This is a genomic window from Streptomyces sp. NPDC104367 (assembly GCF_055583825.1).
Genome location: NZ_JBVJND010000021.1, coordinates 57,672 through 173,014, shown reverse-complemented (window position 1 = coordinate 173,014; position 115,343 = coordinate 57,672). Strand labels below are relative to the sequence as shown.

Here is a 115,343-nt window from a genome sequence, read left to right as displayed (position 1 = left end):
CCGCCTGTCGGCCCGTCCGACGGCGCCTCGGCCGAGCCCGGTACCCGAACACCGCCAGGAGGGGAGTCCACCATGGCCGCCAGCATCGCGGGAACCCAACCGGCCGGCCCGGTCAGGCCGGTGCCGGAAACGCTCGACGAACTGCTCACCCCGGCCTGGCTCACCGCGGCACTGCGGCCCTCCTACCCCGGTGTCAGGGTGTGCCGGGTGACAGTGGGCCCGATGGTCAGCCGGGTCTCCACGAACGTCCGCTTCCGGATCGAGTGCGAGGGCGACGTACCCGAAGGGCTGCCCCAGGACCTCTGGGTCAAGGGGTACTTCGCGAATCCCTCGTCGTGGCCGGTGAGCAAACCCGAGACTTGTTTCTACCGCGATCTCGCCGGCTCCACCGGCATCCGCACCCTCCGATGTGTCTACGCCGCGGTCGACAGCGAGCTGGGCCGGGGCGTGTTCCTCTCCGAAGACGTCGTCACCCAGGGCGGGAGGTTCCTCAGCGCCCTGGACCACTACTCGCCCGACCAGACCGCCGAGAGCCTGGAACAGTTGGCGACCCTGCACGCGGCGACCTGGCAGCACCGCTCCCTGGCCCGCGCGGACTGGCTGATGTCGCGCATGGTGCACCACTCGCAGGTCCGCGGCGTGGCGGAGATCGAGGGCAACTTCTCGGGTCCGATAGGCGCCGGCGTCCCCGAGGCCGTGCGGGACGCGCGGCGTCTGCACGACGCCTACTGTGCTCTGTCGGTCGAGATCGAGACGGCCTCGCCGTGGGCGGTCGTCCACGGCGACGCCCACGTCGGCAACGTCTTCCTGGACCGGGACGGGCGTCCGTCGTTCACGGACTGGCAGACGGTGCAGCGCGGTCCCTGGTATCTCGACGTCGGCTACCACTTGGCGGCGTGCCTCACGGTCGAGGACCGCCGCCGGACCGAACGGGACCTGCTGAGGCACTACCTCGACCGGCTCGCCGCGGGTGGCGTGGACGTGCCCTCCTGGGATCAGGCACGGCAGGACATCCGTCGCGGGATGATCGTCGGTTTCTACATGTGGGGCATCACCCTGCGGGTCGATCCCGCCATCACGGCCCTGATGCAGCACAGGACCGGGACGGCGGTCGACGATCACGACGCCTTCGCGGCGGTGGGCTGCTGAAGCGGCGACGACCCGTCATGGTTCCGGTGGTTCCGCGAGAGGACCGACGGCCCCGGGGGCCGGCCACGGCCTGGCGGCCCCTGCGTCGGCGACCGGACCCGCGGCCCCGCCCACCCGGTTCCGCACCGGGCCCGGCCCCCCGGCCCCGGTGGGACGCCTGGTGCACTCGACGAAGGGCACAGCGGCGCCCTGCCGGGCAGCGGGCCGCCGTCGACCCGACCGTCATCGCATTGATCACAACACCTGGCGCATCGCGCTGTCGCCATCACGATGCCCGTCGCGGGAGGCCGGCATGGATCTGCAAATCAGCGGAAAGGTGTTCGCGCTCGTCGGCGGCACCGGAGGGATGGGGCTGGACACGGCGCGTCTCCTCGCCTCGGAAGGCGCCCGGGTCGCCGTCATCGGACGGAACCGTGCCCGGGGTGAGGAACGCGCCGCGCAGATCACCCGCGAAACGGGATCGGACGTGCGGATGTTCACCGGGGACGGAACCCGGAGGGGATCGCTGGACAAGGCGGTCGAGTCCGTCGTCGGCACGTTCGGAGCGCTCCACGGTGTCGCCGTCACCGCCGGCACCCTGCAGACCCGCAAGACCCTGCTGGATCTGACCGACGACGACTGGGAGCAGTACTTCCAGGTCCACGTCATGACCACGGTGCGCGCTTGCAGGGCCGCCCTGCCCCATCTGCTCTCCGCGGGCGGAGGATCCGTCGTCACCACCGCCGCCTACTCCATCCGGGCCCAGAAGCCGCCGTTGCTCGGCTATGCCTCGATGAAGAGCGCGATCGCGAGCCTGACCAAGAACATCGCCCTGACCTACGGCTCACAGGGTGTACGCGCCAACACCGTGTGCCCGGGCTTCGTCGCCAGCGAGTCGGCACACGGGGTCATGGAAGCCGCCGCGCGGAAGTACGGCCTGCCCCCTCTTCAGGCGATCGGCAGAGCCATGGCCGAGGACTACGGAATGTCCGTGGCCATGGGCCGGGTCGGGCTTTCGACCGAGCTCGCGGAGCTGTTCACGTTTCTTCTGTCCGGACGGGTCCAGTACCTGACCGGTGCCGTCATCAACTGCGACGGCGGCACCCAGTTCTGACGACGTGCCGCCCTCCGCGCGCGGGAGTCGCCCGGCGGCCGTCAACGGGGCGGGACGACCGGGGCGGACGCGGCATCGCGGACTTCGGGGATCACCTGGTCGGAAAGTCGCCGTAGGACGAGTTCGGCACCGCGGAGATCACCCGTCAGGACCGGCGTCGGCAGGAAGACGAAGTGACGGACCCCGGCGGCCACGAACGCCTTCACCTTCTCCGCCACGGCCGATGCCGTGCCGGCCGCGGCGACGCTGTCGAGCATGGGCAGCAAGTCCTGGCCGTAGGTGTCGGCCAGGCCTCTGGCGAGCCGCGCGCGGGCGCGGTCGGCGTCGGGATCGATGTCGAGGAACACGAACGCGTACCAGCCGAAGCCGGTGAGCTCCCGGCCCGTCTCGGCGGCGATCCGCCGGATGGTCCGAACCGAGGCCAGGTACCGGCGCGGGGAGTACAGGTAGGGCATCCACCCGTCGCCGATCCGGGCGGCACGCCGCATCGCCCGCTCTCCGCGCCCGGCCACGACGACGGGCGGGCCGCCGGGCTGCACGGGCGCGGGATGCACGCGGACGTTCTCCATGGCGTAGAAGGCGCCGTCGTGGGTGATCGAACGACCGCTCCACAGCCGACGCAGAAGGGGAATCGCCTCATCCACCCGCCGTCCGCGCTCGTGGATCGGTATCCGGCAGGCGCGGAACTCCTGCGGATACTCCCCGCCGACACCTACGCCGAGAGTCAGCCGCCCGCCGCTGGCGCGGTCGAGGTCCGCTGTCTGCTTGGCGACGATCGCGGGGGGATACAGGGGAAGCAGCAGGACCGAGGTCCCGATCCGTACGCGTTCGGTCACGGCCGACAGGCGTGCGAGGCTCATCATCGCTTCGGATGACGGGTTGCGGGACGCGACGTGTCCGCCCACCCACAGCGAGTCGATGGGATGTTCCTCCAGCGCTGCCATCTGCCGGGCGTCGCCGAAGGCCACGGCACCGAACGCGATCCGGTTGTCGACGTGCGGCGTCGCGGCATCGGCCCCGCCGCCCGCCCGTCCGGGTATCTTTGCCATCATAAAAAAGAATCTATCATTTCACTAATAGATGGGCAGTGCCTGCGCACAGCGCGCGGGAAACCCACGAAGGGCGTCACACACCTGCGCCGACCGTCTGTCCGCCGCATGCGAGGACCTGACGCGCACCCTCGTGGCGGATCACTCGCGAGACAGGGTGTTGAGCGAAGAATCTTTTCGTCTCGATTCTTGACGGCCTGTGGGCCGTTCACTACGTTGGCTTGGAAAGAGGCGGCAGGCAGGAGCCGACCCGCGGGGCGGTGCCGACCGCGGTGGCCGCGGAGGAACCCGTCGCCGCAACCGGCCAGTTCGCTCTCATCTCTCTCTCGCGCGACAACCGCATTGGTGAGGTGCGCAATGCCAGAATCTCGGATCGATGCGACGACCCTTCGCCCGGCCGTGGATGAGGCCGCCCTTGAGTACAACGGGAAGGCCGCGGCGGGGATGGCAGCCATAGGGTGGTCGTTTCCTCCGGAATCGGCCGCCCGGCTCCGCGCCGACCTCGGCGCGGCACAGGAACCCCTGCGCTACGTCAGCCCCATCGCGACAACCGCGACGACCCCGGAGGGAGTCGCGGTGCGTGTGTTCCCGGCCGTGCGGCCCGGCGCCGTCTACGTCCACTGCCATGCCGGCGGCTGGACGATCGGTTCGGCGGCGGATCAGGACGCGAGGCTGGAGGCCATCGCCCGCGGACTGGATCTGACCGTCGTGAGCATCGAATACCGGCTGGCGCCCGAACACCCGTTTCCCGCCGGTCTCGACGACTGTGAATCGGCGACCCGATGGGTGCTCGACACGGCCCAGGACAGGTTCGGCAGCGGCCGGGTGCTGATCGGCGGAGAGTCCGCGGGCGCCAACCTCGCCCTGTGCACGCTGCTGCGTGTGCACCGCACCGACCCGGGGCGCGTCGTGGCGGCGAATCTCCTGTACGGCAACTACGACGTGACCGGCACGCCGAGCCAGTTCCTCACGAAGCACTCGTTGATCAGCAAGGCGGCGTTGGACTGGTTCGCCGACCAGTACCTGCCGGATCGCACGGTGCCGCGCCACGACCCCGAGGTGTCACCGCTGTACGCGGATCTCGCGGGGCTTCCGCCGGCGCTGCTGTCCGTCGGATCGGCCGACTCCGTACGGGACGACACCACGTTCCTCGCCACACGGATGTGGACGGCGGGTGTCGACTGTGAACTGCAGATCGTCCCCGGCGGTGATCACGCGTTCGACACGGCTCCGTATCCGGCCGCTCGCGCGGCGTTGGACCGGATCGATTCCTTCCTGGTTCGTCACGCGAAGGGCTGATCCGCCTTGTCGGCCCGCTCTGGAGGGCCGCACGACGAAGTGGGCACAGGGAGACCGAGGAGCGATGATGCATCTTGAGTTGCAGTCCGTGAGCGAGTTGGCCCACCGTTCGCTCCGCGATGCCTACGGCTGTTTCCCGAGCGGGGTCACCGCGGTCTGCGCCAAGGGGGACGACGGCCCCATCGGGATGGCGGCCAGCGCGTACACATCGGTGTCGCTCGATCCACCGCTCGTGTCGCTCTGTGTGGGCAGGTCCTCCCGGACCTGGCCGAAACTGCGGAGCCGGCCGTACATCGGGGTGAGCGTGCTCGCCTCCGAGCAGGAGCGTGCCTGTGTTGCCCTGTCCCAGAACGCGGAGAACCGCTTCGTCGGCGTGCGGTGGCACGAGAGCGAGGGCGGAGCGGTGTTCGTCGACGGGGCCACGGCCTGGCTCGAATGCGAACTCGAAGCCGAGTACCCGGGCGGAGACCATTCGATAGCGCTGCTCCGTCTCATCGCGGTGCGCGCGAGGCCGGAGGTCGCTCCGCTCGTGTTCCACGGCAGTGTGTTCCGCAGCCTCGCCCTGCCGGCACGGCCCGAGAAGGCGGCCTCATGAGGGGGGACGGGCTGAGGGTGGACGGGCAGGGACGGGCGAACCGGGCGGACACCGGGGCACGAACCCGCCCGCACGGGAAGGCGGAACCGGCGGCCGGCAAACCCGTCCCCGTTCCGGGAGCCGGGGACCAGCCCCATTGGGCGGCCCTGCGGGAGGAACGGCTCGTCCTGGCGCGATGCACCACGTGCGAACGGCTCCACCGCCGTCTGCCGGTGCTGTGTTCCGCCTGCCGCGGCGAGACGTTCCGCTGGACCGAGACCGCCGGCAGGGGCCGGATCCACTCCTACACGGTCGTCCGCCGCACCTGGACCGCCGGGTTCCAGGACGACCTTCCCTATGTCGTCGTCGCGGTCGCCCTGGAGGAACAGCCGTCCCTCCTGCTGACGACGAATCTCGTCGGCGCGTACGAGATCGACGCGCTGGACATCGGATTACCGGTCGTGGCCGCCTTCGAACCGCGCGGCGACGAGACGGTTCTGCAGTTCAGGCTGGAGCAGGTGTCGGATGTTCGAGGAACGTGACCAGGTCGCCGTCGTGGGTGTCGGCCATTCCGCGATCGGCCGGAGACTGGAGCGGCCGCTCGGCCTGCTCGCCGCCGACGCGGTGCGGGCAGCCGTCCGCGACGCGGGCCTGACCCTGGACGACATCGACGGGGCGGCGACCTTCCCGATGTACCCCGGAGGCGCTCCGGGCCTGGAGGACGCCGACGGCTGGAGCACGGTCGGGGTGAGCCGGCTGGTCCGGCATCTGGGGCTGACCGGCGTTCGCTGGTGGGCCGAGACCCAGTACGGCAATGTGAGTACCGCGATCGAGCAGGCGGCGATGGCTCTGGCGCTCGGCCGCTGCCGGTACGCGGTGGTCTGGCGAGCGCTGCACATGCCCCGCACCGGCAGCTACCAGAGCACCCACGGATCCGGCGAGGCACGGGGGGACTCGGCCTACTCGGTTCCTTACGGATACACCGGGGCTCCCATCGCGTTCGCCCTGGCCTACATGCGCTATCTGAAGTTGTACGGCGCGCGGAGAGAGCACCTGGCCGCCCTGGCCGTCGCCGCACGCAACGGAGCGAACCGCAATCCGCACGCGTACTTCCACGACGCCCCGCTCACGGTCGAGGACTATCTCGGGTCGCGGATGATCGCCGACCCGCTGTGCCTGCTCGACTGCGACATCCCGGTCGACGGAGCGGGTGCGGTCGTGCTGGCCCGCGCGGACCGCGCGGCGGATCTGCCGCATCCGCCGGCCTATGTGACAGGGCTGGGACAGGCCGGCTTCGCGCCGGGCCCGCCCCCGTCGCCGATCGGTGCCCTCGGACCGGAACTCTTCGACGAGTGCCGGCACACCGCCGCCACGATCGGCGAATCGCTGTGGCGGACCTCCGGGCTGAGGCCCTCCGACATCGACGCGGCGATGTTGTACGACGGGTTCGCACCCGACGTCTACTTCTGGCTGGAGGGCCTGGGCTTCTGCAAGGAAGGCGAGGCCTTCGAGTTCATCCAGGACGGCCGGATCGAGATCGACGGTGCGTTTCCGGTCAACACCTTCGGCGGCAACCTCAGCGAGGGACGGCTGCACGGCATCGGCCACTGGATCGAGGGCGCCCTCCAGATACAGGGCCGGGCGGGACCGCGGCAGGTCCGCGACGCCCGCCACGTCGTCGTGGCCACCGGCCTGCTCGGCCATGGGTCCGGGGCCGTGCTGAGCCGCGAACCGCGGCCGTCCCGTTGACTCCCGGACAGGCCGGACCGGCCCGCCGCAAGCCTCGGCACGTCCCGGGCCCCGGTCCCGGGGCCGGCGGAAAGAGCGTGAACCGACCGGAACGACAAGAACAAGAAGGGGAGAAGCGGATGCCGACAGCCGAAGCAGTCACTCAGTCGCCGTGGCAGGGAGAACTCGACTCCGGCCGGCCCTACCGGCTGCTGATCGGCGGTGAGTTCGTCGACGGCGCCGACCGCGAGACATTCCCCTGCGTGTACCCGTACACGGGCGCGGAATGGGGCGCGGCTCCGCTGGCCACCGCCGGCGACGTGGACCGGGCGGTGCGGGCCGCGCACACGGCGTTCGAGGGGCCCTGGAGCCGGACCCGGCCGGTGGAACGGGCCACGCTCCTGCGCAGGCTCGCGGACCTGATGCTGGCGGACGCCGACGTCCTGGGACCGCTGCAGGTGCACGAGAACGGGAAACTGCTGGCGGAGATGGGGCACACCGGCCGGCAACTGGCCGGCCTGGCGGAGTTCATGGCCGGCCTGGCCGAGAGCACCGTCGGCTACACCTCGCCGTCGAACCTGCCGGACATCACCAGCTACACGGTGCGGGAGCCCATCGGGGTGGTGGCCGCGATCACCCCGTGGAACAGTCCGCTGACACTGCTCGCCTGGAAACTGTTCCCCGCGCTGGCCGCGGGCAACACCGTGGTGGTCAAACCCTCGGAGGTCACACCGCTGTCGGCGCTGCGCCTGGGCGAGCTGTGCATGCGGGCGGGCTTCCCGCCGGGTGTCGTCAACGTGGTCACGGGAGCGGGCGCCACCGGCGCGGCGCTGGTCGGACACCCGCTGGTCGACAAGATCGCTTTCACCGGGGCCACCGACACCGGGCGGCACATCGCCAGGACCGCCGCGGACCGCGGCGCCCGGGTGTCCCTGGAACTCGGCGGGAAGTCACCGAACATCGTCTTCGCGGACGCCGATCTCGACGCGGCCGTCGACGGGGTGATCGCCGGTATCTTCAGCGCCACCGGCCAGACCTGTCTGGCCGGTTCGAGGATCCTCGTCCAGGACAGTGTGGGCGAGGACTTCCTCGGCGAGCTGAGCCGACGGGCGGCGGCCCTGCGCCTGGGCGACCCGATGCGGGCGAGCACCCAGATAGCACCGCTGGCCTCCCGTTCCCACCTGCAGAAGGTGATGGGCTATCTGGAGGTCGCCCGGCAGGACGGGGCCACGGTTCTCACCGGGGGTGAGCGCGCTCTCGATCCCGGGCTGACCGATGGCTACTTCGTACGGCCGACCCTGGTCACCGGTGTCGGCAACGACGCCCGGATCGCCCGCGAGGAGGTGTTCGGGCCGATCGGCACCGTACTGCGCTTCAAGGACGAGGACGACGCCGTCCGGATCGCCAACGACACTCCCTTCGGCCTCGCCGCCGGGGTGTGGACCGAGAACGTCAGGCGGGCCCACCGCATGATCCCCCGCCTGCGCGCCGGCACGGTCTGGGTCAACGCCTACCGCCTCGGTGAGTACTCCCGTCCGTACGGCGGTTTCAAGCAGAGCGGCCTCGGCCGTGAACAGGGCATCGACGCACTGGACGGCTACACCGAGACCAAGTCGGTCTTCATCGCCACCTGACCTGTGCGAGACGCCCCGGCCCCTGCGGGAGGACGAAGCCGTCAGCACCCTCTGGAACCGCCCCGAGATTTCTCGCACAGCATCCGACGAAGACGACAAGGAGTGGACGCCATGCGCATCGGTGTGTCCCTGTACGCGCAGAACTACGGAGACTGGGACCGCTACGAGGCCCGTGAGCAGGGCCACAGCGTGCCTCCGGTCCAGCCGGCCGTCGACGCGGGGATCTTCGCGGAGGAGCTCGAACTCGGGCTGCTCGTCGAGGAACTCGGCTTCGACTCGCTGTGGACCATCGAACACCACGTCACCCCGTACACACTCGTCACCAATCCGCTGCAGCTGCTCACCTTCTTCGCGGGGGCCACCCGGCGGATCGACGTGGGCACGATGGTCGTGGTGCTCCCGTGGCACCATCCGATCCGGGTCGCCGAGGACATCATCATGCTCCAGCACGCGCTGCGGGGCCGGCAGGCGTTCATCGGTTTCGGGCGAGGGGCGGCGCGGCGCGAGTTCCAGCAGCTCGGCATCGACATGGGCGAATCACGGCAGAGGTTCCGGGAGGGCGTGGAGATCGTGAAGCTGGCGATCACCGAGGAGTGCTTCTCCTACAAGGGCGAGATCTACGACTTCCACGACGTCACCGTCCGTCCGCGTCCGCGTGATGCCCAGGCGCTGCTGGACAACCTCCACTTCTCCTGGGGCAGCCCGTCCTCCGCGCCGATCGGCGCCTCGCACGGCCTCAAGCCGCTGCTGATCCCGCAGAAGGCATTGTCGGAGTACGCCCACGACCTCGGCGAGTTCGGCACCGCACGGGCGGCGATCGGCCTGCCGCCGGCCCGGCCGCGCATGCACCTCAACGTCCTCTGCGCCGAGAACGAACAGGAGGCCTACGACCTCGCCCAGAAGTACATTCCCGAGTACGTCGACACCGCGGTGCGCGAGTACGAGATAGGCGGACAGCACTTCGCCGACGTCAAGGGCTACGAGCACTACGCCGCCCAGGCGAAGGCGAACCGCTCCGAGCTCATCGGCGGCATGAAGCAGACCTACCTCGACAACCACATCTGGGGAACCCCGGAGCAGTGCCTCGACAAGATCAGGAAACTTGCCGACGCCTTCCATCCGGAGGAGTTCATGCTCGTGTTCAAGTTCGGTTCCATGAGCCGTGAACTCGCGGAACGCAGCATGAGGCTGTTCGCGCGGGAGGTGCTGCCCGCCGCCCGGGAGATCCCCGTGCTCGCCCCGATCACCTACGAGTCCAGCACGGCCTGACCGGGTCAGCGTCGCGTGTTCGGCGCCACCAGCAGTACGCCGGCCCAGATGTCGGTGACGAACTCGACGACGGCGTTCTGGTCGACCGGGAGGACGTCGCGGGTGGTCAGGGCGAAGGCGGTGCGTGTCATCTGTTCGAGCACGATGCCCCGGTCCCGTATCCGTTTGCGGGCCGCCGGCGACTGTGCCGCGAGGAAGTTCTCCAGAGCGTCGATGAAACACACCGACTTCGCGACCGAACTCACTTCGAGCTGAGGGTCGATCATCTGAGCGGTCATGATCGCGTGATACAGGGCGGCGTTGTCACGCCAGAGCGACAACCAACTGCCCACCCAGCTCCGCAGCCTTGTCCGTTTGTCCCGTACGGAGGACGTGAGCATGGCATCGAGGTCACGGTACCGGTCCAGGGTGATCGAGTGATACGCCGACAGCAACTCGGTGGCGACGGCCGGTTTGTTCTCGAAATGCAGATAGAACGTGGCCCGGCTGGCGCCTGCGCCGACCGCGATGTCATCCACGGTCGTGGCGGCGTACCCGCGCTCGATGAACACCGCGCGGGCGGCCTCGATCAGTCGGTTGCGCGCGAACTGGCGTTTTTGCTCCTGGAGCGGGCTCAAGGAACTCATACACGCAGTGTAGTGCCCGGGCGGGCCCACCGTTACGGGGGCCGGACCGGCGGTGACCGATTCTCTGACGCTTCGCCACATCCCTTGCCCCTCCGTCCGGTCGGTCGATCGGCACGAAGGTGCGGGCCACCGGTGCGCTCTTCGGCCCGTCCCCCGACCCGCCGGACCGCACGACCGACCGTGCCGCATGCGGCGTCCCCGTGGCCATCGATCCCACGACCGACCGAGACCCACTCACCCAACCACCCACAGCGAAGGGAACCAGCCATGACAGTGGAATCGACCGGCCTCGCCGGCTCCGCCCCGGATGTGCTGGCCGGGCTCAAACTGATCGACACCGACACCCACTTTTCCGAGCCGCACGACCTGTGGACCTCCCGGGCACCGGCGTCCTACCGGGACCGGGTGCCGAAGGTGCGGCCGACCGAGGAGCGCGGCCAGTTCTGGTTCCTGGACGACAAGCCGATCTTCCCGGCCGGCGGGATCAGCTTCGTCCGCAAGGACGGCAACAAGATCGGCTACTTCGCCCTGGACATCACCGAACACGGAAACCTCTGGGACGAGATCCACGAGGCTTCCTACGACGCCAAGGCGAGGGCGGCGTTCATGGACCAGCTCGGCGTCCACGCGCAGATCGTCTACCCGAACATCATGGGTTTCCAGATGGGCGAACTGGTCGCCCTGGAGGACAAGGACCTCGCCTACGCGATCGTCCGCACGTACAACGACGCGATGGCCGAGTGGGCCGCGGAGCGTCCCGGCCGTCTCTACCCGCAGGCGGTCCTGCCCTTCTGGGACATCCAGCTCGCGGTCAAGGAGACCATCCGCATCAAGCAGGAACTCGGGCTGCACGGCGTCACCATGTCGGGCGAACCGCATCAGGCGGGCCTGCCCGACCTGGGCCGCCCCGACTGGGACCCGTTCTACGAGGTGATCACCGACCTGCGGCTGCCGATCAACATCCACGTCGGCTCGGTGCCGGTGGCCGGATCCGGATCACGGATGGCCTCCGCCGCCTGGCCCTCCTTGCCGCCGCGCGCCCACAAGCCGGTCAACTCGGTCCAGATCGAGCTGGCGAACTCACGTTTCGTCTCCAATCTCGTCGTCAGTGATGTCCCCCGGCGCTGGCCCGACGTGAAGTGGGTCTCGGTGGAGAGCGGGATGGGCTGGCTGGCCTACGTCCTGGAGCGGGTCGACTACGAGAACCTCGAGGATTTCGTCGACGCGCCCGCCCCCGACGTGCCGTCCGCCTTCGACAACTTCCGCCAGAGCGTGTACGCCTGCTTCTGGTTCGAGAAGGCCGGCCCGACGCTGCTGCTGGACTACCTGGGCGCGGACAACATCATGTGGGAGACGGACTTCCCGCACCCGACCTGCCTGCACCCCGAGGCGGTCCGTCGCTCCGCGGAGGCACTGGCCCAGGTGGGGCCGGAGAACCTGCGCAAGATCATGCAGGACAACGCCGCCAAGCTCTACGACATCCCGCTGTAGACCGAAGTGGAGTCGAGGATGCACGCACCACACCTCCCGGGTCCGTCGGCCGCGCCCGGACCGCTCAGCGGGCTGCGCGTCGTCGAACTCGGCGACGAGACCGGCGAGTACGCGGCCCTGCTGCTCGCCGGCCTCGGCGCCGACGTGGTCAAGGTCGAACCGCCGGAAGGCTGCCCCAGCCGACGCATCGGACCGTTCCACGAGGACCGTCCCGGCCCTGAGCGGTCCCTGCACTTCTGGTCCTACAACCGGGGCAAGGCCTCCGTGGTCCTGGACCTGGACACCGCTGCCGGGACCGAGCGGCTGCGCCGGTTGCTGGCGTCGGCCGACGTCCTGGTCGACTCCGGCCCGCGCGGATTCCTCGCCGGGCACGGCATCCACCCGGACCGGTTCGACCACCTCGTCCACGGCCGCATCACACCGTTCGGCGACACCGGTCCCTGGGCCCATTACAAGGCATCGGACCTGGTGTCGCTGGCACTGGGCGGCGTCCCGATGAACTGCGGCTACGACCCGCAGCCGGACATGGCGTACGACCTGCCGCCGATCGCGCCGCAGGTGTGGCACTCGCTCCACATCGGAGGCGAGCACCTTGCCATGGGCGTCCTGGCCGCGCTGATCAGCCGGCAGCGCACCGGCCGCGGGCAGCAGGTCGGCGTCGCCGTGCACGAGGCCGTCGCCAAGAACACGGAACTGGACGTCACCAACTGGGTGATGCTCCGGCAGGAGCTCTACCGGCAGACCTGTCGGCACGCCAGCCCGCAGATCACCCCGCCGTCGATCGCCCAGAGCAAGGACGGCCGCTGGCTGCTGGCGATGTCGCTCGGCGCACGCGACGGGGACAGGCTGCGCCCGTTCATGGCGAAGTACGGCCTGGCCGACGGCCTGCCCCAGCCCGGCGACGAGAAGACGGAGACCGTCCGCGCGATCGGCGGCTCGACCGCGGACGCGACCTCGGCCACGGAGATCGTCCAACGCCTGACCCGCCGGTTCACCTACGACAACCTGCCATGGCGGGAGGCACAGGCGGACGGATTGTTCTGGGCGCCGGTGCGCAAGCCGCACGAGAACGCCGAGGACAGCCACTGGCTGGGGCGCGGCGCCTTCGCCGATGTCGACCACCCCGAACTGGGCCGTGCCTTCCGCTACCCGGTCAGCAAGTGGATCTCCACGAGGGGCTCGTGGCGGCCCGGCAGGCGCGCCCCCCTGCTCGGCGAGGACAACGCCCTGCTCGACGAGCGGCCACCCGCGCGCACCAACCCGCGCCGCACGTACGCCGAGACGCCGCCGGCGCTGTCCGCGCACGGGAAGCCCTTCCCCCTGCAGGGGGTCCGCATCCTGGACTTCACCTGGTTCCTGGCGTCCGCGGGCGCCACGCGGTTCCTCGCGTCCATGGGGGCGGACGTCCTCAAGATCGAGTGGCGGACCCATCCGGACACCGGTCGCGGCTTCACCGTGCCCGAGGGCGGACGGGCGGCCCGGGACCGGGCGACGGGGCCGTTGAAGTCCCTGCGCGACCCGGCGATCGGAGGACAGTTCAACAACAAGAACCCGGGCAAGCGCGGCCTGTCGCTCAACGTGGCGGACCCGCGGGGACTGGAGATCGCCAAGGCCCTGGTGCCCCGGTGCGACATCGTCGCCGAGGGTTTCTCGCCCGGCGTCCTCGAACGCTGGGGCCTGGGCTACGACGTGCTCAGGGAGCTGCGCCCGGACATCATCTACGTCAAGCAGTCCGGGCTGGGGGCGATCGGCGAGTACGGGCGTTTCCGCTGTCTGGGGCCGATAGCGGGCGCGCTGTCGGGGGTGTCCGAGATGAGCGGCATCCCTGAGCCGGCTCCGCCCGCCGGGTGGGGCTACTCCTACCTGGACTGGTTCGGGGCGTACTCCATGGCGCTGTCGATGCTGTCGGCGCTCTACCACCGGGACGAGACCGGCGAAGGCCAGTGGATCGACGCCTCGCAGACGGAGGCCGGCATCCTGCTGACCCAGATCCCGGTGCTGGACCACTCGGCCAACGGCCGCACGTGGCAGCGGTTCGGCAACCGGTCGCCGTTCAAGCCGGCCGCCCCGCACGGGATCTACCGGTGCGCGGGAGACGACCGGTGGATCGCGATCGCGTGCTTCACCGACGAGGAGTGGACCGCGCTGGCCGGGACCGCCGGACGGCCGGAGTGGACCGAGGACCCGCGCTTCTCCTCCCTGGAGGGCCGGCTGGCGCACCAGGACCGGCTCGACACGCTGGTCGAGTCCTGGAGCCGTGACCAGGACGCCTACGCGCTGATGGACGCGCTGCAGACCGCCGGGGTCGCGGCGGGGGTGTGCCAATCGGCGCAGGACCGCTGCGAACGCGACGGCCAGCTCCGGCATCTGGAGTGGCTCACCGAGCTGGAGAGCACCAAGCTGGGCCGCTGGCCGGTGGCGGAGACCTCGATCCGGCTGTCGCGGACCCCTGTCCACGCGGGTGGTCCGACCGGCCGTGGGGCGCCGCTGTACGGCGAGGACACCGCTCATGTCCTCACCGAGCTGCTGGGCATCGACGAGGACGAGATAGCGAAGCTGGCCGCCGCCGACGTCATCTGACGGGACGCGACGTCTCCGGGACCGTCAGTCGGCGGTCCCGGAGACGCGCTGCCGCAGAGTCGACCAGAGGATGTCCGTCATCGCGGTGACCTGGACCTTGACGGTCCGGGGGAACGGGCGGGTGCCGAACTCGTAGTACATGAACCGGTAGGTGAGAACCTCCAGCATCGTCAGCTTCGTCCTGGCGATCTGCCGGTCGCGGCCTCGGAACTGGCTCAGATATTTCGGGAAGGCGCGGTCGACCGTGCTGTGCATGGACGGCAGGATCGGGCCGAAGGCCTCCGGTTCCGCCGCCTCGGCCTGGATCAGCGCGGTGAGCAGCCGGGCGTTCTCCCGCCAGTGCTCGAAGAGCACCGTGACGACTTCCTCGACCTGGCCGCGTGTGATGTCGCCGAGGCCGTCGAGTCGCCCGTACAGCGTCGGGGCCCAGTCACGCAGCCCCGATGCCGCCTCCGCGAGGAGCGAGGTCTTGCTGTCGAAGTGGAGGTAGAACGTCGCCCGGCTGACCTGCGCGGTCCGCGCGATGTCGTCCACGGTTGTCGCGGCGTAGCCCTTCTCGGCGAACACCGTGAGGCCGGCGTCGATCAGCAGCCGGCCGGTGAGCAGACGTTGTTCGTCGCGCAGAGTGGTGTGCTTCTTCTCGCGCAAGGCCTGGCGGGCGCTGGTCCGGCGCTCAGACGCGGTACCCCGTGCCTGCCCCTCGCTCACAGCACCTCGCCTCTGATGTCGCCGTCACCGCCGAGCCCGTGCAGCACGTCCGCCCCGCGATGCTACACGCTCCTCAGGACGGTCACCTGGTGAAACAGGGGACCGCACGCGCCCAGGCGTGGGACCGTGGCCGAGCCCACGTCCGAACGGATCGTGCCGGTGTCTCGGCACCCGTCCGCTGACCTCGCCAGGTGTTCCCACTGCCGCCAGTGTGCCAGACGCCGCTCCGCGGCCGGTAGCACCGTGTCGTGGAGCGGCACTCGACAGCAGCATCCGGCTCGGCGGCTCCGGAGCGTCGAGGTAACCCGGTGAGCTCGCCCGCCGGCGCTTCGGTGAGACCTTCCAGCGCCCATGTGGAGGCGTGGTACAGCCCTGTGCCGGGGAAGGCGAGATGGCGCCGCCCATGCTGGAGATCCGGAGGATGTGCCCGTGCCCTGGGCGCGCCTGAGCGGGACGACGCCCTGGGGCCCAGAGGGCTCCGAAGACGTCGCTCTCGAACTGGCCCCGGCCTTCGGCCTCGGTGACCTCTTCGACGTGGCCGAACCGGCCGCGGCCGGCGTTGTCGACCGTCACATCGATGCTCCCGCAGTTCCGCGCGCGCCCAACCCACCGCCCGCAGGACGACCGCCTCCCGGCCGGTGACATCCGGCTGAAGGGGCGGCACCGGGTCGCCGAACTCCTCCGTCAGGTCCCGCGGGGCCCCCGCGTCGCGTGCGGTGGCGGCGGCGCGTTCCCCGCGCCGGAGCGCGGCCCCGGTCGATGCTCCCCCCGTCCACTCTGCGGGGCGTCACTCTTTCTTCGCGGTGAGGTCGGACAGTTCGCGGATCGACCGGAGGGAGTCCATTCCCCGTACCGCGTCGGCCAGTTCGTCCGCGCGGCCCGCGCCAAGCACCGGTGCGACCAGGTCGATGAACTTCGAGTGCAGCATCTCCCACTGACGCGGAAGCTCGGAGTCGGGTTTCACGACGAGAGTGTCCACGCAGGCCTCCAGCGTCCTGCCGTCGGTGAGGTGTACCTTCACCTCGGTCGGCGACCCCACGTGGGCGACCCTCGGGGTGGGAATGACCTCGACGCGCTCGCGCAGTGCCACCATGGCGGGATCCTGAACCCGGCTGTCGGTGAACGCGCTCGGCCCGGTCTCGCTGCCGACCAGGGCGAGGGTGGCGGCGTAGCGGACGCTGAACATCCCCTCCAGCCCGGTGCTGGGTTCGGGGATCCCGCAGACCTCCGGTGTCCCCTCGGAGACGAACAGTTCGACCTTGTCGACGTCGTCCGTGGTGAACGGGGTCTGCCGCATGAGTGTCTGTAAGCCCTCGATGGCCGAGTGGGTGCCGCCGCAGGCCGCGTGGGGCTTGAACATGATCAGCTCGACTCCGAGCCGGTCCTGCAGCGAGGCCGCGGGCCGTGTGGGGTCGAACTGCTCGTAGGTGGCGTTGTGTGCCGTGGCGAAGCCCTGCGGCGACTCGATGACGTTGGTCGCTCCGGTGTAGCCGGCCTCGGCCAGCCGGGCGGACAGGACTCCGACGGCAGCGGCGTTGCCGGCGTTGAGGTGCTTCGCCATGGTGCCGAAGCTGGCCTTGAGCCCCGCTGCCTGGGTCGCCGCGATGCCGAGCGCCCGTTGCATGCGCAGGGCGTCCAGTCCGAGCAGCCGCCCGGCGCCGAGGGCGGCGCCGAGGGCTCCGAACGTTCCGGTGCAGTGGAAGCCGCGGCCGTAGGAGAAGTTGCCGCAGGCGGCGGAGACCAGCTTCATGGTCTCGTAGCCGTAGAGGATCGCCTCCACGGTCTGCGCGCCGCTCGCCCCGACCTCCTCCGCCACGGCGAAGACCGCGGGCAGGACGACGACCGACGGGTGACCGCCGATGCCCATGTCGTCGTAGTCCATGGCGTGCCCGGCGATGCCGCCGACGAGCGCCGCCTGTCGTGCGGTGAGCCGGTGCTGCGAGCCGGGCACGTGCGCGACGGGCCGGCCGCCCTCGGCAAGGCACACCTGCTGGGAGACACGGGCCGACTCCTGCTGGGCGCCGGCGATGGTGACGCCGAGCCAGTCGAGCACGGCGTGCCGAGTGCGCTCCAGAACGGGGGCGGACAGCCCGCGCGCCGGTATCCCTCCGATCTCGGACACGACGTGTGCCGTGAAACCGGATCCCGGTTCCGCCCTGTCGGAGGCGGTACCGACCTTCTCTGTCATGTGCTGCCCTTTCATACGGAGATTGCCACCGAACTGCGGGTCGGCGGGACTCGGAGGTCATCCCTCCGGGCCCGGCCGGCCCGCCATGGGTCCATCAGGGATGCTCGATCGCCGAGGGCGTGTCCGGGGCGGCCGCCGCCTCGACGAGTTTCCGCTCCTCGTCCCGGGCCGTCCTGTCGGCCTTGGGAACGCGCCTGCCGTGCGGTATGAACAGGGCCGCCGCCAGCCCGGCCACACCGATCGCGCCGGTGATGAGGTAGGCGGTGGTGAAGCCGTGCGCCGTATAGGTGGGGACGCCGCTGCTGACCGAGGCGACCGAATGGGACAGCACGACGAAGACCACCTGGGAGATGACGCCGGCCGCGATGCCCGCCGCGGCTCCCTTCATTCCCAGTGCCACACCGCGCTGGTCCTCCGGAGTCGCGAGCAGGACGAGGCACATGGCCGCGGTCTGGTGCATGTTGGCCAGTCCGAACAGGGCGGCCACGGTGATGACGAATGCCGGCGGCGCGCTCAGGTTCAGGCCCAGCGTGAGGATGGGGACGACCCAGAAGATCCCGGCCATGACCATGTGATTGCGGTAGCCGATCGACCGCGCGGTCAGTCCCACGAACACACCGGCGAGCACTCCGACCAGTCCGGCGGGGGCCGACCAGAGACCGATCTGGAACGACGACAGGCCGTATCCGTAGCTGGTGGTCTGCTTCGGCGCCGCCCAGTGCAGGGCGAACAGGTAGTTCATCGTGTAGGAAACGCCGTTGAAGACGAGGAACGCGGCCATCGGCAGCAGGACGGCGCGCCGGGACAGCAGTCTGACGCTGATGAGGGGGGCTGCGACGCGGCTCTGCCGCAGCCACCACACGCACGCCGCGACGGCGCCGGTCACCAGGGAGGTACCCGTGTGCGGGCTGAACCCGGTGTCGGGCAGCCGCGTGATCCCCCAGAGCAGCCCGGCCACCGCGACGGCGAGCAGTGCCGCGCCGAGGTAGTCCACCCCGGAGCGGATACGGAGCGGAGTCTCCGGCACCAGCGCGAGCATGATGAGCGGAGTCACCAGGCAGACGGCCATGTTGAGGAGGAAGACGGATCGCAGGCCCCAGGCGTCGGTCAGCCAACCGGACAGCAGCGGACCGCCGACGACCATCAGCCCGACACCGTTCGTCGCGAGCCCGATGACGAGGGCACGCATCCGGACGGGAAACACTTCCCGCATCAGCGCCACGGTGAGCGGCAGGAACGCGGTCGAAGCCCCCATCAGGGCGCGACCGATCAGCAGCCACGAGAACGTGGGAGCGAGTACGCAGACGAGACTGCCCGCAGCCGCGACGCCCGCACCGACGGCGAGGATCTTCCGCTTGCCGTAGACGTCCCCCAGCTTGGTCAGCAGCGGGGCCATGACCGCCGAGGCGAGGGTGAAGACGGTCAGCATCCAGACCACCTGGGCGGTGTGGAACTGGATCGCGACATCGGAGAGGACCGGGGTGTACAGCACCACGGACAGAGCCGACTGCTCGCTGAGAAGGATCAGTGCGGCGGCCGAGGCCGCCCAGTACACGGCGGACGCGTGCGTGTGCTTGGCCCGCAGTTTCTCTTCGAAATCGGCGACGACGAAGGTGCCCTTGATCACCGTCACCGGGTCAACGGTCTCGATGCCGAGTCCGTTGTCGTCGTTGTGCCTGTCTGGTTCTGACCGTGCCATCATCACGGGGGAACCTCCTGAACGCCGTGGTGGCGAAGAGCGAGGATGAAGCGCCCGTCCGAGCAGCCGACAGGGCACGAGCGGGTGCCGGTGCCGGCGGGGTCACGCGAAGAAGGAATCGAGCGGGGCTCGGTGGAGGCGTGCGGGGGAGAGACCAGGATCAGCGACGTCCGGTCCGAAGTCTCTCGGAACCTACTGCCATTCGCTGGTCACTGTAACTACCCGAGACATGCTGTCAACATCCATTGCGATATGACTTTTCGGTAGACACAGTGATGAGGGACTTTCGCCTCCCCCGGACGGCCGGTCGGCGTGCGGCCGACGCGGCGACTCGGCAATCAATGTGTCTACTGAAAATTCCACGTGTCATCAAGCTTGTCACTCAGTGGCGGGCGACCCTACTGTGAGGAGACGTCAGATTCTGTGACGCCCTCGCTGCCGCTCAGGGGCGGCCGGCGTTTCGGCCGGCACATCGTGCCCGCGAAGAGGCGCATTGTGCCCTGAATTCCCCGCTCACGAATCTCAGGAGTCTCCATGGATGCGAACCTGTCCGCGCCATGCCCGGAACTCGAGGGCAAGACGGTGTTCATCTCGGGCGCGGGCGGCGGAATGGGCCGTGCGCTCACCGCGGCCGTGCTCGAGAAGGGTGGCAACGTCGTCTCGCTGGAGATCAGCGAGGAGAGCGTCAAGGCGGCACTCGCGGACTTCGACGCCGGCGACCGGCTGGTGTTCCACCGAGGATCGGTGACGGTCAAGGCCGACGTCGAGGCTGCCTTCACGCTCGCGGCGGAACGGTTCGGCACGGTGCATCATCTCGTCAACTGCGCCGGGGTCGCGCCGATGTCACTCGTCACGGACACGTCCGAGGAAGAGTGGGACTGGGTGGTCGACACCTGCATGAAGGGGCCGTTCCTGTGCACCCAGGCCTTCGCCCGGCAGGCGATCGCCGGCCACCCCGCGGAGTGCACGATCGTCAACATCTCCTCGCTCAACGCCGTGGTGGTCGCGGACGGCATCGGCGCCTACTGCGCGGCCAAGGCCGGGCTCAAGACACTGGGCGAGGTCTGGGCCGCGGAGCTGGGCGGCCACGGCATCCGGGTCAACACGATCGGTCCGGGTACGACGGTCACCCCGATGTCGGTGATGGCACGTGAGGGAGCGTTCGGGCAGTCGTTCCTCGACCGCACGCTGCTGCAGCCGGCCCGCCACCAAGAGGCGTCCGACATCGCGGATGTGGCCCTGTGGCTGATGTCTCCGGCGTCACAACGGATCACGGGGCACTTCATCCCCGTCGACGGCGGCCAGCACGTGCGCGGGCTCTTCTCCTACTGGGAGGCGGCGACCAAGCAGTTCGGCGCCGCGAGTGCGCACAGCGGCTGACCCCGCCTCACGAGGCGCCGCCCGGCGCCGAAACGAACCGGTCCGCACCTCATGCGGGCGGACACGGACGCGACCCGTCGGGGGAAGCGTTTGAGGCTGCGTCATGGGGGCCTCGATCCCGAGTGTCCGCCGTCGTATCGACATCGAGGGTGCTCGGAACAGCGACCGCTCAACCGGTGTCGGAGTCGAGCGGCCACGGTTACTGAAGCAACAACCGGACATCGCCATCCGGTTGGGGGCGAGCCGTCCGCCGTACCCGGCCCCGGCAAAGAGCCCCGCCCACAACGGACACGAAGGGTGCTCTCCGTGCGCAGACCCCCGAACCGACCCCTTGTCGTGCTCGCCGTGATCGGCGCACTGGCCTTGACCGGATGCGGTACGGAAACGAGAACGGCCGCCTCCAGCGGCGCGGCGGACTCCGCCGGCACAGGGCGCGTCATCGCCGCCCGCGACGTGATGCAGGTGTCGACGCCGGACGAGGACACCGGGACGCCGATGCTGGAGGGCGGGGTCTTCGACAAGGACGGCGAACTGCTCGTCGTCGACGTCAGCGCGGCCGCCGGCAAGCCCAAGGTGCTGCGCGTCGACGTCCGCGCGAAGACCTCGCGGCAGGTCTTCACCGACAGCCGCGGGATCTACACCTCGGTCCAGATCAGCCCGTACGACGGACGGCTCTACCTGACCGACTTCGCCCACGGCGAGATCATCAGCCTCGCCCCCGACGGCAGCGATCCACGGACCTTCTTCACCGGCGACGTCGACGGAGCCCCGATGAACCCGGACGACATCACCTTCGACCAGGCGGGCAACCTGTACATCACCGACTCACGCGGCTACACCGAAGGCAAGGACCAGGGACGCGTGGTGGGCATCGACCGCGACGGCCGCAACCCCACCGTCCTGGCGGACAAGCTGGCCGCGCCGAACGGCATCTCGTTCGATCCCGACTACCGCGGCCTGTGGTTCAGCGAACTCACCCAGAACAGAATCTCCTACCTCCAACTGGGCTCGGACGGCACCGTGACCGCCCGCCACACCGCCATCCGCGTCGACGGCGGCCTCGCCCAGACGGACTCGATCGCCGTGGACGCGGACGGCAACCTCTACCAGGCCCTGTACGGCCGCCCCGCACTGGCCGTGTACAACCGGTACGGCGACCGCCTGGCAACCGTCGAGGTCCCCGCCGGCACCAAAGGGGTGGACTCGGTGACGAACCTCGCGATCACACCTGGCGGAACGGCCGCCTACATGACCGTCAGCGGGTCCTCCGGCGGCTACGTGTACAGTTTCCGGGCCCTCGCGAAAGGCATCCGGCAGTCCAACGGCGGCTGACACCAGCCGCGCGCTCACCCCGGGAACGACCGCACCGGTCGCACCTCGACGCGGAGCGACCGCCAGGCCGCTGGCGCCCGACGCCTTCGATGCGGGCAGGCACGGCACGTGCCTCGGACACGTCGGCACGATCCGCCGATCGGTTCACCGACGCCCGCTGGAACGCGAGATCGGGTGGCCTAGGAGGTACCCGAGAAGGCGAAAGGACACGGTGCGGCTGCCTCTCGGCACCGCCGGACAAGGGTCCGGACGTAGATGGCGGCGTCCGCCCGCCACTGCCGTGCTCACGACCCGCAAGGCTCGGCCACCGCCGAACCTTGCGGATTCAGCGAGCTGTACCAGTTCTGGCGTCTTGCTTCGAGCGCGAGTTCGGTCCGAGGCAGTTCCATTCCGGCTCACACGCAACGCATATGAACGGCAAGTTTCCCGCGCGTATGCGGCAGCCTCGAACGAAATCGCAATCGACAGCCGGAACGCGGCCTCAAGAGGTTCGCCCAGACCGGATTCCGGACAGAGGCGATCGATCAGGCCCGAAGTGGCGGTCGCCGACGGCAGGGGCATACCTTGCCGCGTCAGCCGGCGAGACCGAGTTCCTCGTCGAGTCTCTCCGCCGCGTCCTCCGCACTGATATCGAGGGCCAGCGCTATCTCTGCCTCAACGGCATGCCGGGCCCTGTCGAGGAGCTTCTTCTCGCCGTGCGAGATGTAGCCGTCGGCCCCGCGCTTCGCAAGGTTCCGTACGACCTCGGCGACCAGGTGGGCTTCGCCGCTCATGATCCGCTGCTCGTTGTCCTTGAAGCGGCGCGACCAGTTGCGCAACTCCTCGGTCGGACCACTGCGAAGCACCTTGAACAACAGGTCGATGTCGGACTCATCCATGGCTGGACGCACGCCGACGATCTCAAGGTTCTCGACGGGAATTTCAATGGTCATGGTGTCTCCGGACACCTGCATGACCGTATAAACGACCTCGGTTCCGTCCTGGAGCCGACTGCTCGTCCCGGAGATCTCGACCACGCCATGACGTGGATGAATGAACCTTTTTCCAACCCTGGTTTCGATCACGGGCTCTTCTTCTCGGACAGCATGATTGAACCGCGGACACCGGTGAATTAGACCGTGTCCTACGTGGTGAGGCGGACGAGTCGTTTGAAGCAGCAGATGGCGGCGGCGAGGCCGAGAAAGGCCAGGTAGTTGCGGGGATCGCGTTCGTAGCGTGGGCTGAGTCGGCGGTAGCCGGACAGCCACGACATGGTGCGTTCGATCACCCAGCGGCGGCGGCCCAATCGTTCGCTGGACTCGATGCCTTTGCGTGCGATCCGGACTCCGATGCATTTGCCGCGTAACCATTTCCGCAGGTCGGCCCGGTCGTAGGCTTTGTCCGCGTGCAGGCGCTGGGGCTTGAAGTGGCGGCCGCGGTGGGGGTCGTGTCTCGTTTGGTGACCCTCCACCATGGGCTTCAGCCCTTCGCTGTCGTGGGTGTTGCCGGCCGAGACGCCGACGAGGAGGGGCAGTCCGTTCGCGTCCGACAGGATGTGCATCTTGGAACCCGGCTTGCCTCGGTCCACGGGGCTCGGACCTGTGTGTTCGCCCCCCTTTTAGCCCTGACGTGGGCAGTGTCGAGGACAACGCGGGTGACGTCGATGAGGCCGGCGTCGTCGAGCCGGTGCAGCACGGCCTCGTGCAGGCGGCCCCAGACACCGGCTCTCGACCAGATCAGGAACCGGCGGTGAGCCGTCGACTTCGATATCCCGAAACAGGGCGGCAGCTGGCGCCAGGCGCACCCGCTGACCAGGACGTAGATGATCGCCGCGAACAGCGTCTCATCTGGTGTGTCCTGCGTTCCGCCGCCCTGCGGCCGCACCCTCGACGGCGGGATCAGCGGCTTGGCGATCTCCCACAGCCCGTCCGGAACAATCCAACTCCACCTACCCCGCCCCATGACCGAACCAACGACGCCTCACCACGTAGGACACGGTCTTAGTCGACCCGGCGGCAGGTAATTGCGCCCAAGGGGTATCAGACTCATGCCTGGCCTGTCTCCCCGGCCCCCACAGCACCGACGAGAGCCCGGATCAGTGACGGGTGACGTCCCGCCCTTCTCTCCGCCCCGTTCGGTGATAGCCTCCGCGCACAAGTGGACCTCAAGGTCCGTTTCGCGGATTGGGGAGATCCTATGGACGAACCCGAACAGTCGGCCACCGAGCGAAGCGGCACCAACACTCTGCTCGTGCTGGCCGTGGCCACCGGGGCCTTCGCGCTGGCGCAGACGGCGCTGCTGCCGGGCATCGGCGTGCTGGGGAAGGACCTTGGGGCGTCCACGGCCGACGTGACGTGGGTGATGAGCGGTTACCTCATATCCGCGGCGATCCTCACCCCGGTGTTCGGACGCCTCGGCGACATGCTGGGCAAACGGCGGTTGCTGATCGTGTCGCTGGCGCTGTTCACAGCGGGCAGCGTGGCCGCGGCACTCGCCACCGGCATCTGGACGCTGGTGGCGGCCCGGGTCGTGTCCGGTGCGGGCGGTGGCTTGTTCCCGCTGGCCATGGCGATCATCAGCGACTCCTTACCGGCTTCGCGACGGCCCGGCGCGCTGGGGCTGATCTCCGCGATCGCCGGAATCGGTTCAGGCGCCGGTCTGTTGATGGGCGGTCTTCTGATCGACTACGCCTCCTGGCAGTGGATCTTCTGGATAGGAGCGATCAGCGCCGGCCTGGCGACGGTGGGAGCGCTACGGCTGCCGGACCGAGGAACGCGCACACCCGGCCGGGTCGACGTACTCGGCGTGCTGCTGCTGGCGATCGGGTTGACGGCCCCGCTTCTCGCGCTGACGCGAACCTCCGCATGGGGTTGGGGCGACGCCCGCACGCTGGGTCTGTTCGGCGCGGGCCTGGCCGTGCTGACCGTGTTCGTCTTCGTCGAGCGGCGCGTGGCCGAACCGCTGGTGGACATGCGGGTCCTGGGACGCCCGGCGGTCCTGATCACCAACCTGACCATGCTGCTGCTCGGATTCGGCATGTTCGGTGCGTTCATGCTCGTCCCGCAGCTCGCCCAGACCCCGAAGTCGGCCGGTTACGGCTTCGGACTGGACGCCACCGGCGCCGGGCTGCTCCTGGTGCCGGCATCCCTGGCCATGCTGGTGGCGGGCGGGACCGCGGGACGGCTTGTACAACGGTGCGGTCCGAAAAGGTTGTTGGCAGCCGGAGCCCTCATCGCAGCCGCGGGTCTGGCCGGACTGGGGGCCGAGCACGGATCACAGGGCGCGGTCACAGTCCTGGCCGTGATCGTATTCGTCGGTATCGGCTTCGGCATGGCGGCCATGCCCAACCTGATCATCGAGGCCGTTCCCCCGGAACGTGCCGGGGAGGCCACCGGCGTGAACGCGCTCGTACGCTCGGTCGGCTCGTCGCTGGGCTCCCAGGTGGTGGCGACCCTCCTGGCGGGCAGCGCAACCGCCGCCCGTCCGCTGCCCACCGATGGCGCCTACGCCCAGGCATTCCGGCTCGGGGCCGCGGCCATCACGGTCGCCGCAGTCGCGGCCGTGTTCATCCCGTACAAACGTCCCGCAGCCGACAGCGGGAAGGTTGCTGTCGGGACCCGGTCCGCCGCTCTGGACCACGGCTCTCCCCAACCACTCGCCTCTGCCCGCGACGTCTCTCAGGACGAACCGCGAGAGTAGAGTGCGTTCTCCAGTGCTTACACATGATCGGTCGCCGGATCCGGACGCGTGGGCGGACCGCCGCGCGGACGCCCGCCGCAACCACGAACGCATCATCACCGCCGCGATCGAGGTCTTCGCGGACCGGGGCCTGGACGCCACCGTCCCCGAGGTCGCCGCCCGGGCCGGGGTGGGCAAGGCCACCGTCTACCGCAGCTATCCCACGAAATCCGACCTGGTGGATGCCGTGGCTCGCCATCAGCTGACGTGGCTGACCGAGCGCATCGCATCCGCGGCTCGTGAGGCCGACGCGTTCGCCGCTCTGCGTCAACTGCTGATCGACATCTCCGAATGGCTGGCCGGCAACCGCATCATGTCCGAGATGCTGCCCCGAAGCCCGAGGTGGCACGCGCCGGACACCACGACCGACCTGCTGCTCGGCATCATCACGACCGCCCAACGACAAGGAGGTATTCGCCAGGACGTCACCCATCTCGACATCCACGTCCTCATGGGCGGCTATTCACGTGTCCTGTACGACATGGGCGTCCGCGACCCGGCCGAGTGGCGGCGCTACGCGATCCTCACGTTCAACGCGCTACGGGCCTGACAGGTCATCCGGAGGCAGCCAGGAATCGGACGGCTCGCTGACGCCGCCCCGGTCCGGTCGGCAAGGCCCGGTTCCGGCCACCGCATGCCGGGGCGTCCGACTCGCCGTCGAGAATCCGCCGGCCACTGGCGAAGGCTTCATCGACACTTCCCGGCCCCAGAGGACGGTACGTGACCTGATGTCCGTTTCGCTCCTTCGGGAGGGGAAGCGCGCCGGCTGCGGCGTCGCCGGGCGACTACGGCCGCGGCTGGGTGAACAGGCCTTGCTGGGTCTCGACCAGGATTCCGCGCCCGGTCAGCCGTTTGAGCTTCAGGCAGGTGTTGCTGATGTTGTTGGGTGCGATCTCCAGATCCATCGCCCGGCAGTTCCGGGGCCGACGGCGTCGGCGGGGACGGATCACGCAGAGCCAGCAGGGTCTTGCCGGTGATGCGGACCTCCTCGGCAAGCCGGTCGAACTCCTCCAACTGCGCGGCGATCTCGCGCCTAGGGCAACAGCGTGCACGCCCCGGACCGGCGCAGACGCCCACCTCGGGATCACCATCAGGACCGAGCCGAGGACCGCGGCGCACACCCCCTCGTATCCCTGTCGGGGCGTGCGACCCGGCAGCCGACGGGGTGACTGCGCCGGCCGCATCCTCCCGTCGCTATCCTCGCGATGTGATGGAGCGACCGCTTCCCGACGTGCGACGGCCCGCGAACGACGGGCCAAGGGCCGCTGCCCGCAACCGCGTCGCCCTGGTCGCCGCCGCGCGGGAGATCTACACCGAGTCAGGCCTGAAGGCACCGTTCTCCGCCATCGCACGGCGGGCCGGGGTCGGCCAGGGTGTGCTGTATCGGCACTTCCCGGACCGCGCATCCCTCGCGATCGCCGTACTGGAAGAGAACGTCCAGGAAATCGAACAGGCGGCGGCCGAGGACGACATGGGCATCGTCCGGCTTCTCGGCGTCCTGACCTGGCACCAGACGGCGTCGGCAGCGTTCGTCGGCATGCTGCACGCCGACGGGGAGGACGGCCACTCCGCCGCCCCCGCGTGTGCCTCCGCCCTGTCAGAGCGGGTCGAGTACGCCCTGCGCAGGCATCTGCCGGACAACCATCGGCTCGCCGCCCAGACCGCCGATCTCATGATCGCCGTCAGCATGGTCTCCAGTGCCGTCACCGGCCCCACTCGCGAGGAGAGGGAACACCGGGCGCTGGCGGCGTGGCGGCTGCTCGGTGTCGAAGTGGGACCGGTGCGCCCCTTCGAGGGGTGAAGAGGGGTGAACGGGCCCGGCGCCAGCCGCCGTTCGACCGACGGATGCCCTTCGCCAGTGCGTCGAAGGCGTATAGGAAACCCCCGTTCGTCCCGCTCACCGTCATGTACGCCGTGGTCCCATCGGGCGTGATGGCCACGTTGGTCGCCGACTCCAGGCCTTCGGCGTCGCGGGCGGGTACTTCGACGGTCGCCAGACACTCACCGTTCTAGCTGTACACGGCCATCGCGGGACTGCCGTGCAGCCCCTGGTAGGGGTTGCCCTCCCCGTCCACGGCGATCGAGTCGGTCTCCGCGATCCCGCCATCGACCTGGATGGCGGTGTGGCGTGACACAACGTCGCCCGCGCTGGCCAATCGCAGGTAGGTGATGCGGTTCTGCGTCAGTTCGCTGAACCAGAGTCCACGACAGCCGGCGTCGAACGAGATGCCGTTCGGCGCCGAGAGGCCGTCCGCCAGGACGGTGGCCTCGCGCCCGTACCGGTCAACGCACACCACGCGGCCCGTGGCCGTGCCGTCGGAAGGCCCGTGCGAGTCGCCGATGAAGAGGTTTCCCCGCTGATCGAAGTCGAGGTCGTCGGGGTTCATCTGTATTCCGTCGACCTCGCCGGAATAGAAGGTCCGCCGGTCACCACCGTCCGGAGCCAGCGACACGATCCCACCGTGGGGGCAGTCGGTCAGTAGATGCGCCCGTCGTACGGGCTGAACTGGGCGGACGTACAAGTGCCGCGGGCGTCGGTGTGGAACGTGCGAGCCGACTTCTTCCGGAGATCGACACGCAGCACCTTCGGCTCGCCGACCGGCGCCACGAGGTCCACGACGAGCAGTCCGCCGTCCTCCTCGAAGACCGGCCCTTCGAGCAGAGTCATGCCGGTCTGCTCGTGCGGCTGCGTCAGCTTCTCCACCTTGTACGCACGGACAGTCCTGCCTCCCACGGAGCCGACTGCCGCGCCCGTCGCGGAACCGCCTGTCCTCGTCCCGCACCCGGTGAGGGAGAGCATCCACAGCGCGGTGATCCCGGCGAAGCGGCGCATCGCGAGTTGGCGCACGTCGGTCACTCTTCCTGTCCGAAAGCGTGCGGAAGCAACCAGACACCCAACCGGACAGAACTGTCCGGAGCTTGTTACCGTACTGCATGGCTATTCAAGTCCATTGAGTTACGCACGACTTCGCGGGCGAGACAGCCTCGTCACAGAGAACCGGAAGAAGCGAGGCCCCCCACATGGCACATTCGCGACAGATATCGGCCGAGGAACTCTCCGAGCTGAGGGAGCGCTACCGGACCGAACGGGAACGACGGGTGCGGCCCGACGGCGCCCGGCAGTATCTCGCCGCGGACGCCGAGTTCGGCTATTACGCCGCCGACCCGTACGCGGAGGAGCCGCCCCGACGTGAGCCGCTGCGGGACCGGGTGGACGTAGCGGTGGTCGGCGGCGGATTCGGCGGCATCCTCGCCGGTGCGCGGCTGCGTCAGCAGGGTGTCGAACGCGTCCGTGTCATCGAAACGGGCGGGGGCTTCGGGGGGACCTGGTACTGGAACCGGTATCCCGGCATCCACTGCGACATCGAGTCGCACGTCTACCTGCCGCTGCTCGACGAGACCGGATACATCCCGGAGTGGAAGTACGCGCCCGGTGAGGAGATCCGCCTCCACGCGGTGCGGATCGCGGAGAAGTTCGACCTCTGCACGGACGCTCTGTTCTCCACCTCCGTCACATCTCTGACCTGGGACGAAACATCCGAGACGTGGATCGTCACGACCGATCGCGACGACGTTTTCCAGGCGACCTATGTCATCACGGCCACCGGCACCCTCTCCGAGCTGAAGCTCCCCGGAATCCCCGGCATCGAGACGTTCCAGGGCCACACCTTCCACACCTCGCGCTGGGACTACGGTTATACCGGCGGCGGTCCGGACGGCGGCCTCACCGGTCTCGCGGACAAACGCGTGGGGGTGGTCGGCACCGGTGCCACCGGCATCCAGGTCGTCCCGAAGCTGGCCGAGGACGCCGCACACCTCTACGTCTTCCAGCGCACCCCCTCCACCGTCGACGTGCGCGCCAACCGCCGTACCACCGCCCAGGACGTCGGTGCCGACCGCCCGGGCTGGGCGAGCGAGCGCCGCGACAACTTCCTGCGGATCGTGTCGGGCGAGACCACCGAGGAGGATCTCGTCGCCGACCGGTGGACCGAGTCGGCCGGCCTCTTGGAGAAGCTCCTACCGAGTTTCCGACGTCGAGGAGACCGTACGGCCTTCGAAGCGGGCTACGAGGCCGCGGACGCCGCCAAGATGAACGAGATCCGGGCTCGGGTCGACCAGATCGTCACCGATCCGGGAACGGCGGAGAAGCTCAAGCCCTGGTACCGGTACGCCTGCAAGCGCCCGACCTTCTCCGACCTGTACCTCCAGGCTTTCAACCGCCCCAATGTCACCCTGGTCGACACCGCGGACGCCCACGGCATCGAGCGGATGACCGCCCATGGCGTCGTCGTCGGCGACACCGAGTACGAACTCGACTGTCTCGTCTTCGCCACCGGCTTCTCGGTAGGTGCCTCCGGTGTCTGGTCGGGACGGCTGCCCGTCCGCGGCCGACAGGGCGTCAGTCTCCAGGACGCGTGGGGCATGCGGGCACCGCGCACTCTGCACGGCTTCACCAGCGACGGTTTCCCCAACCTCATCCAGCTCGGCGGCAGGCAGAGCGCCATCAGTGTCAACTACACCCACGTCCTGGACGAACATGCCCTGCACGCCGCCGCGCTGGTCGCCGCCGCCGAGGCCGCGGGAGCACTGATCGAACCGTCTCCTCAGGTCGAGGACGCCTGGATCGCGACCCTGAACGACGGAGCCCCCGATCACGAGTGGTTCCATGCCGAGTGCACTCCCGGCTACTACAACGCCGAAGGCCGCGGCCGACCGAACGATCCGAACTCCTACCCGCACGGTGCAGCGGCCTTCCACGACCTCCTGAAACGGTGGCGGCAGGAGTCCATGGAAGACGTCCTGCGGGACGGAACCGTCAGCCGGCGGCAAAAGGCCTGACTCCGCTCCCGCGCCGGGTGCCCTGGGCCTCGACGTCCTCACGCGCCGTCAGAGGCTGCCGAGGAGTGCCAGGCACTCGGCGCTGGTGGAGCCCTGGTCGGCGTAGTAGACGACGAACAGCGGACGGGCCGGACAGGCCTGCGGGTGCACGATGTCGACGACGCTTCGGCGGCCGGACCCAGCCGAAGGGCGGACCTGGCAAGCCGATAAGGTTTGGACACACCTCGTCCGACCCGCCGGAAGGCACCCCGTGTCATCAGCGACTCCCGCTGCCGCCGCTCCCGACACCGTCCTGGTCGTCGACTTCGGCGCGCAGTACGCCCAGCTCATCGCCCGTCGCGTCCGCGAGGCCCGGGTCTACAGCGAGATCGTGCCCAGCACCATGCCGGTCGCCGAGATGCTCGCCAAGAACCCGGCGGCGATCATCCTCTCCGGCGGCCCCTCGTCCGTGTACGAGGAGGGCGCCCCCCGCCTGGACCGCGAGCTCTTCGAGGCCGGCGTCCCCGTCTTCGGCATGTGCTACGGCTTCCAGCTGATGGCACAGGTCCTCGGCGGCACCGTCGACAACACCGGCGCCCGTGAGTACGGCCGTACCGACCTGCATGTCTCCAGGACGGCGTCCACCCTCTTCGAGGGCACCCCGGACGAGCAGCACGTGTGGATGTCGCACGGCGACGCCTGCTCCGCCGCCCCCGAGGGCTTCGCCGTGACCGCGTCCACGGACGTCGTCCCGGTCGCCGCCTTCGAGAACGACGAGAAGAAGCTCTACGGCGTCCAGTACCACCCCGAGGTCATGCACTCCACGCACGGCCAGCAGGTCCTGGAGCACTTCCTGTACCGGGGTGCGGGCCTGCAGCCGAACTGGACCACCGGCAACGTCATCGAGGAGCAGGTCGCCGCGATCCGCGAGCAGGTCGGCGACAGGCGCGCTATCTGCGGGCTGTCCGGCGGTGTGGACTCCGCGGTGGCCGCGGCCCTCGTCGGCCGCGCCATCGGTGACCAGCTGACCTGCGTCTACGTCGACCACGGTCTGATGCGCAAGGGCGAGACCGAGCAGGTCGAGAAGGACCTGGTGGCCGCGACCGGCGTCAAGCTGGTCGTGGTCGACGCGGAGGCCCGCTTCCTCGACGCGCTCGCCGGTGTCTCCGACCCGGAGCAGAAGCGGAAGATCATCGGCCGCGAGTTCATCCGTGTCTTCGAGCAGGCCCAGGCCGAGATCATCGCGGACGAGGGTCCGGCGGTCGAGTTCCTGGTCCAGGGCACCCTGTACCCGGACGTCGTCGAGTCCGGCGGCGGCACCGGCACCGCGAACATCAAGTCGCACCACAACGTCGGCGGTCTGCCGGAAGACCTGGAATTCCAGCTCATCGAGCCGCTCCGCAAGCTCTTCAAGGACGAGGTCCGCATGGTCGGCCAGGAGCTCGGCCTGCCGGAGGAGATCGTCCAGCGCCAGCCGTTCCCCGGCCCCGGGCTCGGCATCCGGATCGTCGGCGAGGTCACCAAGGAGCGTCTGGACCTGCTCCGCGACGCCGACGCGATCGCCCGCGAGGAGCTGACCGCCGCCGGTCTCGACCGCGACATCTGGCAGTGCCCGGTGGTCCTGCTCGCGGACGTCCGCAGCGTCGGCGTCCAGGGTGACGGCCGCACCTACGGCCACCCGATCGTCCTGCGGCCGGTCTCCTCCGAGGACGCCATGACGGCCGACTGGTCCCGGCTGCCGTACGACGTCCTCGCGAAGATCTCCACCCGGATCACCAACGAGGTCCGCGACGTCAACCGCGTCGTCCTCGACGTCACCTCCAAGCCGCCGGGCACCATCGAGTGGGAGTGAGGCTCGGACGCCGGTACGCGTAGAAGCTCGGAGACGAGGGGGCGGACAGGCGTCAGGGAAGACGGGGAGGGTGCTTCAGCCGGGTTCTTCAGCCGCCGGTGTTCCCGTCCTCGCTGTGGGCGATCCGCCACAGCAGAACGGCGACCGCGGCGCGTTGGCGTCCGCCGGGACCGGTGGCCGTGTAGCCGATCCGGGCGGCCATCCAGGACAGGCGTTGCTGGAGGGTCGAGTGGTGGACGTGCAGCAAGGTTGCGGCCTGCCGCAGGCTGGCCTGGTCGAGCACCGCCTGGAGCGTGTCGATCGCCCAGGGATGGGAGGCGAGCAGGCGGTCCAGGCTGCGTACGTCCTCGATGGCCGAGGCCGCTTGCGGGGTGAATCGCTCCGCGAGATCCCCGAGGGCTCCGAGTTCTCCGTAGGACACGACTGACGGACCCGGTCCGCCCGGACGGTCGGTCAGGCGGAGGGCGGTCCGGGCCCGTTCCATGGCGGCCGGGATGTGTTCCGGCCCCGCGGCCACGTCGGTGCCGGCTCGTAGGCCGGGCGGCAGATCCGGGGTTCCGGAGACCAGGGTGACGAGGTGCTCGCCGATCCGGGTGCCGTGTGCGGCGGACGGGGCCGTCCAGACCGAAACGACGACGGTGACCGCCCCGGTGAGCTCCAGCCTGGCGGCCGCCTCCCGCCGGTCGGGCTCGGCGGTGTCGGGATCACAGACGATCCGCACCGCCGCCGTGGCGGAACGATGGACGGAGTCCTTCGTGAGCGCCTGGATCGCGCGGGCCGAGCGTTCGAGGACGAGTGCGTCCAACGGGCCCTGCGTGTCCGATCGTTCCAGCCACACCCAGGTGCCGGGAAGGCCGGTCAGCGCTAGGCGATCCCAGGCACGAGACTCCTCCTCCCCTGCGAGCGTGCGTCCGTCGACGTCGTAGCGATGGGTGACGGCACGGCCGGTGTCGTGGAATCCGGCCGGGCAGCCCGACAGGGCCGCCGCGGCTCGTACCACGGCCGCGGCGGAAGCCCGCTGCTCGATCAGGCTGTCGAAGTGGTCGATGACGCGCAGCGCGCCGACCGCCACGTCGTCGATGACTTCCAGCCTGCCGATGAGTTCACGCAACGAAGCCTCCCAGGCCACTCGTGCTGAGCGGGAGCACGGCGGGCGGCCCGTTCTCTCACCGTTCGAGAGCGCGCCGCAAGAAATTCTCACGAGCCGCTATGGACGCCCGCGACACGGCCGCGTGGGCCGCCATCCCGTCGAAGCCGTGGAAGGCACCGCCCCACATGTGGAGGTCGACGCTCACACCCGCCTCGGACAGCCGGCCTGCGTAGGCCAGTACCTCGTCACGGAACAGCTCCACCGAGCCGGTGTCGATATAGGTGCGGGGCAGACCGGTGAGATCCTCGGAGCGCGCCGGCGCTGCGTACGGGGACACGTCGGGTCCGCCGCGCCGCTCACCGAGCAGGGCGGTCCATCCGTACAGGTTGTTGCTTCGGTCCCAGATGCCCTCGCCGTCGAGCATCCGGCTGCTGTGCGTCTCGAAGCGGTCGTCGAGCATGGGGCAGACGAGCACCTGGTGGCTCAGATCGGGGAAGCCCCTGTCCCGGGCGACCAAGGCGGTTCCCGCCGCGAGACCGCCGCCCGCGCTGATTCCGCTGACGATCAGCCGCTCGGCGTCGATGCCGAGTTCCTCGGCGTGCTTCGCCATCCACACCAGTCCGGCGTAGCAGTCCTCGACGGGAGCGGGGTCGGGGTGCTCGGGGGCGAGCCGGTACTCGACCGAAACCACCACCGCGGAGCCCTCGGCGACGAACGGCAGCACTGTGTCCAGGCCCATCGAAGCGTCCCCGGCGACCATCCCGCCGCCGTGGATCTGCAGGATGCCTGCCTTGGGGCCCCGCTCCTCCGCCGGGCTGAGGATGAGCACGGCGATGTCGGGCTGCCCGGCCGGACCGGGCACCTGGCGTTCCTCCACTCGCACCCTGCCGCCCACGGTCAGGACCGTCCCGGGCTCGCCGGTCGTCTCGGCGACCCGCCGCCTGGCCTCCGGGAGAGTCTCGTCGCTGAGAGGAAGCACGAACGGGTGCATCGCCTCCGCTACGGGTGCGAGCTCCGGGTCCATCGGGGGCCGCGTGGTCACGGGGCCGAGGATGTCCGCTGCTGTCTCGTTGGCCATCGTTCTCTCCTTCGGGAACGTGGGGGTGCGGTCGGTGGGATCCACTGTGGGCCGGGGGCGGAGGGGCCGGAACCCGCAGATGGCGCGAGGCTCGGCCGCTGCTGCCGCCATGTGGCGGGTGCGGGGGCGCGCGGCGTTCCCTCATGGCTCGGCCCGCCGGTCCGTGCGGGCCCCGTCGGCATGCACGGCAACTCGTCCGCCCTTGAGGGGCTTTACAGACGAGAGGGGTGCCGAAGCGGGCGCAGCCGCGTGCCCCCCTACGCGAATCCCGGCGCCCTCGGCGGCCTGGCCCTTTCCAGACCTGCCGTGTGGACGCCGGGCTTCGCCAGGCGATGGGGGCGCCCTTGAACCGGGTGGCCGGCTCGTCGGCCGATCACCTGTTCAGCGGACATGTTCAGCTGGGGTTCAGACCCAGGTGCTGCTCTTCGAACCTCTGGATCTCTTCGGCCATGTCCCGGTCCTCAGGTGCCTGACCGCCGAAACTGCCATGTGGCATGGCCTCGAACACATGGAGTTCGGTCTCCACCCCGGCAGCCCGCAGCCTGCGGTGCATCCGTACCGTGTTGGACAGGAACAGATCGCGTGTACCCGTCTGCAGGAAGGTGGGAGGGAACCCGGCCAGGTCCCCGAACAGAGGTGAGAGGTACGGGTGTGTCAGGTCGTGGCCGTTCGCGTAGAGGAGATTGGCCTGCATGAGCGATTTCAGGTAGTCGACGCCCGCGTTGGTCTGGAAGGAGTCTCCCGACTCGGTCAGGTCCAGCTCCGGGGTCAGCAGGAGCACTGCCGCGGGCATCGGAAGTCCCTCGTCCTTGGCCCGCAGCAACATGGCCGCCGCGAGGTTCCCGCCGCCCGATCCACCGCTGACGATGATCTTGCTTGGTGGGCGCTCCTCCAGCGCCTGCCGGTACACGGCGAGGCAGTCCTCGAGCGCGGCCGGATAGGGATGCGCGGGCGGGTTGCGGAAGTCGGGCGCCCACGTGATGCCCTTGCGCGCCGCCGACTTCTCAGCCGTCATCATCCAGGCCAGGTCGCCGCCGCACATGTACATGCCGCCGCCGTGGATCTCCAGGAAGAGCGGTGCTTCGGTGTCGTCCGCGACGTGGGACGGACACAGGACGTAGGTGGGCACCCCGGCGATCTCGGTCCTGACACGGCTCAGGACCTGCTCCGACGGCACCGACGCCTCGAACATCGCGCGGACCGGTGCCTCCCGCTCCGCGATCACACGCAGCCAGCCCTCGGTGTCGTCGAGCGCGGGCTCGGCGTCCTCGTCGAAGGGGTTCGGCATGGAGAGGTACTGCTGAGCCACCTCGCTGACGCTTGCCGGGGCCGGCGGCCGGGTGCGCGGTGTCGCTGCGGTGCTGTCGGTCATGACTGTCTCCGTAATTCTTCGCGGGTTGAGACCTGATCAGGGAGTTGCGGACTTGAAGCGACATGACCACTACAGAGAGTCATGCCAAGGGGTGGCGCCCGCCCGTGGCGTTGGGTGGCGCCTGTGGCCCGGTGAGCGGTGCGCCGAGCCCTACTTGGTTCCCACGCCGAGACCGCGGCGCAGTGCCGCGATCATGTCGGCCGTGATACGCACGCTCACGGCGGACTCCGGGATCAGACCTCCGTGGATGACTCCCGGGTAGAGGACGAATTCCGTGGGAACGTCGGCATGGGCGAGACGCAGCGCGTAGGCGAGGTCCTCGTCGCGCAGCGGGTCGTACTGGCATGCGGTGACGAAGGCCGCCGGCAGGCCCGACAGGTCCTGGGCCCGTGCCGGAGCGGCATAGGGGGGTACGTCCGCGGTGCCGCGACGGCCCTCGCCGAGATAGCAGTCCCAGCTGACCTCGGCTGCCGACCGGTTCCAGAGCGGGACGTCGTCGTAGTCCACCATCGACGGTGTGTCCAGCCGGTCGTCGAGTTCGGCGACGGCCAGGTACTGGAAGCACAGGGCGGGACCGCCCCGGTCGCGGGCGAGGAGTGCCAGCGCGGCGGCGAGTCCGCCGCCCGCGCTCTCCCCCGCGACACCGATCCGGTCGGGGTCGACGCCGAGTTCGCCGGCCGACTCCGCCATCCACACCAGCGCGGAGTAGCAGTCCTCCAGTCCCGCCGGGAACGGGTCCTCCGGCGCCAACCGGTAATCGACGGACACCACGACCGCGCCGACCTCGGCGGCCATCCGCGTCGCGGTGGCGTCGAACTCCGGGATGCTGCCCATGATGAACCCGCCGCCGTGGATGTAGAGCAGGCCGGGCAGAAGCCCTTCGCGCTCGGCCGGCGCGTAGACGCGGATCCGCACCTCGGGAGCGCCGGCCTGCCCCGGGACGGTGGTGTCGCGGCTCACCATCTCGATCTCCGCCTCATAGGGCGGCAGCCCGGTGCTGACCGATTCCGCGCCCAGCGCCCGCATGGCTCTGAAGTCCGTGAACGGCCCTTGCGGCATCATCGGGATCCACGGCGCGATCTCGGGATCGTACGCGTAGGTCATCTCGGCTCCTCGACGTGCTGTGCTGCGGTGCGGGTGGGGTCGAGTATGCGTCGGCCCGGTCCTCGGCACACTCCGTCAGGTGTCGGACAGATACGCGTTGCGAGCCGCCACCTGGCGGTGTCGTAATCTGAGGCCCATGAGGGGTCTGCTGCTCAGGCTCTCCGCGCTCGACGCCGACGCGGAGAACGCCGTCCGTGTCATCCGGTTCTTCGACGAACTCATGGCCAGACGGGTCGCCGTCGAGGTACTCACCCGAGAGGCGTCGAAGCTCGCCGAGTGCCCCCTGGGGATCGCCCCGGACATCGGTTCGGTTCCGGGGCAGGCGGCCGTGCGCCGACTGCCCGGCGGCAGCCTGGTGTGGCTCGCCCGTCCGGGACCGGCCCTTCCGCTCGACGACATCCTGATCGAACGGTTCGCCCTGGCGGCTTCCGTGCTCCTGGAGCACTCGGCGGTGCCGCCGACCGAACTCGGCGACGCGGCGCTGGTCGAACTCGCTTTGGCGGAGAGCGCGGGCGAGGCGGAGCGCTCCCGGGCACTGCGGCTCCTGGGCGAACGGCCGACGGAGACGCTGACCGTGCTGGCCGTTCGGGCCACGACGGAACAGGCAGGGCAGGCCGCCCGCCTGCTCGGCGGCCACACGACCGAGTTGGGCAAACTGCACGCGATCGTCACCGCTCGAACCGTCGACGGCCTCGACGGGCGGTTCCGGGCCGGTGTCGCTCTCGCCGTCCCCGCCATCGAAGCACCCGCGGCGTGGCGGCGTGCGCAGACCGCGGTGCGCTTCACCCGGGCTTCGTGCCCCGTGGTCAGCTGGAGCGAGTTGGGGGCCCTGGCCGTGCTCGCGGAACGTCTGCGCCCCGAGGACATCGCCACGGTCTCAGACGTCGCGGCGCTGGACCGCATCGCCGCGGAGCCCGGCGGCGGCGAGACCCTCCAGGTGCTGGTGGCGTTCTGCGACACCGATTCGGTCCGCAAGGCGGCCGCGGTCGTCCATCGTCACCACAGCACGCTCGCCGCGCGCCTGGAGCAGGCCGAGAAGCGGCTCGGTTTCCCGATCACCACCCCTGAGGGCAGACGCCGCCTCGACCTCTCGCTGCTCCTGCGGCGGCTGCGTGACCATCCCGCCCAGGTGTGAGCCGGCCGCCGCACGCGTGCCGCGCGCCTCACCTGGAGCGGGATCGGGACGTCAGCGCTGTCCCGCCGACAACGAGTCGAACAGACGGTCGGTCACTTCCTCGGTGGTGCCCGTGGCACCCACCCGGATCAGCTTTCGTCGGCTTCGGTACCTGTCCAGGACCGGAACGGTCTGCTCGGCGTACACGGACAGACGACGCAGAACCGTCTCCTCCGCGTCGTCGTTCCGCCGGGCCAGCGCGCCTCCGCACCTGTCACAGCGTCCCGGCGTACGCGGCGGGGCGAACGTCACGTGCGCCGTCGCGCCGCATTTCCCGCAGACCCGCCGCCCGCTGAGCCGGCGTACGACCTCGTCCCCGGACACGTCCAGGGCGATCACCGCGTCGAGCGTGATGTCCCGGGCGGCCAACGCGCCGTCGAGAAGCTCGGCCTGTCCGTACGTACGGGGGAAGCCGTCGAGGACGAACCCCTCGTCCGCGTCCGCCTCGTCGAGGCGGGACGTCATCATGGCGACCGTCAGCTCGTCGGGGACCAGGGTCCCCGCCTCGGTGTGACTCCTGGCCAGACGCCCGAGCTCGGTGCCCGCACCGATATGGGAGCGGAACAGGTCGCCGCTGGAGACGGCCGGCACAGCGAGCCGCTGGGACAGGATGCGGGCCTGGGTGCCCTTGCCCGCTCCGGGTGGCCCCATCAGAACGATCCGCATGGTCCCTCCTTTCCTTGTCCTGGCATCCCGATCAGTCCTCGGCCGCAGCGGTCGGCAGCTTGGACTGGATCATGGCCATGACCGAGGAATCGGTGAGCGTGGTCACGTCGCCCAGGTCCCGGTTCTCGGCGACGTCCCGCAGCAGGCGGCGCATGATCTTGCCCGAGCGGGTCTTGGGGAGTTCGTCCACCACGAGGATCCGCTGCGGCTTCGCGATCGGGCCGACCTCCTTCGCGACGTGTGCCCGCAGCTCCTCGACGAGGCCGTCCTCCTCGCTCACCCCGTCCGGCAGGATGACGAAGGCGCAGATGGCCTGGCCGGTCGTGGCGTCCGTGGCGCCCACGACGGCGGCCTCGGCCACCTTGGGATGGGCCACCAGGGCGGACTCCACCTCGGCGGTGGAGATGTTGTGACCGGAGACCAGCATGACGTCGTCGACGCGCCCGAGGAGCCAGATGTCGCCGTCCTCGTCCTTCCTGGCCCCGTCCCCGGCGAAGTAGCGGCCCGGGAACCGGGACCAGTAGGTGTCGAGGTAACGCTGGTCGTCGCCCCAGACGGTGCGCAGCATCGAGGGCCACGGCTCGGTGAGGACGAGGTAGCCGCCGGTGCCGCCCGTCACCTCGCGGCCCTCGTCGTCCACGACGGCGGCGGCGATGCCGGGCACCGGGAGTTGGGCGGAACCGGGCTTCGTCGCGGTGACGCCCGGCAGCGGGCTGAGCATCATGGCACCCGTCTCGGTCTGCCACCAGGTGTCGACGACCGGCGTCCGGTCGGCGCCGATCTGCCTGCGGTACCAGAGCCAGGCCTCCGGGTTGATCGGCTCGCCGACCGAGCCGAGGATCCGCAGGGAGGTCAGGTCGTACTTGGCGGGGATGTCGTCGCCCCACTTCATGAAGGTACGGATCGCCGTCGGCGCCGTGTACAGGATCGTGACCCCGTACTTCTCGACGATCTCCCACCAGCGTCCCCGGTGCGGGGTGTCGGGGGTTCCCTCGTAGAGCACCTGGGTGGCGCCGTTGCTGAGCGGGCCGTAGACGATGTACGAGTGACCGGTGACCCAGCCGATGTCGGCCGTGCACCAGTAGACGTCGGTCTCCGGCTTGAGGTCGAACACGGCGTGGTGGGTGTACGACGTCTGGGTCAGATAGCCCCCGGTGGTGTGCAGGATGCCCTTCGGCTTCCCCGTCGTGCCCGAGGTGTACAGGATGAACAGCGGATGCTCGGCCTCGAAGGCCTCCGCGGTGTGCTCGTCCGGCTGCGCGTCGACGAGGTCGTGCCACCACACGTCGCGCTCCGCGTCCCAGGGCGTGGGCTCGCCGGTGCGGCGGACCACCAGGACCCGTCGGACCCGCTCGGTGTTGCCCCGCCTGGTCAGCGCGTCGTCCACGGCGGGCTTGAGGGCGGACGGCTTGCCGCGCCGGTAACCGCCGTCCGCGGTGATGACGACGGAGGCGTCCGCGTCCTCGATCCGGGTGGCCAGGGCGTCCGCGGAGAAGCCGCCGAAGATCACCGAGTGCGGGGCGCCGAGACGGGCGCAGGCGAGCATCGCGACGATCGCCTCCGGGATCATCGGCAGGTAGATCGCGACCCGGTCCCCTGCCCGCACGCCCAGCTCGGCCAGCGCGTTCGCCGTCTTGCAGACCTCCCGCTGCAGATCCGCGTAGGTGAGAGCACGGGTGTCACCCGGCTCGCCCTCGAAGAGAAGGGCGACGCGGTCGCCGTTCCCGGCCTCCACGTGGCGATCCACGCAGTTGTACGCGACATTGAGCCGGCCGTCGGCGAACCACTCGGCGAACGGCGCCCTCGACCAGTCCAGAACCTGCGTCGGCTCCACCGCCCACGACAGGCGCCCGGCCTGCATCGCCCAGAAGCCGAGACGGTCCGCCTCGGCCTGCGCATAGGTGCTCGCGGTCACGTTGGCGGTGGCCGCCACGGACGCCGACGGCGCGAAGCGCTGCGACTGCTGTGTCCGGTGCGACTCGAATTCCTGACTCATGTGTGTTCCTCGCGTGGTTCGGCGACGGCTCATGGGGCCCCGCGACCGGGACGGCGGCGGGGCTCGCTCCGCGAACGGGGATGACCGAGGTCACCCGTGGAGGCACTGTCCCCCTGAGACCACCCCCCGAGGACCCGCCAACTGCCGGTTGTTGTCCACCGTCTGGCGCGCCTGCCCGGCGGGACACACCTCCGGAAATCTGAACCCCGGCCAAAGTTGCACGGAGTCCAACTATTCTCTACGGTGATGCCGTGGCAGACACCGAAGGTCTGGGCCTGCGCGAGCGGAAGAAGCTCGAAACCTGGCGAGCGATCCGTTCCGCCGCGCTGCGCCTCATCGACGAACGCGGATACGAGGCGGTCAGCGTCGACGAGATCGCGTCGGCCGCGAACGTCTCACGCAGCACCCTGTTCAACTACTTCCCCACCAAGGAAGCCATCGTCTTCGCCCCGGACCCCCGGGCACCCCATGTCTGGCGCTTGCTGATGAGCGAGCGCCCTGAGGACGAACCACTGTGGTCGTCCTTGCAGGCGGTTCTCCTCGGATACCTGGCCAGCTTCTCGGACCGGCTCGCGGTGCAGAAGCGCCTCAAGGCGGCCTCACCGAGGCTGGCCGAGTCGATGCACGGCCACGGCGAGCTGTTCGTGACCGAGCTGCACGACTGGGCCACCTCACGTGCGCCCGGCGGAGCCGAGGTGGAAACAGCTCTGCTCGTCAACATCGCCCAGGCGGTGATGACGACGGCCTACACCACCTGGTCGCCCGACGACGGGTTCGACCATCTGCTCGAACTGGCCCGCGCCTGCTTCCAACAGGCGAGTCACGGGCTGGGGTCCCCTCACGTCTGACCCCGACCAACCCCCTGTCTGCGCCGCGTGAGCACGGTGCGGGAAGGAAGCATCCTCATGAGCAAGACCTGGTTCATCACCGGCACATCCCGCGGCTTCGGGCGCAGCTGGGCCGAGGCGGCCCTGGAGCGCGGTGACAAGGTGGCGGCCACCGCCCGCGACGTCAGCGCCCTCAAGGATCTCGTCGGCAAGTACGGCGAGGCGGTTCTCCCGCTCGAGCTCGACGTGACCGACCGTGCTGCGGCCTTCGGGGCGGTGGAGCAGGCCCACGCCCACTTCGGCCGGCTCGACGTCGTGGTGAACAACGCGGGTTACGGGCACTTCGGAGCCGTCGAAGAGGTCAGCGAGGCCGAGGCCCGCGCCCAGCTCGAAACCAACGTGTTCGGCGCCCTGTGGGTCACCCAGGCCGCCGTCCCGCTGATGCGCGAGCAGGGTGGCGGTCACATCGTGCAGATCTCCAGCATCGGCGGCGTGGCGGCTTTCACCGGCCTCGGGATCTACCACGCCTCGAAGTGGGCCCTCGAAGGCTTCTCCGAGACCCTGTCCCAGGAGGTCGCCCAGTTCGGCATCAAGGTCACCCTGGTCGAGCCCGGCGGATACGCCACCGACTGGGGCACCACCTCCGCGGTCCGCTCGGAACAGCTCCCCGTCTACCGCACCATGCATGACGCGAGGACCCAGATGATCAAGCAGGCACCGCCCTCCCCCGCCGCGGACACCACCAACCAGGCGCTCCTGGACGTGGTCGACTCGGACAGCCCTCCCCTCCGCCTACTCCTGTCGGGCGTGGCGTACGACGTCGCCCAGACCGTCTACGCCCAGCGGCAACAGACCTGGGCGGACTGGGAGACCACCTCGCGGGCAGCCGGCACGGCCTGACCGACCGGCTCGCGCGGCGTGAGCGCGGACCGTCCGGTCTCGCCCCCTGACAGGCGAACAGGCCGGACGGTCCGCGCAGCCGTGGCCCTGCGGGCAGGGACGTCCCTCGACGGCCTGCCCACGAACGGTGAGTGCCATGTCACATCCCACCGCTAATGCCCGGCATTAACATGTGAGGATGCCGCGGACGACGAACGCCGCAGGATCTCAGACACGCGAGAAACTCCTCCGTTCCGCCGAGGAGGTCTTCGCCGGAGACGGTGTGGACGGGGGCAGCTCCGGGACATCGTGCGCCTGGCCGGGCAGAGCAATCCGTCAGCCGTGCAGTACCACTTCGGGTCACGGGGTGGTCTGCTCGACGCGGTGATGGCTCTCCACCACCACTCCACCGACATCGCGCTGGCCCGCCTCGTCGCGACCGCCCTCGGTGACAACGGGGCGCGTACCGCAGAGGGGCTGTCGGGACGGGATGCCGTCAGCGTGCTCGTACTCGCGCAGGCCGGCGAGCTGGCCGACCGATGCGGGCAGCGCCGACTGTGCATCGCGGCCCAGCTCAGCCACCAGAGCGGCATCCGCACCCGCGTCCCCCACCCGATGCTGCGCGGCAGTCTCCACTGGGAGGTCATCCAGCGGATGGAGCAGGCGCTGCCGGACTCCCTTCCCGAACCGCTGCGCAGGGAACGCCTCGATCTGGCCCTGACACTGATCGGCGCCGCTCTGGCGGACCGCGCCCGCCGCACTCTGGACGGTGCGGAACACCTCACCGGCGAACAGATCTTCCTCGCCGACCTGATCACCACGACCACCGCACTCCTCGCAGCGGCGCCTCCCAGACCTGAAGGGGGTTTCGAGGCGGTGCCCGGCACATCCGTGGAACAACTCCCGATCAACGCCACCGAAGATCGACCGAGCGAGATCCCCTTGCGGTCCGCGCACCAGTCCTCACGGCCTACGGCAGGCTCCGCGCTCGGATCTCAGACGTCCGTGGAGTAACCCCGGGTCACGCAGACGCGTCGATCGACCTGACTCGCCGTCACCGTCCCTCCCCACCGGGACGAACCGCTCTACCCGCCACATCGATTCCTCCCCCACTGCACAAGGAGATGTCGGATGAGCACGACCGAACAGTTCATGCGCCTGCCCCTGCCCTCGGACGGACCGCTGGAGGCCCCGGCCGAATGGGGCGAGTTGCGCCGACGGTGTCCAGCGGCGACCGTCGAACTCCCCAGCGGCGACAAGGCCACATACCTGACCCGGTACGACGATGTCAGGACTCTCCTGTCCGACCCTCGCTTCGCCCGCCCCACCGCCGAGGACGACGCGGCCAGGATCGCCCCCGAAGGCGCGGGCGGCCCCGTCGCCGACGGCGATCCGAGCCTGATCGGCGCCGACAAGGGTGAACCTCACATGCGGTGGCGCCGACTGATCAGCAAGCACCTGACGGTGAAGCGCGTGATGGCGCTCCGCCCAGCCATGGCGACCATCGCGGACTCGCTCATCGACGACATGATCGAACAGGGTCGGCCCGCCGACCTCAAGGCGAGCGTCGGCTTCCCACTGCCGGTCTACGTGATCTGCGATCTCCTGGGCGTTCCCGTCGAGGACCGGGGCCGTTTCTCCCACTGGTCCAACGCCTTCCTCAACGTCAGCCGCTACCGTGCGGACGAGACCGGCGCCTCCCAGACCGAGTTCGTGCGGTACATGTCGGATCTCATCGCGGCCAAACGCGACCAACCGCAGGACGATCTGCTCAGCACGCTGATCAAGGACAGCGGTGAAGCCGACGAGAGCCTCTCCGACACACAACTGGTCGGCACCGGGATGGGACTTCTGGTCGCCGGGCATGAAACGACCACCAACATGATCGGCAAAATGGTGGCGATGCTGCTGGCCGACCGCACCCGCTGGGAACGGCTGCTGGAAGCCCCCTCCCTGGTACGCACCGCGGTGGACGAGGCGCTGCGCTTCGACGCCAACTCCGGCTTCGGCCTGCGCCGGTACCTCACCGAGGATGTCGCCGTCGACGGGGAGGTGCTGCGCGGCGGCAGCACCGTCTTCTGCAGCTTGTCGGCCGCCAACCGCGACGAACGCCACTTCACCGAACCGGAGGAGATGGACCTCACCCGCGCCCCCAACCCGCACCTGGCCTTCGGCGCCGGACCGCATTCATGCCTGGGCCAGTCCCTGGCCCGTACCGAACTCCAGGTGGCCCTCGAAGCCCTGCTGCGCAGGCTCCCCACTCTTCGCCTGGCGGTGCCGGTCGACGAACTGAGGCGGCTCGACGGCCTGCTCGTCGGCGGGCTGGAGACCGTGCCCGTGCGCTGGTAACCAGGGCGGCCGCTTATCGGGCGGTCTCGAAGACACCGTGGCCGGAAGTCCGCACGGCCGGGCCGGAGGGGTGTCGACGCTGCTGATGCCCGCCCGGTTGTTCATCAGGTCCACGTAGCGCGCCGGGCCGAGCGTGACGCCGTTGTCGCGGGCCGTACCGAGAACGGTACCGAGCGGCCTGAAGCGGGTCCCTCGGACCCGGCCGCGATCATGCGGAGGAGGTTGTGCTGGTTCAGGGTGATGCCGGCCAAGGCTGGGGAAGTCACGGGCGGGCGGGATGTACGCGGTTCCGGTCTGTGCGGACCCAGTACTCGACCCGGCCGTCTACAGCGAGTCGATGAGGTGGCTGTACCCCTGCGCTCCGGCGTCGACATCCCAGATGGCCTTGACCCAGCTGGACGCGACGAGGAGGTCCGGGGTGCCTTCCCCCGGCCGGCCCTCCGGACCCTTCACCGCCACGTCTCGAAGATTTTTACATGCTCTGCATTTTTTCGTACTATGCAAAATATGGGAGCAGAGAGCCACGCGACGGACGGGTTGCGCGAACGCAAGAAGCGCGCGACACGAGCCGCGCTCGTGGAAGCGGCGGTGCGTCTCGCGGTGGAGCAGGGCGCGGAGAACGTCACCGTCGAAGCGATCAGCGATGCAGCGGGCGTGTCACCGCGCACGTTCTTCAACTACTTCGATTCCCGGGACGACGTGTTCGTCATGATCGGGGCGGAGTCCAGTGCCCGCGTCCGGCAGGCCGTGCTCGACGCACCATCCGCACTGTCCCCGCTCGAAGCGCTGCGCGACGCCCTGGCCGCCGAGTTGGCGGAGGCGGAGCAGCAGCACCAGTTGTGGAATCTTCACGCCACGGTGCTGCGCGGGTCACCGCGTCTCCTCGTGCGCGCCCTCAGCATCCACGCGAACGACGAACTCGGCCTGGCCGAAGCCCTCAGCGAACGCATCGCAGCCGACGCGCACGCACCTTCCGGCGACCGATCGGCACCGCACGTCCTTGACGAGGAAGGCCGCAGGTCCGCGTTGGAGCTGTATCCGCACCTGCTTGCCGCCGTCGCGGCGACAGCCGTCCGCGTCGCCTTCGAGCACTGGTCCACCCGGCAGAAGGACACCACCTTCACCGACGTCTTCCAGGAGACGCTCGATTATCTCGCCGCAGGACTGTCGACACCGTCCAGCAGTGCCGTGCGGCACTGACCCGGCGCACACACGAACCGCCGTTTCCATGTGAGAGAGAGACCGTGAACTCACCAGCGACGCCGGAAGAGGCGTCCCCCACCTCCATGTCCCACCGCCAGATACTCCAGGCCATGTCCGGTCTGATGGCCGGAATGTTCGTCGCCATCCTGGCGGGCACGGTCGTGGCCAACGCGCTGCCCCGGATCATCGCCGACCTCGGGGCCAGCCAGTCCTCCTACACCTGGGTCGTCACCGCCGAACTGCTGGCCATGACGGCAACAGTGCCGCTGTGGGGCAAGCTGTCCGACCTCTACAACCAGAAGCTGCTCCTTCAGCTCTCGCTGAGCATGTTCATCGTCGGCTCCCTGCTGGCCGGCTTCTCCCACGATGTCGGACTGCTGATATTCAGCCGGGTGGCCCAGGGCATCGGCGCCGGCGGTCTCACCGCGCTCGCCCAGGTCGTCATGGCCGCCATCATCCCGCCCCGTCAGCTGGGCAAGTACTCCGGTATTTTCGGCGCCGTCTTCGCCGTCGGCACCGTGGCCGGCCCGCTGATCGGTGGCGTGCTGGTCGACACTTCCTGGCTCGGCTGGCGCTGGTGCTTCTTCATCGGCATCCCCTTCGCCCTGCTGGCTATCGTGCTGCTGCAGCGCACGCTGAAGCTGCCCGCGCCCCGTCGCCGGGATGTGCGGATCGACTACCTGGGTGCCCTCCTGATCGTCACGGGCATCTGCGCACTGCTCATCTGGGTGTCCCTGGCCGGTAACCAGTTCGACTGGGCCTCCTGGCAGACCGCGGCTCTGGCCACGGGTGGGGTACTGCTGCTGGGCGCCGCGGTCTGCGTCGAGTCACGGACCGCCGAGCCGATCGTCCCGCTGAAGATCTTCCGCAGCCGCACCGTGACGCTGACCACGGTGGCCAGCCTGTTCGTCGGTGTGGCCATGTTCGGCGGCACCGTCTTCCTCTCGCAGTACTTCCAGGTCTCCCTGGGCAAGTCGGCCACCGCCGCCGGTCTGATGAGCCTGCCCATGATCCTCGGCCTGCTCGTCTCCTCGACGGTCGCCGGGCAGCTCATCAGCGCCACCGGCAAGTGGAAGATCTATCTCGTCGCGGGCTCCGCGGTCATGGCCGTCGGCCTCGCGCTGCTCTCCACGATCAGCGCCGACACCCACTTCGGCCTGCTCAGCGTCTACATGGCGGTGCTCGGGATCGGCGTCGGCATGCTGATGCAGAACCTGGTGCTGGCCGCCCAGAACGACGTTCCGGCCGCCGAACTCGGCGCCGCCACCTCCGTACTGTCGTTCTTCCGCAGCATGGGCGGCACCATCGGCACCAGCGTGCTCGGCGCGATCCTCGCCAACCGGGTCACCTCCGAGATCACCAAGAGCCTCAAGGGGGCGGGCACTTCTGCCGCCGGTCAGTCAACCGGTCACGGTGTTTCGGAGATGGCGACTCTGCCCCCCGCGATGCGGACCATCGTTGAGCACGCCTACGGCGTGGCGACCGGCGACCTGTTCCTGGTCGCCACACCGTTCGCGCTGCTCGCTCTCATCGCCGTCCTGTTCATCAAGGAGAAGCCGCTCAAGACGACCAGTGGCATGGAGCGCCTCGCCGAGGAGGCCGGCGACACATCTGTCACGGGCGACTGGAAGCGACCGGCCGGCGACGCCGTGGAGACCGTCACGAGGCGCACGGCTCAGGCCAACTGAAAGGAAGACCGCATCCCGGGGCCGCTGAAGCAGAGCCGCACAGCGGCCCCGGGCCGTCCGGTCGTCATTCACCCATGCGGCCGGAAGCACGGCGAAGGGAAATGCCATGGCCATGGGCGCAGCGGCCGGAAGTACTCGACTGAAGCCTCAGCGTGTGGCCGAAGTACAGACAGCCGTCCTCGATCTGCTCGGAGAAGTCGGGTACGACGTTCTCACCATGGACGCGGTGGCGGCCCGCACCAGATCAAGCAAGGCCACGCTGTACCGCCGGTGGGGCGGCAAAGCGGGACTGGTGGCGGCGGCCCTGCGGTGCGCCACACGGTCAGGCCCCTGCGTCCCCGTCGACACCGGGTCCCTTCGAGACGATCTGCACGCCTACGTCACCAGCGAGGACGACGCGACCAGGGCACACAACCACGCACTGATGCGAGCCCTGTCCATCGCCATCCACTCGAATACGGATCTGCTGACGGCGTTCCACGAAGGGGTCATCGGTCCGGAGGTCGCGCACGTTCGCCGAGTCATACAGCGCGCTGTGGACCGGGCGGAGATCGATGCGGAGAACCCGGCCATCCCCTACGTGCCTCACATGTTCGTGGGGTGCGTCGTGGCCCGCGCGATGCTCGACGAACTGCCACCCACACAGGAGTTTCTCCTGTCCTACATGGATGCCGTCGTCCTCCCCGCGCTCGGTGTGTCGTCTGCCACGGCACTTTGAGAGCCGACCGCCGGCAGGGGGTTCGCGAAGATTGTGACTCCGGCCACGCACGCCTGCCGTCCTTTGCATGCATCGATGCATGCATGCAAAGATACGTGTTCATGGCATCCATATCCGGATCTCGCTCCGCGGCGGAGCACGCGTATCACCACATCAAGCAGGCGATCATCACCGGCCGACTCCCCGGTGGACAGCTGGTCACGGAGAGCGAGATCAGTGAGGACCTCGGCATCAGCCGGACCCCCGCACACGAGGCTTTTCTCCGACTGAGCAGTGAGCGCCTGCTGGATCTCGCCGGCCGCCGAGGCGCCGTGGTCACGCCCATCGCCCCGCGCGAGGCCCAGGACGTACTGGAGATGCGTCAGGTTCTGGAAGGGGCCGCCGCCCGGCGTGTCGTGGGGGAGGGCGGCCCCTCCGAGGATGTGGTCCGGACGCTGACGCGAACCCTGGAGCAGCAACGGCGCCATCTGGACGCGGGGGACGTGGAAGCGTTCGTCGCGGCGGACGACGCCTTTCACTCGGCGGTGGTACTGGCTTCGGACAACGCGATAGCCGTGCACTTCTTCACGCTGTTGCGCGACCGTCAGCAGCGGTTGCGTCATCAGCTGCTGACGACGCAACCGCAGCACCTTCCGGAAGTACTGGACGACCACCACAAGCTGCTGGGATGCCTGTCCGGCAAGGACGCGTCGGGCTACAGCGAGGTTCTGGCCCGGCACGTGGCACGGCACCAGGGGGCACTGTGAGCTCGGCGACCGCGGGTCCGTCCCGCGCTGGACGAGAGCACGCCGGCGAGCGCGGAAGCGGGCCGGAGCGCGTTCGGTCCCGTCAGCCGTGGCGCACCGTGTTCGGTGCGATCTTCGCCATGAGCTGGTGCGGCAATCAGTTCAGTCCGCTGCTGCTGATGTACAAACAGCACGATCACTACTCGACATTGCTGGTGAACCTGCTGCTCGGCGTCTATGTGGGCGGCCTGGCACCCGCTCTGCTGCTGTCCGGCGCCCTGTCGGACCGGCACGGGCGCCGCCCCGTGATGACGGTGGGAATCCTGACCGCCCTGGCCGCGGGCGCCGTGCTCGCCCTCGGCCCCCTCGGCTCCGTCCCGCTGTTCATCGGGCGCCTGCTGTCAGGCGTGACGGTCGGTATCGCCATGGCGGTGGGCAACAGCTGGCTCAAGGAACTTTCCCAACCGCCCCACGACACCGACGCCGATGCCGGCGCGGGCGCCCGCCGTGCCTCGACCGCGTTCACCCTCGGCTCCGGGCTGGGCGCCCTGGCGGCCGGATCGCTCGCACAGTGGGGGCCTCGGCCCGAGGTGCTGCCGTTCCTGTTGCAGATGGCGGTCGCCGTTCCGTTCCTGTGGCTGGTCCGGCGGGTTCCGGAAACCAGTCCGGGCGGTCTGGGAGGACCACTGCGCAGGCAGTTGCGTGTTCCGGCCGCCGGGCACAGGCGTTTCGTCCGGGTGGTCGCGATCGCCGCGCCGTGGCTGTTCGCCTCGGCCGCGCTCGCCTACGGCTACCTCCCGGTGCTCCTCTCCGATGCCACCGGCCACTGGGGCCTGGCGTACGCCACCGCGCTGACGGGGCTGACCCTGGGAGTGGCCGCGCTGGTCCAGCCGTGGGCGAAACGAATCGACACGCCCTCCTCGGCCCGGGGCCTGGTGGTCTTCCTCTTCCTGACCGCCGCCGGAATCCTGGTGATGACCGGAGCCCAGTACTGGCAGTCCCCGTTGTTGGGTGTCGCCGCCGCGCTCGTGCTGGGCTGCGCCATCGGCACCGGTCTGGTCAGCGGGCTGCTCGAAGTGCAGCGCATCGCGGGCCCACGCGATCTCGCAGGCCTCACCGGCGTCTTCTACACACTCGCCTACACGGGCTTTCTCACCCCGATGGTCCTGGCCGCCGTCACCCCGCCCTTCAGCACGACGGTCCTGCTGCTCGCCCTGGTCGTCCTGGCCCTGCTGTGCGGGACATCGGTGCTGCTGGCCTACCGGCGCCACCTGCCGACCGGGGAGACGACGACCGTCGTCGCCCGGCACACGAACGCGCGACGGCCGGACGCCCGCGTCGAGTAGGCCGCCTGTCGGCAGGGTCTCAGGGGTGCGGCAGGGCTACCAAGGGACGACGTTGCCGAAGCGGTCCAGGTGGGCCAGGCCGGGCGTACCCAGTCGGGAGAGCAGGACGTCCACCAGCAAGGGGACGCTCTCCTCGATTGGGGCAGCGGCTTCCCCGCACGGCCGCGGTGATCGACATCAACGCCTTCGCCATGCTCGTCAGTTCCTCGGGGGCCGCGGCCACCAATGGTCCGCCCTGCAGGGCGCGCTGTCCCCCACGGGGCAAGCAGCGCTGGGGAACGGCGAGCCCCCTTTCACCGAGTCCCCGGTCGCCCCTCGCGAGCCACTGCGCCTCACCCCCGAGGACGAGAGCATGCTCGGTGCGCTGGCCACGGACGGCCGCGCCAGTCTCGTCGATCTCGCCACGGCCGCCGGTCTCACCCCTGGACGCGTGTCGCGACGCCTCGATGTTCTGCTCCGGCACCGTGTCGTCCACATCGACGTCGAGATCGCGGCAGCGGCCCTGGGTTCTCACACTCGCGCACACCTATGGCTTCGTGTGCACCCGTCGGCGGTGAAAAGCGCGGGCCGCACACTCCCGCAGCAACCCGCGGTCGTCTTCGCCGCAGCCATCTCCGAGCCCTGGAACATCGGCGCCGTCGCGCACTTCGGGGACCTCGACGCACTGTTCGAGTTCACTGCAGAACGCATCGGTTCCCTGACCGGACTGCAGAGCGTGGAGGTCTCACCCGTGTCGAAGTACGTCAAGCAGGCCGGCACCCGGCTCTGCGACGATCGCCTCGTCGAACCAACCGGTGCGCGCTCACGACGATAAGCGCACGACGACAGGCGCGGCAGGCGTCCGATGTACCCGGACCTTTCGGAGCCTGTTGGCGATACCGATCCATCCGGCCCGGTGGCGACGGATGGCAAGAGTTCACTGCCAACTGGGGCACCCCTGGCGGCCCTTGAACGCCCGTGGGGAGGATCACAGGCGCAATTCGGATCGCCGCATGCGGCGACGGCCACCCCCGCCCGGCAGACCGGCGAAGGTCGTCGGACGGCTTCAGGACCGCCGTCAAGGACCCTCGGCGGCCGGCCGGGCCGGCGGATCGATCAAGTCGCAGGCAATGCCCAGCGCCGCTTCGATCAGCTCCGGGCCTCCGCACTCGATCCGGTCGGCTTCCTCGCCGGCCAGGTGCAGTGCGGTGATGGCGAGGCGGACACGCAGCGATGCGGCAGGGTCACCACCATGGGACAGCACGCCCGGCCCGCCCAGGAGTTCAAAGAGCGTCGTGACGTGCTGCCGCACCTCGGCCGCGAGCGGTTGGTCGCGCAGCGCCGGCTCGTTGTCCTGCGTGAAGCGGGCCGCAGCTGTGATGCCGCCCGCCGTCAACTCGGCGTAACGGCGCAGCATTTCACGCCGGGTCTCGGGTCCTGCGGGCTGCCGTTTGCCCCAGTCGGTGAGTTGCGCGACGGCGGCGGAGAAGTCGGCCAGTACGGCGGCCAGGATCTCCTCCTTCGACTTGTAGTGGTAGTAGAGGGCCGCCTTCGTGATGTCCAACCGTTCCGCGATCATGCGCAGCGACGTGCCGTCGTACCCGTGCTCACTGAAGAGCTGAAGGGCTACGCGCTGGGCGCGCTTACGGGTGTCGGTACGGCGGCCTGCCATGGAAGTCCCTTCGTCGCCGTCGTCTGGGCCGGCCTGCGGACCGGCCCGCCAAGGCCAACCCTTCCATTACTTGCCGATCGGCAAGTAATGGACTAGCTTCGCTTCGCCGCTAACTTTACCTGTCGGCAGGTAATGGATGCGAGCGCCCGAACACGACGCACCAGGGGTGCACCATGCCGAACAAGACGGACAGAAAAAGGACGAAAAGCGCGGCGCGTGGGGGAAGTGCCGATCCGGCCCGGCTGCACGCGCGCCGCTGGTGGGGTCTGGCGGTCCTCGCGATCGCCCAGCTGATGATCGTGCTGGACACGACCATTGTGACCGTCGCGCTGCCCACCGCCCAACAGGATCTGGGCATGACCGACGCGAGCCGGCAGTGGGTCGTGACGGCCTACACCGTGACCTTCGGCGGGCTGCTCCTGGTCGGCGGCCGCATCGCCGACCGGCTGGGCCGTAAGCGCACCTTGATCGTCGGTGTTCTCGGCTTCGCCGTCGCCTCCGGGCTCGCCGGCATGGCGGACTCCGGCCGGATGCTGATCGCCGCCCGCGCCGGACAGGGCCTCTTCGCGGCCCTGCCGGCCCCTTCGACCCTCGCGCTGCTGATGGCGGTGTTCCCCGGACCGGCGGAACGCGCCAGGGCCATCGGAATCTACAGCGGCGTGCTGACCGCCGGCGGCGGAATCGGCCTGGTCGGCGGCGGGCTGATCACCAGCTGCCTCGACTGGCGGTGGTGCATGTACGTCAACATCCCGATCGCCCTGCTGGCCGCGTCGGGCGCGATCGCCTCGCTGCCCGATCCGCCCGGACGCCCAGACGCACGAATCGACGTCCTGGGAGCCCTCACCGGCTGCGGTGGCATCGCAGCGCTGGTCTATGGGTTCTCCGTGGCCGGCGAACACGGCTGGCACACCCCTCGGCCGTTCCTCTGCCTGGCCCTGGCCACGGCCCTGCTCCTGACGTTCGGGATCGCGCAGGCCCGGCTGCGTACCCCTCTCCTTCCGCTGCGGATCCTCACCGACCGCAACCGGGGCGCGGCACTCGCCACCGTCGCGCTGGCCACGCTCGGACTCTTCGGGGTGTTCCTCTTCCTCACCTACCAACTGCAGTCCGTGATGGGCTACTCCGCGGCCAGGACCGGTCTCGCCATGCTCCCACTGGTGGCGATGAACGTGACGGCGGCGACCCAGCTCTCCAGCCGCCTGCTCCCCAAACTGCCGCCTCGGCTGCTCATCGTGCCCGGTCTGCTCTCGGCGGCCGGTTCGCTCGCTCTCCTCAGCCAGCTCACCCCCCGCAGCTCCTACACCGCCGTCATCCTGCCCGCCCAGCTGCTCCTCGGACTCGGCATCGGCACCCTGCTCGGCCCCGCCGTCGCGACAGCCACCAGCGGAGTCACCCCTCACGACGCGGGCATCGCCGCCGCGACCGTCAACACTGCACAGCAGACGGGCGCCTCCATCGGCACCGCGTTGCTCAACACCATCGCGGCCGGCGCCACCAGCACCTACCTGGCCGACCACCGCGGCCCGCACATCCTTCAGAACGCCACCGTGCACGGCTACGCCGTCGCTGCGAGCTGGGCCCTGGGCATCATGCTCGGCACCGCGGTCCTGGCCGCCCTGTTCATCACCGCGGACCCACGCAGAACCACACCGTGACCGGCGGCAGAGCCGAGCAGGGCAGCTGCGCCCCACGGGACACACGACCACAGCACCGCTGCACCACAGCCTCCCTGCGCGACATCGCCGAGCGGCTCGCCATCACCACCGGCACGGCGAAGGGCCGGCACCTTCACCCGCCACCGTCATGCAGAGGCTGCGCGAACACGACGAGCGGTTCACGATGGTGAGCCTGTGATCACCCCGCTGCCAGGCCCTGGTCCGAACCAGGGCCCAGGGTCCCGCTCCTCCGCGCAGAAGCGCGTCACGTCATCGGAAGACGGCCGACGCATCCATCGACGGTGGATGCGGCGGCACTCGCTCCCGAAGGGGCCACCGGGCCGTTCGGCTCCAGGCCCTGCCCGCCGCCGGAAAGCGCTCCGGCGGCGGACCTTCAGGGACGTTACGCCTGAGCAGCCAGGGTGGCCGACAGCCCCTGCCGGACCTGCGCGGTGAGCTCGTCCGCGAGGACCTCCGGAGTGCCCTGCTCGATCGCGCGCAGCGCCTGCGCGGCGACCTCGGCCGGGTCGGACTTGCCTTCGGGCGGCATCACGGCGGTCATGTCGGTGTCCATGAGTCCGACGTACAGGGCGGAGACCGCGATGCCGCGAGGGGCGAGCTCCTCACGCACCGCGTTGCTCATCGCCCAGACAGCCGCCTTGGAGGTGGCGTAGGAACCGGCCTGGGCAGGGTGCATCCAGGCGATCACCGAGGCGACGTTCAGCACGGCGCCACCGCCGTTGCCCTCGATGATCGGGGCGAACGCGCGCGTCACCGTGAGCGGGCCGTAGAAGTTGGTGTCCATCTCGGCGCGCACGCTCTCCATGCTGCCGCTGATCAGCGGGTTGTACAGGGAGATACCCGCGTTGTTGACCAGGAGCGTCACGTCCGAGGCGACACGGGCGGCCTCGAGCACCGAGTTCTCGTCGGTCACGTCCAGGCCCAGCGGGGTCACACCCTCCAGGTCCACCGTCTCGGGGCGGCGCGCCGCGGCGTAGACCTTCACGCCGGCGTTCACCAACTGCTGCGCGAGGTGGCGTCCCAGACCGCGGTTGGCACCCGTGACCAGCGCGACAGATCCCTTGAGCTCCATGATCACTCCTTGTTCAGGCGGGCCGTCCGGCCAAGCGCCAAAATAGATTACATCTGTAATGTAATCACGCTCTACGATAGATGTCGAATGGCATCCAGAGGGAGGCGGACCATGGGGCGCGTGTCACAGGCTCAGGCGCAGGAGAACCGGCAGCGCGTCGTGCGGGCCGCCGCCGAACTCTTCCGGGAGCGAGGGGCTCAGGTCAGCGTCGTCGACCTGATGAAGGAGGTGGGGCTCACCCACGGCGGGTTCTACAAGCACTTCGCCTCCAAGGAAGCCCTCTTCGAGGAAGCCATGGCGCTGGCCTTCCAGGAGGCGGCCGCACAGGAGTACCGACAGCCCGCGGCCGAGGGCGGGCTCAGCGAGGAGGCGATCGCCTCCTACCTGTCCGTCGAGCACCGCGACGCCGTCGCGGAGGGCTGCCCGGTGGCGGCGCTCGCCACCGACATCGCACGAGGGCACGGCGGGTCCGCCGCCCGGGTCCGGTACAGCGACGGCGTCGCGCAACTCGCACAGCTCCTGGCCACCGATGGGGGCGATGACGGGCTGAGCCGGATGTGCACGATGGTGGGGGCACTGGTCCTGGCCAGGGCGACCAAGGACACAGAGCTGTCCGAGGCGATACTCACCGCCGCCCGCGCCGCGCTGAACACGTCCGGCTGACGCCGACGGCCATCCCCTCGCGGTAGCCGACAGATCCAGCAGCACCGCGACGGCACAGCCCCGAGCAGGGGAGCGCCGCCCCGCAGGGCCGGTCCGGCTCTTGATCGGACCGGCCCCGACATGCACCCGCCCGGCTCATGGGCGCGGCCACGAGCCGGGCGGTGGCGCGCCGCCGGGCCGACGGGACAGTCGCCGTACGGAGGACCGGCGCCTCCACAACACCTCCCGCCCCGCGTCCCCGGCCAGGTCGGCCCGTTGCGGTCGCGAACCCTGGCATACGCCGCCGGTCCAGGGAAGCCACGCTGGGGCGCTCTGACTCCCGGCTCCCCACCCGGACCGATCACCTGCATGCTGGGCCGACAGGCCGACAGGCCGACGCCCAAGGGACATCCGTATCGGCAATTCGGCCGATGGCGGCCGTGGGCCGGCGCGTGAGCCTGGCCGTTCGGCCGAGGCGCGGGGCTCCCGGCACGCGGAGGATGGAATCCGCGCAGCCCACCTCCCGACGCCTGACGCGTCTCCCACCACCCCGTACCGCTCCGGTCCCGGGGCGGTACGGGACCGACCGCGGCACGTCGTCGGCGCGGTGGACAGCGCACGCCGAGGACCAGCGCCCCGGCGGGGAGCGTCCGCCCGTGACCGAGCGGCGTCCGGTGCGAGCTCTCCGCATGCCGGACACCGTGACGCGGTGGACGTCGCCCGCCGGGACACCAGCGGCCTGCGGTGGCCGGGCAGGGCTCGCGTCTCCCGGCCGCCGCGACCGCGCGGCCGTCCGCACCACCGTCACCGTCACCATCGCCGGGATCAGGGCCCGGCACGGTCGGCACCGGAACTTCCAGCATCAGAGGGGCTCCCGCATCATGAACATCGTCCTTGCCGGGTACGGCCTGACAAAGACCTACGGCAGCGTCACCGCCCTCGGGGGCGTGGACATCGAGGTCCCCGACCGGGAAGCACTGGCGATCATGGGCCCGTCCGGATCCGGCAAGTCCACCCTCCTGCACACGCTGGCCGGCATCGTCCGTCCGGACGAGGGGCAGGTCCTGCTGACCGGGGAGCGGATCGACCAGCTGTCCGAGAACCGGCTCAGCGCGCTGCGGCGTCGGCGATTCGGCTTCGTGTTCCAGTCCGGCCAGCTGCTTCCGGAGCTGTCCGCCGAGGAGAACGTCGCCCTGCCGCTGATGCTGGAGGGCACTCCTCGTCGCAAGGCCGTGCGGCAGGCCCGCCGTTGGTTCGAACCTCTCGGGCTGGCCGGGCTGGAAGGGCGCCGTCCCGGTCAGCTGTCCGGTGGACAGGCCCAGCGGGTGGCCATCGCCCGGGCGCTGGCCGTCGACCCCTCAGTGGTCTTCGCCGACGAGCCCACCGGGGCTCTGGACCAGGCGACCGGGAGTGAGGTGATCCGCCTGCTCACCACCGTGACCCGGACCTCCGGTGCCTGTCTGGTGATGGTCACCCATGACGCCGGTGTCGCCGCCCACTGCGATCGGATCCTGCACGTCCGCGACGGCCGGATCGGCGCCGCGACGTCGCCCGTCCCGTGTGCGTGAGCACCGCCTCCGCCTCCTGCTCACTCTTTGGAGTCCTGCGTGCCCTCCTCGATACTCCCGCTGACCTGGCACCTTGCCAGGTCCTCCGGCCGCCGTGGCCTGCAGAGCAGTGTGCTGGCCGCGGCTGCCGCGGCCGTCGGCGCTCTCGTGCTGCTCCTGCTGCTGGCGGCCACGGTCGGCTCCGCCACCCGCGCGGTCCGGACGGCCTGGCGCACCCCTGATCCGGCTCCGGGCCGGAACGCCACCGCCGTCCAGACCCTCACGACGACGTACGTGCGGCACCGTCCGGTCACCGTCGTCACCCTCGCGCAGCTGCCCGGCCGCGCGGCGACCCCAGCACCACCCGGGCTGGACCGCTTCCCCGGCCCCGGGCGGATCTACCTCTCCCCCGCCCTCATGCGCCTGGCCCACGAACTGCCCGCCGCACAGCTGGCCGATCGCTTTCCCACGAGAACCGGCTACGGCACCCTCGGCGACGCCGCCCTGGCGGCACCGGAGGAACTGGTCGCCGTCGTCGGACGGGCATCCAACGACCCCGCGATCCGCGGCGCCGAGGACGGCGGCGGGGCCGACCGGCTGGCCGCGGTGGCCCGGGTCTCCGGGTTTGCCGGCGCGCGGCCCAGCGTGTTCACCGAGTCCGACCAGGACGTCGCCCTGCTGGGAGGCGCGCTCCTCGTCGTGCCGGTGATCGTGCTGGCTGCGGCGGCCGGCCGGCTGGGCACGGCCCGACGTGAGCAGCGGCTCGCCGCACTCCGGCTGGCCGGGGCGACCCCCCGGCAGATCCTCGCTATGACCGGCGCCGAGGCGGCGGCGGTCGGCCTCGCCGGCGCGCTGACCGGCGCGATCGCCTACGTGACGCTGCTGCCGGTCCTGGCGACCGTGCCGTACGGCATCGGCAGCTGGTACGTCTCGGAGGTGTGGGTCGGGTTTCCCTGGTTGCTCGCGGTGGTCGCGGCCGTCGTCCTCCTCACGGTGCTCAGCGCCGTCACCACACTGCGCGGCGTCGCCGGAGCGCCGCTCGGCGTCGCACAGCAGTCGAGCGCGCGCCGCACCAGGACGGTCCGGCTGTTGCTCTTCGCCGCGATCGTCGGCTTCGTGGTGATCGGCGCCCAAGGCGGTGCGAGCTCCCTGCAGCAACTCGGACTGATCGTCCTGGTCTACGGGGCCTTCTGGATCCTCGGGCCGTGGGTGGTCGACCGACTCGGCCGGATCACCGGACGACTCGCGAGGCGGCCCGCCACGCTCCTCGCCGCGCGCCGGCTCAGCGACGACCCGCGCGCCGCATGGCGCACGGTCAGCGGTCTGGTCCTGGCCGGCTTCGTCGCCGGATTCTTCACGGTCGGTCAGATCGGGATCCTCGACACGCGCTACCCGAACCAGATCGCCCTGCCGGCCTCGTCGTCCAGCCCCGATGCCATGCTCCGGAAGGCGAGCCGGCGCCTCGACGACGCCGGCGTGACGGCGACGGTGCGTACGGCGGACGTGAACAGCATGCTCGGTGCCGAGAAAGGCATCGTGGTCCGGGTGCGGGGCGGCCAGGCCGACATCGACACCGCCCTGACCGCACTCGCCCCGGTCTCCCCCGGCGTGCCGCCGCGTACCGATGACTACGTCAACGCAGAAAACACGGCCGTGAACCGCCTCATCGGTCAGGTCGGCCTGGCTTCCCTGGCGGTGGGCTTCGTGGTCGCGGCTGCCTCCGCCGGGCTCACCGCCGCGGCCACCGTCCTCGACCGCCGCCGGGTCTACCGGCTGCTGTACCTCGCCGGTGCCCCGCCGCGGGTACTGAACCAGGCACGGCTGCGGGAAACGGTCCTGCCGCTGGTGGCCCTCGCGGGAGGCACGACCGGCACCGGCGCCTACGCGGCTCTTCGCATCAACGCGATGTTCGACGCCTCGGTGAGCACCGCGGGCCTCGTACAACTCGCGGTGTGCTGCGCGATCGGCACCGCGTTGATGGTCCTGGCACTGGCCGGCAGCAGTCCGCTGCTCCGCAGGGTCACGACGGAGCCGGCCGCGGACCGTGACTGACGGACGCCCGTCCCGCCGCGCCACGGCACTCGCCGGTTCCCGGCGACCGGCACCGGGTCAAAGGCGCCCCGGCCGCTCGGCGGACACCATGGCGAATCCGCTCACTACGCTGACCCGTATGCCGTCGATCTCCTCCAAGGGCTGTGGCCAAGGCGTCACCGTCGGACTGCTGCTCATGGCGTGCGTCGTGGATCTCCTCAGCACCTACGCCGACGGCAGGAGCGTCCTGCCCACCACGGCGGTGCTGGTGACCGGCCTCGCCGCCGTTCTGTGGCCCGCCGGGCGTCGCCCGGTCCGGCTCAGCCCCCAGTTGCGCGTCGGGGTACCCACACTGGTTTCGGCGCTCTACACCGCCGGGTCGCTGGTGACCGGCGAGGCCGGCACGTTCGGCCCCGGTGAGGCGATGATCCTGGTGTGTCTGCTGTTCATCGCCGTACGGCACTGTCCGCGTGGCTGGGCTCCGGCGTGCGGCGTGGCGGTGAGCGTCGTCCTCGTGACGTTGCCGCTGCGGTACTACCGGGCGTGGACGAGTGAGGCGTCGGGCCTCATGCTCGCGGGCCTGGTCCTCGTCGGACTCGTCGTGGGACTGGCGAGCTACCTGCGTTCACTCGACTATCGCAGGTCCGTGGCCGTCGAGGAGACGCGTCGGGCGGAGCGTCTCGTGATCGCCGCCGACCTGCACGACTTCGTCGCGCACCATGTCACCGGCATCCTGGTGCAGACCCAGGTGGCCCGCATGATGGCGGCCTCGGGCTCAGACGGCCTGGATCCCGTTCTCGCCGGCATAGAGCGGGCCGCGACGGAATCACTGGCGTCGATGCGCCGCACCGTCGGAGTCCTGCGCGACAGGGACGACGAGACGCCACGGCGTCCCGTGGGCGACTTCGCGGCCATCACCGACATGGTCGAGGACTTCGGGCGGCCCGGTCAGAACGTCGTTCTCCGGCGCGATCCCGCGTTGCCGGACTCCGTTCCGCACGAGGTGCAGGCGGCCGCGTTCCGCGTCGTCCAGGAAGCGCTGACGAACGTCAGACGGCATGCCTCCGACGCGGCAGAGGTCACCGTCTGCCTGGCCTGTGCGGAGAACCGGCTGGAGGTCTCGGTCTCAGACGACGGCCGCGGCGACACCGGACCGGGGCTTCCCGAGGCCGCGCGCGGCGGCGGCTTCGGACTCGTGGGTCTGGCCGAGCGTGTCACCGCGCTGGGCGGACAGCTGCGTACCGGGCCTCGCGAGCCGAGCGGGTGGACGGTCCACGCGGTCTTCCCCATGGAGGCGCGGACTCCGTCGTCCATGTCCCCTCCGCAGCCGCGGAACGGGCATCCGACAAGGTGAGGGCGACTCCCCCGGCGCACTGTGTGGCATTCCCCACGACTGCCGTATCGTCGCCCTCACTGTCGGCCCGGACTACGCCTCGGTGAACGCCGCCGTCCCACCGGTCAGATACTTGATGGGGCCGAGGCCCTGCGCCTTCGCGCACTGCTCGGTCAGGTTCCGGACCGCGAGTGCGTCGAGGACGGAGTGGAACTGGCCGTCGTCGGTGAAGTTGACGTTGGCGCCGTACACGATGAACAGCACGACGGTGGGTTCCGTGGCCGTCTCCGGTACGGCGAAGGTGTGGACCGAGGAGGCCGGCTCGTAGAGGTACGACCCGGCGGTCTGGGGCTGGTCCGGGTACTCCTTGTAGATCCACTCACCCTTCAGCGTGTAGCCGTGCACCGGCCCGGTGTGCAGGTGAATGGGCAGCTCGGTACCGGGAGCGAACGTGCCGAGCACCGTCCAGACCCCGATCTCCGGGTCGAGGAACAGCGGCTGGAAGTCGATCCCGGGGGCCAGGGAGTCCTTCAGCACGGGGATGTCGTTCACGTTGACCGTGAGCAGCTCGGTCTGCGGGAGGGAGGCGACGGGGATCTTGCTCGCCGTCAGATTGGTCGTGGTCATGGCGGGTACCTTCCTTCTCATGTCGGTCGCACCCCGCCGGGACGGGTCGCGTTCCCGTCCTCGGCGAGTGGCGCGCCTCGGGTGTGGATCGGCTCAGGGCAGGGCGATGACCTTGGCGTCCTTCATGGGGGCCGGCCTCGCGAACGCCTCTGGCGTGCGGGGAATGCCGAGGTTCGGGGCGATCTCGTCCGTGGCCGGGAAGCTCGGTCGGCCGGCGTCGTCCTCCGTGCACGGACCGACGACGGCTCTCGAACGGGGCGCGACCTCGGAGAGAGGCTGTCGGAGGATGTCTCGCGCGGACAGGATCGCGGACTCGGTCTACGCGCCCGAGGTGACAGAACCGCCGAAGCCGTGCGTCACCAGGTCCGGCCGGAGCAGGAACCATGCCGGGACGGCTCCGCTGTCCGGCAGCGGTATCCCACCCGCCTCAGGGCGGCTGGGGCTCTTCCTGTTTCGACAAGGAACTGCATGGCTCTGTCTGCTTCCTCGAAGACGGAGGTCGTCACACCCTCGGCGCGATGTGACACCGAGGGAATGCTGACATCGGCATAGCGCCATGAACTTGCCCCAACGTGACAATTACTTGGCAATTGGCGACGGGAAACAACTATCAGGGGTCGTCAGCGACCGGTCTGCATGTCGATGATGTGCACTGCCATCAGCGCCGTGAGCATGCCGTCCAGGCTGTAGAGGTCGCAGCCCGAGATGCTGCGGATTCTGTTGAGGCGATAACGAACCCCGTTCTCGTGCGCGGCGGGCTGCCGTGCGGTGACACGGATCCCACTGTGGTTTTCCGGGTGCGTACGAAGCGTGCTCAGCAGTGCGGGATCCGCGTTTTCGAGAGGTCCGAGAAGCTCCAGGGCGAAGCGGCCCACCCTGGTCGGTTCGCCTCCGTCGAGAATGAGGCCCAGGCCGAACTCCACACGGAAGTCACCGTCGCACGGACACAGCCGGCACCGCGCTCCCGGCACGGTCATGTCCCGCGGGGTGGTGTAGTCAGGGCAGCTGTTTCGGTTCCGGTTGTGGGGTGATCTGCGGTTCGGGTTCGGTTGGCTTGGTGGTGAAGAGCTCGGCCATGGAGCCTTCGGAGAGGTAACGGCGGTCGAACACCTGCCATTCGTCGTGGAGTTCGGCCAGCACCGCGGCGGCGAGCCGGTCCAGGGCGGCGGGGTTGGGAAAGACCTGGACGACGTCGGCCCGCCGTTTGATCTCCCGGTTCAGCCGTTCCAGCGGGTTGGTCGACCAGATCTTCTTCCAGTGCGCCGGCGGGAAGTCGGCGAACACGGTGATGTCCGTCGCCGCATCCAGCAGCATCGTCCTGACCTGCGGGAACTGCCGCCCGAGCATGTCGGCGACCACGTTCAGCTGGGTGCGCACCTGCTCGCCGGTGGTCTGCGCGAAGACGGTGCGGATGGTGGCGGCGACCATCTCCCCGGAACCCCTCTCGATCACCGAGAACACGTCCCGGACGAAGTGAACCCGGCACCTTTGCCAGGCCGCGCCGAGGAAGACGGTGCGGATCGCGGCCACCAGACCGCTGTGGCTGTCGGAGATGACCAGCTGGACGTTCTCCAGGCCACGGGCTCGTAAGGACCGCAGGAACTTCGTCCAGAACGGCTTCGACTCGCTGTCGCCGACCATCAGCCCGAGGATCTCGCGGTGCCCGGTGGCGGAGATCCCGGTCGCGATCACCACGGCCTGCGAGGCGATCCGGTGATTGACCCTCGCCTTGCAGTAGGTGGCGTCCAGGAAGACGTAGGGGAAGACGGTGTGGTCCAGCGGCCGCTCCTTGAACGCGGTCAGCTCCTCGTCCAGCTCACCGCAGATCCGGGAGACCTCGGACTTGGAGATCCCGCTGTCCGCACCCAGGGCTTTGACCAGGTCATCGACCGAGCGGGTCGAGACACCGTGCACGTATGCCTCCATCACCACGGCGAACAACGCCCGGTCGATCCTGCGCCGACGTTCCAGCAGCGACGGGAAGAACGACCCGCTGCGCACCTTGGGGATCTTCAGGTCCAGGTCGCCGGCCTGTGTGGTCAGCAGCCTGTCCCGGTGGCCGTTGCGCCAGGTCGTGCGCGTTTCGGAGTGCTCGCGCGGCGCGGCCCCGATCACATCCGTGGCCTCGGCCTCGATCAGCTCCTGCAGGATGCGCTCGCACACCACCCTGATTGCCTCAACTCCATCGGCCCGACGTAGTGACTCCAGCAGCCGCATCAGCTCAGACTGGGACAAGGCCATCGCATACTCCTCCGGTTGAACTGCCCGTTCACCAGGGAGACTTACGCGATGGCCTGCCCTTGCTCAGGGAGCATGCACCGCCAACGGATGCACGCCCCGGGCAGACACCCGCGCGTTCCGGGACCCTGCCCGGCTACACCACTTCATGGGACGCGATCCCCGGCACCGACGACACGTTGCTGTCGGAAACCGCCTGCGCTGCTCCGATGCCCGCGCAACCCCACCCGTGGGACAAGCGCATCAAGTGCCAGACGCAGCCCCTCACTCCATACTTGACCCACAGGTCAAATATCTTGCTACAGTGGCCGCCATGGGTAGGCCCAAGGAGTTCGATCCGGATACAGCGGTCGACCAAGCGATGAAGCTGTTCTGGCGCCAGGGGTACGGCGCCACAACACCTCAGGATCTTGTCGACACCCTGCAGATCGGGAAGGGCAGCCTCTACAACGCATTCGGCGGCAAGCGCCAACTCTTCGATCTGGCACTGCGTCGCTACCTGGACCAGCAGGCGTCGGCCATGAGGGCGCTGGCCGAGGACTCCAGCCCGGTGAAAGGACGACTCCGCCAGGCACTGCGGTTTCTCACCGAGACCGACGTCACCGATCCGGCTCGACGGGGCTGCCTGGTGACGAACAGCGCGGTGGAGTTCGGATGTGCCGACGAAGCCGTGACCGCGCACGTGCGAGGCCACTTCGACCGCATCGAAGACACCCTGCAAGCACTGATCGAGGAAGGGGTGCGCACCGGGGAGATCCAGCCCGGACGCGACACCAAGGCCTTGGCCAGCATGCTCTTGAACACCGTCACCGGTATGCAGGTCCTCACCCGTATCGAACCCGGGCCTGAGCGCCTCCTGAGGGTGATCGACGCAACCATCGACCTCCTCTGATCAACACCTGACGCCGTACCGGCCTTGAGCAGTCCGTACGCGTACCCAATTTCTGTACCTGCAAGTCAAAAATAGGAAGGGAAGCGATGTCGCATCAGCAGAGACACCAGCATCGGCACCGACGGGGCACGACCATATGGGCCGTGATCGTCACCAGCGCGGCCGGATTCATGACCGCACTGGACAACCTGGTGGTCACCACCGCCCTCCCCTCGATCCGCAAGGACCTCGGGGGTGGGCTGGAAGACCTCGAATGGACGGTCAGCGCTTATACCCTCACCTTCGCCGTGCTGATGATGTTCGGCGCCTCCCTGGGCGATCGCTTCGGCCGCCGTCGGCTGTTCGGCGTCGGGCTGGGCATCTTCACCGCCGCCTCGGCCGCGGCCGCGCTCGCACCGAACATGAACGAACTGATCGCCGCCCGTGCGGTGCAAGGCATCGGCGCGGCGATCGTGACACCGCTGACACTCACGCTGCTGTCAGCCGCCGTTCCGGCCGCACGGCGCGGCGTCGCCCTCGGCGTCTGGGGGGCGGCCGGCGGCATCGCGGTCGCGACCGGGCCGCTCATCGGCGGCACGCTCACCCAGCACCTCTCCTGGCAGTGGATCTTCTGGGTGAACGTCCCCCTCGGCCTGGCGCTGATCCCGCTCGCCCTGCTCCGGCTGGAAGAGAGCCACGGCCCGCACCCTCGACTGGACCTGCCCGGCACGGTACTGGCCAGCACCGGACTGTTCGGCATCGTCTACGCCCTGGTGCGCGGCAACGCCGACGGCTGGACCAGCGCCCGGGTGGTGACCAGTCTGTCCGCGGGAGCGGTGCTGCTCGCCGCCTTCGTGGCCTACGAGTTGCGCGCCAAGCATCCGATGCTGCCCATGCGGCTGTTCCGTCATCGGTCCTTCAGCGCCATCAACGCCGCGAGCGTGCTGATGTTCCTGGGGATGTTCGGGGCGATCTTCCTGCTCACCCAGTATCTGCAGCTCGTGGGCGGCTACTCGCCGATGGAGGCGGGAGTCAGGATGTTGCCGTGGACCGCCATGCCCATGATCGCGGGGCCGTTGTCCGGGGCCCTGTCCGACCGCGTCGGCGGCGGTCCGGTCGTCGCCGCGGGAATGGCGCTGAACGCTGTGGGCCTTGGACTCTGGGCGCTGGTCGTCGAACCGCACATGACGTACTCGCACTTGCTGCCCGCGCTGATCGTCTGCGGCATCGGCATGGGCATGGTCTTCGCTCCGACGGCGAACCTCGTGCTGAGCACGGTCCGTCCGGACGAGCAGGGCATCGCTTCCGGTGCCAACAACGCGATCCGCGAAGTCGGCGGCGCGATCGGCGTCGCGGCGCTGGCGGCCGTCTTCTCCGCCCAGGGCGGCTACGGGTCCCCCTCGCTGTTCGTGGACGGACTGACGCCGGCTCTCTGGGTCGGGGCCGGCGCAGTCGCCCTGGCCGCAGTGCTTGCCTTCCTGATCCCCGGAAAGCGCAAGGCCGGGAGTCAGGTTGCCGGAGGCCAGACGCCTACCGACACTCTGGCACCCGTCAGGACCGGGGCGCTGTCGTAGGACTTGGCCAAGCCACGTCCGGAAAGCAGGCTGCTCGGGTCGGCGACCGAGCCTGACCTACGGTGCTTTGATCGGTCTGGCGGGCCTGAAGGGCGCGGCGCCGTCCAAGTCGTCGGTGTCAAAGGGCCGGCTCTCCGCGCGCCTCATCAGTCCGTGTCGTCGGTCTCTGCCGTGAGCCACAGTTCGAAGCGGTTGCGACGGGCCAGTTGCATCACTCCGATCGCGGCGCGGCCTGCGACGCCTGTGCGGGGACCGAAGACTTCGGTGAGGAGGTCGGTGGCGCCGGAGGCGACCTGGTGGACGTCCTCGAAGTCGGCGGTGCGCGCGACGAAGCAGAGGGCGCGGACCATGGAGGTGACCCTGTCGAGGGAGCCCAGGGCGAGCCGGATGCCTCCGAGAGCGTTGATCGCGGCGGCACGGGCGGCCTCCCGGCCCTGGCTGAGCGTGAGGTCGTCGCCCAGCCGGCCCGGTCTTCCGGGGTGTACCCGCTAGGAAGAGCAGGCGTCCGCTGCGGTGGAAGGCCTTGACGGTGCCGTAGCGGCCCCCGTACGGGGGATCACGGTAGTCGGGAATCTCCAGGCCGAGACGGGCTTCATGCGTCTCCGCGCTTCGGAATGTCCGGCCGGCAGACGTGATCGTGGAGCCCGGCATGCGGGGCCATGGCCGCTACGGCGCCTACGAGTCCAGCCCGAGCGCCGGCCACTGCTTCGGGGTCACGAGCGTTGGCGGTCGGGGTTTCGCCGGCAGGGCGAGGCTCAGGAAAGTGCCGTCTTCGTGCAGCATGAGGTCCTGTCGCTCGAACGCGAAGAGCATCTCTTCGATCTGTTCGACGGACTGGTCGAGGGAGAGTGTCTTCTTCAACTGCCTGGCGTTGGTGGGTCGGTCGCTGCACGCCCGGTAGACCGCGGCCGGGGCGTCCTGGAACCTGTACGACTTCTTGTTCGCCTGGTCACGGAAGTCGTCGATGTAGATCTGCCCGGGTGACGACCAGAAGAGAAGCGTGGGTTTCGCACGCGCCTTCCAGGACGTCTGCCACTCCCGGACCTCGTCACGGATGGGTTGATAGGTTTCGTCCGGCAGTGCGTCCGCCATCTGGTAGTCGAAGAAGTAGGCGATCCGGGCCAGGTCGATCCGAGCGGGGTAGACGTACGCGTAACTCGCCTCGGGTTTGACGTAGTCGGCGGCGAAGGACTCCCTGTCCGAGAAGAGCGGACTGTATCTTTCCATCCAGATGCGGCTGGTACTGGTCGGTGGTTGAAGATGCCGGAGTCGGCGTATCGTCGCGAGCTGGTCCTCGTAGAATGCCACCTCTTCCCCAGGAAATCCCCAGATGATGTTCCAGGCTATGTCGATGCCGTAGTACATGCCCCACCGAAGCATGTTGACGTTCTGCAGTCCGGTGATCCCCTTTCGCATCAGCTTGAGTATCCGGCTGTCCAGGGACTCGATGCCCGGCTGCACGTGCACGATACCGCTGTCGCGCAGTGCCTTGATTTTTTCCCGGGTCAGATTCGATTTCACCTCGTAGAAGAACTGGTAGTTGAAACCCTCCTCCTGGAGTTCGGGAAGGAGGTTGGTGAAATATTTCATGTCGAGGATGTTGTCGACAGCCTCGAAGCGTAGACTCCCGTAGGATTTTGCCAGTTCCGCGAGTTCGTGCCGGACACGGGACGACGACTTGGACCGGAAGCCCATGGTCGATCCGTTGAGACCGCAGAATGTGCAGTGGTGCTTCTGGCCCCACCAGCACCCCCGCGAGCTCTCGAACGGAAGGGAGACCAAACGGCGTGACTCCTCCGAGATCACCCCCAGGTCCAGGGCGCGGTCGAAGTACTCCGCGAAGTCGGGAACGGGCAGCCGGTCCAGGTGGTTGAACGGCGGCCGGCCACCGCTCGCCGGGCCCGGGGAATTCGAGGTGATCCCCTTGTTCGCCAGGACTCCCGCCACCGCGGAGGGATCGCCGCCCCCGGCGACCACTTCGAGGAACTCCGGAAAGGATTCGTCGGATTCACCATCAAATGCGTAGTCGATGAAATCCAGCCGAGACATCAGCTCCTCTCCCATGTCGCCCTCGAAATTCGCTCCGCCGAAAATGATCAGCGTCGAGGGGAAGCGCTTTTTGATGCGCCTGGCGAGGGCGAAAGAAGCCGCGTTCTGCTGGAAGGTCGACGTGAATCCGATGATACGGAACGCGCCCCAGTCGACCTTCTCCAGCAGCGAATCGACGAAGTCGGGGACACTCTCGTTCCTGATGCCGATGAACTGCTCGCGCGTCAGTTTCAGGTCGGCCAGCAACGCATCGGTCTCCTCCGCGAAGTGGTCCAGCATCCGGCCCTGCGGATCCGGTGCCTCGTCGCCGAACGCCGCGACGGAGAAGAGCCAGTCACCGAAGAGTCGTCCGCGATGGTGCGCCATCTGTTCGTAGGCTCGGTGCCCCATCAGTTGGGAGAATTCGAGGTTGAAGTAGAAGTTCTCGGCCCGGAACCCCGCCTCGGCGGCGAGGGACTTGAGCAGGCCGAGTTGGAGAGAGGGCTGATAGATGGAGACGAAAGGCATGTTGACCAGCGCCACCGCGCATGCCGCGCGCTGGTCGGCGGTCGCTTCCACGGTGCGGGACGGCGCCGGGGTCAGGGAGAGGAACGTCCTGGTGGTCATCGCGTGATCCTTCATGTCGGACGGCGGACGGACTTCCTTGTTGGCCCTGAGCGCTCACGGCCCCGCGGAACCGTCCCCTTTCTCGTACCTGTCCGGCGTTCCGTCCCCGGTCCCGTCCGCGTGCTCGATCCAGCCGTACGCCGTGAGCTCCTCCACCAGACGTGCCACCGGCGTCACCGTCTCCTCAAGCCGACAACCGGCGGCCTGAGCGAGGACAGCCTGGAGGTCCTTCTGGGTGCGGGGTGCGCGGAGGGCCTCCAGAACGATGCGCGCGGACTGGTTGACCCGGGCGGCCGTGAAGGTCCGGTCGTCCACGACGCGGGCGGTGCCGTCGGGTTCGCCCTGGAGGTGGAGAGAGCCCACCAGGCGCAGCGGGGTCTCAGCGGGCGACAAGGCGGGCCTCCGTGGAGATGAAGTCGAAGTGCATGCCGTTGAGTCCGTTGCCGACACCGAGGTGGATACCGGCGGCGCCCTCGTTGAGCAGGCAGTTGAGGCTCCAGTCGACCCGGGCGGGGTCGAGGAGTCCCGTACCGATGGCGATCTCCGTCACGGCGGCCCGGTATTCGGGGCCGCTGGTGGCGTCGATACCGTCGGCCCAGGCGCCGAAGCCGTCGACGAAGCGGTTGTCCTCGATCGTGACGTACAGAGGGCATGCCTTCCGCAGGCCCTCGGCGATCTCCTTGGCGGATTCGAAACGGTCCGCCCGGGCCCCTTGGAGTTCCCGATGTCTGGCGACAAGCACGGAATCTATGCGCAGCGTTCCGGAGACCGAGAGATCCGAGTCGACATTGCCCGCCAGGTCCGTCGGTGACATCGCCACCTCAAAATAGTTCCCGATGGTGGAATGTTCGTCGGGAAGGAGTTCCGTACGGGTGCGGCTGGAGAGCTGGAGCACCTCCGGGAGGCGCACGGTCAGATCGGTTCCCGGGCCGGATATTCCGATTTCCGCACGGCTCAACAGCAGCTGCGTGATGACCCGCCGATTGGTGGCCACGGCACCGACCAGGTCGATTTCCGAGAATTTCTCGATGGCGTACCGCGCGTTCTCCGGGTCGCCGGAGAAGGACGCCAGGGAAATCCACAGCACACTGCTGTCGGAGAGGATGTCCCGCAGTTCGAGCCGGGACGGCAGGCGTCCGTAGTCCAGGGGTACGGCGACGGTGCGGGGCGGTGGGACCTCCCGCCCGGAGAGCACCCCCTCGAAGGTGGCCGCCCGCAGTCCGTGCTCCGCCAGCCAAGCGGCGAGCCCCGGGTCGTCGGTGAGGAAGCAGCCGTCTTCACCGCCGAACACCGCCCGCAAGTTGGCCTCCAGGCCGCTGCGCAGGGTCGCCTCACGCATCGGCGGCCTCCGGGACGCTCAGGCGCTCGTCCGGAACCAGAGCGGCCAGACATGGACAGGTCGGGATGTCACCGAGATGGTTCTTCAAGATCGTCCCGGTTCTGCGCTGTACCCCCGTGTCGGCGGCGTGGGAGTCCCCACCCCCGCGCCCGTCCGGCAGTTGCAGGGCGCGCCCGTACACGTCCCCGTCGCTCGCGACGCCCTCCGCCACCCATATTCGCCTCGACATGTTCCGGCTCTCACTCTCGAAAGGTGCACCAGGAAAAACATAAACCGGCGACGGCCGGCGCCGGAATGAATTCCGACGCCAGCCTTTCCCGCGGCGTCCGAGAGATCAGATACCGTTGTAGATGATCACCATCAGCGGCTTGGGGGACTCGCTTTCCAGGCCCATTCCGTTGATTCCCTGCTCGTCGTCGAGAGCACCGAGCGGGGTGATCGTCGGGGATTCCAGGTTTCCCAGCATCATCGGTTCGGCGTGGGTGATCTGCGTCACTTTACTGCCTCCGTACGAGTTGGTCGACGACCGGAAGGATCTTCCGCCCGCAGAACTACATTACGAACGACAGGTGATGCACGTCCATGAAATTCACGGGCATGGTTGAATAAATAAATAATTTCCCAATGTTTGTCGAATCCCAATGAAGACTTGACGGTATTCAAAGTCGACGGTGCCATATTGCCGGGCGCACTCGTGCACGTCCCCGCGGCCGGGGCGGGTTCTCACCCGTCCCGGCCGCAAGCCCGCCGTCCTCGGTCAGTCCGTGAGGTCCGCGTACGCCTCCAGCAGCTTCGTCGCGTCGTCCTCTTCGAGGGGGACGCCGGGGAACTCGATGAGCTGCCGCAACGGGTTGGCCAGCACCGAGTACTTGCCGGCCCCGTCGGAGAGCAGGTCACCGAAGCGACCGCGGACTCCGCCGCGTTCCTCGATGAGCTGCCACAGCGCGGGCCCCAGCCGGGGGTGATCCGACCACTCACCGAGGGTCGACCAGACGGTCACCGGCTTGCGGGGCTGCTCCCCCGGCAGCGTCACGCCGTGGGACGACCTGATGTCACGGGAGGACGATCCGACGTGGAAGGTGTAGTCCCCGCCGTGGTAGGTCCAGCCGAGATCCGTGTCGTAGTACCGGAGGGAGTCGCGCTGAACGGGGATGGAGATCGTACGCCGTTCGCCGGGGGCCAGCCGCACCTTCGCGAAGGCGCACAGCTGCTTCTCCGGCGTGATGACGTGCCCGGTGCGGTCCGACGCGTAGACCTGGACCACCTCGGCACCCTCGCGGTCGCCCGTGTTGGCGACGGTCACGGTCACCGTGACCGCGTCGGCCGCGTCGAGTCCGTGGACCTCCAGCTCCCCTTCCTCGTAGGCGAACTCGGTGTAAGACAGGCCGTGCCCGAAGGGGTAGTCGACAGCGATGTCCCGCGCGTCGTAGTAGCGGTAGCCGACGAAGAGCCCCTCTCCGTAGCGCACGTGGCCGTTCTCGCCGGGGAAGTCGAGGTAGGCGGGCGTGTCGGAGAGCCGGACGGGAACGGTCTCGGCGAGCTTGCCGGACGGCGTCACGTCGCCGAACAGGACGTCCACCACGCTGTCGCCGTGCGCCTGACCGGTGAGCCAGAACTCGACGACGGCCTGCGTCCGGTCCCGCCAGGAGGCCGTGGTCACGACCCCGCCGTTGGCGAGTGCCACGACGGTCCGGGGGTTCGCCTCGGTGACGGCCTGGAGCAGGGCCAGCTGGTCGGCGGGGAGGTCGATCCCCGTGCGGTCCTGGCCCTCGGCCTCGGCCCGGTCCGGCAGGCCCAGGAAGAGCACCACGACATCGGCGTCCGCCGAGATCCGTACGGCCTCGTCCACCAGCGCGGTGTCCGCCTCGCCGTCGAGCGTGTACCCGGGGGCGAACCGGGCGTCGCCGACCCGCTGTTCGAACGCCTCCAGGACGCTCACGACCCTGGTCGGGTTGACGTGGGAGCTGCCGCCGCCCTGGTAGCGCGGGACGCGGGCCAGCTCTCCGATCAGCGCGATCCGGCCGGTCCGCTCCAGCGGGAGGATCCCGCCCTCGTTCCTGAGCAGCACCGCCGACTCCGCGGCCGCCCGTCGGGCCAGCTCGTGGTGCGCCGCGAAGTCCGCCGGCGTGGGCTCACCCTTCCAGGTGCGCTCGGCCAGCCTGGTCAGCCCGTCCAGGACGCGGTCGAACACGCCCTCGTCGACGTCGGCGTCCCGCACCCGCGGGTCATCGGGCCTGCCGGGCATCCGCAGGTCCAGTCCGGCCCGCACGGCGGTGACCGGATCGTGCACCGCGCCCCAGTCGGAGACGACGAGTCCGTCGTAGCCCCACTCCCCGCGCAGAACGTCGGTGAGCAGCCACGCGTTCTCCGAGACGGAGACCCCGTTGATGCGGTTGTACGCCGTCATCACGGCCCACGGGTTCGCGCTGCGGACGGCGATCTCGAAGCCTCGCAGGTAGATCTCCCGCAGGGTGCGCTCGTCGACGTCCGCGCTGATGCGCAGCCGGTCGGTCTCCTGGTTGTTCACGGCGAAGTGCTTCACACACGCCCCGACGCCCTGCGACTGCATCCCCTGGATCACCGCGCCCGCGAGCGTCCCGGACAGCAGCGGGTCCTCGGAGAAGTACTCGAAGTTGCGTCCGCACAACGGCGTCCGCTTGAGGTTCATGCCGGGGCCGAGGACCACCTGCACCCCGAGGGCACGCGCTTCCCTGCCCAGCGCCGCCCCGACGCGGTTCAGCAGCTCCGGGTCCCACGAGGACGCGAGCGTGACCGCCGGCGGGAAGCACGTCGAGGGCAGGCTGCGGCCGAGGCCCAGGTGGTCCGGGTTGTCGTCGTCCTGAACCCGCAGGCCGTGCGGACCGTCGGCGAACCGGATCGGTCCGTGGCCGGGTATCGGCTGCGTGGACCAGTAGTCGGCGCCGGTGGTGAAGGCTGCCTTGTCCGTCATTTCACTCCCTTGACGAGCTGGATGGATCCGGCGCCCGCCACCGCAAGAGCCGCCGCGACGAGGTACAGGGCCGTGTAGTTCCCTGTGTCACCCGACGCACCGATGGCGAGCAGAGCGGGCGCGATGATCGGGGCGAGTGTCTGAGGCATGGTGCTGGACAGGTTGAACACGCCCATGCCCTTCGCCGCCTCCGACTGCTGGTCCGGCAGTACCTCCGCGACCAGCGCGTAGTCGACTCCCATGTACAGGCCCTGGGCGAAACCGGCGATGGCGATCCCGACCAGGAAGTGCCCCACGTGGTCGGCGAAGGCGACGACCAGCATCCCGACGCAGAACAACAGGGACGCGGCGACGACGAACGGCTTGCGGCGCCCGACGCGGTCGGAGAGCCAGCCGCCGACGATGCTGCTGACGGCGAGGCAGCCGGCGAGCACCAGCATCGCGTCGAACAGGATGCCCGCCACGTTGTCGGTCGTGTAGCCGAGCCTGTCGATGAGGAAGTACGTCTTGTAGGTCGTCAGCAGGTACAACGACAGCCAGGCGAGGAATCGCCCGAGCCAGGTGAACCCGAAGTCCCGGTGCCGCACCGGATTCACCCACAGCGCGCCGAGCACGACGCGCCAGTTGACTTTGCCGACCTGCTCCCGGGTCTTGGGCGCCTCGCGCAGGGTCAGGGTGAACGGCAGGACGAGGGCGAGGCCGATGAGGACGGGCGCGAAGAACATCCAGACGCCGTCGGTACCGATGAACTGGATCAGGAACGTGCCGCCGACGACACCCACCTGGGGCGTCATCCCCATGAATCCGGACACCCGGCCCCGCAGACGCGTCGGCACGCGCTCGGGCAGCACGGCGACGAGGGCGGCGACGGCCGCGTTGAAGGAGATCTGAGCAAGAGCCCAGCCGAGCGCGAGCACGGGGATGCTCGGGGCGAATCCGATCCCGATGACGGCGAGCGACCCCAGGACCACGCCGGCGATGATGTAGGGGCGGCGCTGTCCGAAGCGGGAGACGGACCGGTCGCTGAGCGCCCCGAAGAGGGGGTTGGCGATCAGTGCGCCCGCGGCGCCGATGCTGGCGACGAAGGCCAGTGAGCTAGCCTTGCCAGTGGGGTCGAGCTGCCCGACTCGGATGGAGAGCGTCACCGAGGCGGGTGTGACCAGCGCGGTCCATACCCCGATGAGGGCGGCGATGTAGCGAGCGACGAACCAGCCGTCGATGCGCTGTCCGGTCAACTGGATGTTGACCTCGGGCGCGCTGCCCGGCACCACTGGCTCCGTTATGGCGCCGCTGCTGGCGGTGTTCATGGGCTAACTCCATGGGGTTGCTGAGACGGGAGCTGCTCTGGTGGGGGCCCGGACACCGCTAACTTGCTGAGCCGGGTGAAGAGCGTGGGGTGGAAGGCCGCGGCGATGGCGACGGATGCCGTGGGGTGTACGGTGCCGGACTCGCCTACCTGCATGGATCGTGGATCCAGGATACATACCGTTCACATGTCCGCAAGGCGCGTGAACCCAGGATTTCTTGGGCGGGTCCCCTCCATATATCGACGATCGATATGCATCCTGGATCCAGGATGCATGTTACGTTCAGGTGACCTCAACTGAAGGAACGTGAGAACCGATGGCAACCAAGATCTATTACGACGCCGATGCGGACCTGTCCCTCATCCAGGGGCGGAAGGTCGCCGTGATCGGTTACGGCAGCCAGGGCCACGCACACGCGCTGAGCCTGCGGGATTCCGGTGTCGACGTGCGCGTGGGGCTGCCCGAGGGCTCGAAGTCCCGTGCCAAGGCCGAAGAGGCCGGCCTGCGGGTCCTCACCACCGCCGAGGCCGTCGCCGAGGCCGACCTCATCTCCATCCAGGCCCCGGACACCGTGCAGCGCACCCTGTACACCCAGGACATCGCGCCCCACCTCAAGCCCGGCGACGCCCTGTTCTTCAGCCACGGCTTCAACGTGCGCTACGGCTACATCACCCCGCCGGACGGCGTGGACGTGGCCCTGGTCGCCCCGAAGGGACCCGGGCACCTGGTGCGCCGCCAGTTCGTCGCGGGCAACGGCGTGCCGTGCCTCGTCGCGGTCGAGAGGGACGCCTCCGGAAGCGCGCTCGCCCTCTCCCTGTCCTACGCGGCAGCGCTCGGCGGCACCCGAGCCGGTGTACTGGAGACCACGTTCGCGGAGGAGACCGAGACGGACCTCTTCGGCGAGCAGGCGGTGCTCTGCGGCGGCACCTCGTCGCTGATCCAGACGGGCTTCGAGGTCCTGGTGGAGGCCGGCTACCAGCCGGAGATCGCCTACTTCGAGGTGCTGCACGAGCTGAAGCTGATCGTGGACCTGATCTACGAGGGCGGGATCGCCCGGCAGCGCTACTCCTGCAGCGACACCGCGGAGTACGGCGACCTGACCCGCGGACCGCGGGTCGTCAACAGCGCCACCAAGGCCGAGATGAAGCGCATCCTGGGCGAGATCCAGGACGGCACCTTCGCCAGGGAGTGGATCAACGAGGACGACAACGGCCGCCCGAACTTCCTCAAGCTGCGCGCCGAGGGCAAGGCTCACGGCATCGAGGAGGTCGGAACCAAGCTGCGCGGGCTCATGTCCTGGGTGGACCACCCGATCACCGAGACCGCCTGAGCCGGGAGCTTCCGGCCCGCCGCTGGATTCTGGATCCATCAGCAGTCGTATAGTGATGGTCCGATGTTCCAGGGGTTCCCGGAGGGAGCGGGGACACCCCTTCTCCTGTATCGGAGCCTCTGGGCAGGTCGGACCCGTCGACAACAGGGAGAGTGACCCATGTCGAGCCCGGCAGCCGGCTCGAACGTACACCCCGATTCGGTACTCAGCGAACTTCCCCCCAGGGACACGACGGCGCTGGTCCGCGACGTGCGAGAACGGCTGCGGCTGGCCATCGTCATGGAGGAGATCCCGGCGGGCACCAAGCTGAATCAGGTACAGGTCGCCAAGCAGCTCGGCGTCAGCCGGATGCCGGTACGCACGGCGATCGGTGAGCTCGCCTCCGAAGGCCTGCTCGAACCGGTTCCGGGCGGCGGAGTCGCCGTCCGCAGGCTGAACGAACGGGACGTGCGGAACGTGTACGACGTCCGTGCGGCACTGGAGTCGCAGGCGGTGCGCAACGTCGCCGAACGGCACCCGGCGGAAGGCCTGGTGCGTATTCGGCAGGTGCTCGCCGTCCACAAACCCCACGTAAGCGGTTACGGTGCCGCGCAGTTGCTCGCGGCGGACCGCGAGTTCCACATGGCCATCCTGGACGCCACGGAGAACCCCTACTTCAGGCAGGCCATCACGCCCGTATGGTCGACCGTCGAGCGCGCCATGGTCCGCTCGCTGCACATCACGGAGGTGTTCACCACCGCCTGGGAGCAGCACGAGGAGATCGCCCAGGCGCTGGAGGCCGGAGACCCCGACCTGGCGGAGGCTCGGATCCGTCATCATCTGGGGCACGCCGTCGCCCAGATGGCCAAGGCGACATCCGCGGAGGGCGGTCCCGCGCGGTCCTGAACCGCATGCTCCCACCGCGCCGCTCCACCCAGCCGTGTGCGGAAGTACCGCAGGGGAGCCCGGGTACTCACCGGGCTCCCCTGCGGCATCGGATCAGCCGGATCAGCCGAGGCCTGCCAGAAAGGTCAGGAGCTCGTGGTTGACCCGCTTCGGGTGCTCCTGCTGAACCCAGTGCCCGCAGTCGGGGACGACGACGGAACCGCGCAGGTCCCGCACGTGTTCGCCCGCCCGCCGGGCCGCCTCCTGGCTCCAGACGGTCCCGACGTCGCGGTCCCCTCCGATGAAGAGCGCCGGTACGACGAGTGGGCGTCCCGCGAAGGGTGCCAGCTCCTCCCAGGCACGGTCGGCGTTGTCGTAGTAGGCCAAGGGCCCGCGGACGCCGGTGTGTTCCAGCTCGGCGACAAGGCGGTCGAGGTCCGCCTGGCCGAGCCACTTGGGCAGTTCGCCCGGTGAGGTCAGTCGGCTGCGGAACTGCTCGCCCGGTGCCACACACATGGTGGCGCGGACGAACTCGACCACCGCGGGGTACGGGAGGTCGAGGAGGTCGACCCCGGCGAGCTGGGGCGGCAGCGGCCGGTCGGCCGAGAGGCTGTAGAGACCGGCGGTCAGCCAGGAGCGCAGGTCCTCCTCGATCTCGTTCTCCGCGAGCCGGTCCGGGTGCGCGAAGTAGTCCTGGTAGAAGGTGAGTCCGGGCCCTGCGAGCTCCGCGTGCACCGTGCTCGGGCGTGCCTCGCCGAAGGGGTCGCCCGGCAGGGCGGCAAGACCGCGGCCGGCGAACGGCAGGCTGATCCCGACGACGGCACGGAAGATCTCCGGACGCGTCCAGGCCGCCGTCCACGCGACCGGGGCTCCGAAGTCGTGCCCCACGACGACCGCGCTGGACTCTCCGAGGGCCTGGACCACGCCCACGCAGTCCTCGACCAGGCGAGGGACCGAGTAGGCCGCCGGATCGGCGGGCTTGGAGGAGCGGCCGTAGCCGCGCATGTCCATCGCCACGGCGCGGTATCCGGCGGCGGCGAGGGCGTCGAGCTGGTGGCGCCAGGAGTAGGAGGACTCCGGGAACCCGTGGCAGAAGAGCACCAGGGGTCCGGTGGTACCGGCGAGGTGCAGATGGATGCGTTGTCCGTTCGCTCGAACGGTCCAGGTGGGATGGTCGGCAAACGCCATCGTGCGGCTCCAGGTCCCTCGTGGGATTCCGTGGACGGGACGTCAGCGGGCGGACGGGACGATGACGATCTTGACGTCCTGTTCCGGGTTGGCGAGGCGGGCGAACGCCGCGGGGACATCGGCGAGGCCGACCCGGTCGGTGATCATCGGTTCGACCTTCAGCGCGCCCGAGGCGAGGTGGCCGAGGACCTCCACGTACTCCTCGGGGGTGAATGCGATCGTGAAGACCACGTCGATCTCCTTCATGACGGCGACCGAGGGGAGGAAGGAGTCCGGCTGCATGCAGACGCCGGCGACGACCACCTTGCTGGCGGCCGGTGCGCCGGCCAGGACCTGCTGGAGCATGCCGGGCACGCCCACGCACTCGAAGATCGCCGCGGGCCGCAGGCCGGGCGGGAACAGCACGTTCGGGCGTGCCATCCGCTCGGGATCGCCGGTCTCGGCGACCTGCCGCCACGACTCGTACGGCGAGGCCTCCCTCGGGTCGACGACGACGTCGGCGCCGAGCTTGAGCGCCATCTCCCGACGCGACGGCGAGAAGTCGGCGGCCACGATCGGTCCGACACCGCGCATCTTGAGGATGGCGATCACCGCGAGGCCGATCGGACCGCACCCGATGACGAGAGGGACGTCGTCGGCCCCGAGGGCGCCCCGGTTCACGGCGTGCAGGGCCACGGACATCGGCTCGGTGAGGGCGGCGATCTCGTCGGGGACGTGGTCCGGCACCGGGACCAGGAGGTCCTCCGAGAGCAGCATGTACTCGGCGTAGCCGCCGGGGATGTCGGTGCCGGCGTAGCCCAGGAGGACGAACGGGTCGCGCAGCAGGAAGCCTGGTGAGGCGACGCGGGCGCCGGGCGGGATCGTCCCGCGGGTCTCGGGGCCGTACGCCACGACCTCCGCGCAGAACTCGTGACCCATGACCACCGGCTGGTGGATGTCGAACAGATCGCCGCCCGTGACCACCTTCATGGCGTCCAGCAGTTCGGAGGTGTGCGAAAGACAGTGCAGGTCACTGCCGCAGATGCCGGTGGCACGCACCTTGACCAGCACCTCGCGGGGGCCGGGGGTGGGGATCGGCACGGTGGTCAGCCGAAGGGCGCCGTCGATCATGATCACGGCTTGCATCTGGTCGGTGTCCACAGCTCCGGTGGTGTGGTCGGTGACGGTCATGACCGCTGCTCCTAGGTCACAGGGAGGTTGCCGCCGTGTGACGGCTGTGCCGACATTCACATCTCGGACATGAATTGTTCTTGTCTTCACGCGACGATTAATTGATATTTGGCGACCGTGACGGACTACTTGATCCGGGGGACGGTGCTCTTCGAGGTGGACGACCTGATCGTCGAGCTCGGCGGCGAACCTGACCCCATGCTGCGCGCTCACCACGTGGATCCCGCCGCGACCAGGGACTTCGAACGGTTCATCCACTATGGGGACGCCGCGGCGGTGGTCGGTGACGCGGCGCACCGGCTCAACTGCCCCGACTTCGGGATGCGGTTGGCACGTCGGCAGAGCATCGGGATCCTGGGCCCCATCGGGGTGATCCTGCGCAACGCGGCGACCGTCGGCGAGGCCGTGGACAGCGTCTGCGAGTTCCTGCACAACATCGTTCTCGCGGACACCGCCGAGTTGATCAGGACTCCCCAGGCCGCGGTCTACTCGTACGACACGGTGCTGCGCAACGAGTACGACCGTCACCAGATGGTGGAGAAGAGCCTGGCGATCGCCATGAACGCCTTCCGGACCATGCTCGGCGCCGGCTTCGTCCCGCTCAGGGTGACCTTCCAGCACCGACGGCTGGCGCCGCTCAGCCGCTATCAGGAGGTGTTCGGACGGGCACCCGAGTTCGAGGCCGACGTCAACTCGCTGCATCTGCCCCCGCAGGTGCTCGAACGGCCCATACAGGACCGCGATCCCGCGGCGCTCGCGCTGGCGGAGAACTACCTGACCCGGATCCGGCCGGACCTGCTGGCCGCCGAGCAGGTCCGCGAGGTCGTCCGGCGACTGCTGCTCATCAACCGGGCGAGCCTGAACGACGTCGCGCGGGCCATGTCCCTGCATCCGCGCGCGGTCCAACGGCGGCTGGCCCAGGAGGGCACGACCTTCGAGCGGGTACTGGACGACGTCCGTCGGGCGCTGGCCTGGGAGCTGTCGGGGACGGGGGTGCCGGTCGCCCGGATCGCCCGGGCCCTGGGATACTCGGAGCAGAGCAGTTACACCCGCGCGTGCCGTCGTTGGTTCGGCGAGTCACCGCGTCAGCTTCGGACGAGATTGCGCCAGGCCCAGCCGGATCCACCCGCCGAACCCGGGGCAATGAGTCAGACTGCACCAGCGGCGGACTGAGCCCCTGCCGGGGCGAGGCCGTCGTGCGAAGTCGTCAAAAGACAAATCTTCGTCGCGCCGCGACAAGTCTTCGCGGACCCCCATCCCAATCATGTGAGAGCAGCCACACACAACTCCCAACGAAGGGATGAGGCTCTTGGCAGCTCTCCAACACCTGACGGTCCTCGGCTCAGGTGTCCTCGGCGGGCAGATCGCCTGGCACAGTGCGTTCAAGGGCAAGAGTGTCGTCGTGTACGACATCTCGGACGCGGCGCTCGAAGGCTGCCGCGCGGCCCACGAGAACTACGCCGGCATCTATCTCGACAACCTCGGTGCGAGCACCGACGACATCGCCGCCACCCGGCAACGGCTCTCCTTCACCTCCGACCTGGCGACCGCCGTGGCCGAGGCGGACCTGGTCATCGAGGCGGTCCCGGAGATCCCGGACGTGAAGGCGGCGGTCTACAAGGAGATGGCACCGCTGCTGCCGGCCGGGACGCTGGTGGCCACGAACACCTCCACGCTGCTGCCCAGCGACTTCGCCTCGGTCACCGGCCGCCCCGACAAGTTCTGTGCCCTCCACTTCGCCACCACGCTCTGGGCCATGAACTTCACCGAGATCATGGCGCATCCGGCCACCTCCCGGCAGACGCTGACGGCGGTGACCGAGTTCGCGATCGAGATCGGCATGGTCCCGATCCCGGTACGCCAGGAGCACAGCGGTTACCTCGTCAACTCCTGGCTGGTCCCGCTGCTCAACGCGGCGCAGACACTGGTGACCAACGGCATCGCGACGGCGGCGGACGTCGACCGCACCTTCCTGGTCAACGGGGCGAGGGTCGGCCCGATGGGCATGTTCGACATGATCGGGATGAAGACCGCCTACGACGTACTGGCCTACTGGGGCGGCCAGAGCGGCGACACCCAGATGAGCGCGAACGCCGCCTATCTCAAAGAGCACTTCCTCGACAACGGGCTGTTGGGGACGCAGACGGGCAAGGGCTACTACGAGTACCCGGACCCCGCCTACCAGCGGCCGGACTTCCTCGCCGTCCCCGGGCTCTCGGCCGTGCCCTCGATCGTCTCGCTGATCCTGCCGGACTGACCCCGGGCTCCAGGAAGCCCCCGGGTCCCGGCACTCCCGCACTGTCGGCGAACCGACGATCCCCGAAACATCCGCAGCAAGGAGCCGCTATGCGTACACACGCCTCGATCACGCCTGCCCAGAACTCCCCGCTCCCCGAGCATGTCGACGTGCTCGTCGTCGGCGCGGGGCTGACCGGGATCGGCATGGGCCACCACCTCAGGACGCAGCAGCCGGGCCGTACCTTCGCGATCATCGAGTCGCGGGACGCGATCGGCGGGACCTGGGACCTGTTCCGCTACCCGGGCATCCGGTCCGACGCCGACCTGCACACCTTCGGCTTCGGGTTCAAGCCCTGGACCCGGGACAACGCGATCGCCAACGCCGACGAGATCCTCGACTACCTGCACGAGACGATCGACGAGTACGGCCTCGGCCGCCACATCCACCTCGGCCACAAGGTCGTCAGCGCCGACTTCGTCCGCGCGGACGAACGCTGGACGGTCACCCTGGAACGCACCGCCGACGGCACCCGGTTCGCCGTCACCGCCACCATGCTGTTCTCCGCGGCCGGCTACTACGACGTCGACGAGGGCTACACCCCCGACTTCGCCGGCCGTGACGACTTCGGCGGCCGGATCGTCCACCCGCAGCACTGGCCCGCGGACCTGGACCACGCCGGGAAGAAGATCGTCGTGATCGGCAGCGGAGCCACGGCGGTGACCCTGGTCCCCTCCCTGGCGGAGACCGCGGACCATGTGACCATGCTCCAGCGATCGCCGTCCTACATCCTCCCGGCCCCGCGCCAGGACCCCATCGCCAACACCCTGCGCCGCTGGCTGCCCGAGAAGCTGGCGTACAAGGTGACGCGGGGCATCAACATCCGCAAGCAGAACATGCTCTTCAAGGGCAGCCGGCGGTTCCCCAAGCAGATGCGCGCCCTGATCCGCAAGATCACCGTGAACGCGCTGCCCGAGGGCTACGACGTCGACACCCACTTCAACCCGAGCTACGCCCCGTGGGACCAGCGGCTGTGCGTCGTTCCCGACAGCGACCTGTTCAAGGCGATCTCCGACGGCACGGCCTCCGTGGTCACCGACCGGATCGACCGCTTCACCGAGAACGGCATCCGGCTCGCGTCCGGCGCCGAACTCGAAGCCGACGTCATCGTCACCGCGACCGGACTGAACATGGTGCCGTTCGGCAAGGTGGCGCTCCACGTGGACGGGGAGAAGGTCAGCCTCCATGACCACCTCGCCTACAAGTCCCTCATGGTCAGCGGCGTGCCGAACTTCGTCTTCACCATCGGCTACGTCAACCACGCGTGGACCCTCAAGGCCGACCTGGTCGCCCAGTGGACCTGCCGGCTGCTCGCCCACATGGACGAGCACGGGTACGCGACCGTCACCCCGGTCGTCAGTGACGCGGGCATGGACCGCAAGCCCCTGATCGAGATGGGGTCGGGCTACTTCAGCCGCGCCGTCCATCTGTTCCCGCAGCAGGGAACCCAGGGACCCTGGACCGCGCCGCAGAACTTCAACCGCGACCGCGTCGTGCTCGGCAAGGACCCGATCGACGATCCCGAGCTGCGCTTCACCAGCACCAAGGTCTCCGCGCCGTCGTCGCCACGCGCGGTCAGCGCGTGAGCGCCCCCGCCATGACCGTCGTCCGGGGGCGGAGAACCCGCATCCTGGACGGCGGGCAGCCGGCCGGTACGCCGGTGCTGCTGCTGCACGGTATCGGCCGGAGCATCGAGGACTGGGCCCCGCTGTACCCCCTCCTCGCCGAGACCCACCGGCTGATCGCCCTCGACCTGCCGGGCTCGGGATTCTCGGCACGGGCCGCCGAGCCCACCACGCTGGAGGTCCTGGCCCGGGCCGCCCTCGACACCCTCGACGCGCTCGACGAGAGCCGGCCGGTGCATGTTGTCGGCAACTCGCTCGGAGGTGCGGTCGCCCTGCGGGCGGCCGTCCTGCGGCCCGCGCGCGTGGCCAGTCTGTGTCTGGTCGACAGTGCCGGTTTCGGCGCCGAGGCCGCCCTGCCGTTGCGGCTCATGGCCGTGCCGGGACTGGGTGGCCTCGCGGTGCGGCGTCCGAGCCGGACCAGCGCGCGCATGGTGGAGCGCATGACGTTCGCCGACCCGCGGCTGGTGACCGCGGCCCGCGTCGATCACGCACTCGCCATCGCCCGGCAGCCCGACACGGGTGCCGTGATGCTGGAGACGCTCCGGTCGCTGGCGACGTATCGCGGGGTCAGGGCAGGGTGGCGCGGCGAGTTGCTGCGCGAGGCCGCGAAGCACCGGCACCCCACCCTCGTCGTCTGGGGGGACCGCGACCGCGTCCTGCCCCCCGGTCACCTCACCGCGGCCCAGGCCGCACTCCCCCACGCCGACACCGAGATGTTCGCCGGTGTCGGCCACATGCCCCAGATCGAATGCCCGGACGAGTTCGCCGCCCGTCTGCTGAGGTTCCTCGACTCCGTCGACACCGAGCGTGCGGCCAAGGAGCACCACCATGCCTGATCAGACCGCCAACCTCGGCCACCTCCTCACCGACTCGGCGGCCCGGTACCCGAACCGCACCGCGATCGTCCTGGGGAACAGGCGGCTGGCCTATGCCGAACTGGACGCCGCGTCGAACCAGGTGGCCAACCTGCTCGTCGGGCGGGGTGTCGAGCCGGGCGACAGGGTCGCGCTGTCCTGCCCGAACGTCCCGGAGTTCACCATCGCCTACTACGGGATCCTCAAGGCGGGCGCGACCGTGGTCCCGCTCAACGTGCTGCTGAAGGAACGAGAGGTCGCCTACCACCTCACCGACTCCGAGGCCAAGGTCCATATCGCCTTCGAGGGCACAGAGCAGATGCCGATCGGGGCCACCGCACGCGCCGCCTTCCAGGCGGCCGAGCGATGCACCGACCTGTTCGTCATCGACGCCGACGCGTCGTCCCGGTCCGCCGAGGAGAACCCCGAGTCGTTCTCGGCCGCTGTCGCCGAACAGCCGGAGACCTTCGACACCGTCCCCCGCGACGACGAGGACACGGCGGTCATCCTCTACACGTCGGGAACGACCGGCCGGCCCAAGGGGGCCGAGCTCCGGCACCGGAACATGCGGGCGAACGCGCTGGCGAGCGGGCAGATCGTGGGCTCGGACGCGGAGCGCCCCGACACCTATCTTTCGGTGCTGCCGCTCTTCCACTCCTTCGGGCAGACCATGATCCAGAACGCCGGGCTCGCCTTCGGCGGCACGATCGTGATGCAGCCCCGGTTCGAGGCCCGGGCGGCGCTGCGGCTCATGCTCGACCACGAGGTGAGCTACTTCGCCGGCGTGCCGACGATGTACTGGGGCCTGCTGGGCGCGCTCGACGACACCGTGGACGTCGCCCGGCTCGCGACGAACCTGCGCATCGCCGTCGCCGGCGGATCCGCGCTGCCCGCGGAGATCCACAAGGCGTTCGAGAGCCGTTTCGGCGTGACCGTCCTCGAAGGGTACGGGCTCTCCGAGACCTCGCCCGTCGCGTCCTTCGCCAAGTACGGCGAACGACCGCGGGTCGGGTCGATCGGGGTGCCGATCCCGGGCGTGGAGATGAAGCTCATCAACGACGACTGGAGCGACGTCGAGGACGGGCCCGAGGAGATCGGTGAGATCGCCGTCCGGGGCCACAACGTCATGAAGGGCTACTACCGACGCCCCGAGGCCACCCAGTGGGCCATCAGGGACGGCTGGTTCCGCACGGGAGACCTCGCCCGGCGGGAGGACGGCTTCTACTACATCGTCGACCGCTCCAAGGACATGATCATCCGTGGCGGGTACAACGTCTACCCGCGTGAGATCGAGGAGATTCTCCTCCAGCACCCCGCGGTGTCCCTGGTGGCCGTCATCGGGGTGCCCCATGAGTCGCACGGCGAGGAGATCAAGGCCGTGGTCGTAAGGCAGGCGGAAGACCCGACGACCGAAGGGGAGATCATCACCTGGGCCAAGGAGCGGCTCGCCGCCTACAAGTACCCCCGCATCGTGGAGTTCACCGCCGCCCTCCCGATGACCTCGACGGGCAAGATCCTGAAGCGGGAGCTCAGCTAGAGGCCCGCCGGCTGTCACGTGCCGTGGGAACGGCCGCTGTGGTCAGTCCGTCCCGGGCGGCCGGGTGCCGGGCCAGCACGCGCTGTGAATGGCCTGGGCCACCCTGAAGATCGTGTCCTCCTGGCCCGGACGTGCGGCGATCTGCACACCGACGGGCATTCCGTCGACGAAGCCGCACGGTACGGACAGCGCCGGGAAGCCCAGCAGGTTGAACATCGCCGTGTGCGCCGAGTACGAGCCCATGGTGAAGTGCCGGCCGCTCAGGCCCCACTCCGCCAACGAGCGCGGAGCCATCGGCGTGGTGGTGCTGAGGAGCACGTCGTGGTCCTCGAAGAGGCGTGAGAAGCGCTCCCAGTTACGTGCCCGGTCCCACGAAGCCACCCGGTAGTCCTCGGTCGTGACCGGCGGGAGCTCACCGAAAGCAGCCGGCGGCTGCTCGTCCGACCATCCCCAGTACTCGTCGACCTCGCGTGACCGCTTCGCGAGTTCGGCGGGGTCGATCGGCGGGACGTAGCCCATGGCCGAGAACACCCGTCCAAGCATGAACATGGTCGGACGGGGGTCCTCCCACACCTCGGCGGTCTCGTGGACCTCCGCGCCGGAGGCGGTCAGGCCGAACGCGGCCACGCGTGCCACCTCGGTGAGGGCCGGCGTCTCGTCGACCCACTGCGCCTTGGACCATCCGAAGTCGTCCGTCCACGCCACCCGCAGACCTTCGATGCCCTCGTCGAGGCTGGCGAGGTAGTCCGGAACGTCTTGGTGGAGCGAGATGAAGTCCCGCCCGTCCGGGCCGGCCATGACCTGGAGGACCAACGCACAGTCGCGTACGTCGCGGGCCAGCGGACCCACCGAGGTGGTCAGGACGAACCCCGGGTTCTCGTAGTCGATGTGCGGTATGAGACCGCGCGACGTGTGGATCCCGATCACTCCGGACCAGGCGGCGGGCAGGCGGGTCGAGCCCGCGCCGTCCATGCCGATGGCGACGGGCAGCATACCCGCGGCGACGGCCACGCCGCTGCCGCGGCTGGAGTTGCCGGGGTCCTTGTCGGTGTTCCAGGGATTGCGCGGTCGCTCCGCCGGCTCCCAGTAGTAGGTCGCTGTCGTGCCCACGATGACGGCGCCGGCCTCCCGGAGGCGCTCGACGCAGAGATCGTCGTCCTCGGGTGTCTCGATGCCCCACAGGGCGTTGCGGAAGCCCTTGACCCGTATGCCGTCCATGATCCCGACGGGAACACCGTGCAGGGGCCCCAGTTCGGCGCCGTCCCGGATCGCCTGTTCCGCCGCGGCCGCCTGCTTGCGGGCGCCTTCCGCGTCGATGACGTCGAACGCGTGGAACGTCGGCTCCAGCCGCGCGATCCGCTCCAGGAAGTGGTCGACCACCTCGACCGGTGAGAGTTCACCCGCCCCGATGAGTTCCCTGATCTTCCATGCGGGCATCCAGCTCAGTTCGGTCTTCATCGAGCCTCCCGTAGCTCTCTTGTGCGCATTTCGATGTCACTGCTTGTCACCGGGGGTCGGCACCGCCCCCGGCGAGATTCCGGCGACGGCGGCTCACCTGGGGCCCATGCGCAGGGCCCCGTCCATCCGGATGACCGCACCGTTGAGGTAGTCGTGCGCGATGACCGTCAGGGCCGGCTCGGCGAATTCCCCGGGGCGCGCCAGGCGGTGCGGGAAGGGCACGGTGGCGGCCAGGGATTCACGTACCTCGTCCGAGAAAGACGCCATCATCGTCGTGTCGACGATGCCCGGCGCGATGGTGCAGACCCTGATCCCGGACGAGGCGAGACGCCGGGCGACCGCGTCGCCCAGTCCGGAAGCGGCGCCCGTGACGATCGCCGATGTGTTGTCGAACCGCACTGTGGTTCCTCCCCGTGCCCGTCGCTGCGGGCACCGAGCCATGCTCCGGTCGGTCTTTTCCCTGCTACGCGAGATCCGCTATCTCTCCGTCGCTCAGGCCTCTGAGGACGAATCGCTGGATCTTTCCGCTCGGTGTCTTCGGCAGGCGTGCGACGACATGCACCCTGCGCGGGTAGGCGTGCGCCCCGTACTGGCTGCGCACGAGGTTCTGGAGGCGCTCCTGCAAGGACGCGTCCACATCGTCGGCCGAGCTCGGGACGACGAACGCCTCGACTACCTCGCCGCGGATCTCGTCCGGGCGCCCGACGACCGCCGCCTCGGCGACGCCGGGATCGGTCGTGAGAATGCTCTCGATGTCGAAGGGGCCGATGCGGTAACCCGCCGCGAGAATGACGTCGTCGTCCCTCGACGCGAAGAAGAAGTCGCCGTCCTTCTCGTGCCCCACGTCTCCGGTGAGGTACCAGGTACCGTCGGCCAGGAAACGCTCGCGGGTCCGGTCCGGCGCGTTCACATACCCGGTGAACCACATCAGGGGGCTTTCCACCACGGAGACGGCGATGGCCTCACCCGCGGTGCCGGCCACGAAGCCGGGCAGCGCCTGTCCCATCGATCCGTCGCGCACCGCACGCCGCAGCCTCGGATCCCAGGCGTTGACGATCACCATGCCCTGCTCGGTCTGCCCGAACTGGTCCCGGACCTGGGTGCCGAGCGCGGCCGGTGCCCAGGACGTGACGTCGGGTGTCAGGGGCTCGCCGGCCGACGACGCGACGCGCAGGCGGTGGCTCTCGTCGAGCGAGAGTCCCTGCTTCTTGAGCGCCCTGAACACGGTGGGCGCCGCCGCGAAGTTGGTCACGCCGAGAGTGGCGATGACCTGCGCCGTGAGCTCCGCCGAGAACCCGCTGGAGAGGAGCACGTTGGGCCGCCCGGTCGCGAGCGGGCCCACCACGCCGAAGTACAGTCCGTACGCCCATCCGGGGTCGGCCGCGTTCCAGAGCACATCCGTGTCGAGAAGGCCGAGGCCGTACCGCATGTAGGAGATGAATGCGGCGATCGCCCGCGCCGGCACTCCCACACCTTTGGGAGCTCCGGTGGTTCCGGAGGTGTACAGCTGGACGAACAGGCCGTCCGGTCCGACGGCCGCATTATCCTCGGCCGGTGGGTGCGACGCGACGAGCTCCTCGATCTCATCACCCGCCTCGATCACGGGTATCCCGAGTCCGTCGACCTTGGCACGCTGGTCGTGGTCGGTGACGATCAGCTTCGCGCCCGCGCCCAGCACACGCACGCTGATGGCCGGGGCGGCGAAGGCCGTGAACAGGGGCACATGGACGGCGCCGAGCCGCCACAGGGCGAGCAGCACGATCGGAAGCTCGCGCCGCTTGCTCATGAGGACCCCGACCCGGTCACCGGGTCTGATCCCGCGTTCGCGCAGCGCGGTGGCGAGCCTGCGTGACTCGTCCGCGAGTGCGCCGAAGGTCAGGCGGGTGACAGCCAGGTCGCTGTCGACGATCAGGAAGGCCGTGTTCTCCCGGGGATGTTCGTCGCACAGGACGGAAGCCACGCAGAGATCCGGGAGTTCGAATCGCCTGCGCAGGTCCTCGACCTCGGCCGCGACGTCCGGCAGTTCGAGCCACGGCGCCGGGGCGGTGGAAGGTTTCTTCGAGGCGATGTCAGAACCTGGCAGGTCTTCCGCAGAAGCGGGCACGTTCCCTCCGCGCGTCTCACCGTCCATACGAATGCGCAGCACCCGCGTCCAGGATCGGCGCTGCGCTGCGCAAGCCCACTGTCAGGGGGCCCGGAGGCAGATCCACACCCTCCAAAGAGGGGGGCACGATTTTCTTGCTACAACCTACGTTTACCTGGAAGATAAAATCCTGCCCATTCAACATGGTCATGCGTCGCACGTGTCATGGCCGTGTGTCAGACATGGACGAGCTGCTCACGCAGCGGGCAAGTCCGACGAAGGGGATCAACGATGATCGCCAACGATCTCATCCGTCGGCTCGACCGGACAGCCGAGCGGATACACAAGCGGACCGGTGTGTCCCTCGCCTTCGCGGGTTCCGTCACATCGACGAACGATCTCCTGCTCGGAAACTTCGCCGGACCGACGGTGGGTGCTCTCCCCGGACTCCTCCTGCGCTACGACGAAGGTCTCGGAGGGCGCGCCGTCGCCTCACGTCGGCCGATCGCCGTCGACGACTACTTCGCCTCCGACAAGATCACTCACAAGTACGACCTCATCATCCGCGCAGAAGGGCTCCGCTCGATCGCGGCGGTCCCGGTCGTCGTCGGCAAGCAGCCGGTGGCCCTGGTCTACGCGGCGTTCCGCACCGACCAGGTCGTCGGCGACCGGATACAGGACGGGCTCAAGGAAGAGGCCCGCTCACTGGAACAGGAACTCGTCACGCTGGAAGCGGTCCGCGGGCGCCAGGAGGAACTCCGTGCCGACCTGGGCCGCCTGCACGGACAGATGCGTGAGACGTACAGCGAACTGCGGGCGTTGAGCCGAACCGTTTCCGATCCGGAGCTGAAGTCGGCCATCCGTGACATCGCCGACCGCCTCACCGAGCCGGAAGCGACGCCGCAGCCCCACACCCACTTGACCACACGGGAACTGGACGTGCTCGCTCTCATCGCGTCCGGGATGCGCAACCAGGCGATCGCGGACCGGCTCGGACTGACGCTCTACACCGTCAAGAGCTACTTGAAGTCCGCGATGTTCAAGCTCCACGCGACCACCCGCCTGGAAGCGGTCGTCTGCGCCCGACGCGCCGGGATGCTGCCCTGATGACGACAGGCGGCACCGACCCGCTCGGACGGACCGTCGCCACGGGCGCTCGGTGCGTCAGGGTCGGCGGTACGCAAAAGTCCGTCGGGCAGACCGACGCCGCATGAGCGTCCGTCTGCCCGACGGTGTTGTTCAGAGCCGTCACCGATCCCTCGCGGGACCGGGACGCCCTCGCGAGGCGGCTGACGAAGGTCAGCCGGCCAGCTGCGGGTACAGCGCGGTCAGGTCCGCGGACAGCCCGGCCTTGACGTTCCGGGTCACCTCGTCGGCCAGCACCTCGTACGCACCCGTCTCGACACCGTCCAGAGCGAGGGCGGCGACATCCTGCGGGCTGGTCTTGGGCGCTTCCACGCCCGCCGCCATGTCCGTGTCGACGTAGCCGACGTGCAGACCGGTGACCCCGATGCCGCGCGGGTGCAGATCCACGCGCAGGGAGTTGGTCTGCGACCACAGGGCGGCCTTGGATGCGCTGTAGGAGCCGGCGAGGCCCAGCCAGGAGAGGACCGAGTGCACGTTGAGGATGTGCCCGCCGCCGTTGCCCTGGATGATCGGGACGAAGGCACGCGCGGTCAGCAGCGGCCCGTAGAAGTTGGTCTCGAACTCCCGACGGACGTCCTCGACCGGCGAGTCGAGGAAGGAGGCGGCCAACAGGACACCGGCGTTGTTGACCAGGATGGTGACGTCCTGGGCCTGCTCGGCCGCGGCCGCCACGGAAACGGGATCGGTGACATCCAGCGCCAGCGGTACGGCGTCGGCGTGCGTGACGGTACGCGGGTCGCGTGCCGTGGCGTAGACCTTGGCGGCCCCGCGCGCGTACAGCCCCTCCACGAGCGCCTTGCCCAGGCCCCGGTTGCCGCCGGTGACGAGGACCACAGAGTCCTTGATCGCAGTCATGTTCATCTCCATATGTGGAACTGATCGATTCGGATTGAGAGCACTACGCCGGCCGTAGCCAGCCGGCCGCCGCGGTCCCGGCTTGGCGGACGACGACTCAGACGGCCTGATCGGCCGCGCGGGCGGCGTGACGCCCGGTCGGCGCCGACTGCCGGTCGCCGACAGGCAGCAGCAGACAGGTGGTGGTGGCGTGGCCGAGCAGTCTGCCCTTGAGGTCGGTGATGCTCGCGGTCGCGTAGGCGGTACGGCGACCGACGTTGAGGGCGATCCCCTCGCAGCGGACGGGGCCCGTCTCCACGCTGACCGGACGCAGGAAACTGACGCTGACGCCCTGCGTCGTGTAACTGGTCCCCGCGGGCAACCGGGTGTGCACGGCGCAGCCCAGTGCGGTGTCGGCGAGAGTCGCCAGGATTCCACCGTGGACCGTGCCCAGCAGGTTGTAGTGCCACTCCGCAGGGGTCATCTCGAACACGACGCGGCCCGGCTCGACCTCGACGGGCACGATTCCCAGCGTGTCGAGCGCGGGCGGGTGCGGGACCTTCCCCTCCCGGGTGCCCTGCAGCACCTCAAGGCCGCTCAGACGCTGCACGGCCTCGACGGCCGGCCCGGGATCAGCCCAGGTATAGGCCCGCTGCCGGGGTCCTGCCTGGGAGCCGACGGCCGGAGAAGCGCCATCCGTGGTCATAGAGGTCCTTAGCGTTTCGGGGCCGACTGGATCTGGGGCCGGTGAGCTACGACTGCCCCGCAATTTGAATTACGACCATAATACTAAATGAGTCGGCCGGCACAGGCAAATCGAGCCGACGAGACAAGGAAGGCACCCTCTGTGCCGTACGGAGCCGATCAGCGGCTCCGGGCAGCCGCGTCCGAGCGTGGGATGCACGAGCCGCCGCCCACCAGGAGTACTTCCAGGGTGCGCGGGCCGTGCACCCCCTCGACCCGGTCCAGCTCGATGTCGCTGGTGGCCGAAGGGCCGGAGATCCAGGTCAACGGGCGGGTCGGGTCGAGGCGTTCGAGGGCCTGGGGCACCGAGGAGACGACCTGCTCCGGGACCCGTACGACACAGACGTGGTGGTCCGGGACCAGGGTGATCCGGCGGCGGCCCTGGTCCGGGCCGCCGTCCAGCACGATGGTCCCGGTCTCGGCGATCGCCACCGCACAGCCGGTGACCACACTCTCCACCTCGTCCAGTTCACCGGGTGTGCTCTCGGCACGGTCGTGGACCCGGGTGGCGTCGGCGGCCGACATCCACTGCGGCGGCAGCCCCGGCGGCACCAGCACGTGCCGCGACCCGCGCTCGGCGAGCAACCGCATGATGGCCCGGGGGAGTTCGTTCTCGGTGGTGCGGTGCACGACGGCCCGGTAGTCCGCCAGGTTCTCGGCGAGCAGCTCCACCGTCTCTTCGACGCTCCGCCCGCCGTGCTCGCGCAGATACGTCCGCTCGATGGGCGGGTCCTCGTCCCGCACCCCGTCCAGCGCGCGCCGTACCCGGCCCAGGATCCGTTCCCTGCTGCTCACTTCGCCCCGCCCTTTCCGCCGTCGGTCCGCTGCCACCAGTCCCTAAACGGCTCCGCCGGTACGGCCGGCAGGTCCCGGGTGCCGCTCCACGCCCTGCCCGGCCCGGGGAGCGTCCTCGGGTGCAGGCGGCGGGTGCGGGAGGCGAGCCGCTGGCCGGTGCGCAGGGCCGCCGGACGGGAGAACGCCCAGCGGGCCGCGCGCATCGCCGCCCGCTCGGCCGCGTGCCCCTTGGCCGGCCTGAGCACCACCTTGTTGCCGCCCCGGACCGTCTCGCCGCCCTCCACGACCCGCTCGCGCAGGTGCACCAGCACCTCGGGGATGTCGATGGCGACCGGACACACCTCGTAGCAGGCCCCGCAGAGGGAGGAGGCGTACGGCAGGGAGGCGTCGATCTCGCTCTGCGTGCCCCGGAGCTGAGGGCTGAGGATGGCGCCGATCGGGCCCGGGTAGACCGAGCCGTACGCGTGTCCGCCCGCCCGCTCGTACACCGGGCAGACATTGAGGCAGGCCGAGCAGCGGATGCAGCGCAGGGCCTGGCGGCCGACCTCGTCGGCGAGGGTGTCGGTGCGGCCGTTGTCGAGCAGGACCAGATGGAAGGTGCTCGGGCCGTCGCCGTCCGTGGTGCCGGTCCACATCGAGGTGTACGGGTTCATGCGCTCGGCCGTCGACGAACGGGGGAGTGTCTGCAGGAAGACCTCCAGGTCCTGCCAGGACGGCACGATCTTCTCGATGCCGACGACCGAGATCAGCGTCTCGGGCAGGGTCAGGCACATCCGCCCGTTGCCCTCGGACTCGACGACGACCAGGGTGCCGGTCTCGGCGACCATGAAGTTGGCGCCCGAGATGCCGACCTTGGCGCGCAGGAACTTCTCCCGGAGGTGGAGCCGGGCCGCCTCCGCGAGTTCGGCGGGTGTGTCGGTCAGCCCCTCGGGCGCCGGGCGCCCCCACGCCCCCATCTCACGCCGGAAGATGTCCCTGATCTCCCCCCGGTTGCGATGGATCGCGGGGACCAGGATGTGCGAGGGCCGGTCATGGCCCAACTGCACGATCAGCTCGGCGAGATCGGTCTCGTAGGCCCGGATGCCCGCCGCTTCGAGGGCCTCGTTGAGCCCGATCTCCTGCGTGGCCATCGACTTGACCTTGACGACCTCCGACTCGCCGGTGGCCTTGACCAGGCCGGCGACGATCCGGTTGGCCTCCTCGGCGTCCGCCGCCCAGTGGACCGTACCGCCGGCCGCCGTCACCGACTCCTCCAACTGCACCAGATACCGGTCCAGATGGCGAAGCGTGTGGTCCTTGATCCGCTTGCCCGCCTCGCGCAGCGCCGCCCAGTCGGACACCTCGGCGACCGCCCTGGCGCGCTTGGCCCGGATGGTGTGCGTGGCATGGCGCAGGTTCCCGCGCAGGGTGGGATCGTTGACCGCCTCGTGCGCGGCCTTCGGAAAGGCCGGCATTCCTACGAACGTTCCGCTCATGCGGCCGGGTCCTCCTCGGTGCTCGCCAGGATCTCCGCGATGTGCACCGGCCGCATCGCGGTGCCGAGCCGGGTCATGGTGCCGCCGAGGTGCATCAGGCAGGAGTTGTCGGCGGCGCACAGCACCTCGGCGCCCGTCGACTCGGCGTTGCGCACCTTGTCGGCGCCCATCGCGGCCGAGACGTCGGAGTTCTTCACCGCGAACGTGCCGCCGAACCCGCAGCACTCCTCCGCGCCTGGCAGCTCCACCAACTCCAGCCCCTTGACGGCCTGGAGCAGCCGGCGGGGCCGCTCGCCGAGGCCGAGGCTGCGCAGCCCATGACAGGTCGGGTGGTATGTCACATGGTGCGGGTAATAGGCCCCGACATCGGTCACCCCCAGCACATCCACCAGGAACTCCGTCAGCTCGTACGTCTTCGGCACCACCGGCGCCAGCGCACTCGCGAGCCCGCCCCCGCGCCCCTCCGCCCGGGCCCGCTCGCCCATCCTCGGATACAGCTCCCGCACCATCGCCCCGCACGACCCGGACGGGGTCACGATCGCCTCGTACTCCCCGAAGACATCGGAGAAATGCCGGGCCAGCGGCTCCGCCTCATGACGGTAGCCGGTGTTGTAGTGGGCCTGCCCGCAGCAGGTCTGCGCCATCGGGAAATCGACCTCGACGCCCAGCCTGGTCAGGAGTTTCACCACGGCACGGCCGGTGTCCGGATACAGCGTGTCGTTGACGCAGGTCAGGAAGAGAGCGACACGCATCGCGGCTCCTCCTGCCCTGGCTGTGCAGCCGAGTCGGTGTGGTTCATCGTGCGATCTTCCGGTCGAGCCAGGCGATCAGGTCCGCGATGACCTCCGCCCGGTTGGTTTCAATCAGCACCTTGTGACGGGCACCCTCGTAGACCCTCAGCATGATGTCGGCCAGACCCGCTCGCTCAAGACGGTCGACCAGCGCGCGTACCAGCTTGAGCTGGGCATTGACCGGATCCATGTCGCCCACCGCGAGGTAGACCGGCAGGTCGCTGCGAATCCCCCTGACCATCGCCGGGTCGGCCAGCCGGACCGCGCCCTCGAACATCGCCTTCGCGCCGGCCCCGTCCAGTCCGAAGCCGCACAGGGGGTCGGCGACGTACCGGTCGACTTGACCGGGGTCCCGGCTCAGCCAGTCGTACGCCGTGCGTGCCGGCTGGAAGGCCGTGTTGAGGGCCGAGAGATCGATGGGGGCGTTCCCGTCGGGCGCCGGCCGGAGATCGATCGCCGCCGTCCCGGTCAGCGCCAGCGCGTCGATCGAGCGGTCGGCGTCGAGGACGTACTGCTGCGCGGCGAAGGATCCCATGCTGTGGGCCAGGAGCCCCAGCCCGAGGCCCCCGTGCTCCCGACGCGCATGGTCGCCGACCCGTCCGAGGTCCTTGACCAGCTCGAACCACCCCTCGGCGCCGATCGCACCCGGTCGGTCCCCCTCGCGCAGGGTGGCGCCGTGCCCCCGGTGATCGTGCGCGTAGACGACGTAACCGGTGGCGACGAGGGTGTCCGCGACGTCCTGGTAGCACAGCGCGTGCTCGCCCATGCCGTGTGCGATCTGCACGATCGCCTTCGGGGCGCCGTCGGGGTCCCACCGGTACGAGGCCAGGGTCACTCCCCCGGCGCTGGGGACGGAGAACCTGATCGGTTCGGCCATGTTGGAGACTCCTTGTCTCGCGGACTCGGCGGCCGGCCTGGCCGACCGGGAAGAGAGCGTCGGTCTGGCACGCCGTCGGCCACGATCCCTCGGACCTTGCGTGCCACAGACCGCGATACGACTCCCTGACCGACCGGGCCGATCGCCGGGAGGAGGGACACCCTGGACCGCACGCTCGCCGTCGGGTCACGACTCCAGGAAGTCCAGGGCCTTCTTGACGAACGCGCCGTGGAACTGGAAGACGCCACCGTGCCCGGCGTCCGGGTACAGGACGAGCTCGCTGTTGGGAAGGCGTCGGTCCAGGTCCACGGAGTTGCTGCTCGGCACCATCCTGTCGTGTTCGCCGTTGGCCACCAGGACCGGCTGTGTGATGATCGACAGGTCGTCCGGCCGCTGGAGCCCCCACGCACGGACGGCCTTGAGCTGGGAGTTCTGGGTCTGCATGGAGGCCGTCTTGTCGCGGTTCGTCGTGCGCTCCTTCAGGCGCCCGAGGAACGCCTTCGCCTCACGCTGGCCGTTCGCGGTCTGGGTGAAGAAGAGGTAGCGCTTGGGGTGCCGGAAGGTCAGCCCGGCCTTCGTGATCTGCCTGACGGTGACGCCGTTGATCTTGGAGATGCCCTCACCGCCGGCCGGACCCGTGCCCGCCAGGATGATCCGGCGGACCAGGCCGGGCTCCTGCTGGGCGATGACCTGGGCCACGAAGCCGCCGAGCGAGAAGCCGAACAGGTCGACCTGCTCGTAACCGAGAGCACGGATGAACGCGACGGCGTCGTGAGCCATCTCGGCGACCGAGGTGGACGTCTTGCCCTCGGACGCACCGACTCCCCGGTTGTCGAAGGTGACGACAGGACGCCGAGCGGCGATGCCGTCGACGACCCGAGGATCCCATTCGTCCAGGTTCCCCCCGAGGTGGTGGAGGAATACGACGGGCGTACCGGTCTCCGGGCCGAGCCGCCGGTAGGCCAGACGCACGCCGTTGACCGAGATGGTCCTCGTCGACGCCTGGATGTATGAGTTCGAGGCGCCGGACTTGCGCGTTGTCGTCATTGTGCTTCCCCAATCATGTGGTCAGGCCTACGGGCCCGAGGCAGGAGCCCATGCGGTGCTCGCTGGGCTCCAGTTCATAGAATTACGTTCGACATACAATGGCGCCTCGACCAGCCCTCGTCAAGCCGATCGCGCACCAACTCGACCGGAAGTGCGCGATCGACGCAGTATGCGGGGCGACACGCCGCCGCACGGATGGGCGAGCCGGCCCGGAGCTATTGCATTACGTTCGACATTCAATAGAGTGGATACCCGACAGCCCCGACGATCCGCTCACCACCAGGAGCACACGATGACCAACGCCGACACCCCGACGGTCGAGAACCTCCGCGTCGACGCGCCGGCGGCCACCTTCACCTACCGCCGCTCAGGCCCGCGCGGAGGCGTGCCCCTCGTGCTGCTGCACCGCTTCCGCGCCACCGTGGACTGGTGGGACCCGGAGTTCGTGGCAGCCCTCGCCGCCGAGCGGGATGTGATCGCGTTCGACAACATCGGGATCGGCTACACCGAAGGCGAGCCCATGACCAGCGTGCAGGACTTCGCCGCTGGTGCCATCGAGTTCATCGAGGCCCTCGGCCTCGACACGGTGGACGTTCTCGGATGGTCCTTCGGGGGTGTCGTCGCCCAGGCGGTCACCCTGATGCGGCCCGACCTCGTCCGCAGGCTCGTCGTCGCCGGCAGCGGGTCCGGCAGTGCTCCGGGTACACCGAAGATGACCGAGAAGGTTCTCTCGATCATGGCCACGCCCCGCAGCGGCGACCACCGCGAGGACATGATGTACCTCTTCTACCCCGACAACGACGAGGCTCGTGCCTTGGGCGCACAGCACTTCGACAAGGTGGCCGCGAGCATGCCGGAGGGTGCCCCGGTGGTCAGCGAAGCGGCCGCGATGGGGCAGCTGAGGGCGATAGGCGCGGCGCAGTCGATCCCCTGGGAGGAGGTGGCGGCGAACCTGGCCACCATCAAGCAGCCCGTGCTCTACGCCAACGGCATGCAGGACGTCATGATCCACTCCCACGCGTCGTACGCCGCGGTCCAGCATCTGCCGTCCGCCAAGCTCGTGCTGTACAGCGACGCCGGCCACGCCTTCCTCTTCCAGCACCTCCAGGAGTTCGCGACCGAGGTCAAGACCTTCCTGGCCCAGGGCGACTGAAGAGGCGCGGAGCCGAGCTCGTCTCCGCTCCCCCGTCAAGAAGTCCCAACACCTCACCCGAAGGAGATGAACCCATGAAGATCGAAAACGCGGTCGTACTGGTCACTGGCGGCAACAGGGGCCTCGGCAAGGCCTTCGTGGCCGAGGCCCTGACCCGCGGCGCCCGCAAGGTGTACGCGGCGGCCCGCGACCCCAGGACCGTGACCACACCCGGCGCCGAGCCACTGGCGCTCGACGTCACCGACCCCGCGTCGGTGGCCGCCGCGGCCGACGTGGCCGGGATGTCACGCTGCTGATCAACAACGCCGCCATCAGTGTGGCGGCGAACTTCCTGAGTGGGGAAGTCGCCGACGTGCGGCGCGAGTTCGAGACCGACTTCTACGGTCCCCTGCTGGTGACGCGCGCCTTCGTACCCGCCATCGTCGCCAACGGCGGCGGTCACCTGCTCAACATCAACTCGGTGGCATCGTGGCTCGGCCAGGGCGGCTCGTACAGCGCCGCCAAGACAGCGCTCTGGTCGATGACCAACTCGCTGCGGCTCGACCTGGCGCCCCGTGGAATCGGCGTCACCAGCCTGCACGTCGGCCTCATGGACACCGACATGGGGAACCGCTACGAGGGTGCGAAGAGCAGCCCGCAGGACGTCGTACGGCAGGCGTTGGACGGCGTCGAGGAAGGCGCGTACGAGGTGCTCGCCGACGAGGTGGCCCGTAACGTCCGGCAATCCCTGTCGGCCGACCTTGCCGCCCTGTACCCCGAACTGGCAGGCCAGTAGCGGGACGGCCCGGGATCAGCCGGCCCGGAGAGGACCGTCGTCACCGACGGCAGCGTGAACGGCACAGCGAAACGCTCACAGTTCAGGATGTCGCCTCAGGGGCAAGGATCTGGTTCTTGTAGAAGTCCACGATGTGCTCGCTCACCAGCTCGGCCGCCGCATCGCCGTCGGACTTCTCGATCGCCCGGAGGATGCCCTCATGCTCGGTGACCAGGGCGTCGGCGACACTGCGCCAGTCGGAGAGCCGGGCGAACGCCGCGACCATGTGGGACTCGACGGCGTCGCGGAGTGCCTGCATGAGGTCGGCCGTCAACGCGTTGCCGGAGATCTTCGCGATGGCGACGTGGAACTCGGTGTCAAGGGCGTTGAACTGCTGGTGTTCGAGAGCGGGCGACTTCATGGCCTCGACGAGGTCATGAAGTCGCCCGATGTCGGTCGGCGTTCGGGCCGAGGCAGCGCCGCGCGCCGCGCTGCGTTCCAGCTGGACGCGGGTCTCGACGAGGTCCGCGAGGCTGATCTGCGCGAGCGCGAGATGCAGGCGCAGCAGGTTGGCCAGAGCCGGCGTGGTCCGACCGGTGATCACGGAGCCGGAGTCGGGCCCCGAGCCGGTGCGCGCCTCGATGATCCCCATCGCCTCCAGTGCCCGAAGGGCCTCGCGCACACTGGTTCTGCCCACCCCGAGCGCGTTGACGAGATCCCGCTCACTGGGCAGCTTCTCTCCGGCGCGCAGCCTGCCGTCGATGATGCGCTGCTCGATCTGCTCCAGCACCTGCTCGTACGTACGGGTCCTCCGGACCGGCTCCCACGACTCTTCGTTGGTCACGACGAACCTTGTTCCCTCCACAGCCGGGGTGCCGTCCTCTCCTCTGGTGAAGTGTCCGGTGGCCTCCCCTTTGCTGTCAATGCGACCACGTCAGTGGTCAGACCACACCGGAGGGGCTCCCGCCTGGAAACACATGCCGAGAGGCACCTGCTGGCGTTCCAGTTCCTCAGCCCGGAGCGCCACGCGGAGCAGAACCTCTTCCAGCAGTTCCAGGTAGGTGCCATGCTCCGCCGGCGCCGGGGCCACCGCGCTCACCGCGCGCCGTGCCCGGCGCGTGACGGCTCGGGCCAGCTTGAGCAGGCCGGCCGCGGCGTCGGCTCCGCCGAGCACCGCGCAACCGGGTGCGGCGTCTCCGGCGTACTCGTCCCGGGCCCGGATCAGACCAGCGGTGCCCGGTCCCGGGCCACCGGAACCGACGGCCGCGGCGAGTGCCAGCATCTCGTGCTGGACCTCGTACAGGAGCGATTCGAGACCTCGGGGCAGGGAACCGGTCGAGATCGCGGCGCCGATCGCCGCGTTCGCCTCGTCCACCGTGTCGCGAGCCACGTCACGGGCCTCGTCCCGGGAAACGTCGACCGGTTTCATCACGGCACCATCCAGGAGAGCAGGGGGGTGGACTGGAGGTAGACGAGCACGCACATCAGCGGCACCAGCACCGCCGACGCGGTGAGCACTTTGCGGAACAGCACACCTTCCTGACCTGCGAGTCCGACGGCAGCGGCGCCGATCGCCAGGTTCTGAGGACTGATCATCTTGCCGAGCACTCCGCCGCTGCTGTTCGCCGCCGCCATCAGCAGAGGTGAGAGTCCGGCCCGATGCGCGGCGGTGACCTGCAGTGCGCCGAAGAGCGAGTTCGAGGACGTGTCGGAGCCGGTCACCGCGGTGCCGAACCATCCGAGCAGTGGCGACAGCAGAGCGAACCACACTCCGGTCTTGGCCAGAAACGTCCCCAGCGTGGCGGTCTGCCCGGACAGGTTCATGACGTAGGACAGGGCCAGGACCGCCGTCACCGTCACGGCGGCACCGCGCAGCTGCATGAGGGTCGCCCCGTAGGACCGCAGCACGGAACGAACCGGAGCTCTGAGCAGGAGGGCGGTGAAGAATCCGGCGACCAGAAGGGTCGTGCCGCTGTTCGCCAGCCAGTCCAGCTTGAACGACGCCAGGCTCAGCGGCTCTCCTTCCGCGTTCACCACGTGCACCCCCGGCCAGGCGAAGGTGCGCGTCGTGGTGGCGAGCGCGGTCTTGACCGCCGGGACGGCGGCGAGGGAGAACAGCACGATGACGATGGCGTAGGGGGCAAAGGAGCGGGCCACCTCGACGGGTGGGTCCGACACCGGAGCGGGCGCTCGTACGGCCGTGGCCTGTGGGCCGGCCGATTCCACGACCGCCACTCCGTCACCGCGCGCTCCGGTGCCCTGGGGACCGGGGAGACCGAGTTCATCGTGTGTCGAGGGCGTGACGGAGGACGTGGCCTCTCCCCCCTCCGACCGCGGTTGCCAGAGGCGCAGCAGCGCGAGCACCGCGGCCGCCGACACGAGCGAGGCCGCGATGTCGGTGAGCTGGACGGGCCCGAAGTCGGCGACGAGATACTGCACGACGGCGAAGCTGACACCGCAGACCACGGTCACGGGCCAGATGGCGCGCAGTCCCCTCGTACCGTCGAGCACCAGCACAAGAGCCGTCGGGACGAGCACGGCGAGCAGTGGCACCTGGCGTCCGGTCATCGCGCTGAGATCCGACAGCGGCAGTCCGGAGACCTTGGCCAGGGTGATCACCGGAAGTGCCACCGCGCCGTAGGCGACGGGAGCGGTGTTGGCGATGAGCGAGACCGTCGCGGCCTTGACCGGCTCCAGCCCGAGTGCCACGAGCATCACCGAGCAGATGGCCACCGGGGCGCCGAAGCCGGCCAATGCCTCCAGCAGCGCGCCGAAGCAGAAGGCAATCACGACGGCCTGGATCCGCCGGTCGTCACTGATCTTCGTGAAGCTGCGGCGCAGCACGTCGAAATGGCCGGAGTCCCGCGTCATCCGGTAGATCCAGATCGCGTTGACGACGACCCACAGGGCGGGGAAGATCCCGAAGGCCGCGCCTTCGAGGCCGGAGGACAGGGCCTGGGAGACCGGTAGTCCGTGCACGGCCACGGCGACGATCAAGGACAGGGCCAGGCCGACGAGAGAGGCGGCCCAGGCCCGAAGCCTGAACACACCGAGCAGGATGAACAGCACGAACAACGGAGTCGCGGCGGCCAACGCGGACCATCCGAGACTCCCGTCCAGTGGCGCGGGGATCTGTCGGTACATGACGCTCCTGGGTCTCTCGACATTGAGAAACCGCCGGGCCCACTGCCTGACCCGGCAGCGAAGGGGATCAATACACCGGTGTTTCGGTGTAGGAGCCGAAAACAGTGCGCAGCGCCCCGGTGATCTCTCCCATGGACAGGTGCGCCTTGACGGCTTCGATGGTGGCCGGCATCAGGTTGGCGTCGGGGTCGGCGGCCGTGTCCAGAAGGCGGTCCAGGGCGGCCCTGGCCCGGTCCTGGTCACGTTCCTCCCGGACCGTCTTCAGGCGCCGGATCTGGCGGGACTCCGATTCGGGATCGAGCTTGTGGGTTTCGATCTTCTCGCCCGGCCCCGCGTCGACGTACTTGTTGACGCCGATCACGGGGCGGTCTCCGCTGGCCTTGCGCCGGGCGTAGTCGTAGGCGCTGTCGGAGATCTCGCGTTGGAAGAACCCCTGCTCGATGGCGGTGACGACGCCGCCGAGCTCCTCGACCTTCTCCAGGTACTGCTCGATGCCCCGCTCCAGCTGGTCGGTGAGGCTCTCCACGTAGTACGAACCGCCCAGCGGGTCGATGACTTCGGGCACACCGGTCTCGTCCGAGATGATCTGCTGGGTACGCAGGGCGACCTTCATGGCCGTCTCGCTGGGGATCGTGTAGGCCTCGTCCAGGCCGTTGGTGTGCAGGGACTGGGCGCCGCCCAACACCGCGGAGAGCGCCTGCAGAGCGGTACGGATGATGTTGTTCAGCGGCTGGGGCTTGGTCAGCGTCGCGGCGGCGGTCTGTGCGTGGAACCGCAGGCGCATGGACTGGGGATTCCGCGCACCGAAGGTGTCGCGCATCATCCGGGCGTAGAAGCGGCGCACCGCGCGGAACTTGGCGGCCTCCTCGAAGAAGTCGGCCTGGCTGACGAAGAAGAAGGACAGCCGGGAGGCGAACCGGTCCACGTCCACACCGGCGGCGACCACGTCTTCCACATAGGCCTTGGTGACGGCCATCGTGAACGCGATCTCCTGCAGGGCGTTGGCCCCGGCCTCGCTGATGTGGTAGCCGCTGATGTTGACGGGGTTGTAGCGGGCCATGTGTTCGGAGCAGTAGACGATCGTGTCGCGCACGATCCGCATGCTCGGGCGGACGGGGAAGACCCACTCCTTCTGGGCTATGTACTCCTTCAGGATGTCGTTCTGGATGGTGCCGGAGAGCTTGTTCAGGTCGTAGCCCCGCCGTTCCGCCACGGCGATGTACATCGCGAGGAGGATCCATGCCGAGGGGTTGATCGTCATCGAGACGCTGATGCGTTCGAGGTCGATGCTGTCGAACAGCGCTTCCATGTCGGGAAGGGTGTCGACGGCCACGCCCTCGCGTCCCACCTCGCCGAGGCTCATCGGGTCGTCGCTGTCCAGGCCCATCAGCGTCGGCATGTCGAAGTCGACGGAGAGACCCGTCTGGCCCTGGGCGATGAGGTACTGGAAGCGCTTGTTCGTCTCCTCCGCCTGGCCGAAGCCGGCGATCTGACGCATCGTCCAGCGGCGACCCCGGTACATCGTCGGGTAGGGCCCGCGGGTGTACGGGTACTGCCCGGGAAGCCCGATGTCATGCCAGTCGGCCGGCAGGTCGGCGGGCGTGTAGACGCGCTTCACCGGAAGGCCGCTGCCGGAGCGGTGGCTGTCCTGGATCTCCGGCTGCCGTGAGATGAACGCGGCGAGCTCGTCGCCCTCCCATGCGGCGAGTTCCTCGCTGACGGCGGCCACGAGCGCGTCGGTCGTGAGCCGCGTCCGGTCGTCATCGCTGGTGTGCTGCTGCTTGTCGGTCACTGCTGGTCCTCGCATCCTCGGGTAAAGGGGTCACAGTCCGGCCACCAGGTCCCTGGCCGCGGACGCCGGATCGCGGCGGCGGGCGGTCACGTCGTCGACAGCGCGATCGAAGTCCGACACCCCTGGTTTCATACGGCCCGTGACGATCTCCTCCACCTGCCAGCGGAGCCGCATCTCGGTGTTGCGCCGCGCGCGGCGGTCGTCCTCTCCGTCGGCGGTCATCCAGGCGAGGTGCTTGTCGAAGCGCTCCGCCAGTTCCGGTACGCCGGCCCCGGTCGCCGCGACGGTCTGCTCGACGGGCACGTTCCACTGGCCCGGACGCCGCTTGCTCAACCGCAGCATGTCGCGTAGTTCGGCGACCGTCTTCGCCGCGCCGTCCCGGTCGGCCTTGTTGACCACGTGCACGTCGGCGATCTCCAGGAGCCCGGCCTTGATCGCCTGGATGTCGTCCCCGAGGCCGGGCACGCTCACCACGGCGACGGTCTGCGCGACGCTGATCACGTCGACCTCGGCCTGGCCCACGCCCACGGTCTCCAGCAGGACGACGTCCTTGCCGGCGGCGTCGAGGACCGTGATCCCGTCGAGGACGGCCCGGGACAGTCCGCCGAGCGCGCCGCGCGTCGCGACCGAACGGATGAACACCCCCGGGTCCCCGGCCAGACCGCTCATCCGGATCCGGTCGCCCAGGATGGCGCCGCCCGAGAAGACACTGGAGGGATCCACCGCGAGGACGCCGACGGTGCGCCCGATGCGCCGGTAGTGCTGGGCGAGTGCCGATACCAGGGTGCTCTTGCCGCTGCCCGGCGGCCCGGTCAGGCCCAGCACATGGGCGGCGCCCGCCTTCTGGTGCAACGGCGCGAGTGCCTCGTCGACTCCGGGGGTCCGGCGCTCGATGCAGGTCAGCATCCGGGCGATCGCCCCCTGCTCGCCGGCGAGGACGCGGTCGGCGAGTTCCTGGGGGGCGGTCATGACCCGCTCCCGGTGCTCGTCTCCAGTTGGCGCAGCAGCTCCCGGTCGTCGATCACCCGGCGTGCCTTGAAGTCGGTGCGGGAGAAGGTCTGCTGACGCACGGGTACGACCCTGGCCCCCACCCCCAGTACCTTCCGCAGCCGCTCGGCGATGCCATGGGCCCAGGCGTCGAGGGGTGGGCCCTCCGCTATGCCCCGGTGCTCGACCTGGACGGTGAGGACGTCCATGGCGCTGTCCCGGCTGATCACGATGCGATGCTCGCCGCCGTAACCCTCGACGGCCATGACGACGTCGTCGATCGCACTGGGATAGACGTTCTCGCCGCGGACGGTGAACATGTCGTCGATACGGCCGTAGATGCCGCGTGGCAGGAACGGGTACGTACGGCCACGATCCGCCGAGGGCGCCTCCCAGCGGGTGAGGTCGTTGGACAGCAACCTGATCATCGGCTGGCTGGTACGCTCCAGGGTGGTGTAGACCGGGGTGCCCTCGCAGCCGTAGTCGACGCGGCGCAGGGTGCCGGGGTCGCACACCTCGGTGTAGACGAGGTCCTGCCAGCACAGGACTCCGGGCGCGTCGCTCGCGGCCCCCAGGTGCATCCACGGACTGACCTCGGCCATGCTTCCGGAGTCGTAGACCTCGGCGCCGAAGGCTTCGACGAGCCGGGAGCGGATCGCCGGCACGCTGGCGCCGGGCTCGCCGGAGAAGAACAGCTTGCGCAGACCGAGACTCTGCGGCTTCACGCCCTCGTCGACGGCGACCTCCGCGAGGTGCAGCGCGTACGACGGGGTGCCGTAGAAGACCGTGACGCCCATCTGACGCATCCACTGGACCGTCCGCGCGGTCTGCCCGGAGGCCCCCGCACCGAAGGGGAAGACTCTCGCGCCGAGCCGTTCGGCCCCGAGGTAGGCGCCCCACGACCCCCAGTAAAGGCTCAGAGGGGAGGCCACGAGCACCGTGTCGGACGGCCGGATGCCCATGCCCCACATCACCCGCGCGTGGGCGTTGGCCACACTGCGCCAGTCGCGCTCGCTGATCCCGAAGGCCGTCGGCCTGCCGGTCGTGCCGGAGGTGCCGTTGACGTGCTTGATCTCCTCCACCGGTACGGCGAGGTAGCTGCCGAACGGTTGGTGCGCGGCCTGGTCGGCCCTCAGTTCCTCCTTGCGCACCACGGGGACCTTCTCGAAGTCGGCCAGGGTCCTGATCGACGACGGGTGGATGCCCGCCTCGTCCCACTTGCGGCGGTAGAACGGTGTGCGTTCCCAGGCGTACGCCATGACGTGGCGGATGCGTTCCAGGATCACCTCGTCGCGCTGTTCCGCCGCCATGGTCTCCCGTCCGGGGAACCAGTACCGCTGGGTGTCGGGCGGCCGGTATCCCTCGTCGTACCGGGGAGGCCAGTTCCACTGCTCCATCCGTGAACCCACGTGCTGCACCTCCCTCAGGCGCTCGTGGTCTGGGCGGCGACTCCCCGGATCCGGGCGACGATCGTCTCCGGTGTGGTGTCCTGGCCGAGTACCTCGGCGACGCCCATCTTCTTGAGCTCGTCCTCGTCCTCGTCCGGCATGACACCGCCGGCCACGATCCCGAACCGTGGCCGCTGTGGCAGGCCGTCGAGCAGATGGAAGATCCGGGTGAAGATCGGCATGTGAGCGCCGGACAGCAGGCTCACCCCGAGGACGTCGACGTCCTCCTGCACGGCGGCCTCGATGACCTGCTCGGGGCTGCGGTGCAGTCCGGTGTAGATGACCTCCATGCCGGCGTCGCGCAAGGTGCGCGCGACGACCTTCACGCCTCTGTCGTGACCGTCCAGGCCGATCTTGGCAAGCATCACCCGGATCGGCTGACCGTTGTTCTCGTGTACCGCATCCATGTCTTACTCCGATGTGGTCTGTCGAGGCTGTGGTCTGACCATAGGACCGGTCTTCTCGTGAGGCAATACTCATGCTCGCGACAGCAGTCAGGAGCCCGACCCGAGGACGATCACCGGGCCGATGCCGACCAAGAGGGGGAATGGTGGGGACCAACCGCTCCGCACCTCCTGCGGGGGCGACTCATCCTGCCGGTGACCTGCGGCAAGGCGCTTCGGAATTCAAGGGCGTGCGCGATCCCCTGCCTCGACGACGCCCTTGCCCCCTTGGCCTGCGGCTGCACCCCGTGCCCGCCTTCACCGGCGAAGGCCCGGCCTGCTGCGGGAGCCGGCCGGCCCAGGACGACCAGCAGGGCAACTGCCATGATGACGGTCACGGTCGAACGCCAATGACAGGAAGACGCGACGATGTCCATCGCAGGGGAACTCGTCACCGAGACGTTCGGGTACGACGGCGGCCGGCAGGTCACGGTGTACCTCCGCCGAGTCCACCCGAGGCAGTCGTGTTCGCCGGTGACGGCCGGCTGATCTCGCCATGGGGCGCAGATCTCGAGGCGACGTCCGACCTGCCGCCCACGATGATCGTCGGTGCACACCGGTCGGCCGACGAGACGCAACGGCTGCATGAATACTCACCAGGCTTCGACCCGCAACAATTCGCGGCCCACGAAGAGTTCTTCGTCGAAGACGTCCGCCGGTGGACGCGCTCGCGCTTCGGCGTCGCGCCACCCGCCGAGCGCACCACGGTGTTCGGCGTCTCGGCGAGTGGAGAGCTGGCGATCGCTGTCGGGCTGGACACCCGAAGGTCTACGGTGCGATCTTCTGCGCCTCGCCGGGCGCCGGCTACCAGCCCTCCGGCGCACTGCCGCCCTCGCTTCCACGCGCATATTTCGTCGCCGGCACCCTGGAGCCGTTCTTCCACGAGAACGCAACGCGGTGGGCGGTCGCACTGCGCGATGCGGGCGCGGACGTCGTGATGACCGAGAGGGTCGGATCGCATGGCGACGCATTCTGGCGAGAAGAGCTCCCGCTGATGGTGGCCTGGGCGTTCGGGCAGTGAGCGTCCCGCAGACACCGTGGTGGATCACCACGGGCGGCCCGGCCTCATCAGCCAGCCCCGCCACCGGCTCATCACCAGCAGCATGCCGTAGAGGTCACGCCTGTTCGCCGTGAGTGTGTCCTCCTGGCGAGGGGGCTCCGTCTGATACAGCCGCTTCTCCAGCAGCTCCGTGGTCCGCGCCATGGAGCATGGCCAGTGCACAAACGACGTGCAGGTTCAGCCGGCTCTCGACGCACCGGCATCAGGTCTGGATGCAGGACCGCTCTCCACGAGCTTGCCCGAGTGGCGTCCAAAGCCGCCGCCGGCGCGTCCGGTCAAGGGCGGTGACACCTCCCCCGCGCGCCCTCGCTAAGAGGACGGCCGGGCATCAGAGAGAGCCGCGTCGATGAGCGATTCCGCGATGGATCGCGCGCAGTGGAAGGTCTCGGCGCTGTTCAGCACGACGCTACGGGCGACCGCGCCGTCGAAGAGCAGTGCGAGTCGCTCACCGAGGACTTCCGGCGCGCGGACTCCGGCTCGTCGGGCGACGTCCGCGAGGCGGCGGGCGAACTCCGTCTTGTGCACCGCCGCCAGCTGGTGGGCAGGATGCTGCGGATCCGGCACCTCGACACTGACGTTCAGGAACGGGCACCCGCGCCGCGGCGAAACCGTGCGCCGGGTCTCGCGGTCGAACACCGCGAGGAGTTCCTCACGCGGATCCGAGCCCTCGGAGCCGGGCGGCACAAGGGCCGGCAGAAGCTCTTCGTCCAGACCCTGGAGATAAGCCTGGACGAGCTCTTCCTTGCTGGCGAAATGCACGTACAGAGTGCGCTTCGACACGGTGGCCACGGTGGCCAGTTGGTCCATCCCGGTCGCGTTGATCCCCTGCGCCTTGAAGAGCTCGGTCGCAGCCTTGAGGATCCGCTCCCGGGCGCCGCGCCCGCCGCGCGCGCGTACAGGGGTGGTTTCGGTCACCACTCCAGGATACCGATCGTTTTACATGGGCGCTTCAGCCAAGTACGGTGACCCAAAAGTAGACCGATCTTCTTACCAGGATCGGCCGCTCCGCGCAGGGACGGCACCTTCGCCTGCGGCTCCCACGCCCGGTCCCTTCCCTGACGGTAGGGTCCGCGCCGGCAGTCGCCCGTGCCGTCGGCGGGGTGGCCGCACCACAACTCGATCGGTTGATGGCCAACTCCCAAGGAGACCTGATGCGTTACACGACCTTCGGACGGACGACGGGGCTGCGCGTTTCCGAGTACGCCCTCGGAACGGGGAACTTCGGCACCGGCTGGGGAGCCGGTGCGGATCCGGACGAAGCGCGCCGCATGTTCGACCGGTTCGCCGAGGCCGGCGGAAACTTCCTCGACACCGCGAACAACTACCAGTTCGGGGAGTCGGAAGAGCTGCTGGGGAAGTTCCTCACCACCGACCGGGACCACTTCGTCCTGGCCACCAAGTTCACCCAAGGAGCCACGCCACAGCCCGGCATCTCCCGTACCGGCAACAGCCGGAAGAACATGATCGCCTCGCTGGAGGCCAGCCTGAAGCGCCTCGGCACCGACTACGTCGATCTGTACTGGGTCCATTTCCCTGACGACCTGACCCCCATGGAGGAGATCCTGCGGGGTCTCGACGACCTGGTCCGGTCCGGCAAGATCCTCCATGCCGCCCTGTCCAACTTCCCGGCCTGGCGCGTCTCCCGTGCCGCCACCCTCGCCGACCTCAGGAACTGGGCACCGGTCACGGGGATCCAGATCGAGTACAGCCTCGTCGAGCGGTCGGCCGACCGGGAACTGCTGCCCATGGCGGAGAGCCTCGGGCTCGGCGCCGCCCTGTGGTCCCCGCTCGGCGGCGGACTGCTCACCGGAAAGTACCGGGGCAGCGCGGACGGACGTCTGAGCGACCTCAAGACGCTTGTGCACACGGAGAGCACCGACCAGAAGACGGCGATCGTCGACCGGGTTCTCGCGATCGCCGAGGCGACCGGAGCGACCCCGGCCCAGGTGTCGGTGGCCTGGCTCCGCGAGCGCGCCGCACGCGCGGCGACCTCGTTCATTCCGATCATCGGGCCGCGCAACCTCACTCAGCTCGACGACTACCTGGGCGCGCTGGAGGTAGTGCTGACCCCCGAGCAGTACGCGCACCTCTCCGAGGTGAGCGAGGTGCCGCTGGGGGTGCCGCACGAGGCCGTCGCCAACAGCCTGGGGAGCGTCAGGGGCGGAGACGCCGGCCGCGTGCTCGCCCCCGCTCCGCCGGTGGCGTGACCTCCGGCGGTCACCGGGCCGGCCCGCGGGCCCCGGTATGCGTCCTCGGTCGAGTGACGGCCGCAGCACCGGGAAGCCTTGGCTTCCCGCCTCGCCGGAGGACGGGAAGCCAAGGAAGGGTCAGCAGGCCCGTACCGGCTGATCCTTGCCGCCGGCGGCAGACCTCAGTCCTGTCAGCCCTCGGCGTCGAGCAGGGTGAGGGCCTGAGAGACGCCCTGTTCGAGTACCTGGTCGGCCAGCCGGGGGTCGGACAGGGCACGCGAGAGCTGAAGTGTCCCGAAGAGGAGAGCAAGAACACCGAGTGCCTGAACGCGCGCCGAGGACGGGTCGTGGGGGGCCAGGCGAGCGGCGACCTCGTCGGCCACGGCCAGCACGCCGTCGGTGTACGCCTGCCGGGTGTCGTCGCCGCAGCGGCCGATCTCGTCCAGGAGAGCGGCGTTGGGGCATCCGCCGGCCCGGTTGTCACGGTGGGCAGGCGAAAGGTAGTCGCGCACCAGTTGCTCGACGCCGGCGCGTCCGGGAGCGATCTGGGTGCTGAAGCCCGCGTGCTGGGTGTGCAACTGATCGGTTATCACGTTGGCGACCAGGTCGTCCTTGGAGGCGAAATGCGCATAGAAGGCACCATTGGTGAGCCCCGCGTCAGCCATGAGGGTCGAGATGCCGGAGCCGTCGATGCCGTCGCTCTTGAGCCGACGGCCGGCCGTCTCGATGATCCGCTGCCGCGTCTCCTGCTTGTGCTCTCTGCCGTAGCGCGCCATGCGCTCCTCCACTCGTCATGAGGACCGCGCACACTCCACCGGCCTCTACCCACCTATAGTATTGCGAACGTAATTCTAATATTTCAAGGCGATATGGATCACAGGTGCGACCGGCACACCATGGACCATCCGCCCGTCGCGCACACCAACCCCGCAATCAAGCCCACCATGGTATTATGACTATAATATAAAGCTGTAAGTGCTCGACGCGTGGCGTGGTCGACCCAGCCGAGCAGTCGCACGTCCGCAGCTGCCCCTTTCCCTCCCGAATGGCCGAGGAGCCTTTGATGAATGCCCTCTGGAATCCGATCACCGTCGGCGAGATCGCTCTGCCGCACCGGCTGGTCATGGCCCCCATGACCCGAGCCCGCTCGACCCCGGAAGGCACCCCGACCGAGCTGAACGCCACATATTACGCCCAGCGCGCCGGGCACGGCCTCATCATCACCGAGGGGGCCCAGCCCTCCGCCGACGGACAGGGCTACCTCCTGACCCCGGGCGTCTACTCCAGGGAGCACATCGCCGGGTGGCGCCGGGTCACCGATGCCGTGCACAAGGCCGACGGCCGGATCGTCATCCAGCTGATGCACGTCGGACGGATATCACACCCCGACAACACGCCCCACGGCCGCCAGCCGGTGGCTCCCTCCGCGATTCGGCCGGCCGGAGTCATGTTCACCCCCACCGGCCCCCAGGAGATGCCGGTGCCCCGCGAACTGAGCACGGAGGAAGTCGCCGCGACGGTCGACGAGTTCCGTCGCGCCGCCGCGGCCGCGGTCGCCGCGGGAGCCGACGGGGTCGAGATCCACGGCGCCAACGGCTACCTCGTGCACCAGTTCCTCTCCGCCGACACCAACCAGCGCACCGACCGGTACGGCGGCACCGTCGAGAACCGCATCCGGTTCGCCGTGGAGGTCGCCAAGGCCGTGGCCGACGAGATCGGACCGGGCCGCACCGGCATCCGTCTCTCCCCGGGAAACCCCTTCAAGATGGGGGACATCACGGAGAGCGACACCCAGGAGCTCTACCCGGCGCTCGTACAGGCCCTCGCCCCACTCGATCTCGCCTATCTGCACCTCGCCCACGGCGGTGACGAGGACCTCCTCCACACCCTCCGGAAGCTGTGGCCGACCGCCCTGATCCTCAACAGGGCCGGCAGCGATGTCGCCCGACGTGCCCAGGACGTCGAAGACGGCGTTGCCGACATCGTCAGCGTCGGCACCCTGTCGCTCGCGAATCCGGATCTGCCCGAACGCATCCGCGCCGGCGCGCCGCTGAACTCCCCCGACCCCGACACCTTCTACACCCCCGGTGCCGTCGGTTACACGGACTATCCGGCCCTCGATTCCTCGGACCAGGACTGACCGCCGGCCAGCCTGTCCGCGGCGGGCCGTCGTTCGCTCCATCGGGACATGGTCCTGCCGCACAGCCACTCCGCCCCACCGGACAGAACCTGTGGGGCGGAGCCGGGGGGCGTTCACCAGCGGTGTCCGAAGGAATCGATGCCCTCCCTTCGCCGATCCCTGTTCCGTCCGGCCGCGCTCTCCTGATCAGCCGAGCACGGCCGCCATCCGGCGGACCGCGTCCGAGAGCACTTCGGGTGACGTCGCCAGGTTCAGCCGGACGAAGCCGGCGCCACCCGGGCCGAAGCCCGCGCCGGAGTTCAGAGCCACCCTGCCGCGTTCCAGGAAGACGTCCGCGGGATCGCCGCGCAGCCCCAGCGAGCGGCAGTCCAGCCACGCCAGGTAGGTCCCCTGGGCCGGCACGTGGCGTACGGCGGGCAGCTGCTCGGCCAGCAGGTCGGCGAGCAGCCGGCGGTTGTCGTCGAGGCCGTCGAGGACCGTGTCGAGCCAGCCTCCCCCGTCCCGCAGCGCGGCGGTGTGGGCGATGACGGCGAGGTGACTGGGCCCGTGGCTCACCTCTTCGGGAATCCGCGCCAGGTCTTCCGCCGCGTCCGGGCCTGCTATGGCGAGGGCCGCCTTGAGCCCGGCCAGGTTCCACGCCTTGGACGCCGACATCAGCGACAGCCCGTCCTCCGAGCCGGGCACACTCAGGTACGGCACGAACCGCCCGCCCTCCGCCACGATCGGGGCGTGGATCTCGTCCACGACGACGCGTACGTGATGGGCCCGCGCGAGCCGCGCCACGGCCTCAAGCTCCGCGGCTGTGTGCACGGTGCCGGTCGGATCGTGGGGGCTGCACAGCAGATACACGGGCCGACCACCGCGCCGCGCGGCCCGTCCGAAAGCGTCCTCCAGGACGCCGAACTCGATCCTGCCGGCCTGGTCGAGCGGCGCCTCCACGATCGTGCGGCCCATGTTCCCGACGAACTGGTAGAACGGCGGGTACACCGGCGGGTTGACGATCACCGGATCATCGGGCCCGGAGACCAGCTTGAGCATCTCGACGATGCCCAGCATCACGTCCGGAACTATCGCGGTGCGCCCCACTTCGATCCCGTCCCAGCCCCACCGCTCACGCGCGAACTCCGCCAGGGCCTCGGCGTACCCCGCCCCGGTGGGATAGCCGGTGTCGCCGAGCATCACGGCGTCGTTGATCGCCCGCGCGACGGGCTTGGCCGGCGGCGCATCCATCTCCGCCACCCACAGCGGCAGCACGTCGTCCGGGTAGCTCCGCCACTTGAGGCTCGTACGCCGTCGGAGCTGCTCCAGCGTGAGCAGGCTCAGCGGATTGACGGGCTCGGGGGCAAGGATTTGAAGGGAATGCTGTCCATGCGCCAAAGGTAGAGAATCTCCACGTCCAATCTTTTGCCTCATTTACCCCGAGGGACTGAGAGGTGGGAAGATCTCGCACATGGATGCTGTAGATCGCAAGATTCATGCCGAACTTCAGGAGGAAGGTCGACTGACTCTCCCGCTGTCAGCGACGCCTGCGTGAACTCGAACGCGCACGCGTCATCCGCGGCTACCACGCCGCGGTGGACGCCGCCGCGGTCGGCTTCGGTTTCGAGGTGCTCGCCTTCGTCTCCCTGCGCCAGGAGGACTGGGACACCCTCGACGCCTTCGACGCGGGTGTCGCCGCCATCCCCAACGTCGTACAGGCCCAGCGCCTCTTCGGCGATCCCGACTACCTGCTGCGCGTTGTCACCGGCGATCTCGCCGAGTACCAGGATCTCCACGAGGGAAAACTGGTCCGGCTGCCAGGCGTGCAGCGCATCAACTCCACGATCGTCATGAAACAGGTGATCGAGAGGCGGCCGCTGCCCGCGCGACCATGAACAGTCCCGAGGCCCAAACGGCATCGGAGGCATGGACGGAATGACCATGGCCGCGCGCGTACAGTGCCCGCGCCGACGAGGCCACAATCCGGGTCCGCACCTCGGCCGTTGGTTTGGCCACTCAGCTTTGCGCCCATCCACTCCATATCGCCGGCCTCTCCGCTCACGCCCTGGCCGCACAGCAGCCAGATGAATTTCGCTCCATACTGGGTGCATCGATTGATCACCATCGGCGAGGGGCGAAATGACCGCTCCAGGACGTGACCACCAGGGGGAAGCGTTCTGCCTCGGCAGCATCGCGGCAGCCCTGGTCGACGGCCAAGGCATCGTACGGGGATGGTCCGCCGCCGCTGCCGACCTGCTCGGCGTGCGCTCTGAAGAAGCCTGCGGCCGGCCGGTGGGCGAACTGTTCGCCGATCCGTCCCTCGGGACCGCCACGGCCGCGGGCTGTGGGACCGGCATCTCGGTCACTGGTCAGGCCGTGCTGCGACACCGCTCCGGAGGACGGGTCGACGTCACCTACCACGCGGTGCGGTGGGAGGAGGACGACGACGGGTCACTGGTCCTCGCGGCCGCGACCCGGCTCGTCACCGGCTGGGAGCAGGGCGCCGCGTTCCTGCGGGCGTTCCTCGGCCAGGACCGGATAGGCATCGCTCTTCACGACGCGGACCTGACCCTCGTACGGACCAACCTCGTTCCCGGGCTTTTCGGCGAATCTACGCCGTCGGCCGGTGACCGGCTGATCAAGATGATGTCCGCGGAGGACACGGAGAGCGCCGAAGGTGTCCTGCGCGAGGTCCTGGCCACGGGCGTGCCCACGCTCGACAGAGAACTGCGGATCCGGTCCCCGCAGCGTCCGGGACGGCACCTGGACTTGTCCGTGTCCGCTTTCCGGCTGGAGGACGCGACCGGCCGTCCTGCCGGTGTCGCCACGATGTTCACGGACGCCACCGAGCGCCTGAGGGCCCGTCGTCGACTCGATCTCCGGCAGGAGGCCGCCGCCCGCATCGGCGGTTCCCTGGACGTCACGCGCACCGCCCAGGACCTGGTGGACGTCCTCGTCCCGGCGCTCGGCGAGCTGGCCTCCGCCGACCTCGCGGAGGCCGTATTCACGGGAAACGAACCTCCGAAGATTCTCGGTGGAGGCCGCCTGCACCTGCGCCGAGCGGCAGTCGCCTCCGCCTCCGGCACCTGGCCCCCGGCACTCCTTCAGCCCGGCGCGCCGATGCCTCCAGTGCCGGACGATCCGAAGCTGCGCAGATACCAGCACGGCGAGACCTTCATCATGCCGAACCGGTCGACCGTACTCGCTTCGTTCGAGGACAGCCCGGAGCTGGTCCGACTGATCGTGCCCGAGCAGGGGCAGTCAGCCATGGCAGCTCCGCTGACCGCGCGTGGTCTGCTTCTCGGCCAGGTGGTGGTCTGGCGCACCCGGGAAGACGAGCCCTTCGGCCAAGAGGACGCGAACGTGCTGGCCGAGATCGCCTCACGGGCCGCACTGGGCGTGGACAACGCCCGCCGGTACACGCGTGAGCACCGTGCCCTCGAAGCCCTGCAAAGACGCCTGCTCCCCCGCACCGCCTCCCGGACGCCGGCAGCGGAGACCATCGGGCTCTACCGGCCTGCCGCCGGTGGAGCCGAGATCAGCGGCGACTGGTTCGACGCCCTTCCGCTGCCTTCGCTCCGGGTGGCCTTCGTCGTGGGCGATGTCATCGGTCACGGCCTTGCCGCCACCGCCACCATGGGCCGCCTGCGCACCGCCGTCCACGCCCTGGCCGGCATGGAGCTGGACGCGGCCGAACTCCTCACCCACCTCGACGACCTCGTACAGCAGCTCGCCGGCGAGACGCCTCCCGAGCTACGGGACACCATCGGAGCGACCTGTCTCTATGCCGTCTACGATCCGGTCACCCGCGTGTGCACCCTCGCGAGCGCCGGACATCTGCCACCGCTCCTCGTCCACCCCGACGGCACCGCCGAAGCGGTCGATGTATCCCCCGGCCCGCCCCTCGGAGTGGGTGGCATGCCCTTCGAGACCACCACGCTCACCCTCGACCCGGGCAGCGTCCTCGCCCTGTACACGGACGGGCTGATCGCACGCCACACCCGCGACGGAGGCGACCTCGACAGCGGCGTCCAGGACCTGGCGCGCGACCTCGCCACCCTCTGCCGCTCCGGCCAGGAACTGGACACCATCGGGCGCACCCTCCTCGGCAGCCCCGACGACACCCGGCCCGACGACGACATCACTCTTCTCCTCGCACGGACCCGCGCGATCCCTGCCGACTCCACCGCGAGCTGGGAGTTCCCCGCCGACCCGGCGATGGTCGC

97 protein-coding genes and 3 pseudogenes (1 of these 100 only partly in view) are annotated in these 115,343 nt (G+C 69.3%); 50 read left to right on the top strand and 50 right to left on the bottom strand.

Annotated elements, in window-relative coordinates; all coding sequences use genetic code 11:
- Window positions 1-72 precede the first annotated feature (72 nt).
- Window positions 73-1,149 (top strand): phosphotransferase, encoded by a 1,077-nt coding sequence (locus ACZ619_RS29110; protein WP_469604958.1) that lies wholly within the window; start codon window positions 73-75, stop codon window positions 1,147-1,149.
- 292 nt (window positions 1,150-1,441) lie between these two features.
- Window positions 1,442-2,242 (top strand): SDR family NAD(P)-dependent oxidoreductase, encoded by an 801-nt coding sequence (locus ACZ619_RS29105; protein ID WP_469604955.1) that lies wholly within the window; start codon window positions 1,442-1,444, stop codon window positions 2,240-2,242.
- 41 nt (window positions 2,243-2,283) lie between these two features.
- Here ACZ619_RS29105 and ACZ619_RS29100 read toward each other — a convergent pair whose 3' ends face one another.
- The gene (locus ACZ619_RS29100; protein ID WP_469604952.1) at window positions 2,284-3,294 is read right to left on the bottom strand and encodes a TIGR03619 family F420-dependent LLM class oxidoreductase; all 1,011 of its coding nucleotides are present in this window, start codon (window positions 3,292-3,294) and stop codon (window positions 2,284-2,286) included.
- Between the two features lie 441 nt (window positions 3,295-3,735).
- Between ACZ619_RS29100 and ACZ619_RS29095 the strand changes: the two genes are divergently transcribed.
- From ACZ619_RS29095 to ACZ619_RS29070, 6 genes are all read left to right on the top strand, one after another.
- Entirely contained in the window at window positions 3,736-4,590 is an 855-nt protein-coding gene (locus ACZ619_RS29095) for an alpha/beta hydrolase (RefSeq protein WP_469604949.1), read from the top strand.
- A gap of 64 nt (window positions 4,591-4,654) precedes the next feature.
- Window positions 4,655-5,185 carry a flavin reductase family protein gene (locus ACZ619_RS29090; RefSeq protein WP_469604948.1) on the top strand — a complete coding sequence of 177 codons (531 nt, stop codon included), beginning with the start codon at window positions 4,655-4,657 and terminating at the stop codon, window positions 5,183-5,185.
- Window positions 5,182-5,706: a Zn-ribbon domain-containing OB-fold protein gene (locus tag ACZ619_RS29085; protein WP_469604945.1), complete on the top strand. Its 525-nt coding sequence runs from the start codon at window positions 5,182-5,184 to the stop codon at window positions 5,704-5,706. The genes ACZ619_RS29090 and ACZ619_RS29085 overlap by 4 nt, the downstream gene beginning before the upstream one ends.
- Window positions 5,690-6,913, top strand: a complete 1,224-nt coding sequence (locus ACZ619_RS29080) for a thiolase C-terminal domain-containing protein (protein ID WP_469604942.1) — start codon at window positions 5,690-5,692, stop codon at window positions 6,911-6,913. The genes ACZ619_RS29085 and ACZ619_RS29080 overlap by 17 nt, the downstream gene beginning before the upstream one ends.
- Before the next feature lie 119 nt (window positions 6,914-7,032).
- The gene (locus ACZ619_RS29075; RefSeq protein WP_469604940.1) at window positions 7,033-8,526 is read left to right on the top strand and encodes an aldehyde dehydrogenase; all 1,494 of its coding nucleotides are present in this window, start codon (window positions 7,033-7,035) and stop codon (window positions 8,524-8,526) included.
- A gap of 111 nt (window positions 8,527-8,637) precedes the next feature.
- Complete coding sequence (locus ACZ619_RS29070) at window positions 8,638-9,795, top strand: LLM class flavin-dependent oxidoreductase (RefSeq protein WP_469604937.1); 1,158 nt, start codon at window positions 8,638-8,640, stop codon at window positions 9,793-9,795.
- 5 nt (window positions 9,796-9,800) lie between these two features.
- On the opposite strand, the gene ACZ619_RS29065 is transcribed toward ACZ619_RS29070, so the two are convergent.
- Window positions 9,801-10,421, bottom strand: a complete 621-nt coding sequence (locus ACZ619_RS29065) for a TetR/AcrR family transcriptional regulator (RefSeq protein WP_469604936.1) — start codon at window positions 10,419-10,421, stop codon at window positions 9,801-9,803.
- A gap of 267 nt (window positions 10,422-10,688) precedes the next feature.
- Here ACZ619_RS29065 and ACZ619_RS29060 point away from each other — a divergent pair, with 267 nt between their 5' ends.
- On the top strand, window positions 10,689-11,912 hold the full coding sequence (locus ACZ619_RS29060) for an amidohydrolase family protein (RefSeq protein WP_469604935.1): 1,224 nt from the start codon (window positions 10,689-10,691) through the stop codon (window positions 11,910-11,912).
- A gap of 18 nt (window positions 11,913-11,930) precedes the next feature.
- Window positions 11,931-14,492 (top strand): CaiB/BaiF CoA-transferase family protein, encoded by a 2,562-nt coding sequence (locus ACZ619_RS29055; RefSeq protein ID WP_469604933.1) that lies wholly within the window; start codon window positions 11,931-11,933, stop codon window positions 14,490-14,492.
- 24 nt (window positions 14,493-14,516) lie between these two features.
- Here the strand turns inward: ACZ619_RS29055 and ACZ619_RS29050 are convergent, their stop codons facing one another.
- From ACZ619_RS29050 to ACZ619_RS29040, 3 genes are all read right to left on the bottom strand, one after another.
- Entirely contained in the window at window positions 14,517-15,200 is a 684-nt protein-coding gene (locus ACZ619_RS29050; protein ID WP_469604931.1) for a TetR/AcrR family transcriptional regulator, read from the bottom strand.
- A 787-nt stretch (window positions 15,201-15,987) separates the two neighbouring features.
- On the bottom strand, window positions 15,988-17,322 hold the full coding sequence (locus tag ACZ619_RS29045) for an MmgE/PrpD family protein (RefSeq protein ID WP_469604930.1): 1,335 nt from the start codon (window positions 17,320-17,322) through the stop codon (window positions 15,988-15,990).
- 160 nt (window positions 17,323-17,482) lie between these two features.
- Complete coding sequence (locus tag ACZ619_RS29040) at window positions 17,483-19,090, bottom strand: MFS transporter (protein ID WP_469604927.1); 1,608 nt, start codon at window positions 19,088-19,090, stop codon at window positions 17,483-17,485.
- 531 nt (window positions 19,091-19,621) lie between these two features.
- On the opposite strand from ACZ619_RS29040, the gene ACZ619_RS29035 reads away from it, so the two are divergent.
- A complete protein-coding gene (locus ACZ619_RS29035; RefSeq protein WP_469604924.1) occupies window positions 19,622-20,467 on the top strand; it encodes an SDR family NAD(P)-dependent oxidoreductase in 846 nt (281 codons plus the stop codon).
- Window positions 20,468-20,773: 306 nt separating this feature from the next.
- On the top strand, window positions 20,774-21,799 hold the full coding sequence (locus ACZ619_RS29030) for an SMP-30/gluconolactonase/LRE family protein (RefSeq protein WP_469604922.1): 1,026 nt from the start codon (window positions 20,774-20,776) through the stop codon (window positions 21,797-21,799).
- A gap of 572 nt (window positions 21,800-22,371) precedes the next feature.
- On the opposite strand, the gene ACZ619_RS29025 is transcribed toward ACZ619_RS29030, so the two are convergent.
- Both ACZ619_RS29025 and ACZ619_RS29020 read right to left on the bottom strand, forming a co-directional pair.
- Window positions 22,372-22,863: a CarD family transcriptional regulator gene (locus tag ACZ619_RS29025; protein ID WP_469604919.1), complete on the bottom strand. Its 492-nt coding sequence runs from the start codon at window positions 22,861-22,863 to the stop codon at window positions 22,372-22,374.
- A 59-nt stretch (window positions 22,864-22,922) separates the two neighbouring features.
- Window positions 22,923-23,740 (bottom strand): IS5 family transposase gene (locus ACZ619_RS29020; protein ID WP_469604917.1). Its coding sequence is split into 2 segments (ribosomal slippage): window positions 22,923-23,398 and window positions 23,398-23,740, totalling 819 coding nucleotides; the frame shifts between segments, so codons are not numbered across the junction.
- 234 nt (window positions 23,741-23,974) lie between these two features.
- Between ACZ619_RS29020 and ACZ619_RS29015 the strand changes: the two genes are divergently transcribed.
- The 3 genes from ACZ619_RS29015 to ACZ619_RS29005 all read left to right on the top strand — a co-directional run bounded on the left by ACZ619_RS29015 (window position 23,975) and on the right by ACZ619_RS29005 (window position 27,317).
- Window positions 23,975-25,477, top strand: a complete 1,503-nt coding sequence (locus tag ACZ619_RS29015; protein ID WP_469604914.1) for an MFS transporter — start codon at window positions 23,975-23,977, stop codon at window positions 25,475-25,477.
- Between the two features lie 13 nt (window positions 25,478-25,490).
- Window positions 25,491-26,066, top strand: coding sequence for a TetR/AcrR family transcriptional regulator (locus ACZ619_RS29010; protein WP_469604912.1), 576 nt, complete (start codon window positions 25,491-25,493; stop codon window positions 26,064-26,066).
- A gap of 657 nt (window positions 26,067-26,723) precedes the next feature.
- Complete coding sequence (locus ACZ619_RS29005) at window positions 26,724-27,317, top strand: TetR/AcrR family transcriptional regulator (protein ID WP_469604909.1); 594 nt, start codon at window positions 26,724-26,726, stop codon at window positions 27,315-27,317.
- A 25-nt stretch (window positions 27,318-27,342) separates the two neighbouring features.
- Here ACZ619_RS29005 and ACZ619_RS29000 read toward each other — a convergent pair.
- Window positions 27,343-28,349 (bottom strand): annotated as a pseudogene (locus tag ACZ619_RS29000) (SMP-30/gluconolactonase/LRE family protein); the annotation flags it as partial.
- A 188-nt stretch (window positions 28,350-28,537) separates the two neighbouring features.
- Between ACZ619_RS29000 and ACZ619_RS28995 the strand changes: the two are divergent.
- Together ACZ619_RS28995 and guaA are read left to right on the top strand one after the other, a co-directional pair.
- Window positions 28,538-30,355, top strand: coding sequence for a flavin-containing monooxygenase (locus ACZ619_RS28995; protein ID WP_469604907.1), 1,818 nt, complete (start codon window positions 28,538-28,540; stop codon window positions 30,353-30,355).
- A gap of 250 nt (window positions 30,356-30,605) precedes the next feature.
- Window positions 30,606-32,186 (top strand): glutamine-hydrolyzing GMP synthase, encoded by a 1,581-nt coding sequence (gene guaA, locus ACZ619_RS28990; RefSeq protein ID WP_469604904.1) that lies wholly within the window; start codon window positions 30,606-30,608, stop codon window positions 32,184-32,186.
- Window positions 32,187-32,274: 88 nt separating this feature from the next.
- On the opposite strand, the gene ACZ619_RS28985 is transcribed toward guaA, so the two are convergent.
- The 4 genes from ACZ619_RS28985 to ACZ619_RS28970 form a co-directional block, all read right to left on the bottom strand.
- Entirely contained in the window at window positions 32,275-33,297 is a 1,023-nt protein-coding gene (locus ACZ619_RS28985; protein WP_469604901.1) for a helix-turn-helix domain-containing protein, read from the bottom strand.
- A gap of 55 nt (window positions 33,298-33,352) precedes the next feature.
- Window positions 33,353-34,354, bottom strand: a complete 1,002-nt coding sequence (locus ACZ619_RS28980) for an alpha/beta hydrolase (protein ID WP_469604899.1) — start codon at window positions 34,352-34,354, stop codon at window positions 33,353-33,355.
- Window positions 34,355-34,748: 394 nt separating this feature from the next.
- The gene (locus tag ACZ619_RS28975; protein WP_469604897.1) at window positions 34,749-35,726 is read right to left on the bottom strand and encodes an alpha/beta hydrolase; all 978 of its coding nucleotides are present in this window, start codon (window positions 35,724-35,726) and stop codon (window positions 34,749-34,751) included.
- 150 nt (window positions 35,727-35,876) lie between these two features.
- The gene (locus ACZ619_RS28970) at window positions 35,877-36,830 is read right to left on the bottom strand and encodes an alpha/beta hydrolase (RefSeq protein WP_469604894.1); all 954 of its coding nucleotides are present in this window, start codon (window positions 36,828-36,830) and stop codon (window positions 35,877-35,879) included.
- A 136-nt stretch (window positions 36,831-36,966) separates the two neighbouring features.
- Here ACZ619_RS28970 and ACZ619_RS28965 point away from each other — a divergent pair, with 136 nt between their 5' ends.
- Window positions 36,967-37,965: a helix-turn-helix domain-containing protein gene (locus ACZ619_RS28965; protein ID WP_469604891.1), complete on the top strand. Its 999-nt coding sequence runs from the start codon at window positions 36,967-36,969 to the stop codon at window positions 37,963-37,965.
- A 51-nt stretch (window positions 37,966-38,016) separates the two neighbouring features.
- Here the strand turns inward: ACZ619_RS28965 and ACZ619_RS28960 are convergent, their stop codons facing one another.
- Both ACZ619_RS28960 and acs read right to left on the bottom strand, forming a co-directional pair.
- Entirely contained in the window at window positions 38,017-38,670 is a 654-nt protein-coding gene (locus ACZ619_RS28960) for an adenylate kinase (protein ID WP_469604890.1), read from the bottom strand.
- Between the two features lie 31 nt (window positions 38,671-38,701).
- Window positions 38,702-40,666 (bottom strand): acetate--CoA ligase, encoded by a 1,965-nt coding sequence (gene acs / locus ACZ619_RS28955; protein ID WP_469604888.1) that lies wholly within the window; start codon window positions 40,664-40,666, stop codon window positions 38,702-38,704.
- Window positions 40,667-40,917: 251 nt separating this feature from the next.
- Here acs and ACZ619_RS28950 point away from each other — a divergent pair, with 251 nt between their 5' ends.
- From ACZ619_RS28950 to ACZ619_RS28935, 4 genes are all read left to right on the top strand, one after another.
- A complete protein-coding gene (locus ACZ619_RS28950; RefSeq protein WP_469604887.1) occupies window positions 40,918-41,514 on the top strand; it encodes a TetR/AcrR family transcriptional regulator in 597 nt (198 codons plus the stop codon).
- Window positions 41,515-41,571: 57 nt separating this feature from the next.
- Window positions 41,572-42,393: an SDR family oxidoreductase gene (locus ACZ619_RS28945; RefSeq protein ID WP_469604884.1), complete on the top strand. Its 822-nt coding sequence runs from the start codon at window positions 41,572-41,574 to the stop codon at window positions 42,391-42,393.
- 321 nt (window positions 42,394-42,714) lie between these two features.
- Window positions 42,715-43,386: a TetR/AcrR family transcriptional regulator gene (locus ACZ619_RS28940; RefSeq protein WP_469604882.1), complete on the top strand. Its 672-nt coding sequence runs from the start codon at window positions 42,715-42,717 to the stop codon at window positions 43,384-43,386.
- Window positions 43,387-43,503: 117 nt separating this feature from the next.
- Complete coding sequence (locus ACZ619_RS28935; RefSeq protein ID WP_469604879.1) at window positions 43,504-44,721, top strand: cytochrome P450; 1,218 nt, start codon at window positions 43,504-43,506, stop codon at window positions 44,719-44,721.
- Window positions 44,722-45,045: 324 nt separating this feature from the next.
- Here ACZ619_RS28935 and ACZ619_RS28930 read toward each other — a convergent pair whose 3' ends face one another.
- The gene (locus ACZ619_RS28930; protein ID WP_469604876.1) at window positions 45,046-45,180 is read right to left on the bottom strand and encodes a hypothetical protein; all 135 of its coding nucleotides are present in this window, start codon (window positions 45,178-45,180) and stop codon (window positions 45,046-45,048) included.
- A gap of 39 nt (window positions 45,181-45,219) precedes the next feature.
- On the opposite strand from ACZ619_RS28930, the gene ACZ619_RS28925 reads away from it, so the two are divergent.
- The 6 genes from ACZ619_RS28925 (at window position 45,220) to ACZ619_RS28900 (ending at window position 51,215) form a co-directional block, all read left to right on the top strand.
- On the top strand, window positions 45,220-45,921 hold the full coding sequence (locus tag ACZ619_RS28925; protein WP_469604873.1) for a TetR/AcrR family transcriptional regulator: 702 nt from the start codon (window positions 45,220-45,222) through the stop codon (window positions 45,919-45,921).
- Between the two features lie 86 nt (window positions 45,922-46,007).
- Window positions 46,008-47,612 (top strand): MFS transporter, encoded by a 1,605-nt coding sequence (locus ACZ619_RS28920; protein WP_469605012.1) that lies wholly within the window; start codon window positions 46,008-46,010, stop codon window positions 47,610-47,612.
- A 106-nt stretch (window positions 47,613-47,718) separates the two neighbouring features.
- Complete coding sequence (locus tag ACZ619_RS28915; protein WP_469604871.1) at window positions 47,719-48,330, top strand: TetR/AcrR family transcriptional regulator; 612 nt, start codon at window positions 47,719-47,721, stop codon at window positions 48,328-48,330.
- A 101-nt stretch (window positions 48,331-48,431) separates the two neighbouring features.
- Complete coding sequence (locus ACZ619_RS28910) at window positions 48,432-49,076, top strand: GntR family transcriptional regulator (RefSeq protein WP_469604869.1); 645 nt, start codon at window positions 48,432-48,434, stop codon at window positions 49,074-49,076.
- 98 nt (window positions 49,077-49,174) lie between these two features.
- Window positions 49,175-50,401: an MFS transporter gene (locus ACZ619_RS28905; protein WP_469604866.1), complete on the top strand. Its 1,227-nt coding sequence runs from the start codon at window positions 49,175-49,177 to the stop codon at window positions 50,399-50,401.
- Between the two features lie 352 nt (window positions 50,402-50,753).
- A complete protein-coding gene (locus ACZ619_RS28900; RefSeq protein WP_469604863.1) occupies window positions 50,754-51,215 on the top strand; it encodes an Lrp/AsnC family transcriptional regulator in 462 nt (153 codons plus the stop codon).
- A gap of 243 nt (window positions 51,216-51,458) precedes the next feature.
- Here the strand turns inward: ACZ619_RS28900 and ACZ619_RS28895 are convergent, their stop codons facing one another.
- The gene (locus tag ACZ619_RS28895) at window positions 51,459-52,052 is read right to left on the bottom strand and encodes a TetR/AcrR family transcriptional regulator (protein ID WP_469604860.1); all 594 of its coding nucleotides are present in this window, start codon (window positions 52,050-52,052) and stop codon (window positions 51,459-51,461) included.
- A gap of 173 nt (window positions 52,053-52,225) precedes the next feature.
- On the opposite strand from ACZ619_RS28895, the gene ACZ619_RS28890 reads away from it, so the two are divergent.
- A complete protein-coding gene (locus ACZ619_RS28890) occupies window positions 52,226-53,707 on the top strand; it encodes an MFS transporter (protein ID WP_469604857.1) in 1,482 nt (493 codons plus the stop codon).
- Window positions 53,708-54,110: 403 nt separating this feature from the next.
- On the opposite strand, the gene ACZ619_RS28885 is transcribed toward ACZ619_RS28890, so the two are convergent.
- Complete coding sequence (locus ACZ619_RS28885; RefSeq protein ID WP_469604855.1) at window positions 54,111-54,800, bottom strand: SDR family oxidoreductase; 690 nt, start codon at window positions 54,798-54,800, stop codon at window positions 54,111-54,113.
- A 111-nt stretch (window positions 54,801-54,911) separates the two neighbouring features.
- On the opposite strand from ACZ619_RS28885, the gene ACZ619_RS28880 reads away from it, so the two are divergent.
- The 4 genes from ACZ619_RS28880 (at window position 54,912) to ACZ619_RS28865 (ending at window position 60,374) form a co-directional block, all read left to right on the top strand.
- Window positions 54,912-55,463 carry a TetR family transcriptional regulator gene (locus ACZ619_RS28880; RefSeq protein WP_469604854.1) on the top strand — a complete coding sequence of 184 codons (552 nt, stop codon included), beginning with the start codon at window positions 54,912-54,914 and terminating at the stop codon, window positions 55,461-55,463.
- Between the two features lie 860 nt (window positions 55,464-56,323).
- Window positions 56,324-57,010 (top strand): ABC transporter ATP-binding protein, encoded by a 687-nt coding sequence (locus ACZ619_RS28875; RefSeq protein WP_469604851.1) that lies wholly within the window; start codon window positions 56,324-56,326, stop codon window positions 57,008-57,010.
- Between the two features lie 39 nt (window positions 57,011-57,049).
- Window positions 57,050-59,041, top strand: coding sequence for an FtsX-like permease family protein (locus ACZ619_RS28870; RefSeq protein WP_469604849.1), 1,992 nt, complete (start codon window positions 57,050-57,052; stop codon window positions 59,039-59,041).
- Between the two features lie 118 nt (window positions 59,042-59,159).
- Window positions 59,160-60,374 (top strand): sensor histidine kinase, encoded by a 1,215-nt coding sequence (locus ACZ619_RS28865; RefSeq protein ID WP_469604846.1) that lies wholly within the window; start codon window positions 59,160-59,162, stop codon window positions 60,372-60,374.
- 72 nt (window positions 60,375-60,446) lie between these two features.
- Here the strand turns inward: ACZ619_RS28865 and ACZ619_RS28860 are convergent, their stop codons facing one another.
- From ACZ619_RS28860 to ACZ619_RS28850, 3 genes are all read right to left on the bottom strand, one after another.
- Complete coding sequence (locus ACZ619_RS28860) at window positions 60,447-60,980, bottom strand: 2,4'-dihydroxyacetophenone dioxygenase family protein (RefSeq protein WP_469604843.1); 534 nt, start codon at window positions 60,978-60,980, stop codon at window positions 60,447-60,449.
- A 620-nt stretch (window positions 60,981-61,600) separates the two neighbouring features.
- On the bottom strand, window positions 61,601-61,903 hold the full coding sequence (locus tag ACZ619_RS28855) for a helix-turn-helix domain-containing protein (RefSeq protein ID WP_469604840.1): 303 nt from the start codon (window positions 61,901-61,903) through the stop codon (window positions 61,601-61,603).
- 73 nt (window positions 61,904-61,976) lie between these two features.
- Window positions 61,977-63,221, bottom strand: a complete 1,245-nt coding sequence (locus ACZ619_RS28850) for an IS256 family transposase (RefSeq protein ID WP_469604837.1) — start codon at window positions 63,219-63,221, stop codon at window positions 61,977-61,979.
- 310 nt (window positions 63,222-63,531) lie between these two features.
- On the opposite strand from ACZ619_RS28850, the gene ACZ619_RS28845 reads away from it, so the two are divergent.
- Both ACZ619_RS28845 and ACZ619_RS28840 read left to right on the top strand, forming a co-directional pair.
- Complete coding sequence (locus tag ACZ619_RS28845; protein WP_469604834.1) at window positions 63,532-64,110, top strand: TetR/AcrR family transcriptional regulator; 579 nt, start codon at window positions 63,532-63,534, stop codon at window positions 64,108-64,110.
- Between the two features lie 86 nt (window positions 64,111-64,196).
- Entirely contained in the window at window positions 64,197-65,663 is a 1,467-nt protein-coding gene (locus ACZ619_RS28840; protein WP_469604831.1) for a DHA2 family efflux MFS transporter permease subunit, read from the top strand.
- 146 nt (window positions 65,664-65,809) lie between these two features.
- Here the strand turns inward: ACZ619_RS28840 and ACZ619_RS28835 are convergent, their stop codons facing one another.
- The 7 genes from ACZ619_RS28835 to ACZ619_RS28805 all read right to left on the bottom strand — a co-directional run bounded on the left by ACZ619_RS28835 (window position 65,810) and on the right by ACZ619_RS28805 (window position 73,914).
- Complete coding sequence (locus ACZ619_RS28835) at window positions 65,810-66,013, bottom strand: hypothetical protein (protein WP_469604829.1); 204 nt, start codon at window positions 66,011-66,013, stop codon at window positions 65,810-65,812.
- Window positions 66,014-66,338: 325 nt separating this feature from the next.
- A complete protein-coding gene (locus tag ACZ619_RS28830; RefSeq protein WP_469604827.1) occupies window positions 66,339-68,318 on the bottom strand; it encodes a RiPP maturation radical SAM C-methyltransferase in 1,980 nt (659 codons plus the stop codon).
- A gap of 54 nt (window positions 68,319-68,372) precedes the next feature.
- A complete protein-coding gene (locus ACZ619_RS28825) occupies window positions 68,373-68,711 on the bottom strand; it encodes a hypothetical protein (RefSeq protein WP_469604825.1) in 339 nt (112 codons plus the stop codon).
- A complete protein-coding gene (locus ACZ619_RS28820) occupies window positions 68,698-69,657 on the bottom strand; it encodes a hypothetical protein (RefSeq protein ID WP_469604822.1) in 960 nt (319 codons plus the stop codon). The genes ACZ619_RS28825 and ACZ619_RS28820 overlap by 14 nt, the downstream gene beginning before the upstream one ends.
- A 334-nt stretch (window positions 69,658-69,991) precedes the next feature.
- Window positions 69,992-70,153 carry a hypothetical protein gene (locus tag ACZ619_RS28815; protein WP_469604821.1) on the bottom strand — a complete coding sequence of 54 codons (162 nt, stop codon included), beginning with the start codon at window positions 70,151-70,153 and terminating at the stop codon, window positions 69,992-69,994.
- Window positions 70,154-70,414: 261 nt separating this feature from the next.
- Window positions 70,415-72,607, bottom strand: coding sequence for a beta-glucosidase (locus ACZ619_RS28810; RefSeq protein ID WP_469604819.1), 2,193 nt, complete (start codon window positions 72,605-72,607; stop codon window positions 70,415-70,417).
- Window positions 72,604-73,914, bottom strand: coding sequence for an MFS transporter (locus tag ACZ619_RS28805; protein ID WP_469604816.1), 1,311 nt, complete (start codon window positions 73,912-73,914; stop codon window positions 72,604-72,606). Before ACZ619_RS28805 ends, ACZ619_RS28810 begins: the two co-directional genes overlap by 4 nt.
- Before the next feature lie 316 nt (window positions 73,915-74,230).
- Here ACZ619_RS28805 and ilvC point away from each other — a divergent pair, with 316 nt between their 5' ends.
- The gene (gene ilvC / locus ACZ619_RS28800) at window positions 74,231-75,244 is read left to right on the top strand and encodes a ketol-acid reductoisomerase (protein WP_469604813.1); all 1,014 of its coding nucleotides are present in this window, start codon (window positions 74,231-74,233) and stop codon (window positions 75,242-75,244) included.
- A 159-nt stretch (window positions 75,245-75,403) separates the two neighbouring features.
- Complete coding sequence (locus tag ACZ619_RS28795; protein WP_469604810.1) at window positions 75,404-76,129, top strand: GntR family transcriptional regulator; 726 nt, start codon at window positions 75,404-75,406, stop codon at window positions 76,127-76,129.
- A gap of 102 nt (window positions 76,130-76,231) precedes the next feature.
- Here ACZ619_RS28795 and ACZ619_RS28790 read toward each other — a convergent pair whose 3' ends face one another.
- On the bottom strand, window positions 76,232-77,296 hold the full coding sequence (locus ACZ619_RS28790; protein WP_469604807.1) for an alpha/beta fold hydrolase: 1,065 nt from the start codon (window positions 77,294-77,296) through the stop codon (window positions 76,232-76,234).
- 42 nt (window positions 77,297-77,338) lie between these two features.
- A complete protein-coding gene (locus ACZ619_RS28785) occupies window positions 77,339-78,466 on the bottom strand; it encodes a zinc-binding dehydrogenase (protein ID WP_469604804.1) in 1,128 nt (375 codons plus the stop codon).
- Window positions 78,467-78,583: 117 nt separating this feature from the next.
- On the opposite strand from ACZ619_RS28785, the gene ACZ619_RS28780 reads away from it, so the two are divergent.
- From ACZ619_RS28780 to ACZ619_RS28760, 5 genes are all read left to right on the top strand, one after another.
- Entirely contained in the window at window positions 78,584-79,639 is a 1,056-nt protein-coding gene (locus tag ACZ619_RS28780) for an AraC family transcriptional regulator (RefSeq protein ID WP_469604802.1), read from the top strand.
- 136 nt (window positions 79,640-79,775) lie between these two features.
- Window positions 79,776-80,723 carry a 3-hydroxyacyl-CoA dehydrogenase gene (locus tag ACZ619_RS28775; RefSeq protein ID WP_469604799.1) on the top strand — a complete coding sequence of 316 codons (948 nt, stop codon included), beginning with the start codon at window positions 79,776-79,778 and terminating at the stop codon, window positions 80,721-80,723.
- Window positions 80,724-80,812: 89 nt separating this feature from the next.
- On the top strand, window positions 80,813-82,348 hold the full coding sequence (locus tag ACZ619_RS28770) for a flavin-containing monooxygenase (RefSeq protein ID WP_469604796.1): 1,536 nt from the start codon (window positions 80,813-80,815) through the stop codon (window positions 82,346-82,348).
- Window positions 82,345-83,223: an alpha/beta fold hydrolase gene (locus tag ACZ619_RS28765; RefSeq protein ID WP_469604793.1), complete on the top strand. Its 879-nt coding sequence runs from the start codon at window positions 82,345-82,347 to the stop codon at window positions 83,221-83,223. Before ACZ619_RS28770 ends, ACZ619_RS28765 begins: the two co-directional genes overlap by 4 nt.
- Window positions 83,216-84,778, top strand: coding sequence for a long-chain-fatty-acid--CoA ligase (locus tag ACZ619_RS28760; protein WP_469604790.1), 1,563 nt, complete (start codon window positions 83,216-83,218; stop codon window positions 84,776-84,778). Before ACZ619_RS28765 ends, ACZ619_RS28760 begins: the two co-directional genes overlap by 8 nt.
- Window positions 84,779-84,820: 42 nt before the next feature.
- Here ACZ619_RS28760 and ACZ619_RS28755 read toward each other — a convergent pair whose 3' ends face one another.
- The 3 genes from ACZ619_RS28755 to ACZ619_RS28745 all read right to left on the bottom strand — a co-directional run bounded on the left by ACZ619_RS28755 (window position 84,821) and on the right by ACZ619_RS28745 (window position 88,340).
- Entirely contained in the window at window positions 84,821-86,236 is a 1,416-nt protein-coding gene (locus ACZ619_RS28755) for an amidase (RefSeq protein WP_469604788.1), read from the bottom strand.
- 93 nt (window positions 86,237-86,329) lie between these two features.
- A complete protein-coding gene (locus ACZ619_RS28750; RefSeq protein WP_469604786.1) occupies window positions 86,330-86,635 on the bottom strand; it encodes an SDR family oxidoreductase in 306 nt (101 codons plus the stop codon).
- Window positions 86,636-86,699: 64 nt separating this feature from the next.
- Window positions 86,700-88,340 (bottom strand): AMP-binding protein, encoded by a 1,641-nt coding sequence (locus ACZ619_RS28745; protein WP_469604783.1) that lies wholly within the window; start codon window positions 88,338-88,340, stop codon window positions 86,700-86,702.
- 270 nt (window positions 88,341-88,610) lie between these two features.
- On the opposite strand from ACZ619_RS28745, the gene ACZ619_RS28740 reads away from it, so the two are divergent.
- Window positions 88,611-89,426: a LuxR C-terminal-related transcriptional regulator gene (locus tag ACZ619_RS28740; RefSeq protein WP_469604781.1), complete on the top strand. Its 816-nt coding sequence runs from the start codon at window positions 88,611-88,613 to the stop codon at window positions 89,424-89,426.
- A gap of 192 nt (window positions 89,427-89,618) precedes the next feature.
- Here the strand turns inward: ACZ619_RS28740 and ACZ619_RS28735 are convergent, their stop codons facing one another.
- From ACZ619_RS28735 to ACZ619_RS28705, 7 genes are all read right to left on the bottom strand, one after another.
- Window positions 89,619-90,320: an SDR family oxidoreductase gene (locus tag ACZ619_RS28735; protein ID WP_469604778.1), complete on the bottom strand. Its 702-nt coding sequence runs from the start codon at window positions 90,318-90,320 to the stop codon at window positions 89,619-89,621.
- Window positions 90,321-90,417: 97 nt separating this feature from the next.
- Window positions 90,418-91,005 (bottom strand): PaaI family thioesterase, encoded by a 588-nt coding sequence (locus ACZ619_RS28730; RefSeq protein ID WP_469604775.1) that lies wholly within the window; start codon window positions 91,003-91,005, stop codon window positions 90,418-90,420.
- 158 nt (window positions 91,006-91,163) lie between these two features.
- Window positions 91,164-91,838 carry a LutC/YkgG family protein gene (locus ACZ619_RS28725; protein WP_469604772.1) on the bottom strand — a complete coding sequence of 225 codons (675 nt, stop codon included), beginning with the start codon at window positions 91,836-91,838 and terminating at the stop codon, window positions 91,164-91,166.
- Window positions 91,835-93,313, bottom strand: coding sequence for a LutB/LldF family L-lactate oxidation iron-sulfur protein (locus ACZ619_RS28720; RefSeq protein WP_469604769.1), 1,479 nt, complete (start codon window positions 93,311-93,313; stop codon window positions 91,835-91,837). The genes ACZ619_RS28725 and ACZ619_RS28720 overlap by 4 nt, the downstream gene beginning before the upstream one ends.
- The gene (locus ACZ619_RS28715) at window positions 93,310-94,065 is read right to left on the bottom strand and encodes a (Fe-S)-binding protein (RefSeq protein ID WP_469604767.1); all 756 of its coding nucleotides are present in this window, start codon (window positions 94,063-94,065) and stop codon (window positions 93,310-93,312) included. The genes ACZ619_RS28720 and ACZ619_RS28715 overlap by 4 nt, the downstream gene beginning before the upstream one ends.
- A 43-nt stretch (window positions 94,066-94,108) precedes the next feature.
- Window positions 94,109-94,981, bottom strand: coding sequence for an alpha/beta fold hydrolase (locus tag ACZ619_RS28710; protein WP_469604764.1), 873 nt, complete (start codon window positions 94,979-94,981; stop codon window positions 94,109-94,111).
- A gap of 186 nt (window positions 94,982-95,167) precedes the next feature.
- Window positions 95,168-96,028 (bottom strand): alpha/beta fold hydrolase, encoded by an 861-nt coding sequence (locus tag ACZ619_RS28705; protein WP_469604762.1) that lies wholly within the window; start codon window positions 96,026-96,028, stop codon window positions 95,168-95,170.
- A 292-nt stretch (window positions 96,029-96,320) separates the two neighbouring features.
- Between ACZ619_RS28705 and ACZ619_RS28700 the strand changes: the two genes are divergently transcribed.
- Window positions 96,321-97,181: an alpha/beta fold hydrolase gene (locus tag ACZ619_RS28700; protein ID WP_469604760.1), complete on the top strand. Its 861-nt coding sequence runs from the start codon at window positions 96,321-96,323 to the stop codon at window positions 97,179-97,181.
- A gap of 74 nt (window positions 97,182-97,255) precedes the next feature.
- Window positions 97,256-97,956: pseudogene (locus tag ACZ619_RS28695) on the top strand (SDR family oxidoreductase).
- A gap of 82 nt (window positions 97,957-98,038) precedes the next feature.
- On the opposite strand, the gene ACZ619_RS28690 reads toward ACZ619_RS28695, so the two are convergent.
- The 7 genes from ACZ619_RS28690 to ACZ619_RS28660 form a co-directional block, all read right to left on the bottom strand.
- Window positions 98,039-98,725 carry a FadR/GntR family transcriptional regulator gene (locus ACZ619_RS28690; protein WP_469604757.1) on the bottom strand — a complete coding sequence of 229 codons (687 nt, stop codon included), beginning with the start codon at window positions 98,723-98,725 and terminating at the stop codon, window positions 98,039-98,041.
- 144 nt (window positions 98,726-98,869) lie between these two features.
- On the bottom strand, window positions 98,870-99,364 hold the full coding sequence (locus tag ACZ619_RS28685) for a hypothetical protein (RefSeq protein ID WP_469604755.1): 495 nt from the start codon (window positions 99,362-99,364) through the stop codon (window positions 98,870-98,872).
- On the bottom strand, window positions 99,364-101,079 hold the full coding sequence (locus ACZ619_RS28680) for an L-lactate permease (RefSeq protein WP_469604753.1): 1,716 nt from the start codon (window positions 101,077-101,079) through the stop codon (window positions 99,364-99,366). The genes ACZ619_RS28685 and ACZ619_RS28680 overlap by 1 nt, the downstream gene beginning before the upstream one ends.
- Before the next feature lie 67 nt (window positions 101,080-101,146).
- Window positions 101,147-102,733, bottom strand: coding sequence for a methylmalonyl-CoA mutase family protein (locus tag ACZ619_RS28675; RefSeq protein ID WP_469605010.1), 1,587 nt, complete (start codon window positions 102,731-102,733; stop codon window positions 101,147-101,149).
- 168 nt (window positions 102,734-102,901) lie between these two features.
- On the bottom strand, window positions 102,902-103,840 hold the full coding sequence (gene meaB / locus ACZ619_RS28670; RefSeq protein WP_469604752.1) for a methylmalonyl Co-A mutase-associated GTPase MeaB: 939 nt from the start codon (window positions 103,838-103,840) through the stop codon (window positions 102,902-102,904).
- Entirely contained in the window at window positions 103,837-105,267 is a 1,431-nt protein-coding gene (locus ACZ619_RS28665; RefSeq protein WP_469604750.1) for a phenylacetate--CoA ligase family protein, read from the bottom strand. Before ACZ619_RS28665 ends, meaB begins: the two co-directional genes overlap by 4 nt.
- 14 nt (window positions 105,268-105,281) lie before the next feature.
- Complete coding sequence (locus ACZ619_RS28660) at window positions 105,282-105,713, bottom strand: cobalamin B12-binding domain-containing protein (protein ID WP_469604748.1); 432 nt, start codon at window positions 105,711-105,713, stop codon at window positions 105,282-105,284.
- A gap of 694 nt (window positions 105,714-106,407) precedes the next feature.
- Here ACZ619_RS28660 and ACZ619_RS28655 point away from each other — a divergent pair.
- Complete coding sequence (locus ACZ619_RS28655) at window positions 106,408-106,770, top strand: hypothetical protein (RefSeq protein ID WP_469604745.1); 363 nt, start codon at window positions 106,408-106,410, stop codon at window positions 106,768-106,770.
- A 24-nt stretch (window positions 106,771-106,794) separates the two neighbouring features.
- Here the strand turns inward: ACZ619_RS28655 and ACZ619_RS28650 are convergent, their stop codons facing one another.
- Window positions 106,795-106,953: a hypothetical protein gene (locus tag ACZ619_RS28650; protein WP_469604743.1), complete on the bottom strand. Its 159-nt coding sequence runs from the start codon at window positions 106,951-106,953 to the stop codon at window positions 106,795-106,797.
- A 165-nt stretch (window positions 106,954-107,118) separates the two neighbouring features.
- The gene (locus tag ACZ619_RS28645; RefSeq protein ID WP_469604740.1) at window positions 107,119-107,724 is read right to left on the bottom strand and encodes a TetR/AcrR family transcriptional regulator; all 606 of its coding nucleotides are present in this window, start codon (window positions 107,722-107,724) and stop codon (window positions 107,119-107,121) included.
- Between the two features lie 236 nt (window positions 107,725-107,960).
- On the opposite strand from ACZ619_RS28645, the gene ACZ619_RS28640 reads away from it, so the two are divergent.
- On the top strand, window positions 107,961-109,016 hold the full coding sequence (locus ACZ619_RS28640; RefSeq protein WP_469604736.1) for an aldo/keto reductase: 1,056 nt from the start codon (window positions 107,961-107,963) through the stop codon (window positions 109,014-109,016).
- Between the two features lie 173 nt (window positions 109,017-109,189).
- Here the strand turns inward: ACZ619_RS28640 and ACZ619_RS28635 are convergent, their stop codons facing one another.
- Entirely contained in the window at window positions 109,190-109,774 is a 585-nt protein-coding gene (locus ACZ619_RS28635) for a TetR/AcrR family transcriptional regulator (RefSeq protein WP_469604733.1), read from the bottom strand.
- Window positions 109,775-110,058: 284 nt separating this feature from the next.
- Here ACZ619_RS28635 and ACZ619_RS28630 point away from each other — a divergent pair, with 284 nt between their 5' ends.
- Entirely contained in the window at window positions 110,059-111,138 is a 1,080-nt protein-coding gene (locus ACZ619_RS28630; RefSeq protein WP_469604731.1) for an alkene reductase, read from the top strand.
- Between the two features lie 186 nt (window positions 111,139-111,324).
- On the opposite strand, the gene ACZ619_RS28625 is transcribed toward ACZ619_RS28630, so the two are convergent.
- Entirely contained in the window at window positions 111,325-112,515 is a 1,191-nt protein-coding gene (locus ACZ619_RS28625) for a MalY/PatB family protein (RefSeq protein WP_469604729.1), read from the bottom strand.
- Between the two features lie 73 nt (window positions 112,516-112,588).
- Between ACZ619_RS28625 and ACZ619_RS28620 the strand changes: the two are divergent.
- Both ACZ619_RS28620 and ACZ619_RS28615 read left to right on the top strand, forming a co-directional pair.
- Window positions 112,589-113,012: pseudogene (locus ACZ619_RS28620) on the top strand (Lrp/AsnC family transcriptional regulator).
- Window positions 113,013-113,256: 244 nt separating this feature from the next.
- Window positions 113,257-115,343, top strand: the 5' portion of a protein-coding gene (locus ACZ619_RS28615; RefSeq protein WP_469604726.1) for an ATP-binding SpoIIE family protein phosphatase. 331 nt of this gene lie beyond the right edge of the window; the window shows 2,087 of its 2,418 coding nt (coding positions 1-2,087); it begins with the start codon at window positions 113,257-113,259; the stop codon falls past the right edge of the window.

Excerpts from the sequence above, each read along its gene's own strand:
- ACZ619_RS28960 (WP_469604890.1), bottom strand. The coding sequence starts at position 38,670 with ATGCGGATCGTTCTGATGGGGCCACCCGGAGCGGGCAAGGGCACCCAG.
- ACZ619_RS28805 (WP_469604816.1), bottom strand. The coding sequence starts at position 73,914 with ATGAACACCGCCAGCAGCGGCGCCATAACGGAGCCAGTGGTGCCGGGC.
- ACZ619_RS29040 (WP_469604927.1), bottom strand. The coding sequence starts at position 19,090 with ATGATGGCACGGTCAGAACCAGACAGGCACAACGACGACAACGGACTC.
- ACZ619_RS28770 (WP_469604796.1), top strand. The coding sequence starts at position 80,813 with ATGCGTACACACGCCTCGATCACGCCTGCCCAGAACTCCCCGCTCCCC.
- acs (WP_469604888.1), bottom strand. The coding sequence starts at position 40,666 with ATGAGTCAGGAATTCGAGTCGCACCGGACACAGCAGTCGCAGCGCTTC.
- ACZ619_RS29105 (WP_469604955.1), top strand. The coding sequence starts at position 1,442 with ATGGATCTGCAAATCAGCGGAAAGGTGTTCGCGCTCGTCGGCGGCACC.
- meaB (WP_469604752.1), bottom strand. The coding sequence starts at position 103,840 with ATGACCGCCCCCCAGGAACTCGCCGACCGCGTCCTCGCCGGCGAGCAG.
- ACZ619_RS29060 (WP_469604935.1), top strand. The coding sequence starts at position 10,689 with ATGACAGTGGAATCGACCGGCCTCGCCGGCTCCGCCCCGGATGTGCTG.
- ACZ619_RS28740 (WP_469604781.1), top strand. The coding sequence starts at position 88,611 with ATGATCGCCAACGATCTCATCCGTCGGCTCGACCGGACAGCCGAGCGG.
- ACZ619_RS28850 (WP_469604837.1), bottom strand. The coding sequence starts at position 63,221 with ATGGCCTTGTCCCAGTCTGAGCTGATGCGGCTGCTGGAGTCACTACGT.
- ACZ619_RS28915 (WP_469604871.1), top strand. The coding sequence starts at position 47,719 with ATGGCCATGGGCGCAGCGGCCGGAAGTACTCGACTGAAGCCTCAGCGT.
- ACZ619_RS28710 (WP_469604764.1), bottom strand. The coding sequence starts at position 94,981 with ATGGCCGAACCGATCAGGTTCTCCGTCCCCAGCGCCGGGGGAGTGACC.
- ACZ619_RS28830 (WP_469604827.1), bottom strand. The coding sequence starts at position 68,318 with ATGACCACCAGGACGTTCCTCTCCCTGACCCCGGCGCCGTCCCGCACC.
- ACZ619_RS28840 (WP_469604831.1), top strand. The coding sequence starts at position 64,197 with ATGTCGCATCAGCAGAGACACCAGCATCGGCACCGACGGGGCACGACC.
- ACZ619_RS28895 (WP_469604860.1), bottom strand. The coding sequence starts at position 52,052 with ATGGCAGGCCGCCGTACCGACACCCGTAAGCGCGCCCAGCGCGTAGCC.
- ACZ619_RS29070 (WP_469604937.1), top strand. The coding sequence starts at position 8,638 with ATGCGCATCGGTGTGTCCCTGTACGCGCAGAACTACGGAGACTGGGAC.
- ACZ619_RS29090 (WP_469604948.1), top strand. The coding sequence starts at position 4,655 with ATGATGCATCTTGAGTTGCAGTCCGTGAGCGAGTTGGCCCACCGTTCG.
- ACZ619_RS29055 (WP_469604933.1), top strand. The coding sequence starts at position 11,931 with ATGCACGCACCACACCTCCCGGGTCCGTCGGCCGCGCCCGGACCGCTC.
- ACZ619_RS28640 (WP_469604736.1), top strand. The coding sequence starts at position 107,961 with ATGCGTTACACGACCTTCGGACGGACGACGGGGCTGCGCGTTTCCGAG.
- ACZ619_RS28685 (WP_469604755.1), bottom strand. The coding sequence starts at position 99,364 with ATGAAACCGGTCGACGTTTCCCGGGACGAGGCCCGTGACGTGGCTCGC.
- ACZ619_RS28785 (WP_469604804.1), bottom strand. The coding sequence starts at position 78,466 with ATGACCGTCACCGACCACACCACCGGAGCTGTGGACACCGACCAGATG.
- ACZ619_RS28795 (WP_469604810.1), top strand. The coding sequence starts at position 75,404 with ATGTCGAGCCCGGCAGCCGGCTCGAACGTACACCCCGATTCGGTACTC.
- ACZ619_RS28965 (WP_469604891.1), top strand. The coding sequence starts at position 36,967 with ATGAGGGGTCTGCTGCTCAGGCTCTCCGCGCTCGACGCCGACGCGGAG.
- ACZ619_RS28900 (WP_469604863.1), top strand. The coding sequence starts at position 50,754 with ATGCTCGGTGCGCTGGCCACGGACGGCCGCGCCAGTCTCGTCGATCTC.
- ACZ619_RS28755 (WP_469604788.1), bottom strand. The coding sequence starts at position 86,236 with ATGAAGACCGAACTGAGCTGGATGCCCGCATGGAAGATCAGGGAACTC.
- ACZ619_RS28835 (WP_469604829.1), bottom strand. The coding sequence starts at position 66,013 with ATGGTCCGCGCCCTCTGCTTCGTCGCGCGCACCGCCGACTTCGAGGAC.
- ilvC (WP_469604813.1), top strand. The coding sequence starts at position 74,231 with ATGGCAACCAAGATCTATTACGACGCCGATGCGGACCTGTCCCTCATC.
- ACZ619_RS28635 (WP_469604733.1), bottom strand. The coding sequence starts at position 109,774 with ATGGCGCGCTACGGCAGAGAGCACAAGCAGGAGACGCGGCAGCGGATC.
- ACZ619_RS29035 (WP_469604924.1), top strand. The coding sequence starts at position 19,622 with ATGGATGCGAACCTGTCCGCGCCATGCCCGGAACTCGAGGGCAAGACG.
- ACZ619_RS29080 (WP_469604942.1), top strand. The coding sequence starts at position 5,690 with ATGTTCGAGGAACGTGACCAGGTCGCCGTCGTGGGTGTCGGCCATTCC.
- ACZ619_RS28975 (WP_469604897.1), bottom strand. The coding sequence starts at position 35,726 with ATGACCGACAGCACCGCAGCGACACCGCGCACCCGGCCGCCGGCCCCG.
- ACZ619_RS28790 (WP_469604807.1), bottom strand. The coding sequence starts at position 77,296 with ATGGCGTTTGCCGACCATCCCACCTGGACCGTTCGAGCGAACGGACAA.
- ACZ619_RS28875 (WP_469604851.1), top strand. The coding sequence starts at position 56,324 with ATGAACATCGTCCTTGCCGGGTACGGCCTGACAAAGACCTACGGCAGC.
- ACZ619_RS28705 (WP_469604762.1), bottom strand. The coding sequence starts at position 96,028 with ATGACGACAACGCGCAAGTCCGGCGCCTCGAACTCATACATCCAGGCG.
- ACZ619_RS29110 (WP_469604958.1), top strand. The coding sequence starts at position 73 with ATGGCCGCCAGCATCGCGGGAACCCAACCGGCCGGCCCGGTCAGGCCG.
- ACZ619_RS29085 (WP_469604945.1), top strand. The coding sequence starts at position 5,182 with ATGAGGGGGGACGGGCTGAGGGTGGACGGGCAGGGACGGGCGAACCGG.
- ACZ619_RS28820 (WP_469604822.1), bottom strand. The coding sequence starts at position 69,657 with ATGCGTGAGGCGACCCTGCGCAGCGGCCTGGAGGCCAACTTGCGGGCG.
- ACZ619_RS28730 (WP_469604775.1), bottom strand. The coding sequence starts at position 91,005 with ATGACCACGGATGGCGCTTCTCCGGCCGTCGGCTCCCAGGCAGGACCC.
- ACZ619_RS28935 (WP_469604879.1), top strand. The coding sequence starts at position 43,504 with ATGAGCACGACCGAACAGTTCATGCGCCTGCCCCTGCCCTCGGACGGA.
- ACZ619_RS28945 (WP_469604884.1), top strand. The coding sequence starts at position 41,572 with ATGAGCAAGACCTGGTTCATCACCGGCACATCCCGCGGCTTCGGGCGC.
- ACZ619_RS29075 (WP_469604940.1), top strand. The coding sequence starts at position 7,033 with ATGCCGACAGCCGAAGCAGTCACTCAGTCGCCGTGGCAGGGAGAACTC.
- ACZ619_RS29065 (WP_469604936.1), bottom strand. The coding sequence starts at position 10,421 with ATGAGTTCCTTGAGCCCGCTCCAGGAGCAAAAACGCCAGTTCGCGCGC.
- ACZ619_RS28845 (WP_469604834.1), top strand. The coding sequence starts at position 63,532 with ATGGGTAGGCCCAAGGAGTTCGATCCGGATACAGCGGTCGACCAAGCG.
- ACZ619_RS28995 (WP_469604907.1), top strand. The coding sequence starts at position 28,538 with ATGGCACATTCGCGACAGATATCGGCCGAGGAACTCTCCGAGCTGAGG.
- ACZ619_RS28885 (WP_469604855.1), bottom strand. The coding sequence starts at position 54,800 with ATGGAGCTCAAGGGATCTGTCGCGCTGGTCACGGGTGCCAACCGCGGT.
- ACZ619_RS29015 (WP_469604914.1), top strand. The coding sequence starts at position 23,975 with ATGGACGAACCCGAACAGTCGGCCACCGAGCGAAGCGGCACCAACACT.
- ACZ619_RS28810 (WP_469604819.1), bottom strand. The coding sequence starts at position 72,607 with ATGACGGACAAGGCAGCCTTCACCACCGGCGCCGACTACTGGTCCACG.
- ACZ619_RS28650 (WP_469604743.1), bottom strand. The coding sequence starts at position 106,953 with ATGGCGCGGACCACGGAGCTGCTGGAGAAGCGGCTGTATCAGACGGAG.
- ACZ619_RS28925 (WP_469604873.1), top strand. The coding sequence starts at position 45,220 with ATGCAAAATATGGGAGCAGAGAGCCACGCGACGGACGGGTTGCGCGAA.
- ACZ619_RS28680 (WP_469604753.1), bottom strand. The coding sequence starts at position 101,079 with ATGTACCGACAGATCCCCGCGCCACTGGACGGGAGTCTCGGATGGTCC.
- ACZ619_RS28860 (WP_469604843.1), bottom strand. The coding sequence starts at position 60,980 with ATGACCACGACCAATCTGACGGCGAGCAAGATCCCCGTCGCCTCCCTC.
- ACZ619_RS28760 (WP_469604790.1), top strand. The coding sequence starts at position 83,216 with ATGCCTGATCAGACCGCCAACCTCGGCCACCTCCTCACCGACTCGGCG.
- ACZ619_RS28720 (WP_469604769.1), bottom strand. The coding sequence starts at position 93,313 with ATGAGCGGAACGTTCGTAGGAATGCCGGCCTTTCCGAAGGCCGCGCAC.
- ACZ619_RS29100 (WP_469604952.1), bottom strand. The coding sequence starts at position 3,294 with ATGATGGCAAAGATACCCGGACGGGCGGGCGGCGGGGCCGATGCCGCG.
- ACZ619_RS28910 (WP_469604869.1), top strand. The coding sequence starts at position 48,432 with ATGGCATCCATATCCGGATCTCGCTCCGCGGCGGAGCACGCGTATCAC.
- ACZ619_RS28865 (WP_469604846.1), top strand. The coding sequence starts at position 59,160 with ATGCCGTCGATCTCCTCCAAGGGCTGTGGCCAAGGCGTCACCGTCGGA.
- ACZ619_RS28660 (WP_469604748.1), bottom strand. The coding sequence starts at position 105,713 with ATGGATGCGGTACACGAGAACAACGGTCAGCCGATCCGGGTGATGCTT.
- ACZ619_RS28700 (WP_469604760.1), top strand. The coding sequence starts at position 96,321 with ATGACCAACGCCGACACCCCGACGGTCGAGAACCTCCGCGTCGACGCG.
- ACZ619_RS28890 (WP_469604857.1), top strand. The coding sequence starts at position 52,226 with ATGCCGAACAAGACGGACAGAAAAAGGACGAAAAGCGCGGCGCGTGGG.
- ACZ619_RS28920 (WP_469605012.1), top strand. The coding sequence starts at position 46,008 with ATGTCCCACCGCCAGATACTCCAGGCCATGTCCGGTCTGATGGCCGGA.
- ACZ619_RS28880 (WP_469604854.1), top strand. The coding sequence starts at position 54,912 with ATGGGGCGCGTGTCACAGGCTCAGGCGCAGGAGAACCGGCAGCGCGTC.
- ACZ619_RS28980 (WP_469604899.1), bottom strand. The coding sequence starts at position 34,354 with ATGGCCAACGAGACAGCAGCGGACATCCTCGGCCCCGTGACCACGCGG.
- ACZ619_RS29095 (WP_469604949.1), top strand. The coding sequence starts at position 3,736 with ATGGCAGCCATAGGGTGGTCGTTTCCTCCGGAATCGGCCGCCCGGCTC.
- ACZ619_RS28735 (WP_469604778.1), bottom strand. The coding sequence starts at position 90,320 with ATGACTGCGATCAAGGACTCTGTGGTCCTCGTCACCGGCGGCAACCGG.
- ACZ619_RS28715 (WP_469604767.1), bottom strand. The coding sequence starts at position 94,065 with ATGCGTGTCGCTCTCTTCCTGACCTGCGTCAACGACACGCTGTATCCG.
- ACZ619_RS28970 (WP_469604894.1), bottom strand. The coding sequence starts at position 36,830 with ATGACCTACGCGTACGATCCCGAGATCGCGCCGTGGATCCCGATGATG.